The organism is Hyalangium sp. (assembly GCF_045802625.1).
Lineage (GTDB): Bacteria > Myxococcota > Myxococcia > Myxococcales > Myxococcaceae > Hyalangium.
In genome coordinates this window covers 1-87,767 of the sequence record NZ_JBJMQP010000022.1, presented here as the reverse complement: position 1 = coordinate 87,767, position 87,767 = coordinate 1, and the positions used below count along the sequence as shown (strand labels likewise).

Sequence of the window (87,767 nt, the reverse complement as noted above, 5' to 3'; positions counted from 1 at the left end):
TCTGCCGCCACAGCCACCTCCGTGTTCGGGAGGCGGCGTGCTCGGCTCTCTGTCCAGCGTCGTCAACGCTCCGGCTCTACCTTCACCCGCAGCCTGCTACAGCCCTGTTCCGCCCTGTTTCACCCCGCCAGGCAGGTGATCGACATGGTCGGAATCGGTGATCGGCATGGTCCGGAACAGGTGATCGGCTTGCTCCGGAATCGGTGATCGGCATGGCCCGGAACAGGTGATCGACATGGTCCGGAGCACGCACTCTGCACAGCCAGGCATCACAGATCAGCCCAGCTCCGCACGGTGGGTGGCCATCGCCGCACCGCTCGGTGCATTCCATCCATATCTTGCCTGGACGCTGCACATCCTGCCCCACAGTGCATTCGCCACCCCTGGGGCAGGGAGACTGCTGGCATTGTGGCCCGTAGGCTTCCGCGCAGACAGAAACACCTTCAGCGAAGCGGATGCATTGCTGGCCCGTGGGGCACCCTCGCGCCTCGCAGGTGGGGAGGCACAGCGGCACAGGCGCCGTGTTGGCGCAGAAGAGGCCCTCGGGACACGCCGCTGCGGCGTTCGGCTGGCAGGGCCGGGCGCACCACCCCTCCCGGCCACCGCACTGCAACCCGGCGGCGCAGGCTTCGTCCTTATCGCCGGGGAGTGCGAAGCAGTGTTCGCCTTCTTGGCGCCTGCCCACGGGGACGCAGAACCTCACCAGCGGCTCGTCACCGCGCGTGGCGATGTTCAGGCAGCGTTGATCCGCTGGGCACTGCGAATCCGTGGAGCATTGACTGTCGGTGCAATACTGCGCACGAATGCGCACGTCAGTCACACAACGCAGCGGAGGTTCGCAGGCCTGCCCCGAGCCGCAGTCGCGGTGATAAGTGCTCAGCCGCATCCGCTCTTCCTCAGTGAGCATGGGGCTGATGCGTTTGCCGCCCGGGTTGGGTTCAGGCCATGTGGGCCGCAGCATCATTGCCACCAACAGGATGAGCGGCACTGAAAACAGGAGGCACGCGAGGAACGTCAGCACGACGCGCCAATTCACCGCGGGCACTCCCTGAGGCAATCGCGAGGAAGCCCCTGTCGTGGGACCTGCCTCAAAGCGTACCCCGCGCCTCCACCTCGTACACCGAGATCTTCGGCTGCGCCGGGAACACGCTGATCGCCTCCACGTCCAGCAGCGGCACCTTGAGCGCGCACGTCTCCCACTGGCCCGTGCCCTTGAACTGACACACCGTGGGGTTCACGAAGAACGTGCCGCGCTCCCGATCCTCCAGCCCCAGCCCCGGCGGCAATCGGACGATCGCGCGCAGCGTCCCCGCGCCCTTGGCTCGCACGCGCAGGGAAGTCAGTTGCTTCAGCGGCGGCTCGAACTGTCCTCGCAACGCTCCATCCGCCTCCCACCGAGGCGTCTGCCCGTTGCCCAGGTCCACCCCTGACTTCTCATTCCCATCGAACGCGTGGCTTCCGGCCTCAGCCCCCGTGATCTGCTGGGGCGTCACGGACGAGGACATGGCTGCCGGAGCCGTCGCCAGTCCGGCCAGCTCGCCGGCCTGCGCTCCCTGCTGCACCACCGCGGCGCTCAGCACCGCCGCGGGCAACTGTCCCGCCTTGGCACACGTTGGCGCGAGCGCCGCCAGTAATGGCCGGAGCGGCGCATTGAAGGTCCCGCCCGTCGTCGCCGCCGGGATCAGCGCCATGCGTACCAGTGCCCCGCACGCCACCGCCGTGCCGGGCCCCGCGTGCTCCAGGTTCCACAGCGCCTCCCTCGGGTCGCGCGCATGGCCCGCCGCGCTCTCCTCCAGCATCCGGGTTACGCTCCCGGCGCACGCGTTCGCCTCGGCGGGGCAGCGCTGGCACAGCGTCGTCAGCAGCCCTCTCGCGGGAGTGTCCCCCTCCGCCAGGGGAGCCCGGGCATCCAGAGCGGCGCCCAGCTCGCAGGCTCGCACCGGGGGCGCCGGACAGGCCTCCAACTGCCGCTGGGCCTCGGCCAGCGCGGAGGCATCCGCCGGGTTGCGCACCACGCCATCCAGCGTCCGCTCGAGCCCATTGCAGGCGGGCGACGCCGGGGAGGGGGCCTTCTGCGTCCCCGAGGGCGGAGCCACCTCCACCGTCATTCCCGGCCGGGCCCCAGAGGGCTTCCCCGCCTCCTTGGAGCCCGGACGATGGGTAGTCACGTACAGGTGCACGAAGACGATCAACGCCACGACCATCAGAAGAAGGGTTCGGAGCGGAAAGCGGCGCAAATGCAAACTCCTTGATTCCCACCGTGAGCGGGGGTTATCAGCCCCCGCGAGTTCTACTCAATGGAGGCGTGTGTGGCTGAGACGTTCGACGTGGTGATCATCGGTTCTGGCCCTGGCGGCTACGTGGGCGCCATCCGGGCCGCCCAGCTCGGCCTGAAGACGGCCATCATCGAGAAGGACAAGCGCTTGGGCGGCACCTGCCTCCACCGCGGCTGCATCCCCACCAAGTCCCTGCTCTGGACCGCCGCCCTGTACCACCACATCCAGGAGGCCTCGGACTTCGGGATCGATCTGAGCAACCCCACCATCAACTGGGCCAACGCCCAGAAGCACAAGGACAAGGTGGTCACCAAGGGGGCCAACGGCATCGACTTCCTCATGAAGAAGAACAAGATCACGGTCCTCAAGGGCCATGGTCGCATCGCCGGCAAGGGCAAGGTCGAGGTCACCGCCGACGATGGCGCCAAGCAGACGCTCGACACGAAGAACATCATCATCGCCACCGGCTCGGTGCCCAAGTCCCTTCCCAGCGTCGTGGTGGACCACAAGCGGGTGCTCAACAGTGACTCCATCCTCCTGCTGGAGCGCATCCCCAAGAGCCTGATCGTCATCGGCGCCGGCGCGGTGGGCTGCGAGTTCGCCTCCGTCTTCAACCACGTGGGCAGCCAGGTCTCCATCGTCGAGTACATGCCCAACCTGCTGCCCATCGAGGACATCGACGCCTCGAAGGAGCTCGAGAAGCACTTCAAGAAGCGCAAGATCGATCTGCACACCGGCGCCAAGGTGGAGAAGGTGGAGCACACCGCCTCCGGCGTGAAGGTGACCATGACGGTGGGCAGCGAGACCAAGACGCTCGAGGCGGAGCTGCTCCTGTCCGCCGTGGGCCGCGCCCCCGTCACCGAGGACATCGGCCTCAAGCAGACCGCCGTCCAGCTCGACCGCGGCTTCGTCAAGGTGGACTCGATGATGCGCACCTCCGAGCCCAACGTGTACGCCATTGGCGACGTGATCCCCACGGCCATGCTGGCGCACGTGGCCAGCGCCGAGTGCATCCTCGCGGTGGAGCACATCGCCGGGAAGAACCCCCAGCCCATCAACTATGACTTGGTGCCCTCCGCCACGTACTGCTACCCCGAGGTGGCCTCGGTGGGCCTCACCGAGAAGAAGGCCAAGGAGCGCGGCTACGACGTGAAGACCGCCCTCTTCCCCTTCAGCGCCGTCACCAAGGCCTCCATCTCGAATGAGGGCGTGGGCATGATCAAGGTCGTCTCCGACAAGAAGTACGACGAGGTGCTGGGCGTCCACCTGGTGGGCCCGCACGCCACGGAGCTGCTCGCCGAGGCCTGCGTCGCGCTGCGTCTGGAGATCACCACCGAGGAGCTGGCCCACACCATGCACGCCCACCCGACGCTCTCCGAGATCGTCAAGGAGGGCGCCGAGGCCACCCTGGGTCACCCGATCCACATCTGAGCCCAAAGTCAACCGGGCGCGCCCGCGGGGAGCGGGGCGCCTGGGACCCGGATCCTTGGATCACCTCACCGCCCTTCTCCGAGCCTGGAAGCCCTGGGAAACCCCTCTGCTTCCAGGCTCTTGTGTTTGCCCTCCGTCCAGCCCAGGGGTGACATTGGAGGTAGGGGTGGGTCATCGCAAAGAGGGGGGCTCCCGGATATCGAGAAATTCCGTGTAGGATGGGGAAGGCCGGATGCCCGTTGCTCCGGCCCTTGTTGGGAGAGCCCCCCATGCACGTGATGCGATTCGCGCCGCTCCTCGCCATGTGCGTGACCTTTGGGGCGTGCGGTGAATCCCACAAGCCCTCCGTCGCAGGGGTCGCCGCGCCGGTGCAGGCCGCGGGTGAGCAGCCCCGCCCGGCTCCCGCGCACAAGACGATCGCGCTGGTGATGAAGACGCTGACCAACCCCTTCTTCGTCGACATGGAGAGGGGCGCCAAGCGCGCCGAGAAGGAGCTGGGGGTGACGCTGCTCGTCAAGACGGCCTCGCAGGAGACCTCGATCGAGCAGCAGATCCAGATTGTCGAGGAGCTGATCCAGATGAAGGTGGATGCCATCGTGATTGCTCCCGGAGATTCCCTGCGCCTGGTGCCCGTGCTGAAGCGCGCGCAGGAGGCCGGCATCCCCATCGTCAACATCGACAACCGGTTGGATCCCGAGGCCATGAAGAAGCAGGGGCTGGCCCATATCCCCTTCGTCAGCGTCGACAATGAGAAGGCCGCCTACGAGTCGGCCCAGTTCATCGCCCGCTCCGTGCAGAAGCCCGCCCAGGCGGCCATCATCGAAGGCATCCGCAGCGCCGACAACTCGCGCCTGCGCAGGGCGGGCGCCGAGCGCGCCTTCAAGGAGAACCCCCACATCACCCTGGTCGCCACGGAGACGGCCAACTGGAAGATCGACGAGGGCTACGCGGTGACGCGCCAGCTCTTCTCCGCCCACCCGGACATCTCGCTGCTGTTCTGCGCCAACGACATGATGGCGCTGGGGGCGCTCAAGTTCCTCCAGGAGTCGGGGCGGCAGGCGGTGAAGGTGGCGTCCTATGACGCGCTCGAGGAGGCGCGCGAGGCGGTGAAGTCCGGGCAGCTGGCGGTCACCGTGGATCAGCAGGCCGCCGAGCAGGGCTACCAGGGGGTCCGGCTGGCGCGCCGGCAGCTCGACGGCGAGTCGGTGCCGGAGCAGGTGCTCATCGACACGCACCTCATCGTGGCAGAGCTGGTCCAGTAGTCCGGGAACGTGGCCCGTGGCGCTCCGATCTTCCATCACCGTCAAGTTGATCGGCTACCTGCTGGCCGTGAGCGTGGTGCCGTTGCTCGTCTTCGGCGTCACCTCCTATGAGATGTCGCGCCAGGCGCTCGTCAGCGTCGCCAACGACTACAACGCGCGGTTGCTGGCCAGCCAGCGCGACTACCTGATGCTCCAGGCCGAGCAGGTGGAGAGCCTGGCCACCAACATCGCCAACGTCGAGGAGATCGGCAACTCGCTGGCCGCCGCGGATGCGTCCCCCGAGAAGAAAGGGGCCTACTCCGCGCTCGAGACCCAGGCCAGGGTCGGCTCCATCCTCAGCGGCTACAGCAGCCTCAAGGGGCTGGTGTCCATTGATCTGTTCACGCCTCGGGGAAAGCACTTCCACGTGGGGGACGTGCTGGACACCTCCCGGGTCAATGTGGAGCTGCGCAAGCAGCTCTACCGCGCGACCCTGGAGTCGCCGCAGTCCATCGTCTGGCACGGCGTGGAGGACAACCTCAACGCGGCGTCCGCCTACCCGAAGGTGCTCGTCGCCACGAGGCTGGTGCGGCGCGTGGACCCCAACATCCCGGACCTCCAGGTGGTGGGCATCATCGTCATCAACTACTCGGTCGACTACCTGTACGAGCACTTCAAGAGCCTGGATCTGGGCCCCGACGCCTACTTGATGATCATCGACAGCCATGGGCGCCTGCTCTTCCACCCCGACAAGGCCCTGATCGGCCAGCCGGTGATGCCCGAGTTCAAGGTGCTGCTGGAGGGCGAGCAGGGCACGATGGCGGTGCGGCTGGCCGGACAGGATGTGCTGCTCAACCACCTCCACCTGGAGCACCTGGGCTGGCACGTGGTCAGCGTCCTGCCGCAGGGCAGCCTGACGGCGCCCATGGCGCGCATGGGCAGCGCGGGCGTGGCGCTGCTGCTGCTGTGCTTTGGCGCGATTGGCGCGGTGGCGGTGTTCTACTCGCGCCAGGTGGTGGCGCCCATCCGGGCCATCTCGGAGGGCTTCCGCAACATCCAGCAGGATCGCCTGGATGAGGTCAGCGCCCTGCCGCCGCCGGAGACCCAGGACGAGATCGGCAAGATGGTGGGCTGGTTCAACGCCTTCCTGGAGAACCTGCACTCGCGGCGCCTCTCGGAGGCGGAGCTGCGGCTGGCCAAGGAGCTGGCCGAGCAGGCCAACCGCTCCAAGGGCGAGTTCCTGGCCAACACCAGCCACGAGATCCGCACGCCGATGAACGCCATCCTCGGCATGACGCAGCTGGCGCTGGATGCCGGCTCGCTGGACGAGAGCCGCGACTACATCATCAAGGCGAGCCGCTCGGCCAAGTCGCTGCTGGGGATCATCAACGACATCCTCGACTTCTCCAAGATCGAAGCGGGCAAGCTCGAGCTGGAGAAGGTGCCGCTGTCCCTGCCGGAGCTGATCTCCGGGCTGGGAGATGTGTTCTCCAGCACGGCGCGGGACAAGGGCATCGAGCTGCGCTTCGAGGTGGACCCCACGCTCTCGGAGGGGCTGGCCGGCGATCCGCTGCGGCTGCGCCAGGTCCTCCAGAACCTGCTCGCCAACGCGCTCAAGTTCACCGCCAAGGGAGAGGTCGTCGTCCGGGTGGAGAAGCGGTCCGAGAAGGACGGGCAGGTGAGCTGCCGGTTCTCGGTGCGGGACACCGGTATCGGCATCGCGCGAGAGCACCTGCCGCGCCTCTTCCAGTCGTTCTCCCAGGCTGACAGCTCGGTGACGCGCCAGTATGGCGGCACGGGCCTGGGGCTAGCCATCTGCAAGCGCCTCGTCGAGCTGATGAGGGGGGAGATTGGCGTGGAGAGCGAGCAAGGCAAGGGGAGCTGCTTCTGGTTCCAGGTGGCGCTGGCGAAGAGCGAGGCCCAGGAGGTGGAGGCCTCCTCCGAGCCCGGCGTGCTGCCCGCCCTGAAGCACCTGCAGGGCGCCAAGGTCCTGTTGGTGGAGGACAACCGTCTGAACCAGGAAGTGGCGGTGCAGTTCCTGCGGCGGGTGGGGGTGGAGGTGGACATCGCCCAGAATGGAGCCGAGGCCCTGGAGCGCCTGGAGCGCGGCCCGTACGAAGCCGTCCTCATGGACTGCCAGATGCCCGTCATGGATGGCTACGAGGCCACGCGGCGCATCCGCGCCATCCCCCGGTTCGCCCAGCTGCCGATCATCGCCATGACGGCCAATGCGCGGGAATGGGATCGCCAGCGCAGCCTGAAGGCGGGCATGAACGCGCACCTGAGCAAGCCGATCGACGTCAACGCCCTCTATCAGACGCTGAGCGGGAGTCTGCCGCATCGCTCCGAGAAGGGGACCGTGCCGCGGGAGGACCTGACGGACGACTTCCTGCCCCAGGAGGAGGCGGAGCAGCTTGAGCCCCAGCACGTGAACATGCAGAGCGCGCTGCTCAACCTGGATGGGAATGCCGAGCTGTACCTGCAGGTGGCGGAGATGTTCCTGGGGGATGCGCCGGCCTGCCTGGCGCAGTTCCGGGTGGCCTGGGAGGGCGGAGATCCGGAGTGCACGGTGCGCGCGGCCCACACGCTGAAGGGCCTGGCGGCCACCGTCGGCGCCGAGTCGCTCCGGGAGCACGTGCGAGAGCTGGAGGATGCGCTGCACGCGCAGGATCTGCCCGCCATCACGGCCAAGGTCCCCACGGTGGAGGAGGAGCTGATACGGGTGATGGCCACGCTCAAGGGCCTGCTGGAGCAGCGCCCGGCGCTGCCGTGAGGGGCGAGTCCTCCGGCCCTGGAGCCTCCGGGGGCAGGTGCACGGGCTCTCCGAGCAGATCCGCGAGCTCGAACGCATCCAGCAGCGCGTGCCCCTGGAGATCGTTGTTGAAGTAGACCCAGGCGGTGTAGCCCGCGCGGCGCCAGCCATCGAGATCCGAGGCCACGGTGTGCAGGGCCTTGCGGCCATAGAGCCCCGAGTACTTCGACGTGGTGCCGTGGAAGCGCAGGTAGCGCCAGCCGCCGGTGACGAAGGAGGGCGGCTCGGGGCAGAGATCGTGCTCGCACACGGCGGCGCCCCATTGATCGAGCACCTCCAGCACCTCGGGGTGGTACCAGGCGGCGTCGCGGAACTCGAAGGCGTGCTGCACGTCGTGGGGCAGGTGGCAGAGGAAGTTGTCCAGGCGCTCCGGATCCGGATGCTTCATGTGCGGCGGGAGCTGCCAGAGCACCGGCCCGAGCTTGGGCCCCAGCCGGTGGATGAGCGTGAAGAAGCGCTCCAGCCCCAGCCCCACGTCCGTCAGCCGCTTCATGTGCGTGAGGAAGCGGCTGCCCTTGCAGGCGAACGTGAAGCCCTCCGGCACCTGCGCACGCCAGGAGTCCACGGCCTCGGGCGTGGGCAGCCGGTAGAAGGTGGCGTTCAGCTCCACGGTGGAGAAGACGCGAGCGTAGTAGGGGAGCCAGCGGCTGCACGGCAGCTTGGGGGGATAGAAGATGCCCCTCCAGTGCTTGTACACGTACCCGCTGGTGCCCAGGTGGATGCGGCCCATGCGGATAACCTGGACACTCCGAGCGGGCGCCGCAGTGCCGCCTGGGGCCTCGGCCGTTAAGCAAAACGGGACGTTCCAGAAGCCTTTGTCGCAGCTGACGCCCCGCGTTAGAGGCTTCCTGCTTGACCCTCTTTTGACCCAACCCTACAAGGCCCGCGACCCATGGCGACTCCTGATCGGTTCCCCCTTCCCCAGGTCTCCGAGAGCACTCGTAAACCCGAGTGGTTGAAGGTGCGGCTGCCTCACGGAGAGGGGTACGAGCGGGTCAAGTCCATCGTCCGGCGTACCAAGCTCTCCACCGTGTGCGAGGAGGCTCGCTGCCCCAACATCGCCGAGTGCTGGGGCGGCGGCACCGCCACCGTCATGCTCATGGGCGAGGTCTGCACCCGCGCCTGCCGCTTCTGCCACGTGAAGGTCGGTGCGCCTCCGCCGTTGGATCCCATGGAGCCCATCCACCTGGCCCAGGCCGTCAAGGAGATGGACCTCGAGTACATCGTCGTCACCTCCGTCAACCGTGACGACCGGCCGGACGGCGGGGCCAGCCACTTCGCCTCGGCCATCCGCGAGCTGCGCCGCGAGTCTCCGAAGACGATCGTCGAGGTGCTGATCCCCGACTTCAAGGGCGTGGAGCAGGATCTGGGCACCGTCGCCGAGGCCCGCCCGCACGTGGTCGCCCACAACGTGGAAACCGTGGAGCGCCTCACGCCCACCGTGCGCGATCGCCGCGCCGGCTACCGCCAGTCCCTGCGCGTGCTGGACTGCCTCAAGAAGCGCCCCGAGGGCCTCTACACCAAGAGCTCCGTCATGGTGGGCCTGGGCGAGACGGACGCCGAGCTGGAGCAGACCTTCAAGGATCTGCGCGAGGTGGGCGTGGATGTGCTCACCCTGGGCCAGTACCTGCAGCCCTCGCAGTACCACCTGCGCGTGGAGCGCTTCGTCACTCCGGCGCAGTTCGAGTCCTACAAGAAGCTGGCCGAGTCCTACGGCTTCCTCTACGTCGCCAGCGGCCCGCTGGTGCGCTCCAGCTACCGCGCCGCCGAGTTCTTCATGAAGGGCCTCATGGAGCGCGAGCGCCTGGAGCGCAACGGCTAGCCCTTCTCCTTCCGCCCCTTGCACCGCGAGCCCCGCGGTCACCTCACGAAAGACGGACCTCGAACCCCATGGCTCTCTTCGAATTCAAGCTCCCCGATCTCGGCGAAGGCGTGATGGAGGGCGAGCTCGTCAAGTGGCACGTGAAGGAAGGCGACGCCGTCAAGGAGGATGACACCCTCGCCGAGGTGATGACCGACAAGGCCACCGTCACCGTGCCCAGCCCCAAGGCCGGCCGCGTCCTCAAGACGCACGGCAAGGAGGGCGAGATGGCCAAGGTCCACCAGCTCCTCGTCACCCTCGAGGTGGAAGGCGCCGCTACCGCTCCAGCCGGAGGGCATGAAGTAGGCAACGGCCTCGTCGCTCCTTCCACGCCGAAGCCCGAGCCCGTGGCCGCCCAGAGTGGCAATGGCGCCGGGCCCGCGGCCAAGGTGCTGGCCACGCCGCTCACCCGCCGCATGGCGCGCGAGCACGGGCTGAACCTCGCGGAGATCGCCGGCTCCGGTCCTCAGGGCCGGGTGACGAAGGCGGATGTCGTGGCGGCCCTGGCGGGCCAGTCCTCGGCCAATGTCGTCTCCCAGGCTCAGGCTCCCGGGCAGGCTCAGGCTCGGCCTTCGATGCCCGCTCCGGCGCCGCTGACCGCTGGCCGCGCGGACGAGCGCGTCCCCCTGCGAGGCCTGCGCAAGAAGATCGCCGAGAAGATGGTGCGCTCGAAGTTCACCATGCCGCACTTCGCCTTCGTCGAGGAGGTGGATGGCACTGACCTGGTGGCGCTGCGCAAGCGGCTCAACAAGCAGCTCCAGGTCGTGGGCGACGAGACGAAGCTCACCTACCTCCCGTTCATCGTGAAGGCGGTGATCGCCGCGCTGAAGAAGTTCCCCCACCTCAACTCCAACTTCGACGAGGCGGCCCAGGAGCTGGTCGTCCGCGGCGAGTACAACATCGGCATCGCCGCGCAGACGCCGGATGGGCTCACCGTGGCGGTGGTGCGCAACGCGGACCGGCTCACGCTGCGCGATCTGGCGCAGGAGATCGCCCGGCTCGGCGCCGCGGCTCGGGAGCGCAAGCTGAAGATGGAGGAGCTGACCGGCGGCACGTTCACCATCACGTCGCTGGGCCAGAGCGGGGGCCTGTTCGCCACGCCCATCATCAACCACCCCGAGGTGGGCATCCTCGGCGTCCACCGCCTGCGCAAGCGCCCCGTGGTCAAGGATGACCAGATCGTCGTGCGCGAGATGATGAACCTCTCGCTGTCGTGCGATCACCGCGTCATCGACGGCTCGGTGGCCGCTGACTTCGTGTACGAGGTCATCAAGTACCTCGAGCACCCGGACATGCTGTTCCTGGCGATGGCGTAGGGCGGTGCGGAGCGGCGGCCCCGAGGCTAGGTTACGCTGCTCCCATGGCCAATCCTCGTGACCATATTCGCGCCGCCCAGGCGGCCGAGCTGAGGGGAGACAAGGCGGGCGCCATCGCCGAGCTGCGCAAGGCGGCGGAGCTCTACCGGCGCGCGGGGAACGCGGTTCGTGCGCTCCAGGTGCTCCGCCATGCCCAGAGCCTGGACCCGAGCCTGGAAGAAGTCTCCGAGGAGCTCCGCCGGCTGGAGGGGCTCTCGGGCAGCTCGGATGTTCGGGCCTCCCATGCCGAGGTGTTCGAGGCGAGCGCGGGCGGGCGGGAGCTGAAGCCGGATCCTGACGAGCTGGCCGAGCGCCAGCGGCTCATTGAGGAAGCCCTGCGGCAGGAGGAGCTCCCTGGCCCGGAGGCGGAGTCCCAGGACGCGATGAGGCGCTGGGCCGTCACCGAGTCTCCCGAGGGAGGCAGCAAGCCGGTGGATCTCCAGGCCGCGAGCCGCCGGGCGCTGGAGTGGGCGCTTCAACAGGCCCAGGAAGAGGAGAAGCCTCCACGCGAGTGGCCGGTCGAAGAGGAAGGCTCGCAGGCCGAGCTTCCCATGCGGCCCGTCGCGGAGGCGGAGCTGCCGGTGGAGGAGCCGGCTCGAGCCGTGCCTCCCGTGAAGCCGCGTCCCGCGGACGTGGCGCTGGAGGTGCGCCCCCTCGTCGAGGGCGACATGACGGCGATCGTGGCGGATGTGGAGGTCGACTCCTACGCGCCTCGTTCCGCGGCACCCAGCACACCATCACCCGAGGGAGAGGCCATGGACGAGAAGCCGCGCGCGCAGGAGCCGTCCCTGTTCGATCGAGGGCCGACCCGGGCCGATCCGGCGATCGATGCCTGGTGCTCGTTCTGCTGCCGCCCGAGCCAGGAGGTGGGCGAGCTGGTCGCTGGCCCCACCGGCTCCTTCATCTGTGCCGCGTGCGTGATCGAGTCCCGGGGGCTGCTCTCCCTGGAGGACACCGCCCCCGCGCGTCCTCGTGCCTCGCGGAGGAAGGCCGAGCAGGGCGAGGCGATGGGCCTCATCGGTCAGGAGTCCGCTCGCGCGCTGCTGGATCGGGCCCTTCAGGCGGGCGCCCGCAGGCTGATGGTGATCGGCGCCGAGGGCACCGGGAAGACGGTCTGGTTCCGGGAGCTGGCTCGCGAGGATCGTGGAACGCTGGTGACGCTCGACATGCTGGAGCAGGGCGGCGGGGGCGCGGTGGTGCTCGTGGAGGACGTGGATCGGCTCTTGACCGAGGACTGGTCGCGGCTCGGCGCCATCCTGGCTCGCTACCCGGAGCGCACGGTGCTGATGAGCGCTCGGGGCACCTTGGAGGATCCGGGCCTGGTGCTGCACGGCGCCTCGGGGAGCCTGCCGGTGTTCACCACCAGCGCCCTGTCACAGGCCATGCTCGATGCGATGCCGCTGGAGTTGCTCGAGCAGGTCCAGGTGGCCATTCCGCTCCAGGTGCCCACCGAGGCCGAGTTCATGGAGATCGCCCGGCGGCGGCTGGCCCTGCGCGGCTCGGAGCTCTCCTTGTCCGGCGAGGTGCTCGCCGCCTTCGCGTCGGAGGCCGCGCGCTCGCCTCGCGCGGGACATGAGCTGAATGCCCTGCTCACCCGGGTGCTCGCGGGTGCCTGGAGCCTGGCGGGGGAAGAGAAGAAGCCACATGTGAAGAAGGCGGGAGGGAAGGGTGCGGCGACGAAGGGTTCGGCGAAGAGGCCAGCCCGGCGCGGCCGGCGGAAGGGAACGGTGTGAACACGCTCACGGTCTACAGGCTCGGCCGCGTGGAGTACGAAGACGGCCTCACGCTCATGCAGCGCTTCGCGGAGGCGCGGCGGCAGGAGCTGATCGGTGACTCTCTGCTGCTGCTGGAGCACCCGCCCGTCCTCACGCTCGGCCGTGGCGCGAAGCGGGAGAACGTCCTCGCCCATGACGAGGCGCTGGCCTCCGAGGGCGTCGAGCTCTTCGAGACCAACCGCGGAGGCGATGTCACCTACCACGGCCCCGGTCAGGTGGTGGGCTACCCCATCTTCCTGCTGCCCAAGGCCCGCCAGGACGTGCGCCGCTACGTGCGTGATGTGGAGCGCTGCATCATCCAGACGCTCGCCGAGTACGGGCTCCAGGCCGGCACCATCCCCAAGTGGCCCGGCGTGTGGCTGGGCCAGGAGGGCTCGCCGGACGCGCGGAAGGTGGCCGCCATCGGCATCCACATCTCCCGCTGGCTCACCACGCACGGCTTCGCGCTCAACGTCAACACGCACCTGCCGCACTTCAACCTCATCGTCCCGTGCGGCATCCGCGAGGCGGGCGTCACCTCCATGCAGCGCGAGCTGGGCCACGTCGTGTCCGTGCCGGATGTGGAGGAGGCACTCGCCCGCCACTTCTGCGCCGTGTTCGAGGGCGAGCGCCGCGATGCCAGCGCCTCGGTGCGCACGGTGAGCATCGCCCTGCTCAAAGGCCGGGGGCCCGAGGCCCGCGTGCTGCTGGTGCGCCGCATCCCCGAGCGCGGAGGCTTCTGGCAGACCCTCACCGGCCGCGTCGAGCCGGGCGAGGCTCCCGAGCAGACCGCCGCCCGAGAGCTGGCGGAGGAGACCGGGCTCCAGCTCCCCGTGCGCGCCCTGGGCTACCGGCACTCCTTCGCGCTGGGAGAGATCCTCCCGCCCATGGTGGTGGAGGAGACGGCCTTCGCCGCCTGGTGCCCCGAGGGGCAGGAGGTGCGCCTGAGCCCCGAGCACGACGCCTACGAGTGGCTGGAGCCGCGCGACGCGCTGGAGCGCCTGGAGTACCGCGGGCTGCGCGAGGGCGTGAAGCGCGCGGTGGCCCTGCGCGAGGGCTGATCCTAGAGCTTGAGGACCATGTCCTCTTGCGCGGCGATGGCCTCGGGGCGGTGCTTGTGCACCTGCTTCACCAGCCGGTTCATCGCCGCGTCGTCCCGGGACGGATCATGGTGGAAGAGCACCAAGGTCTTGGCCTGGGACTCGTTGGCCGCGTGCACCGCGGCCTGCCACGTGGAGTGGCCCCAGCCCGTGCGCGGCGGGCCCTGGCGCCCGCAGTACTCGTCCTCCGTGTACATGGAGTCGTAGATCAGCAGGTCCGCGCCCTTGGCGAACTCGAAGAAGCGCGACTCGTCTCCGCCGCCGTGCTCGATGTCCGTGGCGTACACCACCGAGCGGCCCTCGCACTCCACGCGGTAGCCCAGGTTGCCGCCCGGGTGGTTGAGCTCCACCGTGCTCACCTTGGCCGGGCCCACCTGCAGCGCCTCGCCCGCCTGCAGATCGTGGTAGTCCAGCCGCGCGCGGAACACGCCGTCCGCCGTCACCGGGAAGTAGGGCTGCGTCATCTGCCCGGAGAGGATCTGCTTCACCGACTGCCCGTTGCGCGTGGCCCCGTAGAAGGTGAACGCGTTCTGCGGCATGAAGATGGGGGTGAAGAACGGCAGGCCCTGCAGGTGATCGTAGTGGTAGTGCGACAGGAACACCGAGGCGCTCACCGGCTGGCCCTGGGCCACCAGCTCCTCGCCCAGCGGGCGCGCGCCCGTGCCCAGATCGAAGATCAGCAGCGCGTCTCCCACGCGCATCTCCACGCACGGGGTGTTGCCCCCGTAGCGCCGCGTCTGCGGCCCCGGCGAAGGGATCGAGCCCCGCACGCCCCAGAAGCGCACGTGGAAGTGCGTCTTGCCCGCCGCGCCGTTGGACCGCTTGGCGGCGGCCTGCACCCGGCGCGCAGCCTCCTGGGCGCGCTTCCGCAGCGGCTTGTCAGCCGGCTTTTGCTTCGGTGTCTTCCTCGGCGAAGAGCTCAATCAGGTGCCCCGTGCGCTCGCGCTTGGTCTTCAGGTATCCGACGTTATGCGGATTGTGCTCGGTCCGGGAAGGGATTCGACGCCGCACGGGGATGCCTTCCTCCACCAGCCCCGCGATCTTCAATGGGTTGTTCGTAATCAGGTCCACGGACCGGACGTCCAGGGACCGCAGCATCTCCGCAGCAATATCATAGCTGCGAAGATCATCCGCGAAACCCAACTGCCGATTCGCCTCGTAGGTGTCGTACCCCTTGGCTTGCAGGGCATAGGCCTTGATCTTGTTGCCCAGGCCAATGCCGCGGCCCTCCTGCCGCAGGTACAGCACCACACCACATCCGGACTGGGAGATGAAGTCCAGGGCCCGGTCCAGCTGCTCGCGGCAGTCGCACTTGAGGCTGCCGAAGACCTCGGACGTGAGGCACTCGGAGTGGACTCGGACGGGGACCCCTTCCTTGCCCCCCACCTGTCCCACCACCAGGGCCACGTGCTCGCGGCCGTTGCGGCGGTCCTTGAAGACGACCGTGCGCAGCACGCCCCGCTCGGTGGGAATGTCCGCCTCGGAGTACCGCTCCAGATTTTGGGTCGGCTTGCGCGAGGGAAGCACCGGAGGTGGACGCGTGTCGGACATGGTGAAGCGATCTCCCAAAGGGGAACTCTCCCTTTTTCGGGGTTCGTTGGGGTTCAAGTCAAGCGAGGTCCCTAAGGATCCAACAGGTTGGATGCAGAAGAACCCCCAACGTTACTCAAGCCGCCCAAGAGACAGGCAAGAGTACGACATACCCTCCATGAGCCAGGCTGCTGGCCTCCCGGGGGAAGTGGAGCAGGTGGGTGGCGGAGGCCGCCGAGCGCAGCGCTCCCGAGGTCTGGGTGGCGAGCGGGCGAGCCCAGAGCTCGCCGTCCCGCCAGGTGGCCGCTACACGGATGTAGTGCGCCAGCCCGGGGGGCTTGCGCAGCTCGCCCTCCAGGCGCCCAGGCACCCGAGCAGGCTCGACAGCGGAGGGCGAGTGGCCGAGCAGTCGCCGCAGCACCGGGCGCACGAACAGCTCGAAGGTGACCAGGGAGGAGGTGGGGTTGCCGGGCAGCCCGAAGTAGAGCGTGGCGCCGCGACGGCCCACCGCCAGCGGCTTGCCGGGCTTGATGGCCACGCGCCAGAAGTTCATCTCCACGCCTTGCTCCTGGAGGGCCGCCTTCACGAAGTCCCGCTCGCCCACGGAGACGCCCGCGCTGGTGAGCACCACGTCGAAGCCCTGCGCGTCCGCCAGCCGCGAGGATACCTCCGCCTGGGTGTCCCGGGCGATGCCCAGCAGCGTGGGGAGGCCTCCGGCGCGCGCCACCGCCAGGGCCAGCGCGGGGGCGTTGGTGTCGACGATGCGGCCCTCGGGGGCCTCGTCCGCCCGGCACAGCTCGTCCCCGGTGGAGAGGATGGCCACCCGGGGACGGCGCGGCACCGGCACCGTGAGCATTCCCTGGGCGGTGATCAGCCCCAGCTCGGGGATGCCCAGCGGCGTGCCTCGCCCGAGCAGCGGCTCTCCGGCCCGGGCGTCCTCCCCGCGGGGCCGGACGAAGTTGCCCGGGGACACCGCCTCGAGGATCTCCACCGCCGGACCCTCGGCGAGCTGGAGGGGCCGCGTGCGCTCCTGCATCACCACCGCGTCCGCTCCGGCGGGCAGCGGCGCCCCCGTCATGATCCGGGCGCAGATGCCGGGGCGCAGCTCGAGCTTGGGCGTCTCCCCGGCGTGGATCGTCTCTCCCACGGCGAGGCGGACAGGCAGCGGGCCGGTGAGATCCGCGCTGCGCACCGCATAGCCATCCATGGCCGAGTTGTCCCACGGCGGCAGCGTGCGCTGCGCGAGCACGTCCGCGCCCAGCGCGCGCCCCAGGGCCTCGTCCAGGCGCACCCACTCCACGGGAAGAGGGGAGGCCAGCGCGAGCGCTCGGGCTCGCGCGTCCTCCACCGGCAGCAGATCGGATCCAGTGCTCATGGGGTGGCACTGAGATCGAAGTCTCTAGGAAATTCAAGAGTTTGTTTGACAGTCCCGCTGATCATCGTTACAAGCCACGTGGATCGCGTGACACGCTCCCTGCCAGTGGGAGATCCGCCAACCCGTTGAAATGACACGGGTATCCTAAAGGAGACAGCGTCGATGGCCAAGCCCAAGTCTGGGGCCAAGAAGGCGACCCCCGCTGCCAAGAAGGACAAGGCAGCGCGGCTGGAGCTTCTCAAGAACGCGAGCGAGCGGGTGGCGAAGGCGGCGACGAAGGTGGCCAAGGTCGTCAAGGAGAAGGTGGCAGAAGTGACCAAGGGCAAAGCATCCGCGTCGAAGAGCGCTTCCAAGGGCTCGGCCAAGAGCGCCGAACCCAAGAGCAAGAGCTCCGCGAAGGGCGAGGCCAAGGCCGAGGCGGCTCCCAAGGTGGAGAAGGCCGCCAAGGGTGAGAAGGGCGAGAAGGGCGAGAAGGGCGAGGCCAAGGCAGAGAAGGTCGCCAAGGCCGCCAAGGGAGAGAAGGGCGAGAAGGCCGAGAAGGGTGAGGCCAAGGCTCCCGCGGGCGCCGCCAAGGGCAAGGGCGAGAAGGCCGCCGCGCCGGCTCCGGCCCAGGAGAAGGCCCGGCCCCGCGCCACGAAGCTTCCGCCGGTTGGTGATGCGCTCACCAAGCGCGAGATGGAGCAGCTGCTGTCCGCCGGCGAGGGCCGGGGCGTGTTTGGCGAGGGCAGCCTCAAGGGCCGCCTGGTGGTGACCGACGGCATGCCGCACCTGGTGGTGGTGGGCCGCGACAAGCGCGAGCTGACGTTCCTGCTCCAGGGGCCGGATCAGGAGGTGCTCCCGGCCTACGTGGACCACAAGGTCTCCGTCAGCGGGTTGATCCGCAAGACGACGAACTACGGCGGCACGGTGGATGTGCGCAAGTACTCGGCGAAGAAGCCGGAGGCCGAGGTGCCCGTGGCCGCTCCGGTGGAGATCGAGGCCAAGCTGCGCTACCTGTCCCCGGGCGAGGTGTCCATGGTGACGAGCGCCGGCATGGGCTCGGGCATCAAGGGCTTCGCCTCGCTGCGCGGCAACCTGGAGATGACGGGCGAGGACTTCGTCCTGGTGGTCTCCAACGCCGGCACGCGGCAGCAGGTGTCCTTCATCCTGGATGGCAAGGGCACCAAGGGCATGCGCAAGTACGTGGGGCAGCTGCTGTTCCTCACGGGCGTGGTGGAGAAGTCCTCCGGGTGGGGCGGCAAGATCACCGTGGAGAACTTCGAGCCCCGCCCGCCCGAGGCGCGCGTGTCCCGCGACGACATGGAGATCGTCAACGTGGAGGGCGAGGTGCCCGCCTCGGTGGACGTGAAGCTCAACCATGGCCTCACCGTGCGGCTGCAGGAGCAGCCCGGCTTCACCTGGGCCATCGAGCCCACGGCGGCCAAGCGCGTGGGCCTGCGCGAGGCGCGCTACGAGCCGGGTGAGGGCAACGCCGGCACGCGGGAGTTCTTCTTCACCCCGCGCAACCCCGGCGCCGCGGAGCTGGAGTTCTTCCTGGCCAAGGCCTTCACTCCGGGCGTCGTCGAGCGCTCGTTCAAGATCAACGTCACGGTCAAGCCTTGAGAGGCTGGCCAGGACCCGGAGCAAGCCAGGAGCCGAGCCCGGCTGCCTGGGGGGTTCCCGTCCTGTGCGCCAAGGCCTACCCGTTCCTGTAGCGGGCAGGCCCGCGCACTCGATCTCTTGTGAACCCATCTCCTGAACAGCTCAAGCAGTTCCTCTCGGATGCCGACCACCCGCTGGGCGTGAAGGAGCTCCTGCGGCTGGCGGGCATGCACCCCGGCCAGCAGACCACCCTCAAGCGCACGCTGCGCGAGATGGTCCGCCAGGGGCACATCCTCAAGGAGGGCAAGCGCTTCCGGCTGGAGGGAGGGCGAGCCGGGCCCGCCACCGAGCCGGGCCGCCGCAAGGGGCGCAGAGGCCCCGTTCCCACTCAGCCCGAAGTGGCCCAGGTGGAGGGAATCCTCAGCGTCCACCGCGACGGCTACGGCTTCGTCCGTCCGCTCTCGGGAGAGGGCGACGACATCTTCCTGCCGCCCGCGGAGGCCTCGCGAGCGCTCGACAACGATCGGGTGCTCGTGGAGGTGGCTGGGCGGGCTGGGCGGCGGGAAGGCCGCCTGGTGGACGTGGTGAAGCGCCGGCGCGAGCTGGTGGTGGGCGTCTACTCGGAGCTGGGTGGGCGGCACGCGCAGGTGGTGCCGAACGACAACAGCCTGCAGGGGCCCATCCGCGTCCCGCGCACCCAGATGGCGCGCAACGGGGATCTGGTGAAGGTGCGCCTGGGCGTGGGCGCGGGGATGCTGGAAGAGAGGGAGGGGCTCTTCGGCGAGGTGGCGGGTTCGCTCGGCCGGCCTGGAGATCCGAGCGCGGAGGTGCTCTCGATCGCCTACGGCCAGGGCTTCAACGACGAGTTCCCGCCCGAGGTGATGGATGAGGCGGATCGCTTCATCACCACCGTCTCCGAGGAGGAGGCCCGGGGCGAGGAGCGGCGGGATCTGCGCACCATGCCGCTGATCACCATCGACGGCGAGGACGCGCGCGACTTCGACGACGCGGTGTACGCCGAGCCGCACGGCCATGGCTGGCGGCTGGTGGTGGCCATCGCGGACGTGACGCACTACGTGCGCGAGGGCCAGCCGCTGGATGTGGAGGCGTTGAACCGCGCCACCTCGGTGTACCTGCCGGACCGCGTGCTGCCCATGCTCCCGGAGCGGCTGAGCAACGGCATCTGCTCGCTGCGGCCCGAGGAGGATCGGCTGTGCATGGTGGCGGACATGGTGTTCGACGCCCGCGCCCACCTGCGCTCGTATGAGCTGTACCCGGGCGTCATGCGCAGCGTGGCCCGCTGCACATACAACGAGGTGCAGGACGTCCTGGACGGCAAGGACGTGCCCCACCGCAACGCGCTGCGCCCGCTGTTCGAGCGGCTGTTGGCGGTGTCCCGCGCGCTTCGAGCCATGCGCAAGGAGCGCGGCGCGATCGACTTCGATCTGCCCGAGCACAAGGTGGTGATGGGCGAGGACGGCCTCCCGGCGCGCATGGAGAAGCGCGAGCGCAGGGAGAGCCACCGGCTGATCGAAGAGTGCATGCTGGCCGCCAACGAGGCGGTGGCGAAGTTCTTCCAGGACGAGGGCCTGCCCACCGTCTACCGCTTCCACGGCGAGCCGGACGAGCAGAAGCTGGCCGCCTTCGCCACGCTGGCGCAGGCGTACGGCTTCAAGATGCGCTTCGAGGATGGGGTCAGCTCCAAGGATCTGGACGCCTTCATCAGCCAGCTGGAGGGCCACCCCGAGCAGCGCGCGCTGAACCAGCTGCTGCTGCGCTCGATGATGCAGGCGGTGTACTCGGCCTCGCGGGTGGGACACTACGGCCTGGCGGCAGAGCACTACCTGCACTTCACATCGCCCATCCGCCGGTACCCGGATCTGCTGGTGCACCGGCTGCTCAAGGCGCACTGGGTGCGGCGGGGCAAGAAGCGCTCGCAGGCGGTGCTGGAGCGCGAGGAGGCCCGGCTGGAGGACATGGCCGAGCAGAGCTCCGAGCGCGAGCGCGCCGCCATGCAGGTGGAGCGCGAGGTGGTCTCCTTCTACGCCACGCTGCTGATGAAGGACCGGGTGGGCGAGGAGTTCGACGCCACCGTCTCCGGCCTGGCCGAGTTCGGCTGCTTCGTGGAGCTGGACACCGAGCACGTGGAAGGGCTGGTGAAGCTCGAGTCGCTCGGCTTTGGCGGCAAGCTGGACAAGATGCTGCACGCGCTGGTGTTCCCGGACGGGCGGCGCATCCGAGTGGGGCAGAAGTGCCGCGTGCGGTTGGCGTCGGTGAGCCCGGAGCGGCGGCAGATGGACTTCGAGCCCCTGGAGATCGAGGGCAGGACCGTGACGCGCCGCGAGCAGGCCCAGCGCCCGGGGCGGCCGGGGTGGCAGCCCTCGCCTCGCTCCGAGGAGGGGCCCAGGCGCGAGCGCTCCACGGCGCCGGGACGCCGGTTGGGGCAGTGGCGGCCGGACGAGGAGGCGCCTCGGCTCGGCGTCGTGAGCCAGGAGCCGGGGGCCCGCCGGGGGCGGCGAGAGGAGCCACGAGAAGAGCCGCCGAAGTTCGAGGGGAAGCGCGGGCGCTTCGTCCGGGCAGGGCAGTGGGAGGAGGCGGCGCCGAGCAAGGCCGATCGCAAGCGCTGGAAGGGCGAGCGAGGCGCCGGGCCGTCCGAGGAATCCCATCGGCCCGAGCAGGCTCCCGCGCAGGTGGGCGGTACACAGCGCAGGCGCTTCGTCGTGCGTCCGGTGGAGCAGGCCGAGCGTGAGACCGAAGCGCCGCGATCCTCCTGGCGCCCCGAGGCACCTCCGCTAGCGGAAGGGGACCCACTGGCGGCCTTCATGGCGGATGCGCCTCCCCCGACACCGCCTCCCGGGTTCGATCGCCTGCGTGCGCTCGCGGCCCGGAGCGGACACAAGGGTGAGGAGCGCCGCTACGCCGAGGCTCCCGGCCCCGCGCAGGAGCGGCCGTCTCACGAGGCTCGGGAGAAGCGGCCCGCGCACAAGGCAACGCCCGGTGGCAAGAAGGCGAGCCGGGCGGCGACCGCGGGCAAGCGGAAGGACGCGCGAGGCGGTAGCAAGCCCTCGAAGTCCCGGGGCAAGTTCAAGCCCGGCCGCCGCGGGCGCTGAGTCAGTTCTCTTCCGGGTAGAGCTGCGTGTAGTCCGACTGCTGCATCCGGGTGGTGATGGCCCGGTAGCTCACGCCGTTGCGTGTGCATTGGCTGTAGGCGGGCATCGAGGGCTCCGGCGAGCATTGATCCGTGCAGGCGCCGACGAAGGTGAGCGGCGAGCACTGCTCCATCGAGCTGAGCCCCGCACAGGCGCGTGTGAGGTACGTCTTGTGGCTCTTGATGGTTCGATCGACTCCGAAGAAGAGGCCCTCGTTGGTGAAGAGGTTGCCGAAGAAGCAGGCCTCCCGGACGTTGAACTTCCCGAGCTCCTGAGAGGTGTAGGGGATGACCGCTCCGCCCGCGTCCCGCCCCAGCACCGAGATGGGGATGGTGAGCCCGTACCGGTTCACGTGGGCCAGGAGGCAGGCGGTGATGACCTGCTGCTCGACCGTGTTGGCGGGAGCGCCACCGGCCCAATCTGGAGCCAGCCCCAGCCCACCGCTCCAAGTGTAGCTCACACCGGTCTGGGGATCCGCATAGGAGCGTGTCTGTTCCGCGGGGACGGCGCACCGGACCACGTAGCGCATCACCATGTCGGCCAGGGCGGGATTCGCGGCGAACCAGGTGGCGAAGCTCTGCGCGGAGAGGCCGTTGGCGCTCAGCCCATTGGCCGACAGCCCGTTGGCGGAGAGGCCGTTGGCGCTCAGCCCGTTGGCGCTCAGCCCATTCTCGGATCCGAGATCCTCGCTCTGGAGGCCCAGGGCGGCCGACTCGGAGTCATCCTTCGTGATGCTGCAGCCTGAAGCCGTCACCACCGCCCACACCGCGGCGAGCATCAGCCCGCTCCACCCGCGCACCCGGCAGTGCCCTGCGGTGCGGCTCCCCGTCCTCAGCATCGCGTCTGTCATGGCGTCCCTTTCAGTGGGACAAGTTGGCAACCGCGACACGGTCATGGAGGGATGTCGGTTTCGAGGGCAGGGCGGTTTTCGTTTCCAGACGCGAGCGGCGTGAGGTGCTCAACAGCGTGCGAATCCTCCGTCGAGTTTTGGATACGAGGGGATGTCTCTGTGCCCAGGATGGCTCTCTTGTTGAGAACCTTGCGGCACCTCATCTTGGGGGCCGGGTCCCGTGGGGCTGAAGCCGGTCATGAACGCTCTCGCCAGGCCCATGGAAGCCCCGTCCGGCACGGTGGCCCTTGTCTTCACCGACATCCAGGGCTCCACCTTGCTCTGGGAGCGTTGTAGCGCCGGCATGCGGGCCGCGCTGGACATCCATGATCGGATCCTGCGCGCCCTGCTGATGTCCACCTCGGGGTATGAGGTGAAGACCCAGGGCGACTCCTTCATGGTCGCCTTCCCCGCGGTGGCGGACGCCGTGCGCTGGTGCCTGGACGTGCAGGAGGTGCTGCTGGACGCCCCCTGGCCGCAGGAACTGCTGGACTGTCCCGAGGCCGCCGAGGAGCGAGGCCCGCGGGGGCTGCTGTACCGCGGCCTGCGCGTGCGCATGGGCGTGCACGTGGGCGAGCCCGAGCGGCGCATGGATGCTCGCACCGGCCAGATCGACTACGTGGGGCGCATGGTGAACGTCGCGGCCCGGGTGGCGGATGCGGGCCACGGCGGACAGGTGCTGCTGAGCGGCGCGGCGTGGGCCCAGGTGGCGGGCATGCTGGAGCGCCTGGGCCGGCCCTCGGTGCGCGTGCTCGGGAACTTCCGCCTCAAGGGCATCTCCGAGCCCATCCCGCTGCTGGAGCTCCTTCCGCTCTCTCTGGCGGATCGTCACTTCGAGTCCCTGCGCGTGCGCGAGGAGCGGCGCGGCAACCTCCCGGAGGAGCCGGGGGACATCATCGGCCGGGAGGAGGAGCTGGAGACGCTGCGGCTGTGGCTCTCGGAAGGCGCCCGGCTCATCACCATCATGGGGCCGGGGGGCATGGGGAAGACCCGGCTGGTCACCCACTTCGGCAGCCTCGAGCTGGCCACGCGCGCCTGGGAGGGCGGCGTGTGGTGGTGCGATCTGACCGAGGCGACGACGCTCGAGGACATCTGCCACGTCGTGGGGCAGGCGCTCGGGGTGCACCTGAACAGCGGCGCGGGGGAGGAGCTGGTGGGGCAGCTCGGGCGCGCGCTGAGCGGCCGCGGGAACGCCCTGGTCATCCTGGACAACCTGGAGCACCTGCTCCAGCACGTGCCGGCCACGCTCCGGCGGTGGCTGGTGCTGGCGCCACAGGCAAGCTTCCTCGTCACCTCGCAAGAGTCGCTGCGCCTGGCGGGGGAGCGGATCCTGGATCTGGCTCCGCTCGGGCTGCCGCACGAGGAGGCTCACTCCCTGGAGGCGATCTCCCGCGCGGAGGCGGTGCGGCTGTTCGTCCGGAGGGCCCGGGAGGCCCGGGGCAGCTTCGAGCTGACGGAGGCCGAGGCGCCGCTGGTGGCGGACATTGTCCGGCGGCTGGACGGGATTGCCCTGGCCATCGAGCTGGCGGCGGCGCGCACGTCGCTGCTGGGGGTGAGGCAGATCCGGGATCGGCTGTCCAAGCGCTTCGAGCTGTTGCGCAGCGGGCAGCGGGACGCGGTGGCGCGGCAGGCCACGCTCCGGGGCGCGATCGACTGGTCGTGGAACCTGCTCGACATCACGGAGCAGACGGTGCTGGCGCAGTGCTCGGTGTTCCGCGGGGGCTTCACCCTGGAGGCCGCCGAGGCGGTGCTCTCGCCTGAGTCGGGGGAGCTGGACGTGCTCGGGATCGTCCAGGCGCTGCGCTCCAAGTCGCTGCTGCGGGCGGGAGCGTCCGAGGGGATGCCCGGGGAGCTGCGGCTGGGCATGTACGAGAGCATCCGCGAGTACGCCTCCGCGCGGCTGGCGGAGACGGGGGACAGTCAGGCGCTGATCGGCCGGCACGCGGAGCACTACCTGGCCATGGCGCGGGAGCTGCGCGGCCCGGCGCGCGGGGGTGGGGTGGAGGCGCTCCGCCGGCTGATGCTGGAGCGGGAGAACCTGCTCGCGGTGTGCGATCACGCGCTGGCGTCGTGGCCCCCCACGCAGGAGTCCGTGAAGCGGGCGTTGGAGGCGCTGGTGGCGCTCGAGCCGGACATCGCCTCGCGGGGGCCGGTGGGGATCACCTTGCCCCGCTTGGATCGGGCGCTGGAGCAGGCGGGGACGCTCTCCGCGGACTCGCTGCTTCTGGCCGAGGCGTTGGCGGTGCGAGGCCGGGCATACCTGGAGACGGGGCAGCTCGCCGTCGCCCGGAGGGATCTGGAGCGGGCGCGCGCGTCCTTGCTGGCGCTGGGGGAGGCGGTGCGGGAGAAGCGGATCCTGGTCGACTTGTCGATCGTGGCGCGCCACGAAGGCAACGTGGAGGCGTCCTGGCGCTTCATCCAGGAGGCGTGCGGCCTGCCGTCTGGAAAGGACCGCTGGCTGGACGCCTATACCGTGGGCAACCTGGGCATCACCGAGCAGGTGCGCAGTGGCGCTGGCGCGGCGATTCCCCACCTGCATGAGGCGCTGGCGCTGTTCCGGGCGGTGGGGGATCTGACCTTCGAGGTGCTCTTCCTCAACAACCTGGCGCTGGCCATTGGCGAGGCCGGACGCACGGCGGAGGCGGTGGGCTTCCTGGAGGAGGCGCTCGCCAAGGCACTGGGAGCGGGGAGCCGCTCGGGACAGGCGTTTGCCCGGTTGAACCTGGGCTGCTGCCTGCTGGATGTGGATCGCCCCGCCGAGGCGTGCGAGCACCTGGAGGCGGTGGTGGAGCTGGCGCGGCAGCTCGGCATGCGGATTGTGGAAGGGTGCGCCCGGGGCGAGCTGGGCCGGGCCTTCCTGGTCTCTGGAGCCTTGGAGGTGGCCGAGTCCCACCTGATGAGCGCGACGTCGATCCTGGCCCAGGTGTCTCGCTGGCATGCGCTGCGATTCGCGCTGCACCTCGCCGCGGTTCAGGCCTCGCGAGGGGAGGTGCCGGAGGCGCGAAGGGGGTTCTCGGCGTTGAGCAGGGCGCCCGAGATCAAGAACGATCCGGTGCTGCGCGAGCTGGCGGTGCTGCTCTACGCGACGGTGGATCTCATCGAGGCACGCGCCGCGGCGCCCGGGAGCGCGGAGGCGGAGCGGAGCAGGGGAGAGGTTCGACAGCGGCTGGAGCGGGCGCGGAATGTCCCGCTGGAGGGAGCCTCGTCCGACCTGAGAGGCTGGCTGAGGCTCCTCGAGCCGGAGCTGCGCACGCTGGAGTAGCGCCCTGATTCGGGCGCAGACGAGCCAGATGGTGCAACATGGGGAGGTGTCCTCCCCATCGCCGGTCCTCTCGGTTCAGGAGCTGCGCAAACAGTACGGCGCCACGGTCGCCGTGGACGGCATCTCGTTCGAGGTGGGCCGCAATGAGATCGTCGGACTGCTCGGCCCCAACGGCGCCGGGAAGACCACGACCATCAACATGGTCCTCGGCGTGCTCGAGCCCAGCTCGGGGAGCATCCGCATCGAAGGCGTGGATCTGGCGAAGCGCCGCTCCCAGGCGCTCTCGTGCACCAACTTCGCCGCCGTCTATGCCCCCCTGCCCGGGAACCTCACCGTGCAGCAGAACCTGCGCATCTTCGGCCTGCTCTACGGCGTGAAGGGGCTCGCGGAGCGCATCGAGGCGCTGCTCACACAGTTTGATCTCGTGAAGTTCCGAGACGTGAAGTGCGGCGTGCTCTCCTCGGGCGAGCAGACGCGGGTGGCCCTGGCCAAGGCCATGCTCAACCGCCCCCAGCTCCTGCTCCTCGACGAGCCCACCGCCTCGCTCGATCCCTCGACGGCGCGCGACATCCGCGCCCGCATCCGCGAGTTCTCCTCGCAGGGCACCAGCGGAGTGCTGTGGACCTCTCACAACATGTACGAGGTGGAGGAGGTCTGCGACCGCGTGCTCTTCGTCTCGCGCGGCAAGCTCCTGCTTCAGGGAGACCCCAAGGCCCTGCCACGCGAGCATGGCAAGGCGACCCTCGAGGAGCTGTTCATCACCGTGGCCCGAGAGCCGCTCACGCTGGGGCCCGCTTGAGCACCATGTCCCTTCAACGCGCCGCCGCCATCGTCCTCCGGCAGTTCTATCTCATCCGAGGGAGCCCCTCGCGCATCTTCCCGCTCTTCGTCTGGGTGGCCATCGACATCGTGCTGTGGGGCTTCATCACCCGGTACTTCAGCTCCTTCACCGCCACCGGGCTCAAGCTCCTGCCCTCGCTCCTGGGCGCGGTGCTGCTCTGGGACTTCCTCACCCGCGTCATGCAAGGCGTGACCATGGCGTTCTTCGAGGACGTGTGGTCGCGCAACTTCCTCAACGTCTTCGCCTCGCCCATCAGGGTCTCGGAGTACGTGGGCGGGCTCGTGCTGTCGAGCATCGTGACGAGCTCGGTCGGGCTCACCGTGATGCTCGTGGTGGCGAGCGCGGCGTTCGGGCTGTCCCTGTTCGTCTACGGCCTCATGCTCGTGCCGTTCCTGGTGGTGCTCTTCCTCTTCGGGATCGCGCTCGGCATCTTCGGGAGCGCCCTGGTGCTGCGGCTCGGGCCCTCCGCGGAGTGGTTCGTGTGGCCCATTCCCGCCGTGATCTCGCCGTTCGCTGGCGTGTTCTATCCCATCTCCACGCTCCCCACGTGGATGCAGCTCATCTCGCGCCTGCTGCCGCCGTCCTACGTCTTCGAGGGCATGCGGACCCTCGTCGCGGGAGGTCCCTTCTCGGGAGCCTCGCTGCTCTGGGGTCTGGGGCTGGCCGTGCTCTACATCCTGCTTGCGTGCGGCGTCTTCCTGCGCGTCTTCCACCATGCCGTCCGAACGGGCCTCATCGCCCGTTACAGCGCCGAGAGCGTGAGCTAGCCCGCCGGGGATGGCTCGCGCCTTCGGGTGAACATCCGCCGCTGTGGGCCCGAGTCCTTCGCGGACTGGGTGCTCTCGCGCTCGGTGCCCGGAGACGGGTAGCTCAGGGCTTCTTCCAGGCGGGAGGGGCGGCGGTGACGGGGCCCACGTACCAGAGCCCGTCGTAGCCCTGTTTCTCGGCCTCCGGCGTCTCGAGGACGCGCCGCTCCGGGCCGAGATCCTCGCCCGAGAGGTGCTCGAGGCCGCAGGTGGCGCCGCACATCCACGCGGTGCCGCCGCTGGAGGCGATGTTCAAGGTCTTCAAGGCCACTCCCTGCTTCACCAGGTGCCAGATCATCGATCGAGGGATCTTCAGCCGCCGCGTGGCGTGGACGTTGCCCACGAGGAGCACCATCGGCTCCGAGGGAGCTTGGGTGCGCGCCTGCGCGACGCGGGCAGCCATCTGCGCATCGCGATCATCTCCCCCCGCGCCTCCAGTGGACGGCACATCGAAGGCGAGGATGTGCACGTCACGCCCGGCGGCGCGCATCCGCCTCACCTCGCGCAGCAGCCCGAGCATTCCCTGGCTGCTGCGGCCATCCTGGTAGTCGCGGCGCCAGAACGGGCCTTCGAGCAGCGCGGCTTCATCACCGGTGGCCAGGAAGGCGTCCAGGCGCGGCTGCTCGTCCCGAGGAATCTCCAGCGCAAGCCACGTGGGCTTCCCGCCCGCAGCCGCGGCGCACACGGTCTGCGCGGCGGTGCGGGGGCTCTCCTCGGTCCCATGGTACTCCCCGAGCACGAGCAGCCCCTCGGACAGCCAGCGCTGCACATCCACGAAGCCATCGGTGCAAGGGGTCTCCGCCTTCACGGGCTCTACTGCAGGACGTGGCGGCGGTGTCTCCGCGACGGCGGGTTTGGGGGGCGCGGAGCGGCAGGCGGTGGCAACCAGGAGGGGCAGGAGGAACAGGCACGAAGCGCGACGCATGCCGGCGTCATATTGCCGAGTTGCGTAGGATGCGTCTCCCTCCTTCTTCAGAGGTCCGCCCCATGCGCTTTGCCCTCTTGCTGTGCCTGCTCACCTCGGCCCTGGCGTGGGCCCAGCCATCCGCCATGTCTTCCCAGGCGCAGCCCGCCGCTCAGCCTCAGTCGTCCTCCAGCAGCACCGCTCCAGCCGAGGAGGTCCCGACCGTCGTCAAGCTGGCCAGCCAGAAGGTCACCATCCCCCCGGCGCAGATTCCGCTCACCACGCTGGACGGCAAGGAGGTGCACCTGGGCGACTACGACGCCAAGGTGGTGGTGGTCTCGCTGTGGAGCACCATCTCCGGAGACACCTCGTTCCTCGAGCTGTTGCAGGCGCTGCACCACAGCTACTACCGAGGGAAGAAGGACGTGGTCATCCTCGCGGTGAACGTGGACATGCCGAAGAACGCGGATGATGTGCAGGTCCTCCGCGATATCACCAAGGAGTTGGACCCTGAATATCCCGTGCTCGTGGACAAGGAGCTCAAGCTGATGGCGTACGTCAACGAGCGGCTCCGCCCGGCGGGCATGGAGCGCAACACGTTCCTGGTCCCCAAGTTCCTGATCTTCACCCAGAAGTTCCAGAAGATGGAGCAGCCCTCACCGCCCTCAGGGGACACGGTGGAGGAAGAGGTGCATGCGCTGCACAAGCAGGTGGAGCAGGTGCGGCTGCGCAAGTAACACCCGGGGGCATCAGCCCGGCGCTACTCGATCAGCTTCATCAACGCAGTCTTGTCGAGCTGGTTCTGGACCTCGTCGAAGAGCCTCGGCGAGTACATCGTCGTGCCGAGGATGATGAGCTGGATGGCGCTCTTGGGCTTCTTGGGATCGAAGAGCGCGGGATTGATCGTGACAATCCGCGTCCCGTCCGTGGCGCCCGGCGGTGCCAGGCCAGAAGCCCGGTCTTTGTTCGCACTGCCACCGTGCGGGATATAGGCCGGTGCGGCCCGCTCCGCGGGCGAGAGCCCCGCCAGCTCCGCTTCGAGCGCCTTCTGCCGGGTCTCGACGGGCTTCAGGAAGCGCTGCCGCGGGGAGCTCGTCTTGAGCTCTTCGATCTCCTCCAGCGCCTTCTTCTCCTTCGCGTCGAACTTCGCGCGCTCCGCCGCGACGCGATCAGGCCACTTCGGTTGCATCGTGGTCCAGCGCTGCTCCTGCTCGGCCCGGGCGGACTTCAGCGCGGCCTGCCGGGACTCGATCTCCCGCTTGGTGACCGCGGGATCTTCCTTCACGCCCTTGAACCTCGCGTTGATGTCGTCCAGCTCTTTGCGCGACTTCTCGATGAGCCGGGTGAGGAAGCGCTCCTGCGAGATGGGCGTGAAGACCGGCTGTCCCCGCTTGCTCATGACGACGAATTGCGCGGTGAAGACCGGGAACCCACTCATCTGCCCCGAGCTGGGAGGCTCCGCGACGAAGCGCGCCTCTCGATCAACGTTGAACGCGCCCTGGCCGAGGATGGCCTCCGGATCGTTGATGTGAATGGAGAACGGCGGCCCCTCCTCGGAGGAGATGGGCTTTCCGGAGTGCGGATCCTTGAAGTACGCAAACGGGATGTAGGTGACGCTGGCGATGACGGGGCGGGCGGGGTCCTCGTGGTTCTTGACGGTGGTGAACGTCTCCCAGTCGTAACCGTGCAGGCTCTTGAGCGCCGAGGTCGCGAGGAGCAGATCCCGGATCTGATGCAGCTTGCCCTCGAGCCGCTTGGCCTCGGCGGGTGGCAGAGGCTTCGTCGTCAGGACGGTGTCTTTGTGGGGCTTCTTCTCATGCCCGACGATGTTGCTGAAGTCTGTCTGGCCAAAGGCTGGCAACGAGAGCAGGGGCGCGCACAGCACCCCGAGCATGAGCATGAAACGAGTCACGGTTCTGCCTCCTCAAAATCTGGTTTCTACGCCCTCAGCGCTACCACGGTGACGCCGTCTCCGCCCTCGTGGCTCTCGCCCGGCCGGAACATGCGAATGTAGGGCGAGTTGGACAGGTAGTCGCGGATGGCCTGCTTGAGGGCTCCCGTGCCGTGGCCGTGGATGATGAGCGCCGCCTCCTCGCCGCTGCGCATGCCCTGGTCGAGGAACTGCTCCACCTCCGTCAGCGCCTCGTCCGCCCTCATGCCGCGCACGTCGCAGCGGAAGTTCGTCGCCTTCACCTCCGCGGGCGCCGCCGCCGAGGCCTTCTTCATCGCCACTTCCTGCTTGTTGCGCTCCGGGAACTTCTGCTGCGGCTTCGCCGTCCGTGAGCCCGACAGCTCCGTCACCGGCACGCGCATCTTCAGCAGGCCGGCCGCCACCAGCGCCTCGTCGTCGTGCAACTCCAGGATCTCCACGTCCTTGTCCAGCCCCGAGTGCCGCACCCACGCGCCCACCTTGAGCGTCGGCGGCTGCGGCGCCTGCACCTGGTACAGCTCCGCCCGGGCCTCCTTGGCGCGCTTCTGCGCCTCCTCGGCCCGCTGCTGCAGCGCCGCTCGCGCCTCCTGCGCCGCCTTCTCGTTGGACTGCGCCCGCAGCGTCTGGAGCAGCGAGCGCACCTCCGCCGCCGCGTGCTCGCTGGCCGCCGCCACGTCCTCGTTGAAGCGCATCATCTTCTCTTTGCGATCGCGCTCGAACGCCTGCTTCTGCGCCTCCAGCTCCTTGCGCAGCTTCTCCGCCGACTCGGCCGCCGCCTTCGCCCGCTCCAGCTCCTCCGTCAGCCGCCGCCGCTCGTCCTCGGCCGCCGCCAGCGCCTTGGCCAGCGGGCCGCCCGCGTTCATCGCCAAGTCTCTCGCGCGCTGGCAGATGTGCTCCGGCAGCCCCATGCGCGCCGCCATCTCGATGGCCGAGGAGGCTCCCGCCGCGCCCAGCTGCAGCCGGTACGTGGGCACATTCTTCTTCGTGTCGTAGCCCACCCGTGCGTTCAGGAAGCGCTTGTCCATGTGCGCCAGCGCCTTGAGCTCCTCCAGGTGCGTGGTCACCAGCACCACCGCCCCCTTCTCCAGCAGCTCCTCCAGCACGGCGATGGCGATCGCCGCTCCCTCTCGCGGATCCGTGTCCGCGGCGATCTCGTCAATCAGCACCAGCGAGCCCTTGCTCACCTGCGCGGCGATGTCTCGCAGGCTCACCACGTGCGCGCTGAAGGTGGACAGGCCCTGGGACAGGTCCTGCGCGTCTCCCACCGTGGAGTTCACCGAGCGGTACAGCGGCATCCGCGAGCCGTTCTCCACCGGGATGGGCAGGCCGCAGCGCAGCATCAGCGAGCACAGGCCCACCGCCGTCAGCGTCACCGTCTTGCCGCCCGCGTTCGGGCCGGACACCACCAGCGCCCGCGCCTCGCCCGACAGCAGCACGTCGTTGGACACCACCTGCGTGCCCTTGAGCACCAGCAGGGGGTGGCGCAGCTGGTACAGCGTCAGCTCGTCCACGTCCTTGAACGTGGGCGCGTGCGCGTCCAGGTCCGCCGAGAGCAGCGCCGCCGCCTCCGCCTCGTCCAGCTCCGCCACCGAGGCCAGCCCCTCCAGCACCCGGTCCGCCTCCTTGCCCAACTGGTTGGACAAGTCCTGGAGGATCCGCCGCTCCTCCTCGGCCACCATGGACTGGGCGATCGCCAGATCGTTGCCCATGCTCACCATCGCCTGTGGCTCGATGAAGAGCGTCTGCCCTGTCTGGCTCGCGTTGTGGACGATGCCGGGCACCTCGCCACGGAAGTTGGAGACCACCGGCACCACGTACCGGCCGTTGCGCAGCGTGTAGTAGTTCTCGCGCAGCTTCGGCAGGAAGCCCTCGTCGTGGAGCAGCTCGTCCAGCCGCGTCTTGATCCGCCGGTGCAGGCCGTTGGCCCTGTCCCTGGCTTCCTTCAGATCCGGGCTGGCCCGGTCGGAGATGGTGCCGTCCGGCTCGAAGCTGCGATCGATGCGAGAGGCGAGCGCCTCCAGCATCGGGAGCCGGCGGCCGAGCGTCGCCAGCATGGGGACTGTCTCCTCGCGCTCCTCCAGGGCCTCGCGGGTGCGGGCGAACGCGTAGAGCAGCTGCGCGGAGGCGATGAGATCTCTCGGCTCGAGCATGCCTCCCTTGGCGGCCCGGTTCACCGCGTCCCTCAAGTCACTCACCCCGCCCAGCGGCAGGGAGAACTGCTCCTGGGACAGCAGGCGGGCCTCCGCCACCAGCGAGAGCGCGTCCGAGACCTGGTCCTCGGTGTCCAGGAAGGGGCGGGCCAGCGCGCGCTCTTTTCCGGGCGCGGTCCGGCAGCGGTGGGCTAGGGCGCGGAGCACTTCCGCGAAGCCGAGATCCTCGAGGGTTCGTTGGGCAATCTGCACGGCCATGGTTTCATGCCTGGCCCTGGGGGCCGTCAAGGGAACATTGAGGGGGACAGCTGCCTCTGTTATCAGCCGCCCATGGTGTGGCTCATCCTGGCGGGCGCATTGGCGGGCGCCATGGACGCCCCCGCGAACACGGCTCTGACGCAGGCCCTCGCCCGGGAAGAGGCGGGAGACACCGCGGGAGCCCTCGCGGGAGTGGAATCCGTCATCAACAGCTGGCCCGCCTGGGAACTGCCCCGTCTGGAGGCCGCGCGGCTGATGCTCAAGCTGGGCGGAGAGCTGGACCGAGCCGAGGCCGAGCTGGATGTGGCCTCCGCCCTGGCGCCCGAGAACCCTCGGGCCCACTACCTGCGTGGGTTGCTGTACGAGGAGAGGGGACAGCCCCTGCTCGCCGCCCGGGCGTACGAGATGGCGCTCCTCTATCGCCCCTCGTTCGAGGAGGCCCGCTTCCGGGTGGCCGGGCTCTGGATGGCCCAGGGCGACTGGCTCAAGGCCGAGTACCACTACCGCCTGCTGAGCAAGGTCCGCCCCGAGTGGGTGCAGGTGCGCCTGCTGCTGGCCCAGGCGCTGGAGCAGCAGGGGCGGCAGAAGGATGCCGAGCATGAGCTGCTGGCGGCGCGGCAGCTCCAACCGGAGAACACGGTGGTGGTCCGCCGGCTCGCCGAGCTGTACGAGCGGACGGGCAGGGCGAAGCTCGCCCAGAAGCTGAGGAAGACGCTGGAGGCGCCCGCGCCCAAGCGCCACCTGCGCGCGTTGAAGCCGTCTCGTCGGTAGGCGAACGGCCGGGGCCCAGTTCGATTGCGCTCGGAGCGCTGGCGGATAGAGTGCGCGGGCCTTGAAGACCGCCAACCTCGCCATCGTCTTCACCGACATCAAAGGGTTCACCGAGCGTACCAGCCGGCAGACTCACGAGGAGAATCAGCGCCTGCTCCAGGTGCACCACGATCTCCTCGCGCCGTTATTCAAGGCGTTCGGCGGCCGCATCCTGAAGTCCATCGGGGATGCGTTCCTCGTCACCTTCGAGTCTCCCACCCAGGCCGTGCTCAGCGGCGTGGCCATCCAGGATCGCCTCTGGGAGTACAACCGCACAGCCCCCGAGAGCGCGCAGCTCCACGTCCGGGTGGCCATCAACGTGGGGGAGGTGCGCGTCGAGTCCAGTGACGTCTTCGGCGAGCCGGTGAACATCGCCGCGCGTGTGGAGAGCATCACCGAGGCGGGAGAGGTCTACTTCACCGAGGCGGTCTACCTCGCCATGAACAAGGCGGAGGTGCCCTCGCAGGAGGTGGACGCGTTCGAGCTCAAGGGCATCCCCGGGAAGATCCGCGTCTTCCGGGTGCCCAAGGGCCCCTACCGCGTGGAAGCGCCGGTGGCTCCCATGCCGGTGGCGGCGGGCGTGCCGCACGAGGGGCCTCCCTTCAGCAACCTGGCGCTCTCGCGGCTCACGGATGGAGGGATGCCCAAGGCGGACTTCGCCATGACGGCCGCCGTGCTCGGCCAGCGCGCGAAGCTGCTGGGCGGCCAGGCGCGAGGGTTCATGCGGGCCCTTCTCGAGCGCCTGCCGCCGGGCCTGCGCGAGCGTCTGCCACCGGGGGGAAACTGGCCTCGCCTGGCGCTCGGGCTGGGCGTGGTGGCCGTGGTGCTCGGCTTGGCGGTGGTGGCCTTCGGAGGCGGTCCCGCGCAGCGCGCCATCTCCTCCGTGAGGGAGGCCGATCCCTCCGAGCGGAGTGCGCTCGTCGAGAAGGCGCGCAAGCTCATCCAGGAGGAGAAGGATCCGGGCCGGCGCAGCTATCTGCTCGGGCAGCTGGAGGAGGCGCGGGGCGAGATGGGCAGCGCCGTGAGCTACTACAAGTCCGCCGTGAAGGCGGGGCACGGCAAGGCCGAGCATCGGCTCAAGGATCTGCTGAACCACCCGAAGTGCAGCGCGCGCTCGGCCGCCGCGGATGCGATCGCGGACCTGCGGCTGACGAGCGCGAAGGGGGCGCTGGAGGATCTCGCCGACGATGGCGGACCGGATGATGACGGGGGCACGGGCCTGCTGAGCGCCCTCAACTGCAACTCGAAGCGCGCCGCCAAGAGCGCCCTCAAGCGGTTGGGCGAAGAAGACTGACGCGGCCGGGAATCGAAGGAGAGAGACGATCTTGAGCCAGGTGAAGACGGGACTGGATGTGTGGGTGGAGCAGGGCTTCTCCGCGCTGAAGGGCAAGCGCGTGGGCGCCATTGTCAATCCCACGAGCGTGGACTCGCGCTTCCGCCACCTCGCGGATCTGCTGGCGCGCACGCCGGGGGTGACGCTGGCGGCGCTCTTCGGTCCGGAGCACGGTATCCGCGGCGAGGCCCAGTACATGGTGGCCGTGGGCGAGGCGAGAGATCGCCGCACCGGTGTCTCCGTGCACAGCCTCTACGGCTCCACCTTCGAGTCCCTGTCGCCCAAGGTGGAGTGGCTCTCGGGGCTGGACGCGCTCGTGTTCGACATCCAGGACGTGGGCAGCCGTTACTACACCTACGTCTACACCATGGCGCTGGCGATGAAGGTGGCGGCCCAGGCGAAGGTGCCCTTCTACGTGCTGGATCGGCCCAACCCGCTGGGCGGCACGCTGCTCGAAGGGAACCTGGTGGGCGAGCGCTTCCGCTCCTTCGTGGGGCTCTACCCGATTCCCACCCGCCACGGGATGACGGCGGGCGAGCTGGCCCGGCTCTTCAACGCCGAGTTCGGCCTCGGCTGCGAGCTGACGGTGGTGCCGTGCGAGGGCTGGCGCCGGGACATGTTCTGGTCCGACACGGGGCTGCCCTTCATTCCGCCCTCGCCCAACATGCCCACGCCGGACACGGCGCTCGTGTACCCGGGCATGTGCCTGGGCGAGGGCACCAACGTCTCCGAGGGCCGTGGCACCTGCCGCCCCTTCGAGCAGTTCGGCGCTCCGTGGCTGGACTCGGAGGCGCTGGTGGCTCGGCTGGAGAAGGAGCGCCTGCCGGGAGTCCTCTTCCGCCCCGTGGGCTTTACTCCCACCTTCGACAAGTACCGCGGCGAGTCGTGCAGCGGCGCCTTCATCCACGTCACGGATCGCCGGGCCTTCCTGCCGCTGCGCACGGGGATCGCCATCTTCCAGGCGGTGCGAGAGCTGGGCGGCAGCAAGTTCTCCTGGCGCGAGGACGCCTACGAGTTCGTCGAGGACGTGCCGGCCTTTGATCTGCTCTGCGGCACGGATCAGGTGCGCCGCGGCATGGAGGAGGGGTGGCCGTTGGATCGGCTCCTGGAGGGCTTCTCGGCCCAGACGGACGCCTTCGAGAAGCAACGGAGACCCTATCTGCTGTACGCTTGAGCGCAGGGCCCCCCGTGATCGGCATCATCTCCGACAGCCATGGTGATCTCGCCGCCTTCAACGCGGCGTACGAGCTGTTGCGGGAGAAGGGAGCCCGCCGCTTCCTCTTCGCCGGAGGGCGCTACACGGATCTGGATTCGTGGGTCCTCGAGCAGCGCGAGAAGTCCCGTGGGGGCCGTGAGTACTCGGACATGGACTTCCTGGCGGACGTGTCGCAGTGGCTGTCCTCGAAGGACGCGCTGCCGCGCCCGCCCGCGTTCGGCGAGGCCCCGGCGGACTTCGCGGCCGAGGAGGATCGCCGCCTGGTGCTGGAGCGCTTCATTCGCGTGCCCGAGCACGACTGTCTCCAGTACATGGATCCGAACATTCCTCGGAAGCAGCTGGACATGGTGGGCGATGCGCTGTGCTGCCTCGTCTACGACAAGAACGATCTGACGCGGGAGGATCTGCTCAACTCCACGGTCTTCATCCACGGCAAGGAGCCCGAGCCGAACGTGGTGCAGATCGGCCCGCGCTACTTCCTGACGCCGGGGCGGCTGACGGGCGCGGCGGAGCAGACGTGCGGGCTGCTGGAGAAGGCGGATCGCAACCTGCTCTTCACGGCCTTCCGGCTGGACGGGAAGACGGTGCTGGAGCCGCGGGAGCTTCAGCTCGGGCGTGGGACGAAGCTGCAGGTGAAGTGAGGTGGCCGTGCGGGTCGCGCTGCTGGGAGGCTCCTTCAATCCGCCGCACGTGGGCCACCAGCTGGCCGCCCAGTACGTGCACACCACGCAAGAGGTGGACGAGGTCTGGCTGATGCCGGCCTACCAGCACCCGTTCGGCAAGGCGCTGGCGCCCTTCGAGCACCGCGTGCGCATGTGCGAGCTGGTCTGCCAGGAGACCTCCGGCTGGCTGAAGACGAGCCGGGTGGAGCAGGAGGTGGCCGAGCGGGGCGGCGCCGGGTACACGGTGGAGACGCTGGGCTATCTGCGCGAGCGCTACCCGGAGCTGCGCTTCTCGCTGATCATCGGCTCGGACATCCTGAAGGATGTGCCGAAGTGGAAGAGCTTCGATCAGATCGAGCGGATGGTGCAGGTGCTGGTGCTGTACCGGGCGGGCTACCCGGCGAAGGGGACGCTGGGCCCGCCGCTGGCGGAGGTGTCCTCCACGCAGATCCGCGAGCAGCTGGCGCGAGGCGAGCGGCCCACGGAGCTGGTGCCGCGCCGGGTGCTGGACTACGCGCACCAGGCGGGCCTCTACGGCCTGTGATCAGAAGGACAGGCCCACGAGGTGCAGCGGCGCCGAGCACTGGTTGCTGCCGCTCTCCAGCTCCACGCATTGATCGAAGCGGTAGGCGACCTGGTAGTAGAAGGCCAGGGGGATGAGCTGCCCCAGGGTGAGCTGGAGCCGGACGGCCCCGCCGGCCGCGCGGTGGTCGTCCTTGAAGTCCGTGCGGGCCCACGTGCCGAAGCCCTCCACCTCGAGCTGGTTCACGAAGAGCGAGGGCAGCAGGTACAGCGTGGACGCCCAGCCATAGTCGACGATGAAGCGGTAGCGGTAGTTGGCGTTGGCGATCACGGCGTGGCGGGCGCGGAACGTGAAGTCCTCGTAGCCGCGCAGGTATTCGGAGAAGGAGATGCCGGACTGGAACCGCCGCGCGATGTTGGGATCCTGGATCTTCTTGGAGAGGTAGAGCGGGCTGCCAGCGGTGATTCCTCCGACCTCGAGCAGGCCGTCGGGAGCCCCCGGCAGGAAGCGGCCCGCCACCGACAGCTCCAGGTTGTCCTTCCCGAGCCCGGGGAGCCCGCCCGTGAAGGTGTCCACCTCGGCACGCACATCTCCCAAGGCGGTCTCGGTCCGGAAGGCCCGGGGGAAGACGCCCGCGGACAGCGAGAACGCCAGCGCCTTCTGCGTGCCGCCGTACGAGGTGCCCTCTCCGGCGAAGTAGGCCGTGGAGATCCGCGGACCGACGAGCGACGTGAGCTCTATCGGAGCACCCGTCTTCAAGTCGAGGTACTGGCGCCGCAGCCCCAGCAGCTCGAATGAGACGGGCGTGGTCCAGAAGCTCCGGGACGTCGAGAGTGAGGCCTGGAGATCCTGCTCGGACTCCGTGTTGGTGGAGGCGACGGAGCCCACGACGTACCACGGAGCGAGCAGCGCGTTGGCGTAGCTCACCGAGAGGTTCGGTCTCTGCAGGCCGGAGTCATAGGAGGCGTTGATCGCCCAGGCGTTGAAGCCGAGCCGATCCTGCCCCGCGAGCGAGAGGTACCCCAGCACGCGGGTCTTGTGGGTGTCCGCATCCTGGTAGGCGATGAGGAACGGGAAGCGCAGCTCCGGGTAGAAGAACCGCTCGAAAGGCTTGTAGGGCTCGTCGGAGAGGACCTTCACCTCCGGCGCGGGCGGAGGCGTGGCCGGGGGGGCCTCGGCCAGCGGCACGGTGGCGAACGCAGGGGCGGTGGGCGAAGGCGACGGGGAGCTGACGGAAGCCGGAGGAGCGGCCTCGGGCGCGGGTGTCCCGGGCGAGGAGGGAGGAGCCGCTGGGGTGCCAGGGTACTCGGCGAAGGCCTCGGGGGAGGGCGTCGCGCTGGGAGCGGATTCCGGCGCGGAAGGCGGTGGAGGCGCGGCTGGAGGCGCACCCGGCGCAAGCGTCGAGGCCACGGCCATGGGGGGCCGGGCGTCCGCGATCGGCGCGAGTGGAGTCCGATCGAGCGAGAAGTTGATGCCATCGCGGTTGAGGAACGCCACCTGTCCGTCGCCCAGGGGCTGCGCGTCCATCACCAGGTGGGGCGCATCCGTCACCCGCTGGAGCTCCCCCGTCGAGAGCCGCAGGACATGGGCCTGTAGCCGCTCGTCGTGCTCGCGAAGAAACAGGATCTGATCGTCATCCACCCACTGCGGCGAGTAGTTGAAGCGCCCATCCCGCGTGAGCCAGCGCACGCTCCCATCCTGCCCGCGCAGCGCCAGATCCCACCCGTCCGGCCCGCGCATCGTGAACACCACGCGCTGCCCGTCCGGAGACACCGTGGGGACGCCCAGGGAGATGTGGCCCTCGAAGTGGGTGAGCGGCTGCTGCTGGCCCGTCTCGAGATCCAGGCGGACGAGGTTCGCGGTGTCGCCTCCCTGGACGTCCACGAAGACATAGCCCGCGCCATCGGGCGTGATGCCGCCGCCCATCCCGTCCTGGATGTCCCAGGTGCGCAGCACCTCACCGGTGCGCGCGTCCACCCGCCACAGCCGCGACATGAAGGCACCCTGGCTGTCGATATCGGCCGCCACCAGGTAGAGCAGGGCGCCATCGCGGGTGAAGGACAGGCCGCTCATGACGGACGGGCTGCTGAGGATCCACCGGCGGCCCGGCAGCAGCAGGGTGAGATCTCGCGAGAAGCGGATGGATCCATCCCGCTCGCGCACGGTGAGGTGCGGCGTCTCCTCGCGGCCGACGTGGACGATCGCCGTGGCGCCATCCTTCGGAGAGGCCGCCATCCGCGCGAAGTACCCCACGTCCGGTGCCAGCACCGCCTGGGAGGCCGGGCGCTGTCGACGGACCAACTCCTTCTTCAGCGCCTCGGTGTACTCGTCGAACAGTCCGCCGATCGTCTTGCCGTACACGCTCCGGAAGCGCAGCGTCACCCCGAAGGGTGGCGCCCAGGACTGGCCCTGCTGGTTGATCAGCGACCAGAGCTGCCTCTCGCCATACGTGCGCGCCAGCCACCCCACGAAGTGGCTCCCCGTGAGGTAGTTGCCGCCGAACGGGTCCGCCTCCCTCTGATCGGGTGACAGGTGGCCGGGGTTCAGGTCCCCCTCGTTCGCCTGCACCATGGACTCGAACCAGCCGTGCCAGATGGGGCTGTGCGGGCGCCCCGTGTCCTTGTTGAAGTCACCCTCGTAGTACGTCGCCAGGCCCTCCAGGAACCAGGACTCGGTGAAGATGTTGGGCTGGGCGATGCCGCCGGTGAGGTAGTTGAGGCCGTGCCAGAGCCCCTCGTCCTGCTGCATCTGCACGTAGTGCACGGACTCGTGGCACCCGATGTCCCCCAGCTCCGTCTGGCCCAGGTCCATCAGGTTGAACAGCTCCAGGCTCATGTGAGAGGGCAGCACCATCTGCTGCGGAGTGCTCACCAGGTCCGGCTGGACGTACGCGTTGTTGAACCCCGCGCTCGTCATATAGAGGAGCAGCCGATCCCTCGGGCGCTTGCTCCAGGACAGCTCTCGCAGCCGGTCGACACAGGCCTCCACGCGGGCGGCGACCCGGAGCGCCTCGGGCTGGAGTTGCTCCGGGTAGTACAACTCCATGGAGCGCGTGGTGAGCTTGCGCATGCTGTCCCGCGCAAAGGACGCTTGGACCTCCTGAGAGAACCGAGGTGAGACGAAGGCGCACCCCGAGGCCATGAGCAGCAGGCAGGCGAGGAAGGGGGAGCCCCGAGGCCCGCGACGGAGCGTGTGCATGTCGCCATCCTACGGGCACAAGTCGTAGCCAAAGCCACGTTTTTCACGATAAGGGGCGCCCACGCTCCTCTCTCTTCAGGATGTGACATGGCCGAACCTGTCCCTCAGGACTTCCCCGTTCCGCAGCACGTGTACCAGGCGCAGGCCCAGCTCGCGGCCGCCTTCGAGAAGGTCGAGGGCAAGCCCGTCGATCTGTTGAAGGCCCCGTGGGCCGAGGTGGAGAAGAGCCTCATCAAGCTGCTGGGCGGGCCGTTCCAGGTGAACCGGCCGGAGCACCAGACGCTGGCGCTGGGGATCGCCGGGGCGTTCGCGGCGCGCATGGCGGCCGAGCACCGGGCCTTCTGGTTCCCCAACCGGGACTCGCCCGAGGGCGCCACGCTGGGCTTCCCGGATGCGATCATCATGCTGTCGCCGTTCGGCGCGGTGATGGATGCGCTGAGCCAGGGCAAGCTGGTGAAGCTGGAGGAGCTGTCCACGCAGATCCGCAACCAGCTGGGGCAGGTGCGCTTCGGGGCCAACGGGAGCATGGCGGGCGGCCAGCCCAAGATCGGGCCGATGGACTACCAGCGGCTGTTCGATCCGGGCTTCCTGCAGTTCGTGGTGCTGGATCCGGCCAAGGCGAAGAGCACCTTCGAGGCGAAGCCGGATGCGCTGGCGCGTGACGTGAAGGACGCGCTGGGGCGCACGCAGCCGCCGCTGCCCAAGGAGGCGCGCGATCAGTTCGAGGGACAGATCGTCGTGGCGCTCCAGCGGATGGATCCGAGCAAGCCCTTGGTGGACCAGGTGGAGCGCGCGCCGCGGCTGGTGGAGCTGATGGCGCACATGGTGGCCACGGTGGGTGGCACCGGCTGCGCGCCCGAGGAGTTCTGGGCGCAGATCGTCCTGCCGCTGCTCTTCATCGGCGTGCCGCAGCAGTTCCCGCCGCTCGATGAGGAGGAGCTCGAGGCCTACGCTCAGGGCGCCGAGCCGCTGGCGCTCTTCGTGGACGTGGTGCCGCACGCCCACAAGGCTCCGGAGGAGGGCCTGCTGGGCGCCTTCGAGATGACGGACATCGGCCTGCCGCACCCCTCCTTCTCGAAGGTGGGCGCGCTGCGGCTGATCCAGATCAACCCCGGCCACATCAAGGCGTTGCTGGAGCAGTTCGATCCGGAGAAGACGACGGACGTGGTGAAGCGCTTCACGCAGTACCTGGCGGAGAAGTCGGGCAAGACGCCCCCCCAGGAGGGCCCGCAGAGCCAGGAGATGATCCAGGCGGCGATGATGCTGCTCACGGATCTGAAGAAGGCCGTGGCGACCCAGGGGCCGCTGTGCCTGCGCCGGCTGACCGAGGCCGAGGCCGCCTCCGAGCAGGCCATGGCCCTGGTGCGCCGGGCCCTGCAGGGTGGTCGCATCATCCTCACCAGCTAGGAGCGCGCCGCTGTTACACGGCGGCGTTCTCGGGATCCACGGCCTGGGACTCCAGGTCGCGGGTCCCTCGGCTCGGTGCGGGTCCCCCCGTCAGCGGACGGGTCCGCCCGCACCGGCCGTCCCGCTCGCCCAAGGAGTACAGGAGCATTCGTTGGCCAATGGACCCTCGCGAGGATAGAAGCAGGGCGCGATGGCGTCCCCTGCCTCCGAACGGGCTGAACCCATGACTGTCGCTCCCCCGGCTGGAAGCGGCATTGGCGTGCGGGTGGAGCAGGTCTACCGCACCTTCCCCGGAGGCGTGGCCGCCGTGGACGGAGTGGACCTCCGGATTGCCCCGGGCTCCTTCGTGGCGCTCGTGGGGCCTTCGGGCTGCGGCAAGTCCACTCTCCTGCGCATCATCGCCGGCCTCGACACGGCCACCCGCGGCCGGGTGGAGTTGTCCCCCGCCTCCGGCCAGGTCCACGCCTCTCGCGCTCCCATTGCCTACGTCTTCCAGGACGCGCACCTGCTGCCCTGGCGCTCGGTGCTGGACAACGCCGCCCTCCCGCTGGAGCTGTCCGGGGTGCGCGAGCGCGAACGCTACGCCGCGGCTCGCGAGGTGTTGGCTCAGGTGGGGCTCGGCGAGTTCACCTCGCGCTACCCCGCAGAGCTCTCCGGCGGCATGCGCATGCGCGTGTCCCTGGCCCGAGCCCTGGTGACGCGGCCTCGGCTGCTGTTGATGGATGAGCCGTTCGGCGCGCTGGATGAACTCACGCGCGGACGGCTGGATGAGCAGCTCCGAGCGCTGTGGCACGAGCTGGGAATGACGGTGCTCTTCGTCACCCACTCGCTCTCCGAGGCGGCCTGGCTGGCCGAGCGCGTGGTGGTGTTCTCTCCGCGCCCCGGCCGGGTGGTGCTGGATCGGACGTTGGAGCTGCCCCACCAGCGCGTCCCGGCCCTGCGCCTGGAGCCTGCCTTCGCCCGCGAGGTGCAAGCGCTCTCCGAGGCGCTGGAACAGGGGGGCGCCTGATGCGTGGCACCTTGCTCCGCTCCGTCTTCCCGCCGGTGGTCGCGCTGCTGGTGTTGCTGGCACTGTGGGAGGGGCTCGTGCGCATCCTGGGCGTGCCGGCCTTCCTGCTGCCTCCTCCCTCGGCGGTGATCGCCATCGGGGTGCATGATGCGCGGGAACTTGCCGCCAGCGCCTGGGTCACCGCCGAGGCCGCGCTCATCGGCTTTGGCCTGAGCGCCCTGGCCGGGGTGCTCGCCGCGGTGGTGCTCTCGTCCTCACGGCTGCTCGAGCGCGCTCTCTATCCGTACACGCTCTTCCTGCAGACGGTCCCCATTGTCGCCGTGGCGCCTCTGCTGGTGCTGTGGTTTGGCCCAGGGCAGCGAGCGGTGGCGGCCTCGGCCTTCATCGTCTCGGTGTTCCCCGTCATCGCCAACACGCTCAGCGGCCTGCGCTCGGTGGAGCCGGCCCTGCGCGACATGTTCCGCCTCTATGGCGCGCGCCGGATCGCCACGCTGCTCAAGCTGGAGCTGCCGGGCTCCTTGCCCCACATCTTCACGGGGCTGCGCATCGCCTCGGGCCTGGCCGTGATCGGCGCCATCGTGGGCGAGTTCGTGGCCGGCTTCTCGGAAGGCACGGCTGGGCTGGGAATCCTGGTGCTCGCGGCGTACCGGCAGCTGCGCACGGACCTGATGTTCGCGGCCGTGTTGTGTGCGGCGGGGCTGGGTATCGTCTTGTTCGGGACGGTGAGCCTGGCGGGGACTCGGCTGCTGCGGCGCTGGCACCCGTCGGCCTCTTGAAGTGTCACCCTTGGAGGGAGGATTCATGAAGAAGCTGTGCTGGGTGGGTGTGTTGTGGTGCCTCGCGTCGCTGGGCGCGGGCTGCAGCAAGGACAAGGCCCCACCTGCGGCGGGGGAGGGGACCCAGGCGGCTGCGGCCTCTGCTCCGGCGCCCGCTCGGGTGAAGCTGGCGCTGGACTGGGTGCCCGAGCCTGAGTTCGGCGGCTTCTACGCTGCCCGCGAGAGTGGCGCCTTTGCTCGGCATGGGCTGGAGGTGGAGGTGCTCGGCGGTGGCGCCGGGGCCCCGGTCACCCAGATGGTGGCCACGGGGCAGGTGGAGTTCAGCACCACCAGCGCGGATCAGCTGCTGGTGGCTCGCGCTCGAGGGCTGGACCTGGTGCCGCTGTTCGCCGTGTACCAGGTGTCTCCGCGAGCCATCATGGCGCATGCCTCTCGGGGGCTCACCTCGCTGGCGCAGGTGTTCTCCGGGGGCACGCTGGCGGTGGAGCCGGGCGAGATCTTCGTGTCCTTCCTGAAGAAGAAGTACAGCTTCGACAAGGTGAAGGTGGTCCCCTACGACGGAGGCGTGGCCCGCTTTGTGGCGGATAAGGACTTTGCTCAGCAGTGCTTCCTCACCTCCGAGCCGCTGGCGGCCAAGAAGCAGGGCTCGGATCCGGTGGTCTTCAAGATCGCGGACGAGGGTTTCAACCCCTACGCCACGGTGGTGGTGACGCGGCGGGAGCTGGTGCAGAAGTCTCCCGAGCGCGTGCGCGCCTTCGTCGACGCCGTGCGCGAGGGCTGGCGGGCGTACCTGGACAACCCCAAGCCGGCCAACGACGTGATGGCGAAGCTCAACACCACCATGGAGCCGGAGGTCTTCGCCGCGGTGGCCGAGGTGCAGAAGCCGCTCATCGAGACCGAGGAGACGAAGGCCAAGGGCCTGGGCACCCTGAGCCGCGAGCGCTGGGAGATGCTGGGCAAGCAGCTCGTGGACCTGGGCATTCTGGAGAAGGCGCCGTCCGTGGATGAGTACCTGCTGCCGGAGCTCACCGAAAGGAAGCCATGAGCACGGAGTCTCAGTCGTCCACAGCCGCGCCCCAGCCCGGAGCCGCCGTGGTGCCGGTGGGCTCGGGCGCGATGTTCGACAAGATCGCCCGGCGTTACGATCTGCTGAACCGGCTGATGTCGTTCGGTGTCGACCAGCGTTGGCGCAACAAGACGGTGGACGCGCTCGAGCTGAAGCCGGGCGGCCGGGTGTTGGATCTGGCCACGGGGACGGCGGACCTGGCGCTCAAGGTGTTGCGGCGCCACCCGAAGACGACGGTGGTGGGGGTGGATCCCTCGGTGGGGATGCTGGAGATCGGTCGGCGGAAGGTGGCGGAGGCGGGGCTGGCCGGGCAGTGCGAGCTGCAGGTGGGGGATGCGCAGGAGTTGCTCTTCCCGGATCGCAGCTTCGATGGGGTGTGCATGGCCTTTGGCATCCGGAATGTCCCGGATCGATTGCGGGCGCTGCGGGAGATGGCTCGGGTGACGCGGCCGGATGGGCGGATCGCGATCCTGGAGCTGTCCGAGCCGAAGGGAGGCATCCTGGGGCCGCTGGCGCGGTTTCAGATCCGCACGGTGGTACCCTGGGTGGGCAGCGTGCTCTCGGGGGCTCGGGAGTATCGCTACTTGCAACAGTCCATCGCGGCCTTCCCGAGGCCGGAGGTGTTCGCGGACATCATGCGCGAGGCGGGCCTGGAGGTGCTCCAGGTGCAGCCGCTGACCTTCGGCGTGTGCTGCCTCTACGTGGCTCGGCCGCGGACGGCGGCCTGACGTCCAGCCCTGTGGATTCACCACAACCCGTGGGTTCGCAGCAGCTCTCCGAGAGAGTGAACTCCAGTCCGGTGCGCCTCGAAGAGCTTGGAGGCGGTCTCCGCCGTGGGCTGGGACCAGACGATTCGCTCGCGTTCATCGCGGAGCGCGACTCCGCAGAGGATGAATGAGGCGCGGAGCTCGTCCGAGGTGCTGAAGGAGAAGGGCTCGAACAGGAGCGGGTTCTGGCTGGTGAAGAAGGACTGCCGCACGCCGATCTCCCTCAGGGATGCCGCCACCCACTCGGGATGGAGGCCGTTGGCCAGCTCGTCGGCGATGACGAAGTCCTCGTTCACATCCAGGTAGTACAGGAAGGACAGCAGCCGCCTCTGCCCGTGGCCGAGCTGCGCTTGCGTCAGCTCCGTCCCATCAGACCGGGTGAAGCCGAAGCTGAACTGGCCAAAGCCCACTCGCCCGCCGTCTTCATATGTTCGCTTCTCGAGCACCTCCACTCGGAACTTCCCCGCCGTGAATCCGGCCAGCGTGGTGAACTTCGCCAGGAAGCTCTGCGGCATCTGATCGTGGGTCAGCTCGAGGGTGCTCGTCGGGGCCTTGCGCTCCACCTGCTCCCGGAGCCACGCCGGCATCCACGTGGGTAGCGCCATCAGACCCAGGGGGAACACCTCGGCGCCCTGCATCTCCATGGCGTACTTGATCTTGCCGATGTGCTCGAACATCCCCAGCGCCTCATCGAACCGCGAGGGCGCTAGCAGGAAGGTGCGGCGCAGCAGCTCCTTGAGTCGATCCTTCATGTCGCGGTCGATGTACTGCGCCACCATGAAGATCAGCGTCCACACAGAGCGATCCATCACCGACCAGTGCATGGACCGTGCGTAGGCGCTCTTGCCATTCACTTCGCAGTACAAGCCCGAGGCGTCGCCGCGCATCACGATCTCGGCGGCAGGGGCCTCGAGCCGAAGGGTCGCCTCGATGAGCGGCTCCAGGTTCGCTACCACCTCCGGCGTCCGGAGCGGCATCAGCACCGCCTTGTCCTTGGCAGGGCTCTCGGGCTTCGGAGTGCTGGAGCGCTGCTCGTTCCGGGCGCGCACGTGGATCGCCATCCCCGGAAAGGCGAGCTCGTACTCCAGGGAGAACTCCTCGTGGATCAGCCCCGAGAAGTCCGAGCAGAGGGCGATCGAGATCAGGTCCAGCAGCGTCGTCCGGCCGGTGCCATTCCTTCCCAGCACCAAGTTGCGAGTCGGGCTGAACGTGAGCTCGGTGCCGGGCGCGACGCCCCGGTATTTGTGGATCTTGAGCTTGTGGAGCTTCATGAGCGCTGAACCCGAGACCCTAGCCGTGAAGGCCTCGCGGTTCACCGCCCATTCAAGAGCTTTGTCAGATCGTCGAGCACTTCGGGCGGCAGCCGGGACACGGCCAGCCGCAGCGCACGCTGGGACAGGAGGCGGTACACCTCGGCGGCCTCGGGAGGGAGCGCCGCCAGATGGGCCGCCACGACGCCCGCGTCTCCTCGGGCCACCGGACCCGTGAGCCCCCGGCTCAGGCCTCGGGCTTCCATGCCGCGCGCCGCCGAGCGCATCAGGGGCAGCAGGGCTGGGAGCGCCGCCTCCTCCGGGATGCCGGCATGGCCCAGCGCCTCCACCGCCACGGACATGAGCGCCACCATGGCTCCCGCGCTGAGCACGGCGCCCGCGTGGTAGGCGGCCCGCCGCTTCTCGGGGACCTCCAGGATGGGAAGCTCCAGGTCCTTCGCCATCTGCCGCAGCACGGCCTTCAAGGCGCGCGAGCGGGTGCTGATGGCCACCGAGTGCCCGGCGAGCGAGTCCCTCGGGTCCGAGATCGCGCAGAGCGGGTGGAACGAGCCGAGCGGGCGGCCTCGCGGCGCACCCAAGGCCTTGAGCGGCAGGGCGCCCGCGCAGTGCACCAGCGCCGCGACTCGGCCGAGCCTGCGCGCCATCTCCCGAGCCACTTCGGGCACGGCCTTGTCGGGGACGCAGAGCAGGGCGACCCGCGCTTGAGCCAGATCCCGGGGAGTGGCCACCTTCAGGCCCAACGCCCGCACGCGGCTTTGGCCTTCATCGGTCCGGCTGAGGACGCTCACGGGCCAGCGATGCTGGGAGAGGGACAGCGCGAGGGCTCCGCCAAGGCGGCCTCCACCGACCACCAGGACCCTCGGGCGTCGCGCTGTCATGCACCCTCACGCCAGCCCTCATCCAGCAGGAGAGGGGACTTGCTCCGTGTCACCCGGCCTGGGCTCGAAGCTTCAGGCCGTCACGAGGTGGAACGCGAGCTGGGTGCCCCGCACCGCCACGCGCACCCGGTCTCCCGCCACGAACTCGCCCGAGAGGATGCGCTCCGCCAGGGGCGCCTCCACCAGCCGCTGCACCACCTGCCGCATCGGCCGAGCGCCGAGCTGCGGATCGAACCCGCCCGACTTCAGCAGGTGGCCCACCACGTCCTCGCCCGCCACGTACTCGATGCCGCGCTCCGTCGCGAGCCGCTTGCTGCTCTCGGCCAGCAGCAGCGTGGCGATCCGCGCCACCTCCACCTCTTTCAGAGGACGGAACGGCAGCCGCTCGTCGATGCGATTCCACAGCTCCGGCGGCAACGCCTTGCGCGCCGCCGCGCTCGCCAGATCCATGTCGCTCTGCCCGCCCACGCCCGCATCCGCTCCGAACCCCAGCGCCCGGCCCGTGCGCGAGAACGCCTCCGCGCCCAGGTTCGTCGTCAGCACGATCACCGTGTTCGAGAAGTCGATGTGCCGGCCCTTGCCGTCCGTCAGCCGGCCCTCCTCCAGCACCTGGAGCAGCAGCATCTGCACCTCGCGGTGCGCCTTCTCGATCTCGTCCAGCACCACCACGGACGAGGGCCGCCGCCGCACCGGCTCGGTGAGCTGGCCACCCTCGCCAAACCCCACGTAGCCCGCAGGCGAGCCGATGAGCCGCGACACCCCGTGCTGCTCGGACATCTCGCTCATGTCCAGCCGCACCAGCGCGTCCTTGTTCCCGAAGAGCACCTCCGCCAGCGCCCGCGCCATCTCCGTCTTGCCCACGCCCGTGGGCCCCAGGAATAGGAACGAGCCCATCGGCCGCCGCGAGGAGAAGCCCGCGTAGTTGCGGCGGATGACCCGCGCGATCTTCGAGATCGCATCCTCGTGCCCGATGACCCGCTGCGACAGGTCCGCCTCCAGGCTCAGCAGCCGCGCCGAGTCGTTCAGCAGCAGCCGCTCCTCGGGCACCCCCGCCAGCTTGGCCACCACCCGCGCCACGTCCGCCGGCTCCACCGACGTCTTGCCCTCGCGGCGGCAGCGCGAGCCCGCAAGGTCCGCCACCGAGATCGCCTTGTCCGGCATGAACCGGTCCGTCACGTAGCGAGAGGCCAGCGACGCCGCCGCCTCCAGGGCCTCCGGGGCGTAGCGCAGCCCGTGGTGCTCCTCGTACCGGCCAATCACGCCCTTGAGGATCTCCACCGTCTCCGGCACCGACGGCTCGTTCACCACCACCGGCGTGAAGCGCCGCTCCAGCGCCGGATCCTGGATGATGAACTTGCGGAACTCGTCGTGCGTCGTCGCGCCGATGCAGGGGAACTCGCCCCGACCCATCGCCGTCTTCAGCTCGTTGGCCGCGTCCTGCGGCCCATCGCCCGTGGAGCCCGCGCCCACCAGCGTGTGGATCTCGTCGATGAACACCACCACGCGCCCGTCCGCCTTGCGCACCTCGTCCTTGAGCGCGTTCAGCTTCTCCGAGAACGAGCCCCGGAGCTGCGTGCCCGCCACCAGCGACGCCATGTCCAGCTCGACGATGATCTTCGAGGCCAGCGTGCCGCGCAGCGTCACCAACTGCTGCGCCACGCCCTCCACCACCGCCGTCTTCCCCACGCCGGCCTCGCCCAGCAGGCACGGGTTGTTCGTGCGGCGCTTGCCGAGGATGTCGATGACCTCCTCGATCTCCTTCGCCCGGCCCACCACCGGATCCAGCTTCCCCTGCTGCGCCAACTGGCTCAGGTTGCGGCCCAGCGACGTGAGCAGCGGGAAGGCCTTGGGCTCCAGCACCAGCGACTCGGTCCCCTTGGGCACCGGGAACGGCACGGGCGTCGGAGTCGCCCGGGGCGCGGCCGTCACCGGGGCCGGAGCGGCAGCCGGAGCCGGCGCGGGAGGCACGGGGATGGCGCGGGCCACGGGCGGGGCTGGCGGCAGCGGCTCGGCGGCTTCGGGCGCCTCGTCATGGCCCTCGTCCGTATCAATGAGATCGCGCGGCGAGATCGCCGGCAAGGAGGGACGGCTCGGAGTCGCTGGCCGAGGCAGGCTCAGCGCCACGGCGGACTGGGGCAGGGGAGTCGGCGGCGAGCCCAGGGGACGGCCCAGCGGGTAGCGCGTCCCGAGCGCCTGAGGCTGCTGCATCCTCCCGGCCTGCAGCTTCCGAGGCATCCGGCCGCTGGTGAAGTACGAGAGCGCCGTGGTGCGCAGGCCGATGAGGTCCACCCCCGCCCGCGTCAGCAGCTCGTTCGCCGCGCAGCGCACCCGCGCGAAGGCAATCAGCAGGTGCAGGCAGTCCGCCTCTCGCGAGTCGCACTGCTGGGCGATGACCCGGGCGCGCTGGCACAGCTCGCGGACGAGGTGCTCCTCCTCCGCCGGAGCCTCCGTCATCTGCTCGAGCAGCCCGTCCTCATCGACTCCCTTTTCCCTGAGGAGCACCTGCGCCGGGTTGTCCACGGTGAAGAGCGCCAACAACAGGTGGGCGGAGCTGAGTTTCTGGGAAACGCTCTGAGCAATGTCCTTCGCCTCGTGGAGGACCTGCGAGAGATCCGTGCTATCGACCATTGGCGCTCCGGCAAGCGGGCACCCGAGCAAATACACCGACCCGATCCCAGTCGCAAAATTTCTGCTACAGGCCGCTACAAGGTAGGGGTAAACCCGCTGAATTCGTGGAATGTGGCAGGTTGCTCGCCTGTTCGGCGGCCCAACTCCCCACCGCCCAGGCAATCAAGGGGCGCCAATCAGCGTAAAGTGCCGGGACCTTTCGATCTTATGACCTCACTTGCTCAACCTGCCCGCGTCCTCGTCGACCCGCTCGACGGGATGGGGGCCGCCATTGAGGCCCGCCGCTGGGTGTGGCCTCTGCTCTTGCTCTGCCTGTCCGTGTCGCTGTCGGGCACCGCCTTTGCCCTGCGCTGGGATGCGGCGCCGGCCACGATCCAGAAGCTGGAGACGAGCGGTGACATCAGCCGGTACTCGGAGAGCGAGCTCGCCGACGAGATCCAGACCACCTCGCGCAAGGCGCTGGTGGGAGGCATCGCCAAGGGCGTGTTCCTCATGCCGCTGATGGTGCTGGTGCTGGCGGCGGTGCTGTGGTTCGCCGCGTGGCTGTTCGGCACGCCCGCGGCCTTTGGGCGGATGATGACGGTGGCGGCCATCGCGATGCTGCCCATCGCCCTCTACCACTTCATCTTCGCGGGCTGTGCCGCCGCGCAGTTTTCGATGACCGAGGCGCGGGTGGAGACGCTGGTGCCCTCCAGCCTGGCGGCGCTCGGCGAGTGGTCTCCCAAGCTCCAGAAGGTGATGGGCGCGCTGGACTTCTTCAAGCTGTGGAGCGTGGGGCTGCTCGGGCTGGGCTTCTCCTCGGCCACCGGGATGCGCCGGAGCCGGGCCCTGCTGCTGGCCGTGGTGCTCTATGCCATGTATGTGGGCATCTTCGCCATCGGGCTGCCAGCCATGGGCGGTGGGCATGGCGGTCCCGGCATGCGAGGTGGGCGATGAACGCCCTGATGATCGCGGCGCTGCTGACCGCCGCTCCCCAGGCCTCGCAGCCTCCCGTGGCCCCGCAGCCTCCCGTGGCTACGCAGCCCGCTCAGGCTCCGTCCAGCACCAGCGCCATGCCGGGTACCCAGGCCGCGCCCGCCGCGGGCACCATCCCCATCACCCTGGCTGAGGCCCGCGCCGAGGGACGGAACAACACCCAGGCCCTGCTGGCCCTGCTGGATCTGGAGCGCGCGCAGGTGGACGTGCGCCTGTCTCGCGCGCCGCTGCTGCCTCAGGTGAGCTTCTCCACGATCGCGGGCGGGGCCCTCATCGGCCGGCAGCGCGTCTTCACCACCGTGCCGGACCCCACCACGGGTGGCTTCGTGCAGGAGTCGGTGGAGGTGCCCGCCACCACTCGTGGCAACTACGACATCTCCCTGAGCCTCTCGCAGGTTCTCTATGATCAGGCGCGCTGGTCGCAGCTCGAGCAGAGCGGGGTGGCCGTGGAAGCCTCGCGCGGCCAGGCGCAAGAGCAGGCGGACGCCGCTGAGCTGGAGGCCATCAACCGCTTCTTCAGCCTCTATCGCTCGCAGGCCACCATCCAGGTGCTGGAGGCCACGGTGCAGCGCAGCCAGGAGCAGCTCGAGCGCGCCCGGGCGCTCTTCCAGGCGGGCCGCGTTGGCCGGGGCGAGGAGCTGTCCGCGCTGGTGAACCTGGGCAACGATCGTATCAACCTCGTGCAGAGCCGCGCGTCGCTCGTGGGCAACCAGACGCAGCTCGCGGTGTGGCTGGCTCGGCCCGGCACAGATCCCCTGGCGGCCCAGGATCCCGGCCTGCTCACCACGGCCCCCGCTCCGGCCCCCGCCCTGGAGGCCGCGCTCGCCGAGGCCCGCCAGCGGCGTCCGCTCATCGTCGCCCTCCAGAAGCAGGTGCGTGTCGCGGAGCTGGCCAAGGACGTCGCCACCGCGGCCTACTTCCCGCGGCTGGTGGGGCAGGGCTCGTACTCGCGCGGAGGCCCCAGCCCGGGCCCCGTCTTCACCGAGCCTCGCTTGCAGAACACGGTGTCTGGCTCCGTCTCTCTGCAGTGGGACATCTTCAGTGGCTTGGCCACCCAGGCCCAGGTGGCTCGGGCGCAGGCCTCGGTGCGCACCGCGCAGCTGAACCTGGAGCAGGCCCAGCGGGAGCTGGATGCCACGGTGCGCTCCGCCGTCGAGGCGCTGACGACGCGGATCGAGGCGGCGCGGCTCTCGGCGGAGAACCGGGAGGCCGCTGCCCAGAGCCTGGCGCTCGCAGAGGAGCGCTTCAAGGCGGGCGCGGGCTCGACGCTGGAGGTGCGCGACGCGCAGCTCAAGCTCACCCAGGCGGAGCTGACCCTGCTGGGGAACCGAGTCGATGTGGAGATTGCCCGCTTCGCGCTGATGCGGGCCATGGGAATCCTGAGCACGGGGGAGTCGAAATGAAGTGGTGGAAGGCTGTCATCGCGGGAGTCCTGTTCCTGGGGGCTGCGGCCATTACGGCGGGTGGGCTGAAGGAGCGTCCTCCGCCCACGGTCGAGGTGCAGATCTCCAAGGCCCACAAGGGCACCATCACCCGGACGATCACCGGGGCCGGCAAGGTGCAGGCGGCCACCACGGTGAAGATCTCCTCCAACCTCTCCGGTGATCTGGTGGCGCTGGGGGTGAAGGAGGGCGATCGGGTGACGAAGGGTCAGGTGCTGGGGAAGATCGATCGCCGGCGCTACGAGGCCTCGGTGAACCAGGCGCGCGCCTCGCAGAACGCCTCCAAGGCGGATGTGCAGGTGTCTGCGGTAGAGGCCCAGCGCGCCGCCGCCGAGTACGTGCGTGTCGAGGGGCTGGTGAACAAGGGGCTGGCCTCCACCGCCGAGCTGGAGCAGGCCAAGGCCAACAAGGACACGGCGGACGCGCGGGTCGCGGCGGCGCAGCAGCGCTTCGAGCAGGCCGCGGCCGCCTATGACGCGGCGTCCACGGATCTGGCGAAGACGACGCTCACCTCGCCCATCGACGGCAACGTGATCGAGCTGTCGCGCGAGGTGGGCGAGCGCGTGCGCGGCTCGGACTTCTCCGAGGACGTGGTGATGACGATCGCCGCGCTCAGCGCCATGGAGGTGAAGATCGAGGTGGGCGAGCACGAGGTGGTGCACCTCAAGCCCGGCCAGCCCGCCGAGGTCTCGGTGGATGCGCTGGAGGGCGACTCCTTCCAGGGCTCGGTGGTGGAGATCGCCCAGAAGGCCCTGATCAAGAACCCGGGCACGGAGGCGGAGGTGACGACGTTCCCCGTCACCGTGGCGCTGGACTCGCGGCCGCCGGGGGTGATGCCGGGCATGAGCGCCGAGGTGCGCATCTCCGCGGAGACGCACAACGAGGCGGTGCTGGTCCCCATCCAGGCGGTGACGGTGCGCTCGGAGAAGATCCTGCCGGACTACAAGCCGCCGGTGGAGGGCGGGGGGCTCACGGCCAAGCGCAAGACGGAGTCGCTGGCCAAGGTCGTCTTCGTGGTGGACGCGGACAACAAGGCGCAGATCCGCCGGGTGCGCACGGGCATCGCCTCGGACACGGAGCTGGAGATCCTCGAGGGGCTGCAGGACGGGGACCGCATCATCGAGGGCCCCTACCGCACGCTCTCCAAGGATCTGAACCACGGCGACGCGGTGCGCGAGCCCCAGCAGGGCGGCCCCGGTGGCATGAAGGGTGGGCGCAAGTCGTGACGGCCGAGAACGGTGCCGGTCCGGATGGCCGGCTCATCCAGCTGCTGGACATCACCCGCGTCTTCAGCGTGGGCGGCGAGGAGGTGCGAGCGCTGCGCGGTGTCTCCTTCGGCATCGCCCGGGGCGAGTGGGTGGCCATCATCGGCCAGTCCGGCTCGGGGAAGACGACGTTGATGAACCTGCTGGGGTGCCTGGATACGCCTTCCTCCGGCCGCTACTTCCTCAACGGGAAGGACGTCTCGCGCATGAGCGATGACGAGCTGGCGTTCATCCGCAACAAGGAGATCGGCTTCATCTTCCAGACCTTCCAGCTGCTGCCGCGCGAGACGGCGCAGTCCAACGTGGAGCTGCCGCTGGTGTACCGCGGCGTGGGGGCCCGCGAGCGCCGGGAGAAGGCGAGGGCGGCGCTGGAGAAGGTGGGGCTGGGCCACCGCATGCACCACAAGCCCAACGAGCTGTCCGGCGGCCAGCGCCAGCGCGTGGCCATTGCCCGGGCGCTGGTGGCCGAGCCCTCCATGCTCCTGGCGGACGAGCCCACCGGCAACCTGGACTCGACCACGGGCGAGGAGATCGTCCGGCTCTTCGAGGAGCTGCACAAGGCCGGGCACACGCTGGTGCTGGTGACGCACGAGCCCAAGCTGGCGGCGCGCTGCCCGCGAGCGGTGCGCCTGAGCGACGGGGAGGTGGTGGCGGACGGGCCTGGGCGCGAGGTGGCGCTCGCCGATCGCGGGCTGCCCCTGGCGCAGGCGGCGGGGGGCGCATGAGCGTCTTCCGAGTCGATGTCATGGAGGGGGCGCGCATCGCGCTCTTCTCGCTGAAGGCCAACCGGATGCGCACGGTGCTCACCACGGTGGGCATTGGCATCGGCGTCGCCACGCTGCTGGCGATCATCGGCATCGTCCAGGGGCTCAACGCCTCGTTCGACAAGCAGCTGGCGACCATCGGCGCCAACACCCTCTATGTCTCCAAGTTCCCCTGGGCGATCCGCGGGGACTGGTGGACCTTCCGCAACCGCAAGAACTTCACCCTGCCCCAGGTGGAGCAGATCCGCTCCCAGTCCACCTATGTCACCGCCATCTCGCCCATCGTGGGCCGCGCGGCGGACGTGTCCCACGGCGCGGAGCAGCTCGCCAACGTGGGCGTCAACGGGGTGATGGGCGAGTACCTGGTCATCTCGGGCTACGAGGTGACGCAGGGGCGCTTCATCACCGAGGCGGATGACGAGACGACGCGGCCGGTGGCCGTCATCGGCTCGGACGTGGCGGCGGGGCTCTTCCCCAACATCAGCCCGATCGGGCAGACCATTCGCATCGAAGGCCAGCCCTTCCAGGTGGTGGGCACGCTGTCTCGTAAGGGGAAGATCCTGGACAACAACCAGGATCTCGTCGTGCTGATCCCCTTCAAGACCTTCTACGGGGCGTTCGGCAAGCAGCGCCCGTTCAGCATCTCCATCGCGGTGCACAGCGCGGAGGAGGTGCAGCAGGCGGAGGATCAGCTCACGGGCATCCTCCGGCGCGTGCGCGGCACGCCCGCCGGCGAGCCGGACGACTTCTCCATCAACCGCCCGGAGATGCTGGCCAACACCTACCAGCAGCTCACTGGCGCGCTGTACGGCGTGGCGGTGGGCGTGGGCCTGATCACCATGCTGGTGGGCGGCATCGGCATCATGAACATCATGCTCGTGTCCGTGCGCGAGCGGACGCGGGAGATCGGCATCCGCCGGGCGCTGGGCGCGCGCAAGCAGACCATCGTGCTCCAGTTCCTCATGGAGGCCTCGGCCGTGTCCGCGGTGGGCGGGACGCTGGGCACGGTGGTGGGGCTGGGGCTGGCCAAGGTGGTGTCGCTCATTACTCCGCTGGCGGCGGACGTGCAGGTGCTCACCGTGGTGGGCGGCGTGGGCTTCGCGGCCGTGGTGGGGCTGCTGTTCGGCATCTGGCCGGCGGCGCGTGCGGCGAACCTGGACCCTGTGGAGGCGCTCCGCTACGAGTGAGCGGGCGGACCCATGCGAGCCTTTCTCGACAACCTTCGGCTGGCCTTCGGCACGTTCCTGGGCAACCCGCTGCGCTCGCTGCTGACGCTGCTGGGCATCGTCATCGGCGTCACCACGGTCATCACGATGATGGCCCTCATCGAGGGCCTGCGCATCAAGGTGAACCGGGACTTGTCCCAGCTGGGCGCCAACACCTTCCAGGCCACCAAGTGGCCCTCGGGGTTCGGGCGCTTCAACTGGCAGAAGTACGCCAAGCGGCCGGACCTGACGGTGGATGACGCACGCGCCATCGTGGAGTCCTGTCCGTCCGTGAGGGCGGTGGGCCCGGCGGATGACGAGGGCGGCCAGAAGGTGGCCACCTCCAGCACGGAGACGCGGCCCTCGGTGCGCATCACCGGCGCGACGGCCGAGTACCCGGAGACGAGCGGCATCACCGTGGCGTTCGGGCGCTTCTTCACGGAGACGGAGGTGGTGGACGGGCGCAACGTGGCCGTGGTGGGCGTGGACGTGTCCGAGGCGCTGTTTCCCGGTGTGGATCCCATCAACCATGAGATCCGCATCAAGGGCCGGCCCTTCACCATCATCGGGGTGCTGCAGCGGCGCGGCAGCTTCCTGGGGATGATGAGCATGGACAACCTGGTCATCACGCCGCTGCCGACCTTCATGCTGCTCTACGGCAAGAAGCGCTCGCTGGATCTCAACATCCAGGCGCGGGATCCGGAGCTGGTGAGCAAGGCGCAGGACGAGGTGTCCAACCTGCTGCGGCGCCGGCGCGGAGTGGGGCCTCAGGAGGAGGACAACTTCGAGGTCGTCACCAACGAGTCGATGACGGACTCCTTCAACCAGCTCTCGCAGGTGATCACGATCGCGGGCTTCGGCGTGTGCCTGCTGTCACTGGTGGTGGGCGGCATCGGCATCCTCAACATCATGCTGGTGTCGGTGACGGAGCGGACGAAGGAGATCGGCATCCGCAAGGCGCTCGGGGCGCGCAAGCGGCGCATCCTGGGGCAGTTCGCCACCGAGGCGGTGATGCTGGCGCTAGTGGGCGGGGCCATCGGGGTGGGGCTGGGCTTCGGGCTGGCCTTCCTGGGGCGGTGGATGCTGGGCTTCCCCACGGAGGTGCCTCCCTGGGCGGTGGCGCTGTCGCTGGGCATGAGCTCGGGCGTGGGCCTCCTCTTCGGGATCTACCCCGCTGCGCGGGCGGCGAAGCTGGATCCCGTGGAGGCGATGCGCTCGGAATGAGCTCCTGGAAGCGGGTTGCTGTCGTGATGGCCGTGCTCTGCGGGTGCGCGTCCCCCAAGCCGGCCCCTGCTCCGGAGTCGCGTGCCAGCGCTTCCGTGTCTGATCATGAGGACGCGGGCACTGAGGCTGCTTCCTCCGCGCCCGCGCCCGCGCCCGCGTGTCCTTCCGAGCCTCCCGCGGAGCTGAGCTCGTGCACGCAACACGGGCAGCGCTGCACCTACGCCGAGCACCCGGAGTGCGGCACCATCTCGGAGTGCTACCTGGGGCAGTGGTACGTGCGAGCCCGGGGGAGCTGTTCGCCGCAGTTCGAGGGCGCCTGTCCCCGCAAGGCCGGAGACGTGCCTGCGGGAGCGTCCGCGAGGTCCGGGATCGTCTGCATCTATCCGGAGGGGGTGGCCTGTGCCTATCGCTCCGAGCGCATCCAGTACGAGTGCAGTGGGGTGGCGCGTGCGCTGCCGCCTCCGGCGCCTCCGACGTACCGCTGCGAGGCGCCAGGCCCGGCGGCGTGTGAGCTGGGAGGGTTTCAGCAAGGCGGCCCTTGTGAGCCCAACGGGGTGGCTTGTGGCGCGTCCTGTTGCGGCTTGGCCGGCGTCTGCGTCCAAGGCGAGTGGCAGCTCGAGATGCGGCCCTGTCCGCCGTAGAGGCGCTGGGGCCATTGGCTGACGGCCTCACTCTGGCGCATCCTGAAGGCATGAAGACGCTCCGCCTGCTCTTGTGCGCCGCGGTGACCCTGCTGCTCGTGCCCTTCGCGCGTGCCGAGTCCCCCTCGGCCGCTCCCGACACCAAGGCTCCTCGCGCCCGCGTGAAGAACCTGAAGGTGACGGTGCTCTCCACGATGCTCGCGGAGGACAAGGTGCTGGGCGAGTGGGGGTTCTCCGCGCTCATCGAGGCGGACGGGCGGAAGATCCTCTTCGATACGGGGTACTTCCCGAACACCGTGCTCCAGAACGCCAAGGCGCTGGGCGTCGATCTGTCCGGTGTCACCGATGTGATCCTCAGCCACAACCATGACGATCACACGGGAGGGCTCGTCACGCTGCGGCGAGAGCTCTCCAAGCAGAATCCGGCCGCGCTCTCCCGAGCCCACGTCGCCCCGGGCATCTTCTGGAGCCGTCCCCGGAAGACGGGCGAGGGCAATCCGCTGCTGGCCTTCCGCGCCCCATACGAGGCCATGGGGGGGACGTTCATCGAGCACGCCGGGCCGGTGGAGCTGGCGCCGGGGGTGTGGCTCACGGGCCCGGTTCCCCGTGCCAACCCGGAGCATAACTGGAGCGGCAAGGGGCAGGTGCAGAGTCCCCAGGGGCTCGTCGAGGACACGATCCCCGAGGATCAGTCGCTCGTCATCGACACGGAGCAGGGGCTGGTGGTGGTGACGGGCTGCGGGCACGCGGGCATCATCAACATCCTGGAGTTCGCCCGGCAGCAGGTACGGGCTGCTCCCATCCACGCGGTCATCGGTGGGCTTCACTTGTTCAACGCGGACGAGCAGACGCTTGCGTGGACGGGGCGCAGGCTGCGAGAGCTGAAGCTCGGCCACCTCCTGGGGGCCCACTGCACGGGTATCGAGGCGGTGTTCCGCCTGCGCGAGCTGGCGGGGCTGCAACGGCGCACCTGTGTCGTCGGGGCCGTGGGCGCCTCGTTCGAGCTGGGCAAGGGGCTGGATCCGGTCGATATCGCCCGCTGAGGCGAGAGGCGGCCCGGGGGGCAGGCGGCGAGTCAGGCGTCCGGGCCGCCGCGCCGCCGCCCAGCCTGCGAGAGAGCCGCGCACTGCTCGGGATGCGTCCTCAGATTGTCCAGGATGAGCGAGCGGGAGAGGTCAGGCAGCCGAGCTCGCCGACGCGGGAGCGGAGCGGATGCGAGCGTATGCCTTACAGCCTTCGTACTGGTGGGACCGGCTCGTGGTGTCGGACCCGGATCTCGCGCGCCTGAAGATGGGGCTGCGCGCGACGCTGGGAATTGCCCTCAGCCTGGTGGCCATCTTCGTGCTGGGGAAGCTCTTCCACCAGCCGCTGATGCTGGCGTTGACGGGCGTGATGACGGGGATGACGGTGCCGATCAACGTGCAGGATCCGCTCCCCCGTCAGCAGCGGATCACCCTGCTCGGCGCGCTGCCCGTCGCCGTGGCCGCCGTGGTGCTGGGCACCTTGTCCGCGGCGAGCCTGTGGATCAGCGCGCTGGTGTTCCTCCTGGTGATCTTCCTGGCGGTGGCGGCTCGGCGCTTCGGCCCTCGCGGGCTGGCGCTGGGGATGATCGCCTTCATGACGCTCTTCCTCTCGCTCTTCTTCCACGCTCCTGTGGCGCAGCTCCCCTGGGTCATCACCAGTGTCGTCGTGGCTGCCCTCGTCTCGTACGGGGTCCGGATCTGGCTGGTGCCGGATCGGCCCACGGCGTCGCTCCGCCGCACGTTCACGGCCTTCCGGCGGTCCATCCCCCTGCTGCTGGCGGACTTCTCCGATGCGCTCGAGATGTCGAACGAGCGCCGCAGGAGGGGGCTGTTCCGGCGCGCGATCTGGCGGGTGAACGAGGCTGCCTTGGCAGTGGAGCAACACCTCGGGCGTGCGGACCTGGCGATCCTCGCCCACGGGCTCCGGCCGATGGACGTGCGCGAGTACCTGCTCGACCTGGAGCTCACCGCGGAGCGGCTCGCGTTCGAGCTTGGCCGGTTCCTGGAGGCCCGGCCGCCCGCTTCGGAGGAGCAGGCTCTGGCGAGACGTCTGGCCGCGCTTCGGCGAGAGCTCCGGGAGGCTGGTAAGGCACACTCCGGGAAGCGGATCGAGGGGAGTATCAGTGCGGGAGCGGCCGTCGAGGCCTCGCTGGAGCAACTCCGTGAGCTGTTCTCCCGGCCTCCCCAGCCGAGCACCAGCCCGTCGAGCGCACCGGAAGACGCTTCGGCGCCCGGGCCGGGGCCCTCCACCTTGGAGCCCGAGCCATCGAGGCTCCATCCCTCCACCCGTCAGGCAATTCAAGCCACGGTGGCGTGTGGGCTCGCTCTCTTCGCGGGCCATCGCGTCTCGAGCGCTCGTTGGTACTGGGCGGTGATTGCCGCGTTCGTGATCTTCAACCGGGCCTCGACGCAGGGCGACATCCTGCTGCGCGCGTGGCATCGCATCCTCGGCACCTTGATCGGTGTGGTGGCGGGGGTCCTCCTGGCGACCGTGGTGAGCGGCCACCGCGATCTTGAGTTCTCGCTCATCTTCGTCTGCGTCTTCCTCGGCTTCTATTTGATCCGGATCTCCTATGCGTGGATGGTCTTCTGGTTCACCGCGCTCCTGTCGGTGCTCTACAGCCTGCTCGGGCGCTACTCGCCGGGCCTGCTCTTCCTGCGCGTGGAGGAGACCCTGATCGGCGCTGGCATTGGCGCGGTGGTGGCGATCGTGCTTCTTCCCTCGCGCACGGGCTTCCGGGTCCAGCGGGCCGCCGTCGAGGCGCTTCACAGCGTCGCGTCATTCCTCGCTGCCGCCTCGGTGCTTCCGGGCCCCGTGGCCGTGGAGCGGGTGAGGGACATCGACGCGAAGCTGCGAGAGGTCCTGGAGGCGGCGCGTCCCCTCACGGCGCGCAAGTTCCTGGCGGATCGCAATGCGCTGCGGCTCGTCCATGCCTTCTCGGCGCTCGCCTTCTTCGTGAGGCAACTGGCGTCTGACTGTGTGCGGCACCCCGCCAGTGAGGAACATGTTCGCTCCCTGGAGCTCCAACTCGCGAAGAATGCCCGTGACGTGGCGTCCTCCATGGTGAGGCAAGACACCGAGAAGCCCTGGCCGGTCAATGGCGCGATCCAGTCCGCGCGCCAGGTGCTGGCCTCCGAGACGAAAGGAGCCTCGCCCAGCCCTTCGCGAGTGCTTCACTGGCTGGAGCGCATCGATGACGCGCTCCTGGAGGTCTACGAGGGGCTCGGCGGGTTCCGCATGCGGCGGAGGGCCACCTGAGGCGGGGGCCGACTCCGAGCCGCCTTGACGCTATCCTGTGGCCTGAACAGCTCACGCTGCTGACGGCAGGTGACAGGGGACTCCCACGTGAAGAGGACGAGACTTGGCGCAGTGGCGATGTTGGGACTGACTCTGGGATGCGCCACCGCTGCGCCGCCGCAACAGGCGCCAGCGGCAACCGCTCAGGGGAGCCAGCAGCAGGACAAGGCGGCGGTGGCGAAGAAGGATCCGGATCAGACCCTCGTCTGTGAAGAGGTCCCCATGACGGGCAGCCACATCCCTCAGCGGATCTGCCGCACGCAGCGGCAGATCAAGCAGGACCGCGAGAAGGCCCAGCAGGCGGTCGACAGCCGGGAGAACATCAACAGCCGGTTGGCGCAGTAAGGCATCACCAGCGAGGCCAGGCGCTCGCGGCGCTGGCGGGCCACCGAGGAGGAGTCTTCTGCTCGCTCCAGGGCGAGCCTCCGGGCGGTGACGCGAGGCAGGTAGATCAGCACGAGCCAGTCATAGAGGACGACATAGCCCGCCCAGAGCCCGATGAAGAACTGATACGGCAGCTCGTAGACCGTGCCGACGCACATGCCAATCACCGAGGTGCTCGCGATGGCGCCGGAGATGATCCCATAGCGTTGGATCCCCCGGCGCTCCTCGTCGTCGCGGGCCTTGGCGCGCAACCTCCTGACCGAGAACGCTCCCAGCAAGAGGACTGGGTATTTGATGACCCATGGACGATGGGTGGTTACACCATCAAATTCCAGTTTTTTTGAAGGAAAAAGCTAGAAACCCGGTATAGTCCGTCGTGTTGGGGGCGAGCTGGATCGAGCCCCTGAGTGATTTGTCGAGCATCGGGAGGTCGTTATGCAGTCCCCTCATCTCGCAGCGCAGCTCTCCAAGTCCATGGCCGAGGCCGCGTCGCCGGCCAGTTCTGGCTCGGAGACCCGAGGGCTGTCCCTGCCGCCTCCCGCGCCGAGGTCGACACTCGGGCGCCTGGCGCCGGGCTTCGCCGCGAAGCTGAACCTGCTGGTGGATCTGATGTTGGTGATGGGGGCACTGCTGGGCTCCACGGTGTTGATGGGGCATTCGATCCAGCTCACCAACCCGGATATGTGGCTGCTGCTGGGCATGGCGGGGCTGGGCTGGGTGCTGCTGGGCACCACGTTGTGCCTGTACGATCCGCGCTTCTCGGACCGGGCGCCGCTGGATGATCTGGCGCTGGTGTCCATCACCGTGGTGTCCGTCACGGGGATGCTCTACCTGGAGCGCATGCTGATTGCCGGCGGTATGCCGGTGGTGGCGCTGAGCTTCTTCCCGCTGTTGCTGTGGCTGAGCGTGCTGGGGTTGCGCCAGCTGGTGTTCCGCCGGCTGGCGGTGCGCGAGGAGCCGCTCGACGAGGCGCTCATCCTGGGCGTGGGCGCCATGGGCCGGCTCACGGGCGAGGATCTGATCACCCGGGGGCGCCGGCACGTCATCGGCTACCTGGCCTTCAACAGCGAGCAGCTGCTGTCCGCCGTTCCGGGGCCGGTGCTGGGCAAGACGGATCGGCTGGAGGAGGTGCTGTGCCAGGTGCCGGTGGACATCGTCTACATCTCGGGGAACGTGCAGAAGCACGGCCAGGAGATGCAGGCGGCCATCAAGCTGTGCGAGCGCTTTGGCATCCCGTTCGCGATTCCCGCGCACCCGTTCCGCATGGATCGGGCCCGCGCCGAGGACTCCCACGCGGTGGCGGATGGCTACCTGCACTTCGTGACGCACGCGCCGCAGCCTCACCAGATGGCCATCAAGCGCCTGTTCGACATCATCGCGTCGGGCGCGGCGCTGGCGGTGCTCTCGCCGCTGCTGGTGGTGGTGGCGATCCTGATCAAGCTCACCTCGCGGGGCCCCATCTTCTTCAAGCAGAAGCGCGTGGGGCTGCATGGCAAGACGTTCAACATGCTCAAGTTCCGCTCCATGGTGGTCAACGCCGAGGAGCTCCGCCTCAAGCTGGAGGCGATGAACGAGCAGACCGGCCCGGTGTTCAAGATCAAGAACGACCCGCGCATCACCTCCATCGGGCGGTTCATCCGCAAGTACTCCATCGACGAGCTGCCGCAGCTGCTCAACGTGCTGCGCGGCGAGATGAGCGTGGTGGGCCCGCGCCCGCCGCTGCCCAAGGAGGTGGAGAAGTACGCCGCCTGGCAGCGCCGCCGGCTGTCGGTGCGTCCGGGCCTCACGTGCATCTGGCAGGTCTCCGGCCGCAACCAGATCTCGTTCGAGGAGTGGATGTACCTGGACATGCAGTACATCGACAACTGGACCCTGCTGACCGACCTGGGGCTCATCCTCAAGACGGTGCCCGTCGTCATCACCGGCAGCGGCGCCAGCTAACCGTGAGCCCCGAGCGGCTCACGAGGGGCTGACGCCCGCCACCACGTAGAAGCGGATCTCGCCCGAGTTGACGCCGTAGGCCACGTCCACGCCCACCAGCGGGAGCACGACGCTGCGCAGGAACAGGCGCAGGCCCACGCCCACGCCTTGCGCCACCGTGGCGCCGTCCAGCCCGCTCTTGGCATCCGGGAGGTAGCCGCGCACCACCCGCCCCTTCACGTCCCGCAGCTGCAGGTCCGCCGGGAGGCTTCGCCACATCAGCATCCCCGTGTCCGAGAACCCCACGCCTCGGAAGGACAGCGAGCGGATGGTGAAGAGGGGGAAGTGGTACTCGGCCGTGAAGGACAGCCGGGTGTCGCCGCGAAACTGCCGGTACAGGAAGCCTCGCAGCGAGCTGGCGCCCGCCACCAGCTCCTGGTGGAAAGGCAGCTCCGTTCCCGCCACCGCTTCGCCGCGCAGGACCAGGTTGTGCTCCTCGAAGAAGCGGATGCCGTGCCGGTACAGCAGGCCGAAGCGCTTGTAGCGGAAGTCGCTCCATACGCCCGGGTTCGACAGCTCCAGCGAGCCCTCGATGTTCAGCCCCTCCATGATGGCCTGGAGGTTCTGCCGCGTGTCGACGCCCACCACCAGCCGCAGCGAGGCATCGCGCTGGACGGGGCCGGGCTCGAAGGCAGGAGCCGTCACCGGAGTGTCCTGGCTCGGAGGCTGGGCGTCGATGAGCATCACCCGGTACTTCGCTCCCACCCGCACGCGCTCGGCGATCATCACCGACAGCTCGCTCGCGGCGGAGGCCGAGTTGAGCCGCGTGCGGCGCACCACCTCGGGCACGGGCTGGCTGGCGTCCGGCCGGTACTCCTCTACCCGATCGCTGCGGGCCTGCCCCTCGAAGGTCAGCCGCACCTGAGGGAAGCCGAACAGGTTCGGATCCAGGAAGCCCACGAACAGGCCACTCTCGGCCGTGCTCACCTGCAGCGCCGCCGCGAACTTCTTGCTGCGGCCCCAGAGGTTGCTCTCCGCGTACAGCACTCCGCCGCCAATGTTCGAGTTGGACACGGAGAAGGTGGGCGCCACCACCCACGAGGCCTTGTCCTCCACCGCGAGCACCACCCGCACGTGGCCTTCGCCCGTGGGCTGCGTGCTCACCTTCACGCTCTGGAAGAGCCCCGTGGCGACGAGCCGCCGCTCCACCCGGGGGAGCTCCTCGGAGGTGAGGGTGTCGCCCGGATCCAATCTCGCGTACGCCTGCACCGTCTCGGGCAGCGTCTTCTCCGTGCCGACCACGACGAGGTCGTCCACCACGCCCAGGACCGTGGGCCCTGGCTCGGGCGTAGGCGGGGGCGCTTCTTCGTCCGGGGCCGGGGAAGGTGCCTCCTGTTGAGCAACGGCCCGCGGCGCTTGGAGCCCCAGCACCAGCGCGATGCTCCACTCCACCATGCGTCTGCTCATCCCTCGTCGCACGCGCACCCCTCTCCCATGAATCGCCGATCCTACAGAGGCCCGAAGGCTTGCAGGAGGTGAGCGAACTCTCGCTGCAGCGCTGACTCCAGCCCCGGTGTGGTGTCCACCAGCGCCTTCAGCGCCTGAAGCTGGGGCCGGGTGGGCTGGGTGAAGTCCTGGTTGAAGCGAGCGAGCCAGTCCTTGAGCTGTCGGAGCGCTCGCTCGGCCAGCGCGGGATTGGCGGCTCCCATGGCCGCGAGCGGCACGAGCGGCGCGTCCCACTTGGACAGCACGTCCGAGAGCTGCAGCGCGCCCAGAGAGAGGTGCGGCGGTGTCTCGGGAGCGAACCATCTCCGCAGCCACGGCGCGCTCACCCAGCCGGGCTGCCGTCTCAGCTCTGCCGCCGCGGCCCGTGAGACGCTGGGGGCCGGGTCCACGAAGCACTCGCGCATCCGCTCCTCCGCGGTGTTTCCGGCAAGCTTCGAGTAGGCACGGACCGCCTCGCGGCGCACGCGCACCTTCGAGTGGTGCAGGAAGGGCTCCACGGAGGTGGCGTCCGGTGCCCGGCCCGTCTCCCCGAGTCCCGCGAGCGCCGCGTGCAGCCGGGGGCCTTCCTGGAGAGACTCGCGATAGAAGCCCGCGAGGTCCGCTCCCGAGAGGCGCCGCTGCGCGTACTCGCGGATGGCAGGGTGCCGATCCAGCAGCGCTTCGCGGAGCTTGGGGCCGGCCAGCTCCGGGATGCGCTGGACATAGAGCACGTAGGCCTCGCGGCGCACGGGCATCAGCCGGCTGTGCTCCATGCGCGCGAGCAGCTCGCGCAGCGCCTCGCCGTGGAAGACGTCCGCCACGTGGTGGGCGGCCCAGCACTGCATCGCCGTGTCCGAGCCTTCGAGTGCTCGCTCCAGCAGGGCCGGCGCGTTCTGCGGATCACCCTCCGCGAGGAGCTGATAGGTCATGCGCCACGCCGGGCCCTTCAGCGTATCCAGGTGCTCGTGCAGGGCTCCGCGGCCTTCCGGAGCGCGCAGCCTCTCCAGGACATGCTCCACGAATGTTTCGTGGTTCGCGCGCCCGCCTGTACGCAGGCGCAGCAACAAGGGGAGGTGACGCACCAGCCACTCGGGAGCGAGCCGCGGCAGGGCCTCCTCCGCCGTGGCGAGCGCCGCCTCTCGTACGGGCCGGACCCAGTCATTGATGCGCAGCAGGAGGAAGGGCCACGCCGGTCCCGCATCCCGTCCATGCAGTCCCCGCAGTGCCGCCTCGCGCACGTATCCGTCTGGGTGGCAGGAGAGCAGGGCGAACACGACGGGAGGCAGTCCCGTGTAGCGAGTCATGTCCCGCGGTGTGTGGCTCTGGTACTCCACCGCGGACCAGCCGGGCCAGCGCAGGGCTTCCTCCACGGCTCGGGCCTCTTCAGAGCCCAGCGAGCTGGTCAGATGGTGAAGCGCGAGCGCCAGGGCGCGCAGCTCCGAACCCACGGCCACCGGCAGCAGGGAGCGCACCAGCTCGGGGATGACGGAGGGCTCGCCGGTATTGCCCAGCTCCAGCAGCAGCGCCTCGCGGTGGGGACCTTTCGCTCCGCGGAGGCGATCGAGCATCCCACGCCGATCCTGCATGGCGGCGAGGAGCGCGAGGGCACGAGGGGAGAGGCGGGAGGCCATGACATCACTCCGGAGCGGTTTCCCGGCATCATCGCCTGCCACCTGCCCTGATGCGATCGGGTTGGAAATCCGTCGGGTGACGCTGGCCCCCGCGTTACAGCGCGAGCACCAGGGCCCGGAACTCCTCGTCCTCGGGGATGGGGGAGAGGGCGCCGTCCTGGAGAGCCTTGGAGCGCTGCCGCTCTCCGCCGATGCGCAGGGACTCCGCCAGCAGCGAGCGTGCTTGATCGCGCTGGCCTCGGAGGAAGGCGATGTACCCCGCGTTCCACAGGGCGCCGGACCCCCGCGGTCCGCGCTCCAGTGAGGCCGAGACCTTCGTGCTCGCCCGCTCCAGGAACGCCAGCGCCTGATCGCGCTTCTGCGCCCAGAGCCGCTTCGCCTCGAAGATCAACACCGCGCCCGCGTCACTGAGGGCCTCGGCGACATGCGCTCGCACGGGGGGCTCCGTCGCCGCGCTGAACCGGTGCGCCAGCTCGTCGTAGGCCGCCAGCGCCTCTTCCAGGCGGTTCATCTTCCAGAGGATCTCGGCCTTGCAGGCCAGCCCCCGAGCCACCTGCTCACGCACCTCCGGCTCGCTCTCTCCGCCATAGCGGCGGTCCAGCTCGTCGAAGGCCGCGACCTCCTCTTCGCGCCGATCCAGTCTCCCCAGGAACACGGCCTTGTACGTCAGCGCCTTGGCCACCCGGACCCGCACCGCCAAGGGCTCGCTCGGGCCGCCATAGCGCGGGATCATCGCGTCATAGACGGACACGGCCTCCGAGGTGCGCTTCAGGTTCCCCAGCACGACGCCCTTGTAGAGGAACGCCTCGGCCACCGCTTCACGCAGCATGGGCTCGCTCGCCCCATCGAAGCGGCGCAACAGCTCGTCGAAGGTGGACACCATCTCCTCGGAGCGGTGGTGCCACCGGAGGATCTCTGACTTCTCCATCAGCGCCTTGGCCACCTTCTCCCGCAGCGCTGGCTCACTCGAGTCTCCGTGCCGCCGGACCACGTCATCCCGGAGCGCCAGCTCCTCTTCGGCGCGCTTGAGCGAGTCCAGGGTCCGCGCCTTGCTCTGCTGCGCCGTGGCGACCAGGTCACGCAGCTGCGGCTCCTGCGCGTCGCTGAACCGCTGGAGCAGCATGTCATAGGTGGCCAGCGCGTCCCGGTGGCGGTTCGACAGCCTCAGGAAGATCGACTTGCTCAGGAGCGCCAGGGCCGCGGTGTGGCGCAGCACGGGATCTCCCGCGGTGCCAAACCGCTGGAACACGTCGTCATAGAGGCGCAGGGCCTCTTCGAGGCGGTTCAGCTCTCCCAGGGCTTCGGCCTTGTTGAGGAGCGCTCCGGCCACCGCCACCCGCAGCTCCTGCTCCTCGGAGCCGTCATGGCGCCGGAGCAGCTCCTCGCTGACGGCCAGGGCCGCCTCGGGACGCTTCAGTCCCATCAGGGCATGCGTCTTGTGGACGAGCACCTTCGCGACGACCTCTCGCAGCTTCGCGTGGCTGGTGCCGTCGAAGCGCTGGACTGCCTCGTTGCAGACGGCCAGGGACTCCTCGAAGCGCTCCAGCTGCCCCAGGGCGATGGCTTTGCCGATGAAGGCCCGGGCCACCTGCACTCGCACGGCCAGCTCGGAGGCTTCGCCAAAACGCTGGAGCACCTCATCAATGAGGACCAGGAGCTCCTCGAACTTCCCCTGATCCATCAGCGAGATGCTTCCGTCGACCAGGGCCTTGGCGGCCTGCTCCGGTGGCTCCGCTGTGCTGGACCCGCCAGATCGCGGGCTCACTCCGTTTTCGACAGCCATGGGCTCCTCATGCAGTTCACTCAGTGGTGCTGGTTCCCCCTGGCCCCGACTTTGCGGAGCATAGAGCGGACCGAGCGCTCTTTGCGATACACGTCAACTCGTGCTCCACACCTGGGCACCGCGCCGCCCCAGGTCCTCCCGGTGGGTGGCCTACTTCACAGGGAGGATGGGCCGCTGCCGACCTGAAGAGTGTTCCTTCGGGCTTGGACCCGGAATACAGTCAGGCCATGCTTGGACGCCGTCGCATGATGCTCGGGGTGGGAGCGCTCGTCCTCGTCGGAGGAGTGCTCGGGCTGTTCCTGCTTCGAGCCCATGAGCCCAGCGGCAAGAGCGGGGCCTCTCGGACCGCCACCGCCTCCGATGCTGATTCGGATTCCGATTCCAGCCCTCAAGCCCCCGTCGTGGCGATGGGCATGCCTTACGCCGCCTCCCCAGCGCCCACCGAGCCCGTGCGGCAGCTCCCGCGCGTCACGCTCGAGCGCAGCGCGTCCGCATCCGCGGGAGCGTTCTTGGGACGCATCGTCTCCGCGACGACGGGGGAGGGGATCCGCGGCGCTGAGGTGACGCTCGCCGGTGCCCGTGGGGCGGCTTCCCTGGTGACGGACGCGGAGGGACGCTTCGAGTTCCGGCCCTCGGCGCCGGGCATGTACCAGGTGGCCGCTATTCGCGCCGATGGCTTCCTGCCCTTCGGGCCCGAGTGGGGACGGAGCCCGATCGCGCTGTCCGCCGTGCAAGGCCTGCTGGTACGCGAGGTCGTCATCGCGCTGACGCCGACGCAGGAGCTTGTCGGGCTGGTCCTGAGCGCCTCGGGAGCGCCCATCCCCGGCGCGACGGTGCGCATGCTCACCTCCCGCGCGGGCGAGACCGTGCTGTTCCCCGTGAAGGATCGCTTCACCACGGACGAGCACGGCGAGTTCCGCTTCACCGCGCCCGAGGGCGCCCAGGTGGAGGCCCGTCACCCGGCGCATGGCGTGGCGCGCGCGCGGATCTACGACGAGAACCTCGCGAGCCACCGCGTCGAGCTCCGCATGCCCGCGGAGGCCGCGGAGAGCGCTCGCACGGAGGCCCGTGTCGAAGGCCGTGTCCTGGCGCCCGATGGGACCGGAGCCGCGGGAGCGCTCGTCTCCGTGATGTCCGCCGCCAGCGCCTATCCCCAGGAGTACGGCACGCGAGACGGCTACCAGGCCGTCGCCGAGGCCGATGGGAGCTTCGTGGTCGAGGGACTCGAGCCGGGCTTGTATGACGTCTCGGCGAGCGCGGTGGGCTTTGCGCCGGGCCGGGCCTTCGACGTGCGCGTGCCCGCGAGCGGAGTGACGCTGCGGCTCTCCGGAGGCGTGACGCTGGCGGGGCTCGTGATGGAGCAGGCGGGAACTGCCGTGCCGGCCTTCGTCGTGGACGTCATGACGCGGTACGGCCCGCTCGAGCGGCTCTCCTTCGCGCAGGCGCGGTTCATCGACGCCGAGGGCCACTTCGAGTTCCGAGGACTGACGCCGGGCCGCTACGTGGTCCAGGTGAGCGCCGCGGGCTTCGTCCCCACGGAGCGGGATGTCGAAGTGACCGAGGGAGCCCAGGAGGTCCGCGCCGACGTGACGCTCACGCGGGGAGCCCGGCTCGAGGGCACGGTCCTCTCCGCCGGGACGCGGGTGCCGATCGCCGGAGCGCGTGTGGCCGTGGAGGGCTTGATGGCTACCGACGCGCTCGCACCCCTGTTCGACGCGGTGAGCGGGGCCGACGGGACTTTCTCGCTGGAAGGCATTCCAGGCACGGGGGTGACGCTGACGGCCTCCGCTCCGGGGTACAACGGCCGGCTCCTCTCGGCGATCCGGCCCGGGGTCCCCGTGGTGATCGAGCTGACTGCCACGGAACCCGACGCGGGTCCCAAGGTGGAGTTCGTGGGTATTGGCGCCGTCCTGAAGGCCCGAGGCGACGCGCTGATCGTGGGCGAGGTGGTCCCCGGCGGAGGCGCCCAGGCCGCCGGGCTCGTCCCCGGAGACGAGCTCGTCCGCATCGAGGGCACGCCCGTGACGGAGCTGGGCTTCGTCGGAGCCGTGCAGCGCATCCGTGGCCCCGAGGGAACCCAGGTGCTGATCGGCGTGCGCAAGAGCGGCCAGTCCTCGGTGAGGGACATCTCGGTTCCTCGGAAGAAGATCGGCGTCTGAGGCTTCAGTGAGCGGGTGAAGGGGAGACTCCTACCTGAGAAGCCCTCGCTCGCCTGATCGGGCTCCGCTCAAGGGAAACCTGAAACTCCGGAGCGGCTCGGCTCACTCTCGCGTAGAGTTGCGGGCGCTCGCGGTCTCGGTGCGCCCGAGCCTTTCTAGCCTTTCAATCGATATTCGACGGAGTGAAGAGATGAAGACAGGTGTGTTGGGCCTCGTTCTGGGCCTGGTGTTGGGAGTGGGCGTGGGGCGGATGATCTGGACCACGAACTCGGGCCCGACGGACTCGAAGGCCGCGACCGCGCAGGTCGCCGCGGCCCCTGCGCCGGCTCAGGCGCCCGCGGCTCCGGCTCAGCCCGCGCAGCGGCCCATCCTCTCGCCCACCGTCTTCAAGGTCCCCCTGGAGGACTCGCCCTCGAAGGGCCGGGAGGACGCGCTGGTGACGATGGTGGAGTTCACCGACTTCCAGTGCCCGTTCTGCGGCCGTGCCAGCGCCACCGTCAAGCAGGTCCAGGAGGACTACGGCGACAAGCTGCGCCTGGTCGTCAAGCACCACCCGCTGCCGTTCCACCCGCGCGCCCGTCCCGCGGCGCTGGCGGCCGCGGCGGCCCAGCTGCAGGGCAAGTATTGGGAGTACCACGACAAGCTCTTCGCCAATCAGAAGACGCTGGATGACGCCAGCCTGGAGACGTTCGCCAAGGAGGTGGGCCTGGACATCAAGCGCTGGAAGAAGGACATGGCCGATCCGAAGACCGCCGCCATCGTGGACCGGGATGACGCGCTGGCGAAGCAGCTGGGCGCGGGCGGCACGCCGTCCTTCTTCGTGAATGGCCGGTTCTTCTCGGGGGCGCAGCCCATCGAGATCTTCCGGGCCGCGATCGAGGAGGAGCTGGGCAAGGCGCAGATGATGGTGAACGAGGGGATGAAGCCCACGGACATCTACGCCGCGGTGCTGACGCACGGGGTGAGCGCGCCGCCGGCGCCGCCCGAGCCGCCGGTGCAGAAGGTGGAGCTGGGCACGGCGCCGGTGAAGGGCGCGGCGGACGCTCCCGTGACGCTGGTGGCCTTCTCGGACTTCGAGTGCCCGTTCTGCTCGCGTGCGGCGACGACGGTCAATCAGCTCGAGGAGGAGTACAAGGGCAAGCTGCGCATCGCCTTCAAGCACCAGCCGCTGCCGCGCCACCCGAACGCGAAGCTGGCGGCGGTGGCCTCCATGGCGGCCAACGAGCAGGGCAAGTTCTGGGAGATGCACGACAAGCTCTTCTCCAACCAGACGGCGTTGGATCGGCCCTCGCTGGAGAAGTACGCGCAGGAGCTGGGCCTGAACATGGACAAGTTCAAGGCGGCGCTCGACTCGAACAAGTTCGAGGACTACATCTCCAAGGACTCGGCGCAGGGCACGCAGCTGGGCGCCAGCGGCACGCCGACCTTCTTCGTCAACGGCCGGCAGATCGTGGGCGCCAAGCCCATCGAGGTCTTCCGCAAGGTGATCGACGAGGAGCTGAAGAAGTCCGGCGTGGCCTCCACGCAGGGTGAGTAGGCCCTCCCGCCGGGAGCAGGGGAGGTGAGAGGGCGCGGCCCTTTCCCTCTCCGCCCGGCAGGAGCGCGGTAGCGGCCCGGGGCCGAGCGATCGGCTCCCGGGTTTCGTAGTAGGCTTCGAGGGGCATGGCCCGCCGCAAGAAGCTGGATGAGACGCCCGCGCGTGTGCGCAACCTCATTGCCCTGGATGCCGCGCTGATCATGCGGCGGCTGGAGGCACGCCGGGACGAGATGTTCGTGTTGTTCTCGCGCCTGCGCAGCCGCGAGCCGATGCTCACCACCATCGCCACGCGGTTCAACAGCGCCACGTTCCACGACCTGGTGCACCTGCCGGAGCCGGAGCAGGCGGTGGTGCACGGCTTCTACGAGCGGCTGGACGAGATGCGCTGGTACTTCACCTACACCGAGGACATGCCCAGCACCGTGCAGCAAACCTTCACCGCGCTGCACCGGCGGCTGGAGGATGCGTACCGGCATCTCCTGGTGGCGCTGGGGCCGCCGGTGCCTCCGGATGCGGCGGTGGTGGTGGAGGCCGAGCCAGTGCGCCCCGAGGAGCCCCCCGCCAAGCCCGCGCTGCCTCGCCTCCCGCGCAAGCGCCCTTCACCAGCCGCCTGAGCATCGCAGTCACGGCAGTTGCCACGACTCCGGCATGCAAACAAAGGGTCTGTCCGGCCTGCGCTGGACGCAGTGGTAGCCATCTCCACACGGATCAGGGGGTTGTGGGGTGCAGGCAGGTTTGCATTGCCACCCATCGCAGGCTTTCCCTGCTGAGCAGGGAGGAAAGCCTTCGCCGCATCGCTCGACGCACTCCATCCACACCTTGCCTGGAAGCGTCGGCTCAACCTCCACGCGGCATTTGCGATCTTGGGAACAGGGGGCTTGCTGGCAATGGGGCCCGTAGACCTTCGCGCACACCGAGGCGCCCTCATCAAAGCGAATGCAGTGCTGGCCTTCCGGACACCCCTGCGCCTCGCACGTGGGCAAGCACGCGGGTTCCGGAGCGGTGTCCGCGCAGAAAAAGCCGGTAGCACAGCTTGCTGCATCACCTGGGTGACACGGGCGCCCACACCAGTGCTGCGAGCCGCCGCCGCACAGCAGTCCAGCGGTTGGAGGTTCACACTCCGAATTCAGTCCGCAGTCATGGTGATACGTACTCAGCCGCGAGCGGGTCTGATCGTCGAGAACCGGGATGATCTGTCTGCTCCCCGGGCGAACCTTGGGTGGATGTGGCTGCAGCGCATGGCCCAGTAGCGCGATGAGTGGCAGTGGCAGCAGCACGCCCGCGAGGACAGCCAGAATTCCCCGCAAATTTACTCGCCGCACCGGTCGTGACACTCCTAGGTGTACTTCTTGGCACCCCCGCAGAACTCAGCGTATTCCTGCTTGTCGCAGTGGTGGCGGGAGATTTCGAGCGAGTCCTTATGGGCGGCCTTGCCGACTCGGCCGTCCTTGCCGAACTCAGAGGGACAACCCGTCATCCCCATGAGGAGCAGCATACCCGCTCCCGCGTGGCGCCAGCGCATGAACCCCTCCTGCGAAGACCGTTGACCCTACTGGCTTTTCTTCTCGGGTGCCGCGGGTTTGCCAGGAGCGGCGGGTGGACTCGCCGGGGCCTGCTGGGCCTTGGCCCAGAGCCCGAGCAGCTCCTTCTCCCGCTCCGGCGACAGCCCCGCTTTCAGCTTCTTGCGGCGCTCCTCGGGCAGGCCCTGGAAGTACGCGAGCGTGTCCTTCACCGTGACATTGCCCGGACGGAACTTGAGCCCGGCCTTCACGGCCTTGCTGACCGAGCGCACGTGGAACCCCTTCGTCTTCCCGATGGGCGGCGCCCAGATGGGGATGTCACCGTTCTCCCCATCCTCTCCATTCTTCACCAGGAACTCCGAGGGCACCCAGGTGAGCTTCGTGTCCTTGCCCGTCGCCTCCTTGCACGCGGCGAACAGTCCCCCCATGGTCCACGGCTTCTCCGGCCCCGTGGCGTTGTAGCTGCCCGCGAGCTTGTTCTCCATCACGAGCACCAGCCACTGGGCCAGATCCCTTACGTCGATGAACTGGAGCGGATCCTCCGCGCTGCCCGGCGCGAGCATCTCGCCGCCTTGATCGAAGCGCACCGGCCAGTACGTGAACCGATCCGTGGGATCGTCCGGGCCGACGATGTAGCCGGGGCGGATGCTGGCCACGCGGCCCGGCATGGCCTTCTCCGCGGCCTCCTCGCACAGCCGCTTCAGCGCGCCATAGTTCTCGAAGTTCTTGCCCATCGTCTCCACGGTGGGATCGGCCATGGTGGCGGTGGGACCGCTCTCGTCCTCGTTGGGCACGTCGTTGTTCGCGTAGGCGGAGATGCTGGAGATGTAGACGTAGTGCTGGACGTTGGGCGCCAGCAGCTCCGCCGAGGCCTGCACCATGCGCGGGTAGTAGCCCGAGTTGTCGAGCACCGCGTCCCACGTGCGGCCCTCGAGCGCCTTGAGGCCCTCGCCCTTCTTGGGATCCCTGTCTCCGTGCAGCTTCTCCACGTCCGGGAACAGCTGCGGCCGCGTCTTCCCGCGGTTGAACAGCGTCACCGAGTGGCCTCGGGCCTGCGCCGCGGTGACGAAGGCCGGCCCCAGGAACCCGGTGCCTCCGAGGATGAGGAGCTTCAGCTTCTTCCTCGCGGAGGCCGCGGGTTTCTTGTCGGAGCCAGCCAGGGCCTCGGGGCTCAGCGCCAACAGCGAGGCCGCGGTCAGCGAGTACTGCAGGAAGTGCCTGCGGGAAGTGCTCATCAGGGGCTCGGGGTAGGTGGGTCTGGGCAGACCCGAGTTCATACGCGGACGGCAGCGCGGGCGCGGAACACGCCGGCCGCGTAGACCATTCCGAGCGCCATACGGCTTTCATGTCCGCTGGACACTCCGGCTGAAAATCCCCTCGACGGGGCGGGGCGTTTGGCTAGAACGCACCCCGCGTTCCGGGGAGAGACCTCGGACAGATGACCGGAAAGGGAGTGTCTGTGATGAAGCGGAACATGCAGTGGCAGGTCCTGGCCCTCGTGGCTGGGCTCGTGCTCTCGGTGGAGGCGCGCGCCCAGGATGTCGAGAAGCACGTGAGCGGGGGGAGCTTTGGCTCGGCCGGGCAGCTCGTCATCTCCGATGATCTGACGGGGAGCATCGGCTACCGGAGCGTCAACGGCCCGGATGACGCCTTCTTCATCAACCTCACCCCCGCGGCGGACTACTTCCTCAAGGAGAACCTCTCGCTGGGGGGCTTCGTCACCCTGGCCACCGCCTTCCAGTCCGGCGATGACCCGCTGACGGTCGGCCTGGGCGTGCGGGCCGGCTACAACATCCCGATGAACCAGACGGTGTCGGTGTGGCCGCGGCTGGGCCTCGCCGTGGAGCACAGGAATGAGTTCCTCGGGGACCGCACCTTCCTGGAGATCTCCCTCACCGCGCCCTTCCTCGTGCACCTGGCGCCCCACTTCTTCGTGGGCGGTGGCCCTGGCCTCATCACCCAGCTCGGGGACGGCACCGTCGCCACGCTCCAGGTGAGCACGATCGTCGGCGGCTACTTCTAGCCGTTCGCGCTGCCCTGCCGGGCGGAGTTCGCCCATAAGATGGGGCCATGGACAAATCCCCGTACGTCTCCATCCTCCGAGATGTCTTCCACGTCCAGGATGTGAGCGCGAGGGAGGAGGAGAGAGCCCGGGTCAACAAAGTGCCCGAGCTCTCCGGGCCCTTCGAGAAGCTCGGGTTCCAGTCCGTCGGCTTCTACCGGATGGGCCGTTCCTCCGGGTCCGTGCACCAGGTCTGGCGCAGCCCCGACAGCCGCGCCTTCCTCACCGTGGAGCACGATCAGAACCAGAAGCCGCGCGCGGAGCTGCGCACCTTGCTCCATGACGGCACCATCATCGACACCTCCAGCCACCACAGCGGGCTGGCGCGCCTGTACCGCCGCTCACGCATCCACCACCCCGAGTCCCTCTATCTGATGGAGACCTTGAACGGCTCGCCCGAGGCCCTCTGGCGCAGGCACTCCGAGCGCGTGGAGTCCATCCTCCGCGAGCGCGGCTCCACCATCCCTCCGCATGACTCCATGCGGATGCAGTTCGCGCTCGCCTCGCGCTCCATGGTGGTGACCTTCGTCCGGCGCATTCAAGGCCGGCGGCTCGAGTGGACGGTGTTCATCCCCGCCACGCTCGCCATCGTCGGCGCTGTCGTCTTCGCCGGCACGCCGCTGCACTGGCTCACCGCTGCCGCCGTGGCGGGCGTGGCCCTCTGGTACATCGGCGAGTTCTCCACCTGGCTCGCGGCGCGGCTGATGAGCATTCCTCCGGTGCCGCTTGCCAGCCTGCTCGCCGCCGTGGACAACGCCGCCCTCGCAGGCCCACCTGCGCCCACTTCCTGATCGGCGCGGCCGCTCCGTGGACTCTCTAATGAAGCGGCTGCGGCGTGGTGGAAGTTTTCTATCGTCCTCGGACAAGCGGTCGAGCAGGCACCGAGCCGCAGCCATTCTGGATTAGGCTTCACGCCCGATCGCATGCGCTCCCTGCTCGTTCTTCAAGAATCCTGGAAGCCCTCCCTCGCCGCGCTGCTGCTGCTGGTGGCCGTGCCCGCTCGGGCCGCGGACACGCGGATCGGCGTGGGGTTGGAGCTGTTCACCGAGAGCTCGCAGTTGGCGGGCCATCAGACCATCAATGGTGCGCGCCGCGATGAGTCCTTCGACTACAACACCAGCGACTTCCTGGCGGCCACGCTGAGCCTGAGCGTGCCCGCGCCCATCTCCGAGCACGCGCGCATGGGCGCAGGCGTGCGCCTGTTGGGCAACTACGGCTCGGGCGGCGATCACGTGTTCGGCTTCGGCCTGCTCAACGAGGCGTTCGTCACCGGCGAGTACGGCCTGCCCATCGCCGACAAGACGGAGGCGGTGTTCGGCGCACGCGGCGGACTGGCGCTGCTGGTGCCGGGCAAGGAGTTCACCGCCGAGATCCACCGGCTCCAGGATCAAGGCGTCAATGTGTGGAGCGTGCCGCGCGTGGGCTGGCTGGGCGGCATCTCCGTGGGCGCGCGGCGGAGGATGGGCGAGCATCTGCTCTTGCGCGCGGATATGTCTGGCCAGCTGGAGAAGCTCTACCTGTTCGCCACGAGCCAGGACGTCAAAGGGCTCGAGTTCAACAAAGCCTGGAGCACCTTCGGTCTGCGCCTGGGTCTCACACTCGGCGCCGAATTCGCCCTCTAACGAGGGTTCCACCCCCCACCACGGGAGTCGCGGATGAACCGTCCCCTCACGCTGGTCCTCAGCACTTTGGTCGTGTTGGGCGCCGCCTGCTCAGGCGAGCCTGCCTTTGATCCTGAACACCTCGCCGTGGGCCCGGGCGGCCTGGTGGGCAATGGCGATCCGCTCACCTCGGGCAACTTCGAGGGAGGCAATGATCTGCTGCCCCTGCCGCGTCAGGTCTCCTCGCCGCCGGATGCGACCCGCCCGCCGGACTGTGAGGGCGAGTGCGTGGCGTACTGCAACGCGGCGGGCCTACAGAACCCCATCAACCGCGGGCTGTGCACCAGCCTGTGGGGCGTGGGCCTGAGCCACAAGCCCATCCAGTTCGCCGAGGCCTGCCGCCGGCTCTTCGTGGACACGCTGGGCCGCGTCCCCACGGCGGACGAGGCCGAAGCCACCTGCACCGGCAACTGGGGCGAGACGGTGAAGCGGCTGATAGACAGCCCGGAGTTCATCCTCGTCAACCAGCGCCGCGCGGCGGACAAGTTCCTCTACAGCAACGAGGTGGTGAACATCCAAAGCATCTACGACATGGATCGGCTGGTGGAGAAGCTCTACCGCGGCAAGGTGGCGTACGATCAGTTCGCCGCGGTGGTGAGCGCGCACCCGGTGCTCACGCGCCGCCACGCGGACGCCGGAGACAAGGTGGAGGCGCTGTTCCACCTCTTCCTGGGCCGGCCGCCCTTCGAGGCCGAGCGCGCGGACATGTCCCGGCTCTACGGGCTGTGGCAGTCGGGCTACTACGATCACCCGCAGCTGGGGCGCATGCCGGACGCGTACATCCGTTTCCGCTGTCTGGCCGAGGATGGCAAGTCGGTGGATCCGGTGAAGAAGGGCGAGTGCACCAGCGTGCTGTGGGGCTACCACGAGCTGATCTTCACCCCGGACGTGCGCGCCGCCATGGATCGGCAGATCAACGAGCTGACCCTGTGGAACGGGCTGCTCGGCCCGGACGAGTGGGCGGAGCTGGAGACGCCGGGCCGCGTGCTGTCGCAGCAGGTGCCCTTCTGGGAGCACGCCGTGGACGAGGTGCTCGAGCAGTACCTGGGCTACGAGCTGTCTCCGAAGGTGCCCCAGGTCCGCGCCGAGCTGGTGCGGTACCTGCTGGATCACCAGGGCGATATCCGCTCGGTGCACTACGCGGTGCTCACCTCGATCGCCTACCTGCAGTCCTCGTTTGGCACCACGCCCACCACGTACCGGTGGACCTACGGGCCGCTCAAGCAGATGGACGCCGAGGTGTGGATCGACTCCGTGGCCAGCAATGCCGGCTACGCCACCGCCGCGTGTGATCACCGCATCAGCCAGCCGGAGACCCTGCTGCAGAATGGCAGCATCGCCTCGTACCGGGTGCTCCAGGCCTCGCGGTGGCGCATCGACGACAAGGGCAAGATCGACGACAGCTACTCGAACCTGGCGCGCACGCTGGGCGGCTGTCCGGAGAACGTCGTCGGTGGGCGCTTCCACGTGGTGAGCATCCTCACCACGGGCACGCAGCTGGCGTTCGTGGGAGACCTGTGCAACCCCTCGATGGACCCGAAGGTGAAGAGCGCCCCCATCGAGAAGCTGCTCCCGGAAGGGGTGGATCCCAACCGCGCGCTGACGGTGGACATGGCCGAGCAGATCGCCACGCAGCAGTACCGCACGCTGCTGGGGCGTCCGCCCAGCGGGGATGAGATCACCGAGGCGCGGGATGCCGGTGCCAAGTGCGCGGCCGGCCAGTGCCGGGCCGAGGAGTTCGCCCGCCCGCTGTGCTTCGCGCTGCTGACCAGCGCGGAGCGTCTCTTCTACTGAGTCACGGAGCCCCTACCCATGTCCGACGATACGAAGAAGCCAGTCACGTTCGGCCGCCGCGGGTTGCTCAAGGGCCTGGGAGCCGCCGCCACCGCCGCGGCCTTCCCGACCCTGTGGCTGCCGCGCAACGCCTACGCCGCGACGCCCGCGAGCGGGACCGTGGAGCACCTGATCTACCTCCGCCTCGGCGGCGGCTTCCGCTTCACCACCGCCTTCAACGGGGATGTGGCGGACGAGTTCAACCCCTTCGGCCGCTCCACGGCGCGTGCGCCCGGCACCGAGTGGGGCGTGGGCGCGCTGCTGGATCGCGCCAGCTGGCTGGAGGGCACCGCGGGAGCGCCCCTGGTGGATCTCGGCATGAAGCCGGTGTCCGCCTTCTCCAACGAGATCTGCGTGCTGCCGTGCGTGGACCATGAGCCGTTCTCCGCGCGTGCGGACGGCAACCACGGCACGGCGCTGGAGCGCTTCCTCACCGGCTACGTGGGCGGCACCACCAGCTTCCTCACGTACCTGAACTACGGCCTGCGCGAGAAGGTGGCGATGGCGGCTGCCCAGGGCCGGACCATCCTGCCGGCCTTCAGCCTGGGCGAGGCGGGCATGGCGCTGGGCGCGGGCAACTACGCCGGCTACCGGCCGCCCGTGCTGGACGGCAGCGGCTTCGAGCGGTTCGCGTTCGATCCGGACTCGAGCCTGCCGGACTGGGCGGCGAGCATCGCGACCAACCTGGACACCCGCTTCCGCAACAAGCTCCACGAGGGGGTGCGCTCCAGCGTGGAGGCCTATCAAGGCTCGCGCGAGGCCACGCGCGCCTACGGCCGCATCTTCCGCGATCCGATCCTCCGGGTGCAGGCCACCTCGACGGAGCTGGTGGACGGCATCAGCAACAAGGATCTGGTGACGATGTTCGGGGATGACTCCACCGGCCACGAGATGGTGCTCGCGCTGCGCCTGTTCCACTTCGGCTCGCCGGCGGTGTTCCTCAACCAGGGCTTCTACGACTACCACTCCAAGGAGAACGACAGCCTCCCGGACGAGATCGAGAAGGCCAACCGGCTGATCAGCGGCCTGCGCACGGCGCTCAAGAAGATGCAGCACCCCACGGGCGGCACCTACTGGGACAAGACGCTGGTGGTGCTCGGCAGCGAGATGGGCCGCACCACCAACGGCAGCAAGTTCAACTCCGCCGGTGGCAGCGATCACTCCAGCGATCTGCCCACCCGGTGGATGTCCATGCCGATGATGGGCGGAGTCATCGACGCGGCGGGCAAGGGCGGCAAACGGCTCGGCGAGACGCGCGCCTCGGACTTGAAGGCCCTGGGCTCGGTCTACACCTACCGCTCCGTGCTCAAGACGATGATGGATCTGCTCGGCGCGGACCTCAGCACCGTCTTCCCGGCGGACAACCCCATTCAGGATCTCTTCGTATGATGCGCTCTACGCCTGCCTTCATGCTCGCCGCGCTCCTGCTGGGCTGCGGCGGTTCCGGTGCCTACAAGGAGCCCACCGGGACCATCCCCTTTGATCCCAACCGTCCCACCCTGGGCTCGCCCGGGACGGTGCAGCCGTACACGGGCTCGAACAAGTTCGTGCTCGAGGCGCAGACCAGCATGCCCACCGGGCTGGAGCTGCAGCGCAAGGTCATCCTTCGCACCTGTGGCCCCACCAACGGCGTGTGCCACAACCAGAAGGAATACCCGGACATGCACACCACGGGCACGTTCGCGAGCGTCATCAACGCGCCCTGCAACCTGCAGCCCGGCACCTACTCCTCCGTGTTCGATCGGTGCGAGCGGCTCGGCGATCGCTTCAAGATCGAGGACTCTGCCTTCAAGGAGAACGAGATCGGCTGGTACGAGGTCATCGTCGGCGCCTATGTGGAGTACAAGGACGACGAGACGCCGCCCTCGGACGCGGCCGGTGTCCACCTGCACCTGAGGGATCCGGTGCCCCCGGAGCTGCTCAAGTACCACTGGGGCGCGGGCACCTTCCTGCGCAACTTCATCAACGCGCAGGGCAACGTGGAGTCGCTGTCCTTCGCCAAGTTCAACACGCGCTGGTGGGTGCTGGACGACGGGCGCCACCTCTACGGCGAGGTGCATGACTACCAGGCCGGAGACGTGGAGGCGCTGCAGTCGGCGGGCATCATCCAGGGCGATCAGAACCGCAACGGCACCTTCGGCGCGCGCCAGGGCAAGTCCGTGCCCCTGATCAACCCGGGCAACCCGGAGGAGAGCTACCTGGTGGCGCGCCTGCGCGGGCACATGCAGGCCGATCCCATTCCGGGCACCCGCATGCCGCTGGCCAACCAGCCGCCGTCCGTGACGGACATGCTCGCGCTCATGTGCTTCATCCAGGGGCTGGATCCGAACGCCACGCAGTGGAACCTGTCCTCTCCCATCGACTACGCCAACTGCCCCTACACCGCGAACCCGGAGGCGCTGAGCCTGGTGGGCGCGGGCGTTCACTGGAGCGATCGCGTGTGGCCCATCCTCCAGTCGAGCTGTGGCGGCTGCCATGGTGGCTCCACTCCTCAGGCGGGGTTGGACATGCTCTCGCCGGGAGCCTGGACGCGCCTCCAGAACTTCGCCTCGGAGAACCCGAACCTCAAGCTGATCGATCCGGGCCGTCCGGAGAAGAGCTACCTGTGGCTCAAGCTCGCGGGTGACGGGAGCATCTCCGGCAGCCGCATGCCGCTGGATCCGCTCAACAGCGGCAGCCGCACGCTTCCGCAGGATCAGCTCGACAGCATCCAGACCTGGATCCTCGCCGGCGCGCTCAACGACTGACGAGGGCAGGGCGGAAAATGAAATGAGCGTGGGAGCCACTCGGGCCCCCACGCTCACTCACCGCGGCACGCTCAGCGGCTGATGGTCAGCTTGAGGTGGCTCGCCACCGGAGTGGCGTAGGTGGCCGAGGTGACCTCGCGGATCTTGTTGTCCGTGTCCGCCAGGCCCATGTCCGGGTCGCTCTGCTGCGGACCGGTGTTGGGGCCGATGGCCGGCTCCTCGGACAGCTCGGTGCCCGCGTCGTACAGGTGCAGGCTCGCGCTCAGGTCGCCGGTGACGGGCTCGCCCGCCGCGTCGAAGAGATCAATCCCCTCGGGCGTGGTGCCGAAGAACCAGTCGTTGGACATGCCGTACATCGTCACGAAGGTGAGGCGGTCACCGGGGCGGGCGCTCACCTCGAAGGTGTAGGCGTTGCCGGGCTTCGCCGGGCCAGCGCTGGTGGCGCCCTCGGGGGTGGTGAAGGTGCCGAGCTGGGCATTGGAGGCCAGCCAGCCCTTCATCGTCTCGTAGAGCGGGGTGATGTTGCCGGACTCGGCGATGCGCTCCAGGCCCTGCTTGGGGTCCGGCACGCCCACCTGGAACAGCGTGTCCGAGCCCTGGTGCACCAGGTAGACGCCGGGGGACACCGGGGTGGCGGTGCCAGTGGTCTTGGCGAGCGAGTCCGCGAGCGCCGTAACCTGGCCCATCTCCGCGAGGGCCTCGAGGCCCTGGCCGCGATCCTTCTGGCCCGCGGTGAAGAGGGGCTCGCCACCGGTGGTCAGCGTCCACACGCCCGGGGAGATGCGCACGGGCTTGTAGCCCTGGGACGTCTGCATCGTGGACGTGTCGCTGGAGACGTTCTGGATGCGGACGGTGAACTGGCGGGTGGCCGCGTTCGGGGTGACGGTGACCTTGATCATCGAGGACACGGCCGGCACGTTGAACGTGGAGCCATTGCTCAGGGTCGTCTGCGAGCCGATCTTCCGCACGGAGGGATCCGGATCCGCGGCGCCCGGCCCGTCGACGGAGCTGGCCTGGTTGGGCAGGGTGTGGGGGCCGACGGCGGGCTCCTCGTTCAGCTCGGTGCCGACGTCCCAGAGGGAGACGTTGGCGGTGACATCCCCGGAGATGGGGTTGCCGTTCTCGAGGTACAGGTCCATGCCGCCCGGAGCGGTGGCGAACACCCAGTCATTGGACTGGCCGAGCATGGAGGCGAACGCGAGCTTCTGGCCCTTGCCCGCGGTGAAGGAGAACTCGAAGGCATCTCCCGGCGCCAGGGGGCCCGGCGCGGTGCCGCCGACGCGGGTGTTGTAGACGCCGGACTTGAGCTGGGTGAAGGGAGCGACGTTCTCCAGGCGCACCTTGAGGGTGGTGGGCTCGGTCTGGGTGGGCGTCTGCATGTCCTCGCCGCCACAGGCGGTGGCGACGAGCGCGGAGGCGACGAGGGCGGATACACGTCCAGCGTGGAACTTGATCATGACAGGGCTCCTGAGTGGGGAAGAGGAGTGCCGCCAGGGCGGCGGCCACTCGCGGTTCTGTACGCAGGAGCAAAAAGGCGGTTACACGCGCCTCACGAAAAAAACGTGGGGCTCACGTAACCGCCTGGAAAGAGGACTCAAGCCGGGGCGGGGAAGTCAGGCGGCCCGAGCGTCATCCGCACTTTCCGGTGGTCTTGCACGATAGCCCCGGGGCGCAGTCGTTGTTGCTCTTGCACCCTATGCCCGTGGGGCAGTCCCGGCCCAATCCACCGGACATCCCTTCAATCTTGAAGAAGCTGGTGGAGACATTCTCGGTGGCAGTCTGGTTCCCCTGGGTTCCCACCAGGTCGTTGGCCAGATCAACCACATCTCCATTGGCTGTCGCGGTGATTCCAAAGCCGGAGGCATTGATGGCATTGGCGATCGACACAGAAAGGGCTGCTGCATCGTTGCTGTTGGCGTAGGTGACCTTCACGTGCCCAGGCGCTGCGGAGCCGCTCGACCTGAACTCGAAGATCCTCGACACGTTCCCATCATTCAACGTGAAGAAATCTCCATCATTGAGGGCGCCTCCCGACAGGGGAGGGGTGATGAGCCCAGTGGCCTTTGTGGCCGTCTGATCCTCCTTGCACGAGGCACCGCAGGTGCCACAGGCAAGGGTGTTGCCATCATCGCAGAGCTCATCAGGAGCATCGACGACGCCGTTCCCACAGTAGCGGGCTGGGAAGGTCGAGGGCGTCTTGCAGTCCTTAGAGCACACGGAGCACGGCGTGGTGGTGCCATAGGGGCAAGCAGTCTCCGTGACGTTGTTTCCATCGTCGCAGGCCTCGGCGCCCGCAGGCCCATTCTTCATTCCGTCGCCACAGTAGGGGCCTGTTCCGTCCGTCTCGGCCTGGCAGTTGTTTGAGCAGAGCTTGCAGCTCGTGGTGCCGTAAGGACAGAAGGCCGCTCCGTTCAGCGAGCCGTTGTCACAGACTTCTACGCCCGCGGGCCCGTTCTTGATGCCGTCTCCGCAGTATTGCCCCGTGAGGTCCAGCTTGATCGTGCAGTTCCCGAGGCATACCTGGCAGGACGTCTGTCCATAGAGGCATGAAGCCGAGGTGTCCGTGTTGCCGTTGTCGCAGGCCTCGCCGTCAGTGACTTTCATGTCCCCGCAGTAGTTGCCGGTGAGATTGATCACCGCGCAGTTCTGGTCGCAGGCGTTGCACGTCGGCATCCCATAGGGGCATGAGGCCTCGGTGACGGTGTTGCCGTCGTCGCAGGCCTCGGTGGCGCTGTTTAGGTGGCCATCACCGCAGGTGTTCAGCTTGCAGTTGTTGAGGCAGGCGTCGCCGTCGCTGGTATTGGCGTCATCGCACTCCTCGCCCGCTGCTGGGTTGGTGAAGCCGTCGCCGCAGCGGCTGATTTTGCAGGTGGAGGTGCAGGTAGCGGTGTTGGGAGGAGGCACAGCGCCGCCGTTGTCACACTCCTCTCCCGCCTGCTTGTTCACGATGCCGTCGCCGCAGACGGCCGGGGTGCAGTTGAGGTTGCAGATGACTGGAGGATCCTGCGGGATAGGGTCCGAGGGATCGCACGGCTCGGTTACGGGCAACTGCTTGTCCGTAAAGTGGTCACCACAGCGGGCCACGTGGCAGGTGTTGAGGCAGTCGTCGTTGTTGTCGGTGTTGCCGTCGTCGCACTCCTCACCAGGATCGACGATGCCGTTGCCACACCCCTCGCCCGAGCGGCAGTCAGAGCTGCACCCATCTCCGTCGAGCTTGTTGCCGTCGTCACACACCTCGCCAGCGGCGGTGTCCTTGATGTTGTTGCCACACGACTCGTTGGAGCGGCAGTTCGCGCTGCAGCCATCTCCGTCTTTGTTATTGCCGTCGTCGCACACCTCGCCAGCGGGGCGGTCGACAAAGCCATCTCCACACTTCTCGGAGGACTTGCAGTCCGCGCTGCATCCATCGCCCGAGACCGTGTTCCCATCGTCGCAGATCTCGCCGGGATCGATCTTCTTGTTGCCGCACCGCTCGTTCGATTTGCAGTCCGAACTGCATCCGTCTCCGTCACGGGTGTTGCCATCGTCACAGGACTCATCGGCCTGGACGACCCCATCCCCGCAGGGGGTCTGGATGCACTGGGTGCCATCCCCAGAGCAGGCCTGACTCGTGGGGCAGACCAGCCCGGAGGGGCACGTCACGCTCTTGGGCTCGAAGCACGCGGAGAGCAGCAAGACCCAAGGCACGAGCAGCCACGAGGACAAGCCCCCACGGCCAGGGAAAGAAGTAGCAATTTGCCTCATCGGGCACCTCAGAAACGGAATGTTGCCAGGACCCCACCCTCGCCGCTGCCCACCAGGGGCATGACGCTCACCGCCTGCTGCCCGGGCGTGGCGCTCGCCCCCTGCTCGAGCTCGTCAGGCGAGATGTGGTACGGCTGGGCGCGGTTGACGTACAGCAGGACCATGGCTGTGAGCAGCGCGGCTCCGCCCGCGGCGTAGCTCCCCATGGCCACCTTCTGCAGGGTGTCCCCGCGAGTGCGCTTACTGGAGAGATCGGGAGGAGGGATGCAGCCGCCGCAGGACAGCACTCCCGCATCGAAGCTGTCGAAGCTGTTCCGGGCTTGGAGGTGTAGCAGGGCACCACCACCGGCCACGGCCACCCCCGCGCCCAGCACCGCCCAGGACTTCCACGCATCCCAGTGCCGGGTGTACCGGGTTAGCTCCTCATCGGTGTAGAGCTTGAAGGGGAGGGTGACCTTCTCGCCCGGAGTCAGGGTGCGCTTCCGGTCATTACGCGGGTAGCCCTCCTGTGTCGCGGAGAAGGTGTGCTCGCCGGGGACGACGAAGCCTTCGTAGCGCCCCGGCGCCTTGAACAGCACCTTGTTGTCCAGCATCACCGTGGCGCCTGGGGCGTCGCACGTGATCTCCACATGGGAGAGTTGCTGCTCGACGAGCGTCTTGAAGGTGCGGGCCCGCTCCAGCTTGTCTGCATCGAGCGGCGCCTCGCCGTAGCGCATGGCCGCCACCAGGTGCTCATGCAGCTCGAGCGGCTCGTTGAGGTTCAGCAGGGCCAGCGCCATGTTGTAGTGGATGGCGGGGTGATCCCAGAGCTTGAGGGCCTCGCGGTACTTCTCCACGGCCTTTGGGAAGAGGGAGTTCTTCAGCAGGAAGTTGCCGTCCCGGAAGAGCGCGAGAGCGGCCACCTGCTTGTCCTGCGGCACGCCCTTGGCCCAGGGCCGCTCCGCTCCCACGCCGAGCTCGGGCTGCTGCGCGGCTGCGGGCGTGGCGCGGAGCATGCCGAGCACCACCACTAGCGTCAGACTGATCGTGATCCTGTTCATCCCCATCCTGGCGGTTCCTTACTTGAGGTCCGTGGCGAACGTGCCGAGCTGCCCTTCCAGGAACTGGATGCGCTCGCGTTCTTCCTGCAGCTTCTTCTTGAGGGCGTCGGCCGCGGAGAGGGCCTTGGCCTCGGCTACACGCGCCGCCTCCGCGTTCTGGGTGGCACTCTTCTGGGACTGCTTGGAGAGCCACTGCGCGTACTTGGCCCGCTTGAGCGCGAGGACGAGCTCGTCGTTCGTGTTCTGTACCTGGGCGTATGCGGTCGCCAGCTCCTCCTTGGCCTTCTCCGCCTTGGCCTGGGCCTCCTGGCGCTGCAGCTCCTTGGCCTGGGCCTGGGTCAGGTTCTCCTTGGCCTCGGCCTCCGCCTTGCGCGCCTCCGCCTCCGCGTTGCGCGCCACGGCCTCCGCCTTGACAGCGGCCACGGCCTGCCGCTCGGCCTCCTGCTGGGCCTTGCGGATGACCACCAGGGCCACTGCGGAGGCGGCCACCAGGAACACCAGGAACACCGTGGAGCCCACCACCAGCGCCCGCCTGCGCCGCGTGGCCTTGGCCGCCTGGGCGAAGACGGCCTTGAGGAAGTCCTGCTGCACCTGGGGCAGCTCCCCGTGGTAGCGGCGCTTGAAGCGCTGCGCCTCCTCCACCACCTCGCCGCGCCACAGCAGATCGCTGTCCTGGCCCTTGGTCTGCCACTGCCGGGCCGCGTTGCGCAGCTGCTCCAGGAAGGCCGCGTCCTCCTGGCCCTCGTCCAGCCAGCGCCGGAGTGTGGGCCAGCTATGGATGAGCGACTCGTGGACGATCTCCACCATGGCGCCCATGGAGCCACCGCCGGTCTGCACCACCAGCAGGCGCGCCTGGACGAGGTGATCAATGAGGCGCTGGATCTCCGTGGCCTCCGGAGTCAGCTCGCGCAGCTCCTCCATGGAGACGATGGCGCGCGTGCGCTCGGGAGTCACGAGCCGCAGGAACACGGAGCGCGCGAGCGCGCGGGCCTGGAAGGGCAGCTCGGCCAGGACGCTGTCGGCGTGGCTGGCCAGCGCGCCGGCGATGCCGCCCATGGCCTCGTAGCTCTGTGAGGTGAGCAGCCGGTGCGCGATGTCGCGCTGCTCCCAGAGCTGGGTGGCGGCGAACTGGAGCAGCGGCAGCGCGCCCTGGGTGGACTCCAGGTGCTGGAGCATGCTGTCCACCATGGCGGGCGTCTCGAAGCGGTAGCCAGCCATCTCCGCGGGCTGCACCAGCGCGTCCCTCAGGCCCTCGCGGCTGGGCGCGGTGAGGAAGAACAGGCCCTGGTTGAGCTCGGACATGAAGCGCTCGTCCTCGGGCACCCGGTCCAGGAAGTCCGAGCGGATGGAGAGCACGACGCGCATGGGCGCGGTG

General features: G+C 68.9%; 65 protein-coding genes and 1 pseudogene. 43 read left to right on the top strand and 23 right to left on the bottom strand.

The features are described 5' to 3' along the window. Positions 1–207, top strand: a 207-nt coding sequence (locus ACJ8AT_RS04295; RefSeq protein ID WP_407736259.1) for a hypothetical protein, incomplete at its 5' end; no start/stop codon positions are given. Between the two features lie 881 nt (positions 208–1,088). Here ACJ8AT_RS04295 and ACJ8AT_RS04290 read toward each other — a convergent pair. Further along, positions 1,089–2,204 carry a hypothetical protein gene (locus ACJ8AT_RS04290; protein ID WP_407736258.1) on the bottom strand — a complete coding sequence of 372 codons (1,116 nt, stop codon included), beginning with the start codon at positions 2,202–2,204 and terminating at the stop codon, positions 1,089–1,091. A gap of 105 nt (positions 2,205–2,309) precedes the next feature. Here ACJ8AT_RS04290 and lpdA point away from each other — a divergent pair, with 105 nt between their 5' ends. The 3 genes from lpdA (at position 2,310) to ACJ8AT_RS04275 (ending at position 7,721) form a co-directional block, all read left to right on the top strand. After that, entirely contained in the window at positions 2,310–3,707 is a 1,398-nt protein-coding gene (gene lpdA / locus ACJ8AT_RS04285) for a dihydrolipoyl dehydrogenase (RefSeq protein ID WP_407736257.1), read from the top strand. Positions 3,708–3,976: 269 nt separating this feature from the next. Then, complete coding sequence (locus tag ACJ8AT_RS04280; protein ID WP_407736256.1) at positions 3,977–4,969, top strand: sugar ABC transporter substrate-binding protein; 993 nt, start codon at positions 3,977–3,979, stop codon at positions 4,967–4,969. Positions 4,970–4,985: 16 nt separating this feature from the next. Continuing rightward, a complete protein-coding gene (locus tag ACJ8AT_RS04275) occupies positions 4,986–7,721 on the top strand; it encodes an ATP-binding protein (protein ID WP_407736255.1) in 2,736 nt (911 codons plus the stop codon). Here ACJ8AT_RS04275 and ACJ8AT_RS04270 read toward each other — a convergent pair. Continuing rightward, a complete protein-coding gene (locus tag ACJ8AT_RS04270) occupies positions 7,684–8,490 on the bottom strand; it encodes a DUF72 domain-containing protein (RefSeq protein WP_407736254.1) in 807 nt (268 codons plus the stop codon). The genes ACJ8AT_RS04275 and ACJ8AT_RS04270 overlap by 38 nt on opposite strands. Positions 8,491–8,652: 162 nt before the next feature. Between ACJ8AT_RS04270 and lipA the strand changes: the two genes are divergently transcribed. The 4 genes from lipA (at position 8,653) to lipB (ending at position 13,791) form a co-directional block, all read left to right on the top strand. After that, entirely contained in the window at positions 8,653–9,582 is a 930-nt protein-coding gene (gene lipA, locus ACJ8AT_RS04265) for a lipoyl synthase (protein ID WP_407736253.1), read from the top strand. Positions 9,583–9,650: 68 nt separating this feature from the next. Further along, positions 9,651–10,937, top strand: coding sequence for a dihydrolipoamide acetyltransferase family protein (locus ACJ8AT_RS04260; protein ID WP_407736252.1), 1,287 nt, complete (start codon positions 9,651–9,653; stop codon positions 10,935–10,937). 44 nt (positions 10,938–10,981) lie between these two features. Continuing rightward, positions 10,982–12,709, top strand: coding sequence for a ClpX C4-type zinc finger protein (locus ACJ8AT_RS04255; protein ID WP_407736251.1), 1,728 nt, complete (start codon positions 10,982–10,984; stop codon positions 12,707–12,709). Further along, complete coding sequence (gene lipB / locus ACJ8AT_RS04250; protein WP_407736250.1) at positions 12,706–13,791, top strand: lipoyl(octanoyl) transferase LipB; 1,086 nt, start codon at positions 12,706–12,708, stop codon at positions 13,789–13,791. The genes ACJ8AT_RS04255 and lipB overlap by 4 nt, the downstream gene beginning before the upstream one ends. 2 nt (positions 13,792–13,793) lie before the next feature. On the opposite strand, the gene ACJ8AT_RS04245 is transcribed toward lipB, so the two are convergent. The 3 genes from ACJ8AT_RS04245 to glp form a co-directional block, all read right to left on the bottom strand. Continuing rightward, the gene (locus ACJ8AT_RS04245) at positions 13,794–14,531 is read right to left on the bottom strand and encodes an MBL fold metallo-hydrolase (RefSeq protein WP_407736261.1); all 738 of its coding nucleotides are present in this window, start codon (positions 14,529–14,531) and stop codon (positions 13,794–13,796) included. Positions 14,532–14,709: 178 nt separating this feature from the next. Next, positions 14,710–15,381 carry a GTP cyclohydrolase II gene (gene ribA / locus ACJ8AT_RS04240; protein WP_407736249.1) on the bottom strand — a complete coding sequence of 224 codons (672 nt, stop codon included), beginning with the start codon at positions 15,379–15,381 and terminating at the stop codon, positions 14,710–14,712. A gap of 115 nt (positions 15,382–15,496) precedes the next feature. Continuing rightward, positions 15,497–16,735 carry a gephyrin-like molybdotransferase Glp gene (glp, locus tag ACJ8AT_RS04235; RefSeq protein WP_407736248.1) on the bottom strand — a complete coding sequence of 413 codons (1,239 nt, stop codon included), beginning with the start codon at positions 16,733–16,735 and terminating at the stop codon, positions 15,497–15,499. Positions 16,736–16,897: 162 nt separating this feature from the next. Between glp and ACJ8AT_RS04230 the strand changes: the two genes are divergently transcribed. Together ACJ8AT_RS04230 and rnr are read left to right on the top strand one after the other, a co-directional pair. After that, positions 16,898–18,337, top strand: coding sequence for a protease inhibitor I42 family protein (locus ACJ8AT_RS04230; protein ID WP_407736247.1), 1,440 nt, complete (start codon positions 16,898–16,900; stop codon positions 18,335–18,337). 119 nt (positions 18,338–18,456) lie between these two features. After that, a complete protein-coding gene (gene rnr / locus ACJ8AT_RS04225) occupies positions 18,457–21,426 on the top strand; it encodes a ribonuclease R (protein ID WP_407736246.1) in 2,970 nt (989 codons plus the stop codon). A 1-nt stretch (position 21,427) separates the two neighbouring features. Here rnr and ACJ8AT_RS04220 read toward each other — a convergent pair whose 3' ends face one another. Next, positions 21,428–22,315 carry a hypothetical protein gene (locus ACJ8AT_RS04220; protein ID WP_407736245.1) on the bottom strand — a complete coding sequence of 296 codons (888 nt, stop codon included), beginning with the start codon at positions 22,313–22,315 and terminating at the stop codon, positions 21,428–21,430. A gap of 238 nt (positions 22,316–22,553) precedes the next feature. On the opposite strand from ACJ8AT_RS04220, the gene ACJ8AT_RS04215 reads away from it, so the two are divergent. The 3 genes from ACJ8AT_RS04215 to ACJ8AT_RS04205 are packed head-to-tail and all read left to right on the top strand — an operon-like array spanning position 22,554 to position 27,224. Then, entirely contained in the window at positions 22,554–25,616 is a 3,063-nt protein-coding gene (locus ACJ8AT_RS04215; protein ID WP_407736244.1) for an ATP-binding protein, read from the top strand. A gap of 28 nt (positions 25,617–25,644) precedes the next feature. Continuing rightward, a complete protein-coding gene (locus ACJ8AT_RS04210) occupies positions 25,645–26,415 on the top strand; it encodes an ABC transporter ATP-binding protein (protein ID WP_407736243.1) in 771 nt (256 codons plus the stop codon). Positions 26,416–26,420: 5 nt separating this feature from the next. Continuing rightward, positions 26,421–27,224 carry an ABC transporter permease gene (locus ACJ8AT_RS04205; RefSeq protein ID WP_407736242.1) on the top strand — a complete coding sequence of 268 codons (804 nt, stop codon included), beginning with the start codon at positions 26,421–26,423 and terminating at the stop codon, positions 27,222–27,224. 103 nt (positions 27,225–27,327) lie between these two features. On the opposite strand, the gene ACJ8AT_RS04200 is transcribed toward ACJ8AT_RS04205, so the two are convergent. Next, positions 27,328–28,071: a hypothetical protein gene (locus ACJ8AT_RS04200; RefSeq protein WP_407736241.1), complete on the bottom strand. Its 744-nt coding sequence runs from the start codon at positions 28,069–28,071 to the stop codon at positions 27,328–27,330. Between the two features lie 179 nt (positions 28,072–28,250). On the opposite strand from ACJ8AT_RS04200, the gene ACJ8AT_RS04195 reads away from it, so the two are divergent. Continuing rightward, positions 28,251–28,904 (top strand): TlpA disulfide reductase family protein, encoded by a 654-nt coding sequence (locus ACJ8AT_RS04195; RefSeq protein WP_407736240.1) that lies wholly within the window; start codon positions 28,251–28,253, stop codon positions 28,902–28,904. A 23-nt stretch (positions 28,905–28,927) separates the two neighbouring features. Here the strand turns inward: ACJ8AT_RS04195 and ACJ8AT_RS04190 are convergent, their stop codons facing one another. Both ACJ8AT_RS04190 and ACJ8AT_RS04185 read right to left on the bottom strand, forming a co-directional pair. Further along, positions 28,928–30,079 carry a hypothetical protein gene (locus ACJ8AT_RS04190; protein WP_407736239.1) on the bottom strand — a complete coding sequence of 384 codons (1,152 nt, stop codon included), beginning with the start codon at positions 30,077–30,079 and terminating at the stop codon, positions 28,928–28,930. A gap of 26 nt (positions 30,080–30,105) precedes the next feature. Then, positions 30,106–32,505 carry an endonuclease MutS2 gene (locus tag ACJ8AT_RS04185; protein WP_407736238.1) on the bottom strand — a complete coding sequence of 800 codons (2,400 nt, stop codon included), beginning with the start codon at positions 32,503–32,505 and terminating at the stop codon, positions 30,106–30,108. Between the two features lie 72 nt (positions 32,506–32,577). On the opposite strand from ACJ8AT_RS04185, the gene ACJ8AT_RS04180 reads away from it, so the two are divergent. The 5 genes from ACJ8AT_RS04180 (at position 32,578) to nadD (ending at position 37,070) form a co-directional block, all read left to right on the top strand. Next, a complete protein-coding gene (locus tag ACJ8AT_RS04180; protein ID WP_407736237.1) occupies positions 32,578–33,276 on the top strand; it encodes a tetratricopeptide repeat protein in 699 nt (232 codons plus the stop codon). Positions 33,277–33,337: 61 nt separating this feature from the next. Continuing rightward, positions 33,338–34,609: an adenylate/guanylate cyclase domain-containing protein gene (locus tag ACJ8AT_RS04175; protein WP_407736236.1), complete on the top strand. Its 1,272-nt coding sequence runs from the start codon at positions 33,338–33,340 to the stop codon at positions 34,607–34,609. A gap of 31 nt (positions 34,610–34,640) precedes the next feature. After that, on the top strand, positions 34,641–35,822 hold the full coding sequence (locus tag ACJ8AT_RS04170; RefSeq protein WP_407736235.1) for an exo-beta-N-acetylmuramidase NamZ domain-containing protein: 1,182 nt from the start codon (positions 34,641–34,643) through the stop codon (positions 35,820–35,822). A gap of 14 nt (positions 35,823–35,836) precedes the next feature. Beyond that, entirely contained in the window at positions 35,837–36,505 is a 669-nt protein-coding gene (locus ACJ8AT_RS04165; RefSeq protein WP_407736234.1) for a hypothetical protein, read from the top strand. Between the two features lie 7 nt (positions 36,506–36,512). Next, the gene (gene nadD, locus ACJ8AT_RS04160) at positions 36,513–37,070 is read left to right on the top strand and encodes a nicotinate (nicotinamide) nucleotide adenylyltransferase (protein WP_407736260.1); all 558 of its coding nucleotides are present in this window, start codon (positions 36,513–36,515) and stop codon (positions 37,068–37,070) included. Here nadD and ACJ8AT_RS04155 read toward each other — a convergent pair whose 3' ends face one another. Next, the gene (locus tag ACJ8AT_RS04155; protein ID WP_407736233.1) at positions 37,071–40,247 is read right to left on the bottom strand and encodes a hypothetical protein; all 3,177 of its coding nucleotides are present in this window, start codon (positions 40,245–40,247) and stop codon (positions 37,071–37,073) included. It abuts the gene before it with no gap. An 87-nt stretch (positions 40,248–40,334) separates the two neighbouring features. Here ACJ8AT_RS04155 and ACJ8AT_RS04150 point away from each other — a divergent pair, with 87 nt between their 5' ends. The 5 genes from ACJ8AT_RS04150 to ubiE all read left to right on the top strand — a co-directional run bounded on the left by ACJ8AT_RS04150 (position 40,335) and on the right by ubiE (position 45,233). Next, positions 40,335–41,654: a hypothetical protein gene (locus ACJ8AT_RS04150; RefSeq protein ID WP_407736232.1), complete on the top strand. Its 1,320-nt coding sequence runs from the start codon at positions 40,335–40,337 to the stop codon at positions 41,652–41,654. Between the two features lie 223 nt (positions 41,655–41,877). Then, positions 41,878–42,663: an ABC transporter ATP-binding protein gene (locus ACJ8AT_RS04145; protein ID WP_407736231.1), complete on the top strand. Its 786-nt coding sequence runs from the start codon at positions 41,878–41,880 to the stop codon at positions 42,661–42,663. After that, the gene (locus tag ACJ8AT_RS04140) at positions 42,663–43,439 is read left to right on the top strand and encodes an ABC transporter permease (RefSeq protein ID WP_407736230.1); all 777 of its coding nucleotides are present in this window, start codon (positions 42,663–42,665) and stop codon (positions 43,437–43,439) included. The genes ACJ8AT_RS04145 and ACJ8AT_RS04140 overlap by 1 nt, the downstream gene beginning before the upstream one ends. Positions 43,440–43,464: 25 nt before the next feature. Continuing rightward, entirely contained in the window at positions 43,465–44,484 is a 1,020-nt protein-coding gene (locus ACJ8AT_RS04135) for an ABC transporter substrate-binding protein (RefSeq protein ID WP_407736229.1), read from the top strand. Then, on the top strand, positions 44,481–45,233 hold the full coding sequence (gene ubiE, locus ACJ8AT_RS04130; protein ID WP_407736228.1) for a bifunctional demethylmenaquinone methyltransferase/2-methoxy-6-polyprenyl-1,4-benzoquinol methylase UbiE: 753 nt from the start codon (positions 44,481–44,483) through the stop codon (positions 45,231–45,233). Before ACJ8AT_RS04135 ends, ubiE begins: the two co-directional genes overlap by 4 nt. Positions 45,234–45,250: 17 nt before the next feature. Here ubiE and ACJ8AT_RS04125 read toward each other — a convergent pair whose 3' ends face one another. The 3 genes from ACJ8AT_RS04125 to ACJ8AT_RS04115 form a co-directional block, all read right to left on the bottom strand. Then, positions 45,251–46,543 carry an ATP-binding protein gene (locus ACJ8AT_RS04125; protein WP_407736227.1) on the bottom strand — a complete coding sequence of 431 codons (1,293 nt, stop codon included), beginning with the start codon at positions 46,541–46,543 and terminating at the stop codon, positions 45,251–45,253. A gap of 41 nt (positions 46,544–46,584) precedes the next feature. Continuing rightward, positions 46,585–47,421 (bottom strand): DUF2520 domain-containing protein, encoded by an 837-nt coding sequence (locus tag ACJ8AT_RS04120; RefSeq protein ID WP_407736226.1) that lies wholly within the window; start codon positions 47,419–47,421, stop codon positions 46,585–46,587. Positions 47,422–47,493: 72 nt separating this feature from the next. Next, positions 47,494–50,049, bottom strand: coding sequence for an AAA family ATPase (locus ACJ8AT_RS04115; RefSeq protein ID WP_407736225.1), 2,556 nt, complete (start codon positions 50,047–50,049; stop codon positions 47,494–47,496). A gap of 207 nt (positions 50,050–50,256) precedes the next feature. On the opposite strand from ACJ8AT_RS04115, the gene ACJ8AT_RS04110 reads away from it, so the two are divergent. From ACJ8AT_RS04110 to ACJ8AT_RS04070, 9 genes are all read left to right on the top strand, one after another. Next, entirely contained in the window at positions 50,257–50,985 is a 729-nt protein-coding gene (locus tag ACJ8AT_RS04110) for a YIP1 family protein (RefSeq protein WP_407736224.1), read from the top strand. Further along, entirely contained in the window at positions 50,982–52,427 is a 1,446-nt protein-coding gene (locus tag ACJ8AT_RS04105) for a TolC family protein (protein ID WP_407736223.1), read from the top strand. The genes ACJ8AT_RS04110 and ACJ8AT_RS04105 overlap by 4 nt, the downstream gene beginning before the upstream one ends. Continuing rightward, positions 52,424–53,692, top strand: coding sequence for an efflux RND transporter periplasmic adaptor subunit (locus tag ACJ8AT_RS04100; RefSeq protein WP_407736222.1), 1,269 nt, complete (start codon positions 52,424–52,426; stop codon positions 53,690–53,692). Before ACJ8AT_RS04105 ends, ACJ8AT_RS04100 begins: the two co-directional genes overlap by 4 nt. Continuing rightward, positions 53,689–54,456, top strand: coding sequence for an ABC transporter ATP-binding protein (locus ACJ8AT_RS04095; protein ID WP_407736221.1), 768 nt, complete (start codon positions 53,689–53,691; stop codon positions 54,454–54,456). Before ACJ8AT_RS04100 ends, ACJ8AT_RS04095 begins: the two co-directional genes overlap by 4 nt. Further along, positions 54,453–55,682, top strand: a complete 1,230-nt coding sequence (locus ACJ8AT_RS04090) for an ABC transporter permease (protein ID WP_407736220.1) — start codon at positions 54,453–54,455, stop codon at positions 55,680–55,682. Before ACJ8AT_RS04095 ends, ACJ8AT_RS04090 begins: the two co-directional genes overlap by 4 nt. Before the next feature lie 12 nt (positions 55,683–55,694). Further along, positions 55,695–56,924: an ABC transporter permease gene (locus ACJ8AT_RS04085; RefSeq protein ID WP_407736219.1), complete on the top strand. Its 1,230-nt coding sequence runs from the start codon at positions 55,695–55,697 to the stop codon at positions 56,922–56,924. Then, a complete protein-coding gene (locus ACJ8AT_RS04080; RefSeq protein WP_407736218.1) occupies positions 56,921–57,565 on the top strand; it encodes a hypothetical protein in 645 nt (214 codons plus the stop codon). The genes ACJ8AT_RS04085 and ACJ8AT_RS04080 overlap by 4 nt, the downstream gene beginning before the upstream one ends. 50 nt (positions 57,566–57,615) lie before the next feature. Then, positions 57,616–58,608, top strand: a complete 993-nt coding sequence (locus ACJ8AT_RS04075; RefSeq protein WP_407736217.1) for an MBL fold metallo-hydrolase — start codon at positions 57,616–57,618, stop codon at positions 58,606–58,608. Between the two features lie 169 nt (positions 58,609–58,777). Continuing rightward, positions 58,778–60,847, top strand: coding sequence for an FUSC family protein (locus ACJ8AT_RS04070; RefSeq protein ID WP_407736216.1), 2,070 nt, complete (start codon positions 58,778–58,780; stop codon positions 60,845–60,847). A gap of 281 nt (positions 60,848–61,128) precedes the next feature. Here the strand turns inward: ACJ8AT_RS04070 and ACJ8AT_RS04065 are convergent, their stop codons facing one another. Beyond that, positions 61,129–61,548 carry a hypothetical protein gene (locus ACJ8AT_RS04065; protein ID WP_407736215.1) on the bottom strand — a complete coding sequence of 140 codons (420 nt, stop codon included), beginning with the start codon at positions 61,546–61,548 and terminating at the stop codon, positions 61,129–61,131. 157 nt (positions 61,549–61,705) lie between these two features. Here ACJ8AT_RS04065 and epsZ point away from each other — a divergent pair, with 157 nt between their 5' ends. Then, positions 61,706–63,211 (top strand): exopolysaccharide biosynthesis polyisoprenyl-phosphate hexose-1-phosphate transferase EpsZ, encoded by a 1,506-nt coding sequence (epsZ, locus tag ACJ8AT_RS04060; protein WP_407736214.1) that lies wholly within the window; start codon positions 61,706–61,708, stop codon positions 63,209–63,211. Positions 63,212–63,229: 18 nt separating this feature from the next. Here the strand turns inward: epsZ and ACJ8AT_RS04055 are convergent, their stop codons facing one another. The 3 genes from ACJ8AT_RS04055 to ACJ8AT_RS04045 all read right to left on the bottom strand — a co-directional run bounded on the left by ACJ8AT_RS04055 (position 63,230) and on the right by ACJ8AT_RS04045 (position 68,089). After that, positions 63,230–64,657 carry a BamA/TamA family outer membrane protein gene (locus tag ACJ8AT_RS04055; RefSeq protein ID WP_407736213.1) on the bottom strand — a complete coding sequence of 476 codons (1,428 nt, stop codon included), beginning with the start codon at positions 64,655–64,657 and terminating at the stop codon, positions 63,230–63,232. 41 nt (positions 64,658–64,698) lie between these two features. After that, positions 64,699–66,306 carry a hypothetical protein gene (locus tag ACJ8AT_RS04050; protein WP_407736212.1) on the bottom strand — a complete coding sequence of 536 codons (1,608 nt, stop codon included), beginning with the start codon at positions 66,304–66,306 and terminating at the stop codon, positions 64,699–64,701. 94 nt (positions 66,307–66,400) lie between these two features. Then, positions 66,401–68,089 carry a hypothetical protein gene (locus ACJ8AT_RS04045; RefSeq protein WP_407736211.1) on the bottom strand — a complete coding sequence of 563 codons (1,689 nt, stop codon included), beginning with the start codon at positions 68,087–68,089 and terminating at the stop codon, positions 66,401–66,403. Positions 68,090–68,316: 227 nt separating this feature from the next. Between ACJ8AT_RS04045 and ACJ8AT_RS04040 the strand changes: the two genes are divergently transcribed. The 3 genes from ACJ8AT_RS04040 (at position 68,317) to ACJ8AT_RS04030 (ending at position 72,399) form a co-directional block, all read left to right on the top strand. Continuing rightward, a complete protein-coding gene (locus ACJ8AT_RS04040; protein WP_407736210.1) occupies positions 68,317–70,248 on the top strand; it encodes a carboxypeptidase regulatory-like domain-containing protein in 1,932 nt (643 codons plus the stop codon). 190 nt (positions 70,249–70,438) lie between these two features. Further along, positions 70,439–71,785: a DsbA family protein gene (locus ACJ8AT_RS04035; RefSeq protein ID WP_407736209.1), complete on the top strand. Its 1,347-nt coding sequence runs from the start codon at positions 70,439–70,441 to the stop codon at positions 71,783–71,785. A 125-nt stretch (positions 71,786–71,910) separates the two neighbouring features. Next, complete coding sequence (locus ACJ8AT_RS04030) at positions 71,911–72,399, top strand: hypothetical protein (protein ID WP_407736208.1); 489 nt, start codon at positions 71,911–71,913, stop codon at positions 72,397–72,399. Positions 72,400–73,121: 722 nt separating this feature from the next. Here the strand turns inward: ACJ8AT_RS04030 and ACJ8AT_RS04025 are convergent. Next, a complete protein-coding gene (locus ACJ8AT_RS04025) occupies positions 73,122–73,307 on the bottom strand; it encodes a hypothetical protein (protein ID WP_407736207.1) in 186 nt (61 codons plus the stop codon). 27 nt (positions 73,308–73,334) lie between these two features. Continuing rightward, on the bottom strand, positions 73,335–74,540 hold the full coding sequence (locus ACJ8AT_RS04020; protein ID WP_407736206.1) for an SDR family oxidoreductase: 1,206 nt from the start codon (positions 74,538–74,540) through the stop codon (positions 73,335–73,337). A gap of 227 nt (positions 74,541–74,767) precedes the next feature. Here ACJ8AT_RS04020 and ACJ8AT_RS04015 point away from each other — a divergent pair, with 227 nt between their 5' ends. The 6 genes from ACJ8AT_RS04015 to ACJ8AT_RS03990 all read left to right on the top strand — a co-directional run bounded on the left by ACJ8AT_RS04015 (position 74,768) and on the right by ACJ8AT_RS03990 (position 81,608). After that, a complete protein-coding gene (locus ACJ8AT_RS04015) occupies positions 74,768–75,328 on the top strand; it encodes a hypothetical protein (protein ID WP_407736205.1) in 561 nt (186 codons plus the stop codon). 47 nt (positions 75,329–75,375) lie between these two features. Next, the gene (locus tag ACJ8AT_RS04010; RefSeq protein ID WP_407736204.1) at positions 75,376–76,158 is read left to right on the top strand and encodes a hypothetical protein; all 783 of its coding nucleotides are present in this window, start codon (positions 75,376–75,378) and stop codon (positions 76,156–76,158) included. A 132-nt stretch (positions 76,159–76,290) separates the two neighbouring features. Further along, complete coding sequence (locus ACJ8AT_RS04005; protein ID WP_407736203.1) at positions 76,291–76,989, top strand: hypothetical protein; 699 nt, start codon at positions 76,291–76,293, stop codon at positions 76,987–76,989. A 33-nt stretch (positions 76,990–77,022) separates the two neighbouring features. After that, on the top strand, positions 77,023–78,822 hold the full coding sequence (locus ACJ8AT_RS04000; protein WP_407736202.1) for a hypothetical protein: 1,800 nt from the start codon (positions 77,023–77,025) through the stop codon (positions 78,820–78,822). Between the two features lie 18 nt (positions 78,823–78,840). Continuing rightward, positions 78,841–80,250: a DUF1501 domain-containing protein gene (locus ACJ8AT_RS03995; RefSeq protein WP_407736201.1), complete on the top strand. Its 1,410-nt coding sequence runs from the start codon at positions 78,841–78,843 to the stop codon at positions 80,248–80,250. Continuing rightward, positions 80,247–81,608, top strand: coding sequence for a hypothetical protein (locus ACJ8AT_RS03990; RefSeq protein ID WP_407736200.1), 1,362 nt, complete (start codon positions 80,247–80,249; stop codon positions 81,606–81,608). Before ACJ8AT_RS03995 ends, ACJ8AT_RS03990 begins: the two co-directional genes overlap by 4 nt. 71 nt (positions 81,609–81,679) lie before the next feature. Here ACJ8AT_RS03990 and ACJ8AT_RS03985 read toward each other — a convergent pair whose 3' ends face one another. From ACJ8AT_RS03985 to ACJ8AT_RS03970, 4 genes and pseudogenes are all read right to left on the bottom strand, one after another. Beyond that, entirely contained in the window at positions 81,680–83,065 is a 1,386-nt protein-coding gene (locus ACJ8AT_RS03985; protein ID WP_407736199.1) for a spondin domain-containing protein, read from the bottom strand. Between the two features lie 172 nt (positions 83,066–83,237). Next, positions 83,238–85,295 carry a DUF4215 domain-containing protein gene (locus tag ACJ8AT_RS03980; RefSeq protein ID WP_407736198.1) on the bottom strand — a complete coding sequence of 686 codons (2,058 nt, stop codon included), beginning with the start codon at positions 85,293–85,295 and terminating at the stop codon, positions 83,238–83,240. A 65-nt stretch (positions 85,296–85,360) separates the two neighbouring features. Next, positions 85,361–86,392 (bottom strand): hypothetical protein, encoded by a 1,032-nt coding sequence (locus ACJ8AT_RS03975; protein WP_407736197.1) that lies wholly within the window; start codon positions 86,390–86,392, stop codon positions 85,361–85,363. Between the two features lie 18 nt (positions 86,393–86,410). Next, positions 86,411–87,767 (bottom strand): annotated as a pseudogene (locus ACJ8AT_RS03970) (AAA family ATPase); the annotation flags it as partial.

Bases quoted from the DNA above. Each gene is read 5' to 3' on its own strand.
- ACJ8AT_RS04290 (WP_407736258.1), bottom strand. From the start codon at position 2,204: ATGGTCGTGGCGTTGATCGTCTTCGTGCACCTGTACGTGACTACCCAT.
- ACJ8AT_RS04280 (WP_407736256.1), top strand. From the start codon at position 3,977: ATGCACGTGATGCGATTCGCGCCGCTCCTCGCCATGTGCGTGACCTTT.
- ACJ8AT_RS04270 (WP_407736254.1), bottom strand. From the start codon at position 8,490: ATGGGCCGCATCCACCTGGGCACCAGCGGGTACGTGTACAAGCACTGG.
- lipA (WP_407736253.1), top strand. From the start codon at position 8,653: ATGGCGACTCCTGATCGGTTCCCCCTTCCCCAGGTCTCCGAGAGCACT.
- ACJ8AT_RS04260 (WP_407736252.1), top strand. From the start codon at position 9,651: ATGGCTCTCTTCGAATTCAAGCTCCCCGATCTCGGCGAAGGCGTGATG.
- ACJ8AT_RS04255 (WP_407736251.1), top strand. From the start codon at position 10,982: ATGGCCAATCCTCGTGACCATATTCGCGCCGCCCAGGCGGCCGAGCTG.
- ACJ8AT_RS04245 (WP_407736261.1), bottom strand. From the start codon at position 14,531: ATGCGCGTGGGAGACGCGCTGCTGATCTTCGATCTGGGCACGGGCGCG.
- ribA (WP_407736249.1), bottom strand. From the start codon at position 15,381: ATGTCCGACACGCGTCCACCTCCGGTGCTTCCCTCGCGCAAGCCGACC.
- glp (WP_407736248.1), bottom strand. From the start codon at position 16,735: ATGAGCACTGGATCCGATCTGCTGCCGGTGGAGGACGCGCGAGCCCGA.
- ACJ8AT_RS04230 (WP_407736247.1), top strand. From the start codon at position 16,898: ATGGCCAAGCCCAAGTCTGGGGCCAAGAAGGCGACCCCCGCTGCCAAG.
- ACJ8AT_RS04220 (WP_407736245.1), bottom strand. From the start codon at position 22,315: ATGACAGACGCGATGCTGAGGACGGGGAGCCGCACCGCAGGGCACTGC.
- ACJ8AT_RS04215 (WP_407736244.1), top strand. From the start codon at position 22,554: ATGAACGCTCTCGCCAGGCCCATGGAAGCCCCGTCCGGCACGGTGGCC.
- ACJ8AT_RS04210 (WP_407736243.1), top strand. From the start codon at position 25,645: ATGGTGCAACATGGGGAGGTGTCCTCCCCATCGCCGGTCCTCTCGGTT.
- ACJ8AT_RS04205 (WP_407736242.1), top strand. From the start codon at position 26,421: ATGTCCCTTCAACGCGCCGCCGCCATCGTCCTCCGGCAGTTCTATCTC.
- ACJ8AT_RS04195 (WP_407736240.1), top strand. From the start codon at position 28,251: ATGCGCTTTGCCCTCTTGCTGTGCCTGCTCACCTCGGCCCTGGCGTGG.
- ACJ8AT_RS04185 (WP_407736238.1), bottom strand. From the start codon at position 32,505: ATGGCCGTGCAGATTGCCCAACGAACCCTCGAGGATCTCGGCTTCGCG.
- ACJ8AT_RS04180 (WP_407736237.1), top strand. From the start codon at position 32,578: ATGGTGTGGCTCATCCTGGCGGGCGCATTGGCGGGCGCCATGGACGCC.
- ACJ8AT_RS04155 (WP_407736233.1), bottom strand. From the start codon at position 40,247: ATGCACACGCTCCGTCGCGGGCCTCGGGGCTCCCCCTTCCTCGCCTGC.
- ACJ8AT_RS04150 (WP_407736232.1), top strand. From the start codon at position 40,335: ATGGCCGAACCTGTCCCTCAGGACTTCCCCGTTCCGCAGCACGTGTAC.
- ACJ8AT_RS04145 (WP_407736231.1), top strand. From the start codon at position 41,878: ATGACTGTCGCTCCCCCGGCTGGAAGCGGCATTGGCGTGCGGGTGGAG.
- ACJ8AT_RS04140 (WP_407736230.1), top strand. From the start codon at position 42,663: ATGCGTGGCACCTTGCTCCGCTCCGTCTTCCCGCCGGTGGTCGCGCTG.
- ACJ8AT_RS04135 (WP_407736229.1), top strand. From the start codon at position 43,465: ATGAAGAAGCTGTGCTGGGTGGGTGTGTTGTGGTGCCTCGCGTCGCTG.
- ubiE (WP_407736228.1), top strand. From the start codon at position 44,481: ATGAGCACGGAGTCTCAGTCGTCCACAGCCGCGCCCCAGCCCGGAGCC.
- ACJ8AT_RS04125 (WP_407736227.1), bottom strand. From the start codon at position 46,543: ATGAAGCTCCACAAGCTCAAGATCCACAAATACCGGGGCGTCGCGCCC.
- ACJ8AT_RS04120 (WP_407736226.1), bottom strand. From the start codon at position 47,421: ATGACAGCGCGACGCCCGAGGGTCCTGGTGGTCGGTGGAGGCCGCCTT.
- ACJ8AT_RS04115 (WP_407736225.1), bottom strand. From the start codon at position 50,049: ATGGTCGATAGCACGGATCTCTCGCAGGTCCTCCACGAGGCGAAGGAC.
- ACJ8AT_RS04110 (WP_407736224.1), top strand. From the start codon at position 50,257: ATGACCTCACTTGCTCAACCTGCCCGCGTCCTCGTCGACCCGCTCGAC.
- ACJ8AT_RS04105 (WP_407736223.1), top strand. From the start codon at position 50,982: ATGAACGCCCTGATGATCGCGGCGCTGCTGACCGCCGCTCCCCAGGCC.
- ACJ8AT_RS04100 (WP_407736222.1), top strand. From the start codon at position 52,424: ATGAAGTGGTGGAAGGCTGTCATCGCGGGAGTCCTGTTCCTGGGGGCT.
- ACJ8AT_RS04090 (WP_407736220.1), top strand. From the start codon at position 54,453: ATGAGCGTCTTCCGAGTCGATGTCATGGAGGGGGCGCGCATCGCGCTC.
- ACJ8AT_RS04085 (WP_407736219.1), top strand. From the start codon at position 55,695: ATGCGAGCCTTTCTCGACAACCTTCGGCTGGCCTTCGGCACGTTCCTG.
- ACJ8AT_RS04080 (WP_407736218.1), top strand. From the start codon at position 56,921: ATGAGCTCCTGGAAGCGGGTTGCTGTCGTGATGGCCGTGCTCTGCGGG.
- ACJ8AT_RS04075 (WP_407736217.1), top strand. From the start codon at position 57,616: ATGAAGACGCTCCGCCTGCTCTTGTGCGCCGCGGTGACCCTGCTGCTC.
- ACJ8AT_RS04070 (WP_407736216.1), top strand. From the start codon at position 58,778: ATGCGAGCGTATGCCTTACAGCCTTCGTACTGGTGGGACCGGCTCGTG.
- epsZ (WP_407736214.1), top strand. From the start codon at position 61,706: ATGCAGTCCCCTCATCTCGCAGCGCAGCTCTCCAAGTCCATGGCCGAG.
- ACJ8AT_RS04055 (WP_407736213.1), bottom strand. From the start codon at position 64,657: ATGAGCAGACGCATGGTGGAGTGGAGCATCGCGCTGGTGCTGGGGCTC.
- ACJ8AT_RS04050 (WP_407736212.1), bottom strand. From the start codon at position 66,306: ATGGCCTCCCGCCTCTCCCCTCGTGCCCTCGCGCTCCTCGCCGCCATG.
- ACJ8AT_RS04045 (WP_407736211.1), bottom strand. From the start codon at position 68,089: ATGGCTGTCGAAAACGGAGTGAGCCCGCGATCTGGCGGGTCCAGCACA.
- ACJ8AT_RS04040 (WP_407736210.1), top strand. From the start codon at position 68,317: ATGCTTGGACGCCGTCGCATGATGCTCGGGGTGGGAGCGCTCGTCCTC.
- ACJ8AT_RS04035 (WP_407736209.1), top strand. From the start codon at position 70,439: ATGAAGACAGGTGTGTTGGGCCTCGTTCTGGGCCTGGTGTTGGGAGTG.
- ACJ8AT_RS04030 (WP_407736208.1), top strand. From the start codon at position 71,911: ATGGCCCGCCGCAAGAAGCTGGATGAGACGCCCGCGCGTGTGCGCAAC.
- ACJ8AT_RS04025 (WP_407736207.1), bottom strand. From the start codon at position 73,307: ATGCGCTGGCGCCACGCGGGAGCGGGTATGCTGCTCCTCATGGGGATG.
- ACJ8AT_RS04020 (WP_407736206.1), bottom strand. From the start codon at position 74,540: ATGAGCACTTCCCGCAGGCACTTCCTGCAGTACTCGCTGACCGCGGCC.
- ACJ8AT_RS04015 (WP_407736205.1), top strand. From the start codon at position 74,768: ATGAAGCGGAACATGCAGTGGCAGGTCCTGGCCCTCGTGGCTGGGCTC.
- ACJ8AT_RS04010 (WP_407736204.1), top strand. From the start codon at position 75,376: ATGGACAAATCCCCGTACGTCTCCATCCTCCGAGATGTCTTCCACGTC.
- ACJ8AT_RS04005 (WP_407736203.1), top strand. From the start codon at position 76,291: ATGCGCTCCCTGCTCGTTCTTCAAGAATCCTGGAAGCCCTCCCTCGCC.
- ACJ8AT_RS04000 (WP_407736202.1), top strand. From the start codon at position 77,023: ATGAACCGTCCCCTCACGCTGGTCCTCAGCACTTTGGTCGTGTTGGGC.
- ACJ8AT_RS03995 (WP_407736201.1), top strand. From the start codon at position 78,841: ATGTCCGACGATACGAAGAAGCCAGTCACGTTCGGCCGCCGCGGGTTG.
- ACJ8AT_RS03990 (WP_407736200.1), top strand. From the start codon at position 80,247: ATGATGCGCTCTACGCCTGCCTTCATGCTCGCCGCGCTCCTGCTGGGC.
- ACJ8AT_RS03985 (WP_407736199.1), bottom strand. From the start codon at position 83,065: ATGATCAAGTTCCACGCTGGACGTGTATCCGCCCTCGTCGCCTCCGCG.
- ACJ8AT_RS03975 (WP_407736197.1), bottom strand. From the start codon at position 86,392: ATGAACAGGATCACGATCAGTCTGACGCTAGTGGTGGTGCTCGGCATG.